This is a genomic window from Hahella chejuensis KCTC 2396, assembly GCF_000012985.1.
Lineage (GTDB): Bacteria > Pseudomonadota > Gammaproteobacteria > Pseudomonadales > Oleiphilaceae > Hahella > Hahella chejuensis.
Window position 1 is genome coordinate 4738679 of sequence record NC_007645.1, and the last position, 115343, is coordinate 4854021.

General features: G+C 53.9%; 97 protein-coding genes and 3 tRNA genes (2 of these 100 running past the window's edge). 61 read left to right on the forward strand and 39 right to left on the reverse strand.

Annotated features, from left to right (window positions below; translation table 11 throughout):
* From groL to HCH_RS20695, 3 genes are all read right to left on the reverse strand, one after another.
* Positions 1–148, reverse strand: the beginning of a protein-coding gene (gene groL, locus HCH_RS20685) for a chaperonin GroEL (RefSeq protein WP_011398379.1). 1502 nt of this gene lie to the left of the window's left edge; the window shows 148 of its 1650 coding nt (coding positions 1–148); the start codon lies at positions 146–148; the stop codon falls past the left edge of the window.
* A 53-nt stretch (positions 149–201) separates the two neighbouring features.
* Positions 202–492, reverse strand: a complete 291-nt coding sequence (gene groES, locus HCH_RS20690; protein WP_011398380.1) for a co-chaperone GroES — start codon at positions 490–492, stop codon at positions 202–204.
* A gap of 158 nt (positions 493–650) precedes the next feature.
* Positions 651–1169 carry an FxsA family protein gene (locus HCH_RS20695; protein WP_011398381.1) on the reverse strand — a complete coding sequence of 173 codons (519 nt, stop codon included), beginning with the start codon at positions 1167–1169 and terminating at the stop codon, positions 651–653.
* Positions 1170–1484: 315 nt separating this feature from the next.
* On the opposite strand from HCH_RS20695, the gene HCH_RS20700 reads away from it, so the two are divergent.
* Together HCH_RS20700 and HCH_RS20705 are read left to right on the forward strand one after the other, a co-directional pair.
* Positions 1485–2246 carry an SDR family oxidoreductase gene (locus HCH_RS20700; protein ID WP_011398382.1) on the forward strand — a complete coding sequence of 254 codons (762 nt, stop codon included), beginning with the start codon at positions 1485–1487 and terminating at the stop codon, positions 2244–2246.
* Between the two features lie 99 nt (positions 2247–2345).
* Entirely contained in the window at positions 2346–2666 is a 321-nt protein-coding gene (locus tag HCH_RS20705) for an MGMT family protein (protein ID WP_011398383.1), read from the forward strand.
* 22 nt (positions 2667–2688) lie between these two features.
* On the opposite strand, the gene HCH_RS20710 is transcribed toward HCH_RS20705, so the two are convergent.
* Positions 2689–4269, reverse strand: a complete 1581-nt coding sequence (locus HCH_RS20710; protein ID WP_011398384.1) for an AmpG family muropeptide MFS transporter — start codon at positions 4267–4269, stop codon at positions 2689–2691.
* Positions 4270–4405: 136 nt separating this feature from the next.
* Positions 4406–4891 (reverse strand): YajQ family cyclic di-GMP-binding protein, encoded by a 486-nt coding sequence (locus HCH_RS20715; RefSeq protein ID WP_011398385.1) that lies wholly within the window; start codon positions 4889–4891, stop codon positions 4406–4408.
* A 520-nt stretch (positions 4892–5411) separates the two neighbouring features.
* Here HCH_RS20715 and HCH_RS20720 point away from each other — a divergent pair.
* On the forward strand, positions 5412–6398 hold the full coding sequence (locus HCH_RS20720) for a response regulator (protein ID WP_011398386.1): 987 nt from the start codon (positions 5412–5414) through the stop codon (positions 6396–6398).
* Between the two features lie 514 nt (positions 6399–6912).
* Here the strand turns inward: HCH_RS20720 and HCH_RS20725 are convergent.
* Genes HCH_RS20725 through HCH_RS20735 form a run of 3 tightly spaced genes read right to left on the reverse strand, consistent with a single transcriptional unit; the run spans position 6913 to position 11776 of the window.
* Positions 6913–8484, reverse strand: coding sequence for an FGGY-family carbohydrate kinase (locus HCH_RS20725; RefSeq protein ID WP_011398388.1), 1572 nt, complete (start codon positions 8482–8484; stop codon positions 6913–6915).
* Positions 8481–10133, reverse strand: coding sequence for a glycerol-3-phosphate dehydrogenase/oxidase (locus HCH_RS20730; RefSeq protein ID WP_011398389.1), 1653 nt, complete (start codon positions 10131–10133; stop codon positions 8481–8483). Before HCH_RS20730 ends, HCH_RS20725 begins: the two co-directional genes overlap by 4 nt.
* Positions 10121–11776 carry an FAD-binding oxidoreductase gene (locus HCH_RS20735; protein ID WP_011398390.1) on the reverse strand — a complete coding sequence of 552 codons (1656 nt, stop codon included), beginning with the start codon at positions 11774–11776 and terminating at the stop codon, positions 10121–10123. Before HCH_RS20735 ends, HCH_RS20730 begins: the two co-directional genes overlap by 13 nt.
* A 219-nt stretch (positions 11777–11995) precedes the next feature.
* On the opposite strand from HCH_RS20735, the gene HCH_RS20740 reads away from it, so the two are divergent.
* Entirely contained in the window at positions 11996–13039 is a 1044-nt protein-coding gene (locus HCH_RS20740) for an AraC family transcriptional regulator (RefSeq protein WP_011398391.1), read from the forward strand.
* A 31-nt stretch (positions 13040–13070) separates the two neighbouring features.
* On the opposite strand, the gene HCH_RS20745 is transcribed toward HCH_RS20740, so the two are convergent.
* Positions 13071–13874: a helix-turn-helix domain-containing protein gene (locus HCH_RS20745; RefSeq protein WP_011398392.1), complete on the reverse strand. Its 804-nt coding sequence runs from the start codon at positions 13872–13874 to the stop codon at positions 13071–13073.
* Between the two features lie 129 nt (positions 13875–14003).
* On the opposite strand from HCH_RS20745, the gene HCH_RS20750 reads away from it, so the two are divergent.
* From HCH_RS20750 to HCH_RS20760, 3 genes are all read left to right on the forward strand, one after another.
* Entirely contained in the window at positions 14004–14891 is an 888-nt protein-coding gene (locus HCH_RS20750; protein ID WP_011398393.1) for an SMP-30/gluconolactonase/LRE family protein, read from the forward strand.
* A 109-nt stretch (positions 14892–15000) separates the two neighbouring features.
* Positions 15001–15495, forward strand: a complete 495-nt coding sequence (locus HCH_RS20755; RefSeq protein WP_011398394.1) for a CesT family type III secretion system chaperone — start codon at positions 15001–15003, stop codon at positions 15493–15495.
* A 10-nt stretch (positions 15496–15505) separates the two neighbouring features.
* The gene (locus tag HCH_RS20760) at positions 15506–16054 is read left to right on the forward strand and encodes a hypothetical protein (RefSeq protein ID WP_011398395.1); all 549 of its coding nucleotides are present in this window, start codon (positions 15506–15508) and stop codon (positions 16052–16054) included.
* A gap of 2 nt (positions 16055–16056) precedes the next feature.
* Here the strand turns inward: HCH_RS20760 and HCH_RS20765 are convergent, their stop codons facing one another.
* On the reverse strand, positions 16057–17259 hold the full coding sequence (locus HCH_RS20765; protein ID WP_011398396.1) for a CaiB/BaiF CoA transferase family protein: 1203 nt from the start codon (positions 17257–17259) through the stop codon (positions 16057–16059).
* Positions 17260–17558: 299 nt separating this feature from the next.
* On the opposite strand from HCH_RS20765, the gene HCH_RS20770 reads away from it, so the two are divergent.
* A complete protein-coding gene (locus HCH_RS20770; RefSeq protein WP_041599796.1) occupies positions 17559–18578 on the forward strand; it encodes an AraC family transcriptional regulator in 1020 nt (339 codons plus the stop codon).
* On the opposite strand, the gene HCH_RS20775 is transcribed toward HCH_RS20770, so the two are convergent.
* On the reverse strand, positions 18569–19621 hold the full coding sequence (locus HCH_RS20775) for a GGDEF domain-containing protein (RefSeq protein WP_011398398.1): 1053 nt from the start codon (positions 19619–19621) through the stop codon (positions 18569–18571). The genes HCH_RS20770 and HCH_RS20775 overlap by 10 nt on opposite strands.
* A gap of 291 nt (positions 19622–19912) precedes the next feature.
* On the opposite strand from HCH_RS20775, the gene HCH_RS20780 reads away from it, so the two are divergent.
* Positions 19913–19989, forward strand: a tRNA-Met gene (locus tag HCH_RS20780).
* Positions 19990–20600: 611 nt separating this feature from the next.
* Positions 20601–20677: transfer RNA gene (locus tag HCH_RS20785), tRNA-Met, on the forward strand.
* 6 nt (positions 20678–20683) lie between these two features.
* Here HCH_RS20785 and HCH_RS20790 read toward each other — a convergent pair.
* The 3 genes from HCH_RS20790 to HCH_RS20800 all read right to left on the reverse strand — a co-directional run bounded on the left by HCH_RS20790 (position 20684) and on the right by HCH_RS20800 (position 22898).
* Positions 20684–20890 (reverse strand): hypothetical protein, encoded by a 207-nt coding sequence (locus HCH_RS20790; RefSeq protein ID WP_041598835.1) that lies wholly within the window; start codon positions 20888–20890, stop codon positions 20684–20686.
* A 29-nt stretch (positions 20891–20919) separates the two neighbouring features.
* Entirely contained in the window at positions 20920–21585 is a 666-nt protein-coding gene (locus tag HCH_RS20795) for a hypothetical protein (RefSeq protein WP_041598836.1), read from the reverse strand.
* A 485-nt stretch (positions 21586–22070) separates the two neighbouring features.
* Positions 22071–22898, reverse strand: coding sequence for a class I SAM-dependent methyltransferase (locus HCH_RS20800; protein WP_011398401.1), 828 nt, complete (start codon positions 22896–22898; stop codon positions 22071–22073).
* 539 nt (positions 22899–23437) lie between these two features.
* Here HCH_RS20800 and HCH_RS20810 point away from each other — a divergent pair.
* On the forward strand, positions 23438–23749 hold the full coding sequence (locus HCH_RS20810; protein WP_011398403.1) for a hypothetical protein: 312 nt from the start codon (positions 23438–23440) through the stop codon (positions 23747–23749).
* Between the two features lie 25 nt (positions 23750–23774).
* Here the strand turns inward: HCH_RS20810 and HCH_RS20815 are convergent, their stop codons facing one another.
* Positions 23775–24425: a Crp/Fnr family transcriptional regulator gene (locus HCH_RS20815; RefSeq protein ID WP_011398404.1), complete on the reverse strand. Its 651-nt coding sequence runs from the start codon at positions 24423–24425 to the stop codon at positions 23775–23777.
* A gap of 70 nt (positions 24426–24495) precedes the next feature.
* On the opposite strand from HCH_RS20815, the gene HCH_RS20820 reads away from it, so the two are divergent.
* The 3 genes from HCH_RS20820 to HCH_RS20830 all read left to right on the forward strand — a co-directional run bounded on the left by HCH_RS20820 (position 24496) and on the right by HCH_RS20830 (position 30676).
* The gene (locus HCH_RS20820) at positions 24496–26535 is read left to right on the forward strand and encodes a CHASE2 domain-containing protein (protein ID WP_158304982.1); all 2040 of its coding nucleotides are present in this window, start codon (positions 24496–24498) and stop codon (positions 26533–26535) included.
* A gap of 332 nt (positions 26536–26867) precedes the next feature.
* Entirely contained in the window at positions 26868–30263 is a 3396-nt protein-coding gene (locus tag HCH_RS20825) for a FecR domain-containing protein (RefSeq protein WP_011398406.1), read from the forward strand.
* 29 nt (positions 30264–30292) lie between these two features.
* Positions 30293–30676 (forward strand): hypothetical protein, encoded by a 384-nt coding sequence (locus tag HCH_RS20830; protein ID WP_011398407.1) that lies wholly within the window; start codon positions 30293–30295, stop codon positions 30674–30676.
* A gap of 86 nt (positions 30677–30762) precedes the next feature.
* On the opposite strand, the gene HCH_RS20835 is transcribed toward HCH_RS20830, so the two are convergent.
* Positions 30763–32028: a uracil-xanthine permease family protein gene (locus tag HCH_RS20835; protein ID WP_011398408.1), complete on the reverse strand. Its 1266-nt coding sequence runs from the start codon at positions 32026–32028 to the stop codon at positions 30763–30765.
* A gap of 203 nt (positions 32029–32231) precedes the next feature.
* Here HCH_RS20835 and HCH_RS20840 point away from each other — a divergent pair, with 203 nt between their 5' ends.
* Both HCH_RS20840 and HCH_RS20845 read left to right on the forward strand, forming a co-directional pair.
* A complete protein-coding gene (locus HCH_RS20840; RefSeq protein ID WP_011398409.1) occupies positions 32232–33476 on the forward strand; it encodes a methyltransferase in 1245 nt (414 codons plus the stop codon).
* 294 nt (positions 33477–33770) lie between these two features.
* The gene (locus tag HCH_RS20845) at positions 33771–35264 is read left to right on the forward strand and encodes a PEP-CTERM sorting domain-containing protein (RefSeq protein ID WP_011398410.1); all 1494 of its coding nucleotides are present in this window, start codon (positions 33771–33773) and stop codon (positions 35262–35264) included.
* A gap of 66 nt (positions 35265–35330) precedes the next feature.
* Here the strand turns inward: HCH_RS20845 and HCH_RS20850 are convergent, their stop codons facing one another.
* A complete protein-coding gene (locus HCH_RS20850; protein ID WP_011398411.1) occupies positions 35331–35567 on the reverse strand; it encodes a TIGR02647 family protein in 237 nt (78 codons plus the stop codon).
* A gap of 160 nt (positions 35568–35727) precedes the next feature.
* On the opposite strand from HCH_RS20850, the gene HCH_RS20855 reads away from it, so the two are divergent.
* The 7 genes from HCH_RS20855 (at position 35728) to arsJ (ending at position 42043) form a co-directional block, all read left to right on the forward strand.
* The gene (locus tag HCH_RS20855; RefSeq protein WP_011398412.1) at positions 35728–37182 is read left to right on the forward strand and encodes a DNA-3-methyladenine glycosylase 2 family protein; all 1455 of its coding nucleotides are present in this window, start codon (positions 35728–35730) and stop codon (positions 37180–37182) included.
* Positions 37175–37657, forward strand: coding sequence for a methylated-DNA--[protein]-cysteine S-methyltransferase (locus tag HCH_RS20860; RefSeq protein ID WP_011398413.1), 483 nt, complete (start codon positions 37175–37177; stop codon positions 37655–37657). Before HCH_RS20855 ends, HCH_RS20860 begins: the two co-directional genes overlap by 8 nt.
* Before the next feature lie 93 nt (positions 37658–37750).
* Positions 37751–38632 carry a DMT family transporter gene (locus HCH_RS20865; RefSeq protein WP_011398414.1) on the forward strand — a complete coding sequence of 294 codons (882 nt, stop codon included), beginning with the start codon at positions 37751–37753 and terminating at the stop codon, positions 38630–38632.
* 223 nt (positions 38633–38855) lie between these two features.
* Positions 38856–39203 carry a metalloregulator ArsR/SmtB family transcription factor gene (locus HCH_RS20870; protein ID WP_011398415.1) on the forward strand — a complete coding sequence of 116 codons (348 nt, stop codon included), beginning with the start codon at positions 38856–38858 and terminating at the stop codon, positions 39201–39203.
* A gap of 48 nt (positions 39204–39251) precedes the next feature.
* Positions 39252–39722 (forward strand): ArsI/CadI family heavy metal resistance metalloenzyme, encoded by a 471-nt coding sequence (locus HCH_RS20875; protein ID WP_011398416.1) that lies wholly within the window; start codon positions 39252–39254, stop codon positions 39720–39722.
* Positions 39723–39775: 53 nt separating this feature from the next.
* Positions 39776–40777: an ArsJ-associated glyceraldehyde-3-phosphate dehydrogenase gene (locus HCH_RS20880; protein ID WP_011398417.1), complete on the forward strand. Its 1002-nt coding sequence runs from the start codon at positions 39776–39778 to the stop codon at positions 40775–40777.
* A 24-nt stretch (positions 40778–40801) separates the two neighbouring features.
* Positions 40802–42043, forward strand: a complete 1242-nt coding sequence (gene arsJ / locus HCH_RS20885) for an organoarsenical effux MFS transporter ArsJ (RefSeq protein WP_011398418.1) — start codon at positions 40802–40804, stop codon at positions 42041–42043.
* On the opposite strand, the gene HCH_RS20890 is transcribed toward arsJ, so the two are convergent.
* The 3 genes from HCH_RS20890 to HCH_RS20900 all read right to left on the reverse strand — a co-directional run bounded on the left by HCH_RS20890 (position 42044) and on the right by HCH_RS20900 (position 44528).
* The gene (locus HCH_RS20890) at positions 42044–42460 is read right to left on the reverse strand and encodes a hypothetical protein (protein ID WP_011398419.1); all 417 of its coding nucleotides are present in this window, start codon (positions 42458–42460) and stop codon (positions 42044–42046) included. It lies immediately after the preceding gene.
* 85 nt (positions 42461–42545) lie between these two features.
* The gene (locus tag HCH_RS20895) at positions 42546–43448 is read right to left on the reverse strand and encodes a methyl-accepting chemotaxis protein (RefSeq protein ID WP_011398420.1); all 903 of its coding nucleotides are present in this window, start codon (positions 43446–43448) and stop codon (positions 42546–42548) included.
* 93 nt (positions 43449–43541) lie between these two features.
* Positions 43542–44528 (reverse strand): hypothetical protein, encoded by a 987-nt coding sequence (locus HCH_RS20900; protein ID WP_148212639.1) that lies wholly within the window; start codon positions 44526–44528, stop codon positions 43542–43544.
* A 299-nt stretch (positions 44529–44827) separates the two neighbouring features.
* Between HCH_RS20900 and HCH_RS20905 the strand changes: the two genes are divergently transcribed.
* Positions 44828–46912 (forward strand): methyl-accepting chemotaxis protein, encoded by a 2085-nt coding sequence (locus tag HCH_RS20905; protein ID WP_011398423.1) that lies wholly within the window; start codon positions 44828–44830, stop codon positions 46910–46912.
* A gap of 211 nt (positions 46913–47123) precedes the next feature.
* Here the strand turns inward: HCH_RS20905 and HCH_RS20910 are convergent, their stop codons facing one another.
* Positions 47124–47492 carry a DUF6713 family protein gene (locus HCH_RS20910; protein ID WP_011398424.1) on the reverse strand — a complete coding sequence of 123 codons (369 nt, stop codon included), beginning with the start codon at positions 47490–47492 and terminating at the stop codon, positions 47124–47126.
* Between the two features lie 215 nt (positions 47493–47707).
* Here HCH_RS20910 and rluA point away from each other — a divergent pair, with 215 nt between their 5' ends.
* From rluA to HCH_RS20935, 5 genes are all read left to right on the forward strand, one after another.
* Positions 47708–48382 carry a bifunctional tRNA pseudouridine(32) synthase/23S rRNA pseudouridine(746) synthase RluA gene (gene rluA, locus HCH_RS20915; protein WP_011398425.1) on the forward strand — a complete coding sequence of 225 codons (675 nt, stop codon included), beginning with the start codon at positions 47708–47710 and terminating at the stop codon, positions 48380–48382.
* A gap of 162 nt (positions 48383–48544) precedes the next feature.
* Positions 48545–50278, forward strand: coding sequence for a C4-dicarboxylic acid transporter DauA (dauA, locus tag HCH_RS20920; protein ID WP_011398427.1), 1734 nt, complete (start codon positions 48545–48547; stop codon positions 50276–50278).
* A 286-nt stretch (positions 50279–50564) separates the two neighbouring features.
* On the forward strand, positions 50565–51512 hold the full coding sequence (locus HCH_RS20925; protein ID WP_011398428.1) for an ABC transporter ATP-binding protein: 948 nt from the start codon (positions 50565–50567) through the stop codon (positions 51510–51512).
* Complete coding sequence (locus tag HCH_RS20930) at positions 51502–54438, forward strand: Gldg family protein (protein WP_011398429.1); 2937 nt, start codon at positions 51502–51504, stop codon at positions 54436–54438. The genes HCH_RS20925 and HCH_RS20930 overlap by 11 nt, the downstream gene beginning before the upstream one ends.
* A gap of 3 nt (positions 54439–54441) precedes the next feature.
* Entirely contained in the window at positions 54442–55461 is a 1020-nt protein-coding gene (locus HCH_RS20935) for a DUF4340 domain-containing protein (RefSeq protein WP_011398430.1), read from the forward strand.
* A gap of 101 nt (positions 55462–55562) precedes the next feature.
* Here the strand turns inward: HCH_RS20935 and HCH_RS32605 are convergent, their stop codons facing one another.
* Entirely contained in the window at positions 55563–56489 is a 927-nt protein-coding gene (locus HCH_RS32605; protein WP_011398431.1) for a choice-of-anchor A family protein, read from the reverse strand.
* Positions 56490–56877: 388 nt separating this feature from the next.
* On the opposite strand from HCH_RS32605, the gene HCH_RS32610 reads away from it, so the two are divergent.
* The 3 genes from HCH_RS32610 (at position 56878) to HCH_RS20955 (ending at position 60914) form a co-directional block, all read left to right on the forward strand.
* A complete protein-coding gene (locus tag HCH_RS32610; RefSeq protein WP_158304983.1) occupies positions 56878–59526 on the forward strand; it encodes a CHASE domain-containing protein in 2649 nt (882 codons plus the stop codon).
* Between the two features lie 65 nt (positions 59527–59591).
* Positions 59592–60467: a hypothetical protein gene (locus HCH_RS20950; RefSeq protein WP_011398433.1), complete on the forward strand. Its 876-nt coding sequence runs from the start codon at positions 59592–59594 to the stop codon at positions 60465–60467.
* Positions 60468–60641: 174 nt separating this feature from the next.
* Positions 60642–60914, forward strand: coding sequence for an ATP-grasp domain-containing protein (locus tag HCH_RS20955; protein ID WP_011398434.1), 273 nt, complete (start codon positions 60642–60644; stop codon positions 60912–60914).
* Between the two features lie 179 nt (positions 60915–61093).
* On the opposite strand, the gene HCH_RS32615 is transcribed toward HCH_RS20955, so the two are convergent.
* Positions 61094–63280 (reverse strand): bifunctional serine/threonine-protein kinase/formylglycine-generating enzyme family protein, encoded by a 2187-nt coding sequence (locus HCH_RS32615; RefSeq protein ID WP_049781042.1) that lies wholly within the window; start codon positions 63278–63280, stop codon positions 61094–61096.
* A 21-nt stretch (positions 63281–63301) separates the two neighbouring features.
* Complete coding sequence (locus HCH_RS20965; RefSeq protein ID WP_041598840.1) at positions 63302–63610, reverse strand: hypothetical protein; 309 nt, start codon at positions 63608–63610, stop codon at positions 63302–63304.
* Between the two features lie 493 nt (positions 63611–64103).
* On the opposite strand from HCH_RS20965, the gene HCH_RS20970 reads away from it, so the two are divergent.
* The 4 genes from HCH_RS20970 (at position 64104) to HCH_RS20985 (ending at position 70591) form a co-directional block, all read left to right on the forward strand.
* A complete protein-coding gene (locus HCH_RS20970) occupies positions 64104–65948 on the forward strand; it encodes a carotenoid oxygenase family protein (RefSeq protein ID WP_011398438.1) in 1845 nt (614 codons plus the stop codon).
* A 73-nt stretch (positions 65949–66021) separates the two neighbouring features.
* On the forward strand, positions 66022–67635 hold the full coding sequence (locus tag HCH_RS20975; protein WP_011398439.1) for a D-arabinono-1,4-lactone oxidase: 1614 nt from the start codon (positions 66022–66024) through the stop codon (positions 67633–67635).
* 150 nt (positions 67636–67785) lie between these two features.
* Entirely contained in the window at positions 67786–68820 is a 1035-nt protein-coding gene (locus HCH_RS20980; protein WP_011398440.1) for a hypothetical protein, read from the forward strand.
* 370 nt (positions 68821–69190) lie between these two features.
* Positions 69191–70591: an undecaprenyl-phosphate glucose phosphotransferase gene (locus HCH_RS20985; protein WP_041598841.1), complete on the forward strand. Its 1401-nt coding sequence runs from the start codon at positions 69191–69193 to the stop codon at positions 70589–70591.
* Positions 70592–71330: 739 nt separating this feature from the next.
* On the opposite strand, the gene HCH_RS20990 is transcribed toward HCH_RS20985, so the two are convergent.
* From HCH_RS20990 to HCH_RS21000, 3 genes are read right to left on the reverse strand one after another with little or no spacing between them, the layout of a single operon-like run.
* A complete protein-coding gene (locus tag HCH_RS20990) occupies positions 71331–73619 on the reverse strand; it encodes a GumC family protein (protein WP_011398443.1) in 2289 nt (762 codons plus the stop codon).
* Positions 73620–74195, reverse strand: a complete 576-nt coding sequence (locus HCH_RS20995) for a polysaccharide biosynthesis/export family protein (RefSeq protein ID WP_011398444.1) — start codon at positions 74193–74195, stop codon at positions 73620–73622.
* Positions 74196–74254: 59 nt separating this feature from the next.
* The gene (locus tag HCH_RS21000) at positions 74255–75445 is read right to left on the reverse strand and encodes an outer membrane beta-barrel protein (protein ID WP_158304984.1); all 1191 of its coding nucleotides are present in this window, start codon (positions 75443–75445) and stop codon (positions 74255–74257) included.
* An 867-nt stretch (positions 75446–76312) separates the two neighbouring features.
* Here HCH_RS21000 and HCH_RS21005 point away from each other — a divergent pair.
* The 9 genes from HCH_RS21005 to HCH_RS21050 all read left to right on the forward strand — a co-directional run bounded on the left by HCH_RS21005 (position 76313) and on the right by HCH_RS21050 (position 87442).
* A complete protein-coding gene (locus tag HCH_RS21005; protein ID WP_011398446.1) occupies positions 76313–77650 on the forward strand; it encodes a UDP-glucose dehydrogenase family protein in 1338 nt (445 codons plus the stop codon).
* Positions 77651–77776: 126 nt separating this feature from the next.
* Positions 77777–79639, forward strand: coding sequence for a WecB/TagA/CpsF family glycosyltransferase (locus HCH_RS33240; protein WP_011398447.1), 1863 nt, complete (start codon positions 77777–77779; stop codon positions 79637–79639).
* Positions 79636–80760, forward strand: a complete 1125-nt coding sequence (locus tag HCH_RS21020; protein ID WP_011398448.1) for a glycosyltransferase — start codon at positions 79636–79638, stop codon at positions 80758–80760. Before HCH_RS33240 ends, HCH_RS21020 begins: the two co-directional genes overlap by 4 nt.
* Positions 80761–80801: 41 nt before the next feature.
* On the forward strand, positions 80802–82112 hold the full coding sequence (locus HCH_RS21025; RefSeq protein WP_011398449.1) for an O-antigen ligase family protein: 1311 nt from the start codon (positions 80802–80804) through the stop codon (positions 82110–82112).
* A 70-nt stretch (positions 82113–82182) separates the two neighbouring features.
* Positions 82183–82857, forward strand: a complete 675-nt coding sequence (locus HCH_RS21030) for a sulfotransferase family 2 domain-containing protein (protein ID WP_011398450.1) — start codon at positions 82183–82185, stop codon at positions 82855–82857.
* 30 nt (positions 82858–82887) lie between these two features.
* A complete protein-coding gene (locus tag HCH_RS32620; RefSeq protein WP_011398451.1) occupies positions 82888–83919 on the forward strand; it encodes a glycosyltransferase family 2 protein in 1032 nt (343 codons plus the stop codon).
* Positions 83920–84049: 130 nt separating this feature from the next.
* A complete protein-coding gene (locus HCH_RS21040) occupies positions 84050–85036 on the forward strand; it encodes a glycosyltransferase family 2 protein (RefSeq protein ID WP_011398453.1) in 987 nt (328 codons plus the stop codon).
* Between the two features lie 35 nt (positions 85037–85071).
* Positions 85072–85983, forward strand: coding sequence for a polysaccharide pyruvyl transferase family protein (locus tag HCH_RS21045; RefSeq protein ID WP_158304985.1), 912 nt, complete (start codon positions 85072–85074; stop codon positions 85981–85983).
* A gap of 37 nt (positions 85984–86020) precedes the next feature.
* On the forward strand, positions 86021–87442 hold the full coding sequence (locus tag HCH_RS21050) for an oligosaccharide flippase family protein (protein WP_011398455.1): 1422 nt from the start codon (positions 86021–86023) through the stop codon (positions 87440–87442).
* Positions 87443–87523: 81 nt separating this feature from the next.
* Here the strand turns inward: HCH_RS21050 and HCH_RS21055 are convergent, their stop codons facing one another.
* Complete coding sequence (locus tag HCH_RS21055) at positions 87524–88456, reverse strand: glycosyltransferase family 2 protein (RefSeq protein ID WP_011398456.1); 933 nt, start codon at positions 88454–88456, stop codon at positions 87524–87526.
* A gap of 698 nt (positions 88457–89154) precedes the next feature.
* Here HCH_RS21055 and HCH_RS21060 point away from each other — a divergent pair.
* The 7 genes from HCH_RS21060 to HCH_RS21090 all read left to right on the forward strand — a co-directional run bounded on the left by HCH_RS21060 (position 89155) and on the right by HCH_RS21090 (position 99043).
* Positions 89155–91170, forward strand: coding sequence for a hypothetical protein (locus HCH_RS21060; RefSeq protein WP_049781047.1), 2016 nt, complete (start codon positions 89155–89157; stop codon positions 91168–91170).
* Between the two features lie 407 nt (positions 91171–91577).
* A complete protein-coding gene (locus HCH_RS21065) occupies positions 91578–93134 on the forward strand; it encodes an MBOAT family O-acyltransferase (RefSeq protein WP_011398461.1) in 1557 nt (518 codons plus the stop codon).
* A gap of 36 nt (positions 93135–93170) precedes the next feature.
* A complete protein-coding gene (locus tag HCH_RS21070; RefSeq protein WP_011398462.1) occupies positions 93171–94193 on the forward strand; it encodes a hypothetical protein in 1023 nt (340 codons plus the stop codon).
* A gap of 354 nt (positions 94194–94547) precedes the next feature.
* Positions 94548–94817: a LysR family transcriptional regulator gene (locus HCH_RS21075; protein WP_011398463.1), complete on the forward strand. Its 270-nt coding sequence runs from the start codon at positions 94548–94550 to the stop codon at positions 94815–94817.
* A gap of 73 nt (positions 94818–94890) precedes the next feature.
* Positions 94891–96273: a cytochrome b6 gene (locus HCH_RS21080; RefSeq protein ID WP_011398464.1), complete on the forward strand. Its 1383-nt coding sequence runs from the start codon at positions 94891–94893 to the stop codon at positions 96271–96273.
* A 173-nt stretch (positions 96274–96446) separates the two neighbouring features.
* Entirely contained in the window at positions 96447–96839 is a 393-nt protein-coding gene (locus HCH_RS21085) for a hypothetical protein (RefSeq protein ID WP_011398465.1), read from the forward strand.
* 842 nt (positions 96840–97681) lie between these two features.
* Positions 97682–99043 carry a DEAD/DEAH box helicase gene (locus HCH_RS21090; protein WP_011398468.1) on the forward strand — a complete coding sequence of 454 codons (1362 nt, stop codon included), beginning with the start codon at positions 97682–97684 and terminating at the stop codon, positions 99041–99043.
* Positions 99044–99101: 58 nt separating this feature from the next.
* Here HCH_RS21090 and dbpA read toward each other — a convergent pair whose 3' ends face one another.
* The 7 genes from dbpA to HCH_RS21125 all read right to left on the reverse strand — a co-directional run bounded on the left by dbpA (position 99102) and on the right by HCH_RS21125 (position 105126).
* Entirely contained in the window at positions 99102–100490 is a 1389-nt protein-coding gene (gene dbpA, locus HCH_RS21095) for an ATP-dependent RNA helicase DbpA (protein WP_041598845.1), read from the reverse strand.
* 182 nt (positions 100491–100672) lie between these two features.
* Positions 100673–100882: a cold-shock protein gene (locus tag HCH_RS21100; RefSeq protein ID WP_011398470.1), complete on the reverse strand. Its 210-nt coding sequence runs from the start codon at positions 100880–100882 to the stop codon at positions 100673–100675.
* 631 nt (positions 100883–101513) lie between these two features.
* A complete protein-coding gene (locus HCH_RS21105; RefSeq protein WP_011398472.1) occupies positions 101514–101753 on the reverse strand; it encodes a hypothetical protein in 240 nt (79 codons plus the stop codon).
* Between the two features lie 160 nt (positions 101754–101913).
* Complete coding sequence (locus HCH_RS21110) at positions 101914–102639, reverse strand: DUF5818 domain-containing protein (RefSeq protein ID WP_011398473.1); 726 nt, start codon at positions 102637–102639, stop codon at positions 101914–101916.
* 37 nt (positions 102640–102676) lie between these two features.
* Positions 102677–103177: a tetratricopeptide repeat protein gene (locus HCH_RS21115; protein ID WP_202945266.1), complete on the reverse strand. Its 501-nt coding sequence runs from the start codon at positions 103175–103177 to the stop codon at positions 102677–102679.
* 111 nt (positions 103178–103288) lie between these two features.
* On the reverse strand, positions 103289–104212 hold the full coding sequence (locus HCH_RS21120; RefSeq protein WP_202945267.1) for a metallophosphoesterase: 924 nt from the start codon (positions 104210–104212) through the stop codon (positions 103289–103291).
* Between the two features lie 2 nt (positions 104213–104214).
* A complete protein-coding gene (locus HCH_RS21125; RefSeq protein ID WP_049781048.1) occupies positions 104215–105126 on the reverse strand; it encodes a LysR substrate-binding domain-containing protein in 912 nt (303 codons plus the stop codon).
* Positions 105127–105221: 95 nt separating this feature from the next.
* Between HCH_RS21125 and HCH_RS21130 the strand changes: the two genes are divergently transcribed.
* The 3 genes from HCH_RS21130 (at position 105222) to HCH_RS21140 (ending at position 107958) form a co-directional block, all read left to right on the forward strand.
* Positions 105222–106205, forward strand: a complete 984-nt coding sequence (locus HCH_RS21130) for a YeiH family protein (protein WP_011398477.1) — start codon at positions 105222–105224, stop codon at positions 106203–106205.
* Positions 106206–106470: 265 nt separating this feature from the next.
* Positions 106471–106902, forward strand: coding sequence for a hypothetical protein (locus tag HCH_RS21135; RefSeq protein WP_158304986.1), 432 nt, complete (start codon positions 106471–106473; stop codon positions 106900–106902).
* Positions 106903–107211: 309 nt separating this feature from the next.
* Positions 107212–107958, forward strand: a complete 747-nt coding sequence (locus HCH_RS21140; RefSeq protein WP_011398479.1) for a fused DSP-PTPase phosphatase/NAD kinase-like protein — start codon at positions 107212–107214, stop codon at positions 107956–107958.
* 272 nt (positions 107959–108230) lie between these two features.
* Here HCH_RS21140 and HCH_RS21145 read toward each other — a convergent pair.
* The 3 genes from HCH_RS21145 to HCH_RS21155 all read right to left on the reverse strand — a co-directional run bounded on the left by HCH_RS21145 (position 108231) and on the right by HCH_RS21155 (position 110285).
* Positions 108231–108321, reverse strand: a tRNA-Ser gene (locus tag HCH_RS21145).
* Between the two features lie 125 nt (positions 108322–108446).
* Complete coding sequence (locus tag HCH_RS21150) at positions 108447–109271, reverse strand: CheR family methyltransferase (RefSeq protein ID WP_041598847.1); 825 nt, start codon at positions 109269–109271, stop codon at positions 108447–108449.
* Positions 109272–109340: 69 nt separating this feature from the next.
* Complete coding sequence (locus HCH_RS21155; RefSeq protein ID WP_011398482.1) at positions 109341–110285, reverse strand: chemotaxis protein CheV; 945 nt, start codon at positions 110283–110285, stop codon at positions 109341–109343.
* Between the two features lie 296 nt (positions 110286–110581).
* On the opposite strand from HCH_RS21155, the gene flgA reads away from it, so the two are divergent.
* The 3 genes from flgA (at position 110582) to HCH_RS21170 (ending at position 112098) form a co-directional block, all read left to right on the forward strand.
* A complete protein-coding gene (flgA, locus tag HCH_RS32625; RefSeq protein ID WP_158304987.1) occupies positions 110582–111175 on the forward strand; it encodes a flagellar basal body P-ring formation chaperone FlgA in 594 nt (197 codons plus the stop codon).
* A gap of 125 nt (positions 111176–111300) precedes the next feature.
* Entirely contained in the window at positions 111301–111615 is a 315-nt protein-coding gene (gene flgM, locus HCH_RS21165) for a flagellar biosynthesis anti-sigma factor FlgM (protein ID WP_011398484.1), read from the forward strand.
* An 18-nt stretch (positions 111616–111633) separates the two neighbouring features.
* Positions 111634–112098: a flagella synthesis protein FlgN gene (locus HCH_RS21170; protein WP_011398485.1), complete on the forward strand. Its 465-nt coding sequence runs from the start codon at positions 111634–111636 to the stop codon at positions 112096–112098.
* Between the two features lie 120 nt (positions 112099–112218).
* Here HCH_RS21170 and HCH_RS21175 read toward each other — a convergent pair whose 3' ends face one another.
* Complete coding sequence (locus tag HCH_RS21175; protein WP_011398486.1) at positions 112219–112977, reverse strand: hypothetical protein; 759 nt, start codon at positions 112975–112977, stop codon at positions 112219–112221.
* Between the two features lie 298 nt (positions 112978–113275).
* Here HCH_RS21175 and HCH_RS32630 point away from each other — a divergent pair, with 298 nt between their 5' ends.
* The 3 genes in view from HCH_RS32630 to mnmC are tightly spaced (each overlapping or abutting the next) and all read left to right on the forward strand, a layout consistent with a single transcriptional unit that may run on beyond the window.
* Positions 113276–114583 (forward strand): GGDEF domain-containing protein, encoded by a 1308-nt coding sequence (locus tag HCH_RS32630; RefSeq protein WP_011398487.1) that lies wholly within the window; start codon positions 113276–113278, stop codon positions 114581–114583.
* Positions 114583–115173 (forward strand): peptidylprolyl isomerase, encoded by a 591-nt coding sequence (locus tag HCH_RS21185; protein WP_011398488.1) that lies wholly within the window; start codon positions 114583–114585, stop codon positions 115171–115173. Before HCH_RS32630 ends, HCH_RS21185 begins: the two co-directional genes overlap by 1 nt.
* Positions 115170–115343, forward strand: partial view of a bifunctional tRNA (5-methylaminomethyl-2-thiouridine)(34)-methyltransferase MnmD/FAD-dependent 5-carboxymethylaminomethyl-2-thiouridine(34) oxidoreductase MnmC gene (gene mnmC, locus HCH_RS21190; RefSeq protein WP_011398489.1) — the 5' portion only. Its footprint extends 1707 nt past the window's final position; the window shows 174 of its 1881 coding nt (coding positions 1–174); the start codon lies at positions 115170–115172; its stop codon lies beyond the right edge, outside the window. Before HCH_RS21185 ends, mnmC begins: the two co-directional genes overlap by 4 nt.

Sequence of the window (115343 nt, forward strand, 5' to 3'; positions counted from 1 at the left end):
TGACCGTAGGCGCGCCGAAGGACTTGTCCAGAACCACGTTGCGGCCTTTCGGACCCAAAGTGACTTTAACTGCGTCGGCCAGGGTGTTAACGCCCGCCACCATGCGCTTACGCGCGGAATCGCCAAATTTAACGTCTTTAGCTGCCATAACAAAATCCCATTACTTGTTAGTTGATGACAAAAGTCTTTAGTTTCGGAGGGTTAGCCTTCGATAACGCCGAAGATGTCGCTCTCGCTCATGATCAACAGCTCTTCGCCATCAATCTTAACGGTGCTGCCGGCATACTGGCCGAAAACCACCTTGTCACCGACTTTGACCGCCAACGGACGGACATCGCCATTATCCAAAATACGGCCTTCGCCCACAGCCAGTACTTCACCCTGTGAAGGCTTTTCTGCCGCATTGCCGGGCAACACGATACCACCGGCAGTTTTGGTTTCTTCTTCCTTACGGCGCACGACAACACGTTCGTGTAACGGACGAATTTTCATTTCGTTTTTTCTCCCAGTTAGAACATTTAACTAGCTGACTTTTTGGTTTTAAACAGCAGCCGGACATCCGGGTTGGACCAGGAACGCCGAGTGCTTAAATTGTGGAGGTTTAAATGGGGCCCGGGGCGAGGATTTCAACACCCCGGCTATAATTTTTTTTAATTTTTTTCCGAGTCCTCTCGGGTGTACTCGCCTTCAATCACTTTATCCCCGCCAGCGCCTTGGCGTGGGCCGCCAGAGGGGTCTCCGCGGAAGGGACCGTCCCGTTCAGCGGTCGCCGAATAGGTCGTTTGACTATAACTGCTTCTTACTACTCGCGCACTACGCAGCAACGCCCCGCCAATACGGCCGATCAGCAACTTGCGCGTCAGCGGCGTCAACAGAACGAATCCCATGAAATCGGTCAAAAACCCTGGCGTCACCAGCATGGCGCCGCCGATCAACAGCGCAACGCCTTCCAGCATTTCTCCCGCCGGCAGCTCACCCGCCTGCATTTTCGCCTGCAGGCTGCTGAGGAGAGAAAATCCCTGCCGTCGCAGCATGGTCACACCGATAATCCCGGTGACGATAAAAATCGATACAGTAGGCCAGAAGCCAATGGCGCCGCCGACTTCTATGATCAGATAAATCTCAATGAGCGCAATAATGGGGATAAGAAAAGGTATTCTGCTTAGCATGATTCCGTCGTTACATCAGCCAGTGTTATGCAGGTGGAAATCGGTTCCTGGACCGTTTGGTGGTCGGCGAAATTACTGCCATAATACTGGCTTTACGAGCGCCTCCCGGCGCAGCCGCAAACCCTAGAACACCATATAATTCAATATAGTAAGCGGTAATTCAGCGTGGAGGAGTCCCGCCCCTGGCGGTCCGCTCCTCTCTATGAAGCGTATGTATCTTCACCTGTCGTTACTATAGATGGAGTTGTTTATTTCTATTTCAACGCGACGGACAAAGATTATTGTTTTTTCACTATCGAGAGAGTGGGACAAGTTATGCAATTGAAAGATTCTGTGGTTGTGATTACCGGTGGCGGCCAGGGCCTGGGCCGCGCCATGGCGCTGTATCTCGCCGAAAAAGGCGCCCGTCTGGCGCTGATTGATCTGTCTGAAGAGAAGCTGCAGGAAAGCGTCGCCAAGTGCGAGGAATTGGGCGCAGAAGCCAGGTACTACCTGTGCAACGTCGCCAAAGAGGCGGAGGTTGAGAGCGTTTTTTCCAAAATCGCCGAAGACTTTGGCGGCGTCGACGCCCTGATCAACAACGCCGGCATTTTGCGCGACGGCATGTTGATTAAATACAAAGACGGACAGGTCACCCATCGCATGAGTCTGGAGCAGTGGCAATCCGTCATCGACGTCAACCTGACTGGCGTTTTTCTGTGCGGTCGCGAAGCCGCCGCCAAGATGCTGGAAAGCGGCCGCAAGGGCTGCATCATCAATATTTCCAGTATTTCCCGCGCCGGTAATATCGGCCAGACCAACTACTCCGCCGCCAAAGCCGGCGTCGTGGGCATGAGCGTAAGCTGGGCGAAGGAGCTGGCGCGCTTCGGCATTCGTTGTATGGCGATTGCGCCCGGCTTTATCGAAACCGAAATGACCGGCTCCATGAAGCCTGAAGCGTTGGAGATGATGACCAAGCAGATTCCTTTGCGCCGTATGGGTCAGCCTAATGAGATAGCGCAAACCGTATGCTTCATCCTGGAAAACGACTACCTTTCCGGTCGCGTCATCGAAGTGGACGGGGCGCTGCGTATCTAGCAAAAAAGGGGCTTCGGCCCCTTGCTTATTCACCTCACCGTGAAGCAGAACTCCGCTTCTTTTCGCTAACAGTTCCACTGAACAATCAGCGTCGCGATTATGTCTGAACTCAGTCAACAGGAAAAACTGCAAGCTATCTGGTTCGTTGTCAGCCAGATTCCTCCTGGAAAAGTGGCGACCTACGGACAAGTCGCCATTCTGGCGGGATTGCCAGGCCTGTCCCGCTATGTGGGGTACGCCATGAAGCAACTTCCGGAGGGCTCCAGCATTCCCTGGCACAGAGTCATCAACAGTCAGGGGAAAATCTCTTTTCCACCGAAATCGAAGGCTTTTTTCCGCCAGCAAAGCGTATTGACGCATGAAGGCATCGAAGTTCACAACGGGCGTATTGCCCTTAAGCGCTTTCAGTGGGCGCCCTGACCTGAGCCGGCCGCCCTCCCCTTTATTTCAAAACCGCTTCCAGACGCACTCTCAAGAAGGTCAGAAAGATCAGGCTCGGCGTAATCATCAGCGTGGTGATGATAAAAAACATCACCCAGTCGCCATCGAGACTATCCACCAATGCACCGCTGTATGACGCGAGCAAGGTCCGTCCCAAGGTCCCGAGGGACGCCATCAGCGCATACTGCGCCGCCGTGAAGGCGCGGTTGCACATGACGGACAAAAACGCCACAAAGGCGACGGTGGACCAGGCGGAGGTAAAGCCGTCCACCACCACCGCCGACACCAGCATGGGCACGCTCGGCCCCACCATCGCCAGCGCTGCGAACATCAGGTTGGAGGCGGCCATGGCGATACCGCCGATCATCAGGCCTCGATATAAGCCATAGCGAATGTTGACCAGACTGCCCAATATTGAGAAGACAATGGTCACCCACCAGGTAACCGCCTTGGAATAGATGCCAATCTCTTCGTCCGTGAAGCCGACTTCTTTATAAAAAACCACCGACATCTTGCCGAGAAAGGCCTCGCCGATTTTGAACAGAAAAATAAACAACAGGATCGACGCCGCCAACTGCACGCCATTGCGGCGGAAGAACTCCGCCAAGGGTTCGATAAACGTAGTGAGCAGCCAGATCAGCGCGCGCTGATCCCAGCGACTTGCCGACCTCCCGGACGCATCCTCCACCGCCTGCGACTCCCAGCGCCATAAGGTGCGGATCATCCAGGCCAGCGCCGCCAGATCCGCCATGGCGATAAACAGGGTCAACGGCGTGGAGGCGCGCCACTCTTCCGCCAGCCCTGGCTTGCCGATAATGGACCACACCGCCAGCGCGATCATCACCATCAGGGCGACAAACATGGCGAGAGGCTTCGCTTCGCCTTTTGACCCCAACACCCGCGCATAGCGGGATTCCGCCGCCTGCTGTCCATTCTCACGGTTATTGTCCGGCTCGCTCGCCGCCAACCAGGTGAACGCCATCAACAGCACCACGACGGCGGCCATCAGCACATACATATCGGCCCAGCCCCAATCCCAGCGTCCAACCAGAATAAACGGCGCCGCGCCCAGGCCGGCGTAGCCTGTCCACCAACCGGCGGTGGCCATGGCGGACGCCGCCGACATCATCTTGCCGTCCCCTTCCGGGACCACATCAATGCGGTAGGCGTCGATGGCGATATCCTGCGTCGCCGCGAAAAACGCCAGCGCCAGGGCAATAGACTTCGCGAGCAGCAAATCATCCGCCAGATCCACCCCTGACATGGCCCAGCAACACACCGCCACCAGGGCCTGCATCATCAGCACCCAACTGCGACGCTGTCCCAGCGCGCGAGTCAGCCAGGGCAAGCGCACGCGGTCCGCCACGGGCGACCACAAAAAGTTGGTTGAGTAGGCCAGGAACACCAGACCAAAAAAACCGATATCCGTGCGCGAGTAGCCCACGTCTTTTAACCAGGCTGTGACCGCCGAGCCGATCATGACAGCGGGAAATCCACTGGAGATGCCAAATACAAAAATGGTCAACAGGCGTTTGTCGAGGTAATAGCGCACCCCGTCGCGCCAGGAGGTCGGCGTTTCCAAGTTCACAACCTTTTGTTTGCGGAAGAAATTCTGGCTCAGGATATAGTCAGGCGTGGCAAAGCTCCAGCACCCTGAAGCTTACTATGTAGTAAGAATATGCGGTGAGAAAAGGCCGGCCAAGAACCGGCCTGAAAAATCAGTCGCGGAAATTGTTGAACTGCATTGGAACATCCAGGGATTCGTCGCCGCGCAACAACTGGATGGCTTCTTGCAGATCATCCCTTTTTTTACCGGTGATGCGCACTTGGTCGCCCTGGATAGACGCCTGTACTTTCATTTTGCTTTCTTTGATCTTCTTGACGATGTCTTTCGCCACTTTCTGCTCCAGACCTTCTTTCAAGGCGTAGGAGCGCTTCACTTGCTTGCCGGATTTTTGATCTGTTGAGTCGCCCAGAACACGCAGGTCGACTTTGCGCTTGGACAGTGTGGTGTTGAGGATCAGCAGCATCTGCTCCAATTGGAACTCCTGCTCCGCCGCCATTTCCACCGACTTTTCAGACAGGGTGAATGAAGCCTCGACGCCCCGGAAGTCATACCGCATTTCCAGTTCCCGATTGGCCTGGTCCACCGAATTGGTGAGTTCGTGACGGTCTATTTCTGAAACAATATCAAACGAAGGCATTCAATTCTCCAAATAGTCATTAACGTTTGCGCCCATCATACCCGCCCACGCGATAAAGGTCGCGCCTGGCGAGCGTCTTTCGTCGACTCCGCGACGAATACGAACTCTCATCAGCATTCCTGGCCGGAATACTAACAATCAGTATTCACGGCGAGCCCGCCGAGGCCATCCTGACGCAGCTGAACTCAAAACTGTAAAAACAACCTTACACTTGGCTCAATCGCCAAGATCCGCCATGTGTCCGATAGCAATAAACTACAAGCCGTTTATTATAACTCGCACGAAAAATGCAGCTATACTTCTGACAACTTAGTTATTTCGAATAAAGTCTTGCAAGAACGCACGTCCGGACCCATCGCCCAGGCCTGACGGCGGGGCAAGCCCGGGCCGATTATCGCGGCCGGTTACGAAAGTTCTCACTTCATTCAATCCATCCCGGCAATCCCATCCGCCGGAGCGTTTATTGAACTATCGAGAATTTTTAAATGTATAACCAAAAAGGTTGAACTGGACTTATTCCATGCCGAATCTAGATTTATCCATCCTTGTGGTCGACGACGCCAAATTCAGCAGCGCCATGATCGCCAAGACATTGAGAAACTCCGGTTATCACGATGTGCGCATCGCCCACAACGCCCCCTCCGCTCTGCAAATGCTTGAAGAACGCCCTGTCAGCGTATTGATCGCTGACTGGCTGATGCCCGAAATGGATGGGTTGGAATTGACGGCCAAGGTTCGGCAACTTGACGAAGCCAGCAATCACTTTACCTACATCATTCTGCTGACCGCCAAAGAAGGCGTGGAAGCGCTGGCCGAGGCCTTTGATCGCGGCGTCGACGACTTTGTTTATAAGTCAGAGATGAACAAGCAATTGCTGCCCCGCGTGTTCGCCGCAGACCGTCTTTCCGATATGCAGAACACCCTGCTGGTGGCCAATCAGCTGTTAATGGATAACATCAAAGAACTGCAGGAACGCAATGTGCTGGATCTGGCGACAGGTCTGGGCAATCAGGTGCTGGCCCGCGAACGGCTCACCGATACACTGCGCCAGATGGAATCCCGCGGCGGCGCTGCAAGCTATCTGTTGCTGGGCATCAAGAACTGGCAGACCATCAAAAAGCACTTCAACCCGGCCATTCTTGAAGAGATCGCCAACGGCGTGTCCCGCCGCCTGCGCCACCTGACCCGACCTTTGGATACGGTCTGTCGCATCTCCGAGAATCAGTTCGCGGTCATTGGCCAGTTTTCCAGCCTCGAACAGTGCACCACCAGCTGTTATCGCCGCATTCACGACGGCATTAACTTGAAGGCGTTCAAAACCACCGCTGGCTTCGTTTCCGTTCAGGCGGGCACCAGCGTGTGCGCCATCGACGGCAGCACCACCACGCCAAAGGCTCAGCAAGTGGAGAAAGTCGCCTTGCGCCGCCTGCAATACGCCTACGAAACAGCCACCATCGCTCTGGCCCTGTGGCCGGAAGTCAGCGACGAAATCAAAGACTCGGAATAATCACGCCTCGCGCTGTCCACCCTGAAATAATTCGGGGCCGCACATCAAAAAAGCCGGGACAACTTTCCCGGCTTTTTTATGCCTGCTCGACAATCTTTATCACATCGCTTCGAAACTGCCAGAAAACCACTCTTTACGTAACCCCCTTATTCCAATCGGGCTATAAACTTAAAGCCCTTTCTGGCCCGGCATAACAAATACTTACGTCAATAACAGAAATGTTTCAGCAACCGCTCCGTTATATTCTTTTGTTACAAAAGCAAAACAACCCATTACTCAAACACAACTGAGATTCGAGCTGGCGGACACTAAGATTAAATCGTGGATTTGAGTAGTATCCCCCACTTAGAGCAGGGGGGTTAAGTTGTACCCCCTGCTTCTTTTGGGATTCAAATCTCCAGGTTTCCTTGCCTTTTTGTTTCATTTTTATCCTTAGCAGGTTTCTTTGGGGTGACGCAGTTTGTCGCCCCTTTTTGTTTATAGCCTCCTGTTTTCAACCCAGCCTCATCGCACTCTATCCCGGATAGCCCGTTATCTCTCTGATCGACTGATAGAGAGGCTGCAACTGTCGGTACATCTTCAAGTACACCTCGGAATACAGGCGCTCATATACGCTCACCACCTCAGGCCGCGGTTGAAAGGTTTTCCCCACCCGGGTCATGGCGGCGATGGCGGAATCAAAATCCTGATGCACGCCCAGCCCGACCATTGCGTCAATGGCGGCGCCCAGCGCCGATGTTTCATAAGTATGAGGACGCTCCACCGGGAGATTGAAGATATCCGCCGTCAATTGCAGGGCGGCGTCGCTCTGCGAACCGCCGCCGGATACCCGTAACACGCGCATTTTGACGCCTGACTTCTTCTCGATTTTTTCCCGCCCTTCCCGCAGCGCGTACGCCAGCCCTTCCAAAATGGCGCGATACATATGAGCGCGGGTATGCACGTCGCCAAAACCGATAATCGCTCCTTTCGCCTCCGGCCCAGGGCTGCGCACGCCGGGGGACCAATAGGGCTGTAAAGTCAGCCCCATAGAACCCGGTGGGACGGCGTCGACCAGTTCGTCAAACAATTGCTCTGGCTCAATGCCTCGTTCTTTCGCCACGCCTTCCTCGCGCAGACCAAACTCCTTCTTGAACCAGCTCACCATCCAAAAACCCCGGTAAATCATCACTTCCGTGCAATAGCGTCCTGGGATGGCGGAAGGATACGGCGGCATATATGGAATGGCTTCCACGTACTTGACGTTGGTGGCGTTGATAGTGGCGGTGGTGCCGTAGCTCATGCAGCCGATATGAGGAGCGGAGCCGCCCGAGCCGATAATCTCGCAGGCTTTGTCGGACGCTGCGGCGATAACAGGCAAGCCAGCGGGCAACCCCAGCCAGGCTGCGGCGTCAGCAGCCAATGTTCCTACTGACTGCCCCGGCTCCACCAAATCAGGTAACTGCTCCGGGCGCACAGGCATAGCTCGCCACTTCCAATCTCGCGCCGGCGCCCAGCGTAGCTTTTTATAGTCGAAGGGTATGTATCCCACCTGACTTCCGATGGAATCCACATAATTTCCGGTAAGACGAAAGTTCAGATAGCCAGACAGCAGAAGAAACTTGTGCGTGCGCCGCCAGAGATCCGGTTGCTGCTGCGCCAGCCAGTTGGCCTGGGTCTTTTCCCGGAAACGCTTGACCGTATCCTCCACCCTGGCGACTTTGAATAGCAGATCCCAGACGCCGCCCAGCTTATCCTCCGCCAGCGCATGACGCTGGTCCAGCCAGATGATGGCGGGACGCAGAGGCGTTCCTTCCCGGTCGACGCAGATCACCGTACCGCGTTGCGTGGTCACTGTGACCGCAGCCACTTGCTCGGGCTGCACAGGGCTGTCGCGCCACATCGCGCGGCAGGCGTCGCCCAGCGCCTCCCAGTAATATTCGGGGCGCTGCTCCGCCCAGCCCGGCTGCTCGGAGAAGTAGGGCTCGATGGGTTGTTTGCCTTTAGCAACCACATTGCCAAGGTCGTCGATCAACAGGGCGCGCACGCTCTGAGTGCCGTTATCGATGGCCATTACGTAGGTGCGGGCGGATGCGACCGTGGTCATGCCCCGCTCTCCTCAGTCTTGCGCTGCGTCCGCGCCGCATCATCACTCGTCGTCACCCCTGGTACGCCAAAGTGGCGCTGAAACAGATTCCGATAACGATTCGCCTCATCACGCCAAACCGCATCGGACCATCCCAGGTAGCGCTGGCAACGCCGTCCCACCTCATCGAGCATGGCTTCCGCTCCGTTTGGCGCCAGCAGGCCCAGGCGGGTGCGCCGCAACATCAGGTCGTCCAGATGAACTACGGATTCGTTTTGCAGCGCGTGATCAATCTCTCCCCAGAGCAAATTGGTTCCGGTGATGGGCCGCAGGCGCTCTTTGTCCTTTTCCAGCATGCACGCCCCAGCGGCGCCGTAGCGTCCGCACAGACGCCGGTATGCCGACGCCGATACGCCACAATCGGGACTGTAAGGCGGCGCGCCACTGGCGAATACCCGGGCGTCCGAAGCATTGAACGCCACGCCATCAAGATAGCGGGCGGCTTCTTGCAGCACATCCAGCGCAATCAACCTGAAGGTGGTCAACTTGCCGCCAGCGACGGAAATCAGCCCATTATCATTCCAGATCGAATGTTCGCGCTTTTCCTTGGAGGGGTCCGCCGCGCCACTGGATACGACGGGGCGAATGCCGGAGTAAGTACACATGACTTCCTCCGGCTGCAATCGCAGGGACGGAAACATATGGTTCACGCCGCGCATCAAGTAATCCATTTCGGCGACGCTGATGCTGACATCCTGCTCCATGTCCTGCGTATGATCGAGGTCCGTGGTGCCCACTACAGTGACGCCTTCCCAGGGAAACGCGAAAACGGGACGCTTATCTTCCGGGTGAAATCCACTCACCGCGTAGGCGACCGGCAGCCGCCAGTGAGGCAAGACCAGATGACTGCCGCGCAGTGGGCGTATTTGCGCGTCGACGCCTTCCTGCATGCGCAGTTGATCCGACCAGGCGCCAGTGGCGTTCACCACGACCCGCGCACGCACTTCACAATTGCGATCAGCAATGGCGTCATGCAGCACCACGCCATGCAGACGTCCATTGACGCGCACAATTTCTCTGGCGCCGCAGTAATTCACCGCCACGCCGCCTTCCGCCACGCCCTGGCGCAGGATTTTCAACACCAGACGGGCGTCGTCAGTCACTGCGTCGCCAAAGCGACTGAGACTGCGCAGTCCCTCGGCGTTTATGCCCGGGGCCAGATAGGCAGCCTGTTCCGGCGCAAAGGCTTCGTGATTACGCGCGCCCGCCATACGGTCGTACACGTCCAGCACCCGCTGAAAAATAAAACCCGGGGGGAATTCGCCGCGATAATGCCCCATCAAAAAGTTCAACGGCTCCACCAGCCCTGGCGCTTCCTCCAACAGACGTTGACGCTCGCGTACAGAGTGACGGGTCAGCGAAAGCTGCCCCGAGGCGAGATAACGCAGCCCCCCATGCACCATTTTCGAAGACTTGCTGGAAGCGCCCCAGGCGAAGTCGCGCTTTTCCACCAGCAGCGCCTTCAGGCCGTATCTCACCGCTTCCCGCAGTACGCCGGCGCCAGTCACTCCGCCGCCGACAATCACCAGATCCCAGACGTGCTTGCCGGACTCCAGCATGTCCCAGAGTTTTTCCCGCTGTTGTGGCCGCCAGTAATTCAGGTTGTCCATGCGTCACCCCGTTTGACGGACTTTTTTACGGTCGCCTGCGGCGGCTCCACGCTGGCTATCAGGGTTCCCGGGTTCATCAGCTGTTGCGGATCGAATTCCCGACATAACGCCGCGATCGCACACATGCCCAGCTCGCCTTTCTCCACTGGCAGGTAGGGCGCATGATCTTTGCCCACGCCGTGCTGGTGACTAATGGTGCCGCGATTATTGACAATAATGTCGGAAGTAGACGTTTTCATGCGCCGCCAACGCGCCAACGTCTCCTCATAAGTGACGCCGGACTTAAACACGTAGGTGGTGTATATGGAGCATCCCTGTCCGTAAAAGTGCGAAAGGTGAGTAAACACATGCACCCGCTCCCCTTCAGGCTCCAGACCTGCCCGTAGATTGGCTTCGACTTTGTTGAGCAGGTGATCGACATTGTCCCAGTCAGTGGCGGTTTCCAGAGTGTCCACCACATAACCGTCGCGCCATAACGCCTCACGGAGATAGGGCATGAGAAAACGTTTCTGCGCCCATTTACGTCCCAGCAAAGTACCCGTGTTGACGCCCCGATGCTGCTTTATAAGCGCGTTGAATTGACGTTTGGCGGCGCGGCACTGATCTGCGCTCCCGGTCACCCCTACCGTCATCATGCATTTGCCTTCGCTGGCGCCCCGCCATTTCAGATAACGCTCCAGCCATTCGATTTGCCTGGGGTGTCCCGCCAGCGCCAATTGGGTTTCCGTCTCCACCGCATTGCTGACTCGCAGCATGGATAGCTGCGTTTTGCCCTGAACCAGCTCGCGGGCGGCGGTTTTAGCCTGAGTCCAGGAAGGGAACACGATGACGTAGAAATCTTCTTTTTCCGCCAGGGGCGTCACCCGCACTTTCACTTCCGTGAGCACGCCCATGCGCCCTTCCGAGCCGAGGATAATTTCACGAATATCCGGCCCTGCCGACGAAGCGGGAAAAGTGGGGATATACAGCGTTCCTCGCGGCGTCTCGACGCGACCGCCGGCAAAGAGTTGCTCGATACGGCCATAGCGCAGGGACTGCTGGCCGCTGGAGCGGCTGGCGACCCACCCTCCCACCGTGGAGAGTTCAAAAGATTGGGGGAAATGTCCGAGGGTGTAGCCCCGCGCCCGCAATTGCGCCTCCAGATGCGGGCCTGGCGTCCCAGCGCCAAAAGTGGCGAGCTGACTCTCTTCATCCAGCTCCAACAGACTGTTCATGCGCCCCATATCCATCGTCAGGATAGGCATGTCCGAGTCAAACGGGTTGATGTGTCCCGCCACGCTGGTGCCGCCGCCGTAGGGAATCACCACGATGTCCCGCTCCAGACAAAAGTCCAGCAGTTCGCGCACGTCCTCAGAGCTTTCAGGAAAGGCCACGCCGTCTGGGAAATATTGGAAGTCGCCGCTGCGCATGGCCAGCCAGTCCGGCAGACTTTGTCCGCGCGCATGCCTGACGCGCGCCTCAGCGTCAGTCGTGATCAATGGGTGCGCAGGCAGGCGCGACGGCGGCGTTCGCGCCAGCACGCTCTCCAGCGAAGCGTCAGCGAGCGCCTTCGCCTTACCAACGCGCTCATGCAGAAAACCAACGCCGCCCGGCGGCAGCTCCATCCCATTATTTTCGTCGCCCCAGCCATTCCAACGCCGCATACCTGTCTCCCGGTGTGAACCTGTTTCTTTCGCTGTCTGCGTCCGTCGATAACAGCGTCACCGCTGCAGCGGACCCCCAGCCCTATGGTCTGTCGCCATTTCGGGCCTGTTCTCTGCGGCATATACTAATTAAAATCCGTCGTCAGTCACTGTCGGATTAAGACAGCCCCGGTATCATTTGGCGACAAGCGTCAATAAACGTTGTAATAGACATAAAAAATGAACGCCAACCAGCATTTGGGATTCGCCTCCGTTCCCGCCGTTAATCAGTATCTGCGCTTCGCCGCCGACTCCGGTCTGGACTGCGGCCGCGCCCTCGCCGCCGCCGGCGTGGACCCGGTCATCCTGCAAGGCGGACAGAATCAACGTATCAATGGCGATCAATTTCAGTCTTTGTTGCGCGATCTGGCGCAGCAGGCCCAAGACCCTTTATTGGGATTGAAAAGCGGAAATTATGTGCAACCCGGCTCCTATAGCGTACTGGGCTATATCGTCATGAGTTGCAGCACGTTGCGGGAGGCGGTGGAGCGCATCATTCCATTTGAAAAGCTGGTTGGCGACATGGGCGTCACCAGCCTGACGCAAGAGGGCGCGCGAACGCTGATACGCTGGGACTGCGCTTACCCTGACCCGGATGTGCGCCCGCATATGATCGCCAATGTGCTGGCGTCCTGGGTCAATTTCGCCCGCTGGCTGGCCAATGCGGACAGCGCTGCGCCGTTGCAGGTTTTATTTGAGCATCCATCTCCCGGACCTGAGTTCGAACCCGTCTATCAGCGCGCTTTCCAATGTGAGGTCATCTTCGACAGCCCGGTGAGCGGGCTGGTAGTGAACGACGCGCTGTTGGACACGCCTTTGCGCCAGCCGGACCTTCTGCTGCGGCAAACGTTGGAAAGCCACGCCAGCGCCCAGATCAAAACCCTGGATGAAGAGGACCTGAGCTTATTGACCCGGGTGAAAAACACTATTCGTCACCAATTGCGCCATGGCGTCAGCCGTCAGGACATGGTGGCGGAACGACTTGGCGTCACCGCCCGCACGCTGCAGAGGCGATTAAGCGAATACCATAGCAGCTACCAGCTGTTGCTCGACGAGGTGCGTCTGGAAATGGCGCAGGATATGTTGACCCATTCAGACGTCCCTATTCCGGATATCGCCCGCCAGCTGGGTTTTGCGGAAGTGCGCTCTTTTCATCGCAGTTTTAAGAACCATACGGGGGTGACGCCTGGCGAGTTTCGCGACAACGCCGGCGCGCCAACCTGATTACGCCGACCGAAGCCCCGACTGAATCCGCTTAGGCGTCCTGCTTCGATAAAGCGTTCAACGCATCCTCAGGATTGACCTCCAACTGCGCAAACCAGTCAAAGGGGCTCAGACACAGCGTCCATTTTACCGGGACCAGCTGATCCGTCGGCAGCAGTCGTTCATCCTGATAGGCGCTACGGCGCACCTGCCGGATCAGTTCTTCCATCTCCCGTCGCCAACGCTGCAGGGTGCTTTGGGAAACGCGCCGAAAGCCGCTGTCAAACAACCGGTCATCCTGCTCATACTCGTCCAGCACCTGGGACAGGAAGCGGCTGTTCATACCTTTAATATGCTCATGCAACGCCCCGCCCAGAGGAAAACTCAAATGCCCCTCCACTCGCAGCCGAATCTCCAGGCCCTGCTTGATATCCAGAAATCGCCAGACTTCCAGCGCGCGCAAAAATGCGTACATCTGCGCCTCCGATAAACGATGGCGAGTCTGAATATCAGTGACGCTATAACCCTGGGTGAGCAGGAACAGTATATTGAAATGACTGATATGGGAGGCCAGAAAACCTTCCTGTTCCGGGGTGATCCGGGTCAGCGGCTCCTGACGATGGCGCGCCACCAGCATCAGATCCAGCAATGAGACGCCAATCGCCTCACAGATTTTTTCCAGTCTGCTCAGTGCGCAATCCTGGTCGCGAAAAAGCCGCTTAACGCTCTGCTCGGATACGCCTAATTTTTCCGCGATGTCGCGATAGGTGAGCCCTTTGGCTTTCAACGCGGTTTTTAGCACGGCGATCAGTTCTGATCGGTCGCTCCCCTGATTAACGGCCTGCTCTTGCTTCATGTGTCGCCTTCAATGAACAAAAGGTACATATAATGTCACTTTATTATTGATAGTTTTAGAAAAGATCCATAAAAACATAACCTGATCGCATTCAAACGACAACCTAATTGTTCATCCTCAGGAGATGCCATGCACGCTCGACTTATCAGCCTACTCGCACTCGCCGCCCTGCCCGCACTCGCGTCAGCGGAGACCGCAACCCCCACACAACCCGCTCTCCAAAACGTCTGGACCGCCTCAGGATTCGACCAGCCGGAGTCGGCGATTTATGATCGCAAACGTCATCAGATTCTGTTGTCCAGCATGAATGGTGGGGCTGACGCCGCCAATGGACTGGGTTATATCTCTGTACTGACAGAGGACGGGGACATTGTGAAAAAGCACTGGGTGCAAGGCCTGAATGCGCCCAAGGGCTTGGGCGTCTATGGCGACCACCTTTATGTGGCGGACCTGACCCGCGTTCTGGATATCGATATTCCTACAGGAAAGGTTTTACACACTTATGATGCGCCAGAAGCTAAATTTCTCAATGATGTGACGGTTGCGGACAACGGCGACGTCTATATCTCCGACCTTTTGGCGCAGCGTATTTACCGCTTGCATCAAGGCGCCCTGGAAATCTGGCTAAGCTCTGCAGAACTGAATTTCCCCAATGGTCTGTGGGCGCAGCGTGATCGCCTGCTGGTGGCAGCCTGGGGGCAGGATCTGCAGGCTGACTTCAGCACACGCATCCCCGGCCGCCTCAAACAGGTTCAGTTATCCGACAAACGCATTAGCGATTTGATTGACGACCAGCCGCTTGGCAACCTGGACGGCGTGACCGACGATGGCGCAAGCGGCCTGCTGGCGACGGATTTCATGCGCGGTCGTCTATTCCATTTCAACTCTTTGAACACAGCTCCGGCGGAATTCGAACTTCCCCCCGGCAGCGCCGACCTGGACTACATTCCAGAACAAAAACTGGTGCTGATGCCGCTCATGTGGAAAGGCGAACTGGCGGCCTATCGACTGCCTTAAGCCTCATTTCCCTTCCATCTGGTTGCGTAAGGGCTAAAAACCCTGCGCAACTTTACTTCAGAAAGCGTTACCCAATGCAGACAAACAGTCAGTATGAGGGAACGTAAAAGTGGTAGACCAAACCGGCCAAACTAAAATTAACTCTTTCCTGCGCCAATTGGGCCAGGATTACAATCTGCCGTTTATGAAGCTCGACGAGAACGGCGTCTGCTCCCTTTCCGTAGATGGCCACCTTTATTCCATTGTTCAAACCCACGACAGCCCCTGGCTGCTATTGCATGCAGATTTTGGCCATGCGCCCAGTGCGGAAGCAAGCAAAGCCGCCCTGCTGGAGAAACTGCTTGAGTGGAATTTCCTGGGGAAAAGCACTCGTGGCGCCACCCTTTCCCTTAACCCGGACAGCCATCGTCTTACGTTCCATATGCAATATCTGACCGAACAGGTTAACGAGGCGGTTCAGTTAAATAACTTACTGGATTTCTTTATTGAAAGCGCCACCCAAACCCGCGAGCAGTTAGTGGACGCCATCGGCTCTGGCCATAAAGCGCCGAGCGCGTCGACGACCGCTCAGCCGGCACATCCAAGTAGCTTTATGCGAGTATAGGAGTCGTCAGATGACCAATATCCATGGCGTATCATCCGCCAATCAAGTGCAATCAACCCAACAACCCAATTCGACCAATCCATCGTCGAGCCTGAACCATGCCTCGCCCTCTAACGACAGTGGGCGACTTGGCGGCTCTGATCTGGGAGGAGGCTCTTCCTCTCACCCAACGGGTTCGTCAGACGGCCGGGCTTATCTCGCGTCCAGCACCGAAAGCGCCCAAACCTTCTATGGGCAGGCGGTCAACGGGGTAAACGGTTTCCTGCAGCAAAACGGCGTGCCATTGCCTAGCGATCAGGCGCAGAGCATCGCCCATAACGTGTCAGAGCATGAGAGAGGCGCATTGTCCCAAGGCGAAGCCCACATGCGGGAAGCCAGAGTGTTCGCTGGCAGCGCCGTACAATACGCGGCCCAGGGCGATTTCAAAAATGCTGCAATCAATGGCGCTGGCGCAGTAGCCAACACTGTGGGCGCAGGCATCGTGGCGCCGGTAACGGACCAATCTGAGGCAGGCAAAAAGTTAGAAGAATTTAATAACGCCGTCAGCGGCACATTCTAACTTTAGTTGAACCGTTTTTTCGGCGATGAGGAACCCCCCTGTTCCATCAGGGCGTCTATCTCAGCGTCGTTAAAACCCAACTCCGTCAATACTTCCTGGCTGTGTTGGCCCAATGCGGCGCCAGCGCGGCCAGGAACAAAGGCGTCTCCCTCAAATTTGATAGGGGACGCCAACTGTTTGCGACTCACGCCATCATCATCAGACACCTGACAAAACATGTCTCTCGCCTTGAAGTGAGGATGGTTTTCCGCTTCAGACAGACTCAAAACCGGCTCCACGCAGGCGTCCACTGACGCGAAAACCTGCCGCCATTCCGCCAGCGTTTTACCCAGGAAAATTTCCGTTAACTTTTGCTTGCTGGCTTGCCGATCCAATTCCCGAGGGCTCAGCATCAGCGGCAGCATGTGAGGAACGTCCAAAGCGCGGCAAAGCGCCTCGGCGAATTGCGGCTCCAGAGCGCCCACAGAAAGGTAGCGCCCATCCTGGGTGCGGTAATAGTCGTAGCAGCCTCCGCCGTTGAGGATTTCCTTCTCCAGCTGCGGGTCTTCCCCGGTCGCCAGATAGCCCGCCATCGCCATATGGTTCATCGCCAGGGCCGCGTCGCTCATGGAGATATCAATACGCCGCCCCTCCCCGTTCAGTTGACGCTGCACGACCGCAGCCAGTATCCCCATTACGGCATGATGGGAGCCTCCCGCCACATCAGCGGCCTGAACGCCAAACGGAGAAGGGCCGCTTTCCGCTCTGCCGCTGTAGGAACTGACGCCAGCCAACGCCAGATAATTGATATCGTGACCTGGCCGGTCCCTGTAGGGCCCACTTTGTCCGTACCCGGTGATGGAGCAATAGATCACTCGGGGATTGATCGCCCTCAGGGTTTCATAGTCCAACCCCAATCGTTGCATTACTCCCGGCCGGAACTGCTCCACCAGAATGTCGTACTCAAGAATCAGCTTTTTGACGATATCAACGGCCTGCGGCTGTTTCAGGTCCAGAGTCAGAGAGCGCTTTCCCCGGTTCAGATAAGCATGGCTGGCGGATACCTCGCCCACCATCGGCGGTACGACTCTCAGCAGATCCGTGCGCGTGGGCGATTCGATTCGCAAAACCTGAGCCCCCATATCCGCCAGCATCATGGTGGCGCAGGGACCGGGCAATAGCGTGGAGAAGTCGAGTATTTTCAGGGAGGATAAGGGCGCAGACATATTATAAAGAAACCACCGTTTTACTTTTTTAATCAGGCAGACAAATAGTTTCCTTCTATTTGTCTGATTATTAACTCGACAACGCCCGGATAGCCGGACGCGTCACGTCAGCCACCTCCATTATCATGCCCTTTGATCAGACGCCAATGGGATTCCGCGCCAAAACCATTGGCGAAATCATCCTTGATCATGACAGGCAATTAGTTAAGACTGAGCAAATCAGAGTTTCTATAGATTCCAATGGGTTAGAGCCCCACAAGGGCATGACGAACAGTATTCTCCGCCGGTATACCCAAAACATGGCAAAACTTACGGTTTCCAGTCATTTTGTTCGCGCTGCGCTCAGCGGCGCGGAAAGACAAGGCAAGGACGTTGCCGAACTATTGCGCTGCGCAGGCATCCCTCTGCAGGCGTACCAGAATCCGCGCAGTCGTGTGGGCGGTCCGCAGTACACCAAATTGATGCAATGCATCTGGAAGGTTCTGCAGGACGAATTCATGGGATTGACGGACACCGTCTGCAAAACCGGAACCTTCGCCACCATGTGTTATCTGGTGGTGCACTGCAATAACCTGGAAAGCGTGCTGCGTCGCGGCCGCATCTTTTATTCTCTGTTCGAAAAGCCAGTGACCTTGAAACTGGAAGTACATGGGGATCAGGCAGTGCTTATCGTCGACGCCGAGGCGACTTTTCATGATCCTTACCACTTCTTTCAGGAAAGTCTTTTGGTGATCTGGCACCGACTCGCCTGCTGGTTGACCGGACAGCGGGTGGCACTGGACGAAGCGCGCTTCAATTATCCTGAACCGGAGCACTCCAGCGAGTATCGTCATTTGTTCTATTGCCCACTGCAATTCAATCAACCGGACACACGCATTTACTTTCATAAACGCTATCTGCAATTGCCAGTGATTCAGGACGAGCCCTCTCTCAAGGAGTTTTTGAAAACCTCCCCCGCCGATTTGCTGGCTCGACCGGACGACAGCAATACCTACACGTCGAAAATCCGCGCACTGGTGGGGCGCGATCTCAGCCAGCAAATGCCGGATTTTGAGTTCATCGCCTCCCAGATCAATGTCAGTCCGCAGACCCTAAGGCGGCGCCTGAAAGAGGAAAACACGTCGTTTCAGGAGATTAAGGACAATATGCGACGAGACGCGGCGATTTATTATCTTTCGCGCCGGGAAATGTCCATCAACGAGATTGCCTTCAAAGTAGGATTCACCGAACCCAGCACTTTTCATCGGGCCTTCAAGAAATGGACGGGGGTAACGCCGGGGGATTACCGGGAAAGCGTGCTACGAGAGCGTCAGCACTGATCCTGAGACGACAGGCGCGTCGCGGCGCTGGGCTTACGCTTTTTCTTTTCATACAAGCGCTTGTCCGCCAGCTTCAACAGCGATCGAGCGCTTCCCGTCCCGATTTGACTGGTGGACGCCACGCCAATGCTTACTTTGACGGGAATGCGCATATCGTCAATAACCAATGGATTGGCGTAGAGATAGTCGCATAGCCGCTCAGCAATTTGCTCTGCGCCCTCCTGATCCTGATCGGGCAGCAGCACCACAAACTCATCGCCGGCGAAGCGAAACGCCTGATCGGACTTACGCAGCATCGCACACAGGCCCTCGGCGACATGTTTCAGATATTCGTCGCCCACATCATGGCCGTAAGCGTCGTTGACCAGCTTAAAGTCATCGCAATCAATAAACGCCAGCGCCAATGGCTGATCATTACGCCCTGCTCTACTGATCTCCACCTCCAATGCGTCTTCCATTTCCCGGCGATTGCGCAATTGCGTCAGCGGATCGCGGGTGGCGAGATCGGCGATTTTCTCCCGCGCCACCACAGAGCTCAGACATAGCGACGCCTTGACGCTCAGCTGACGCAAAAAGAAGCATTCTTTATCGGCGCGATAACGCTCCTGATCGTCGGCCGCCAGATTCAGGCTTCCCGCCAAACGTCCTTCAAGAATCAACGGCAGTATCGCGATGGAGCGGATCTGAGTGCGAATCTCCGGCGGCGTCATGAAGAAAAAACGATACAGGTTAGCGTGATCCACTAATGGCTCACGCGCGCCTTTCGTCGCCGCCAGATACTCAACGGAAGGCGCGCTGACCCACTTCCCCGCCAACTCCGGCGAGGCTTTTAGCGTTTTTATCAAAGATTCTGTGTGAGCGCTTTCGACCGTGGCGTACCAGACATGCTTGACGCCGAATTTGTCTTGCACGGTTTGCAGCAGGTGTTCAAGAAACGGCTGCACCTTGGCGACATTGAGCATCGCAACCTCAATATCGAACAGGTTACGCGCAATTTCTTCATTCTTGCGCGCCCGGGCGAACAATTCTTCCAGGGAATCCATCGAAGTGCTGACTCACTCTCTCAAATGCCTTTTCGGGCTGTTTCTTGATGTCGCCGCTTTATTATTCGCCCCCTTCTCTAAGCGCCAGAGAGAAACGCTGGAGCAGCCGCCATCGATGCGGACGGACAGTTCAACTTACAAATACAAGCACTTGAGCTAAATAATAGTCAAACATCCAGATTTTGTTCACGCCAGAAGCCAACTCCGCGCAACATTTGACCACGCCGTTAAGTTTTTCTCACAAGGGGTTGACGAATGCAAACAAGGTCTTTAGTATACGCACCTCGTTGTCGCGGGGTGGAGCAGTCTGGTAGCTCGTCGGGCTCATAACCCGAAGGTCGTAGGTTCAAATCCTGCCCCCGCAACCAGCATTCCAAAAAGCTCGATTTTATATCGGGCTTTTTTATTGCCTGAAAGACGACCTTAGCGGTCGTATGCGGAGGCCCGCCGCGATCAAATCCTGCCCCCGCAATCAGCTTTCTTAAAGCCAGCTTTTTAGCTGGCTTTTTTATTGTCTAAAAAAACGCCCTCTCTCCAGATAACAAGCCTACGAAGGCCACGGGTAGTCCACGCCAACTTACGTAAGCCCCCTCACGCACTCACCATATTCATGGCGAATTCGGTATACCTTTCTTTGTTAAACACAGATCATTCAGGTTTCACAGAATGATATAAGCGCATTATCAGCGAGACGGAATATTAGATAGAAATAAGTCGCTGCATAGGCGTCACCTTTATCCCTGCATACATTTCAAACTGGAGTAGACAGCTAGCCGAGAGGTGGAAGGCAACAAATTCCGCTGCCGAACCCTGATTCGTACAGCTAATAGAAGGATGCCCTTCTGCTATTTGCGCAGGAAAAGCCTTGCCCACCAGGGCTTCATCCAAAGCCAACCGATAAATAGCGATTTTTTCAAAAGTTTTTTAGCAATTGCCATTGACGTACGCCACTCGGATCTTTAGTATACGCCCTCGTTGTCGCGGGGTGGAGCAGTCTGGTAGCTCGTCGGGCTCATAACCCGAAGGTCGTAGGTTCAAATCCTGCCCCCGCAACCAGAATTCTTAAAAGCTCGATTTTATATCGGGCTTTTTTATTGCCTGAAAGACGACCTTAGCGGTCGTATGCGGAGGCCCGCCGCGATCAAATCCTGCCCCCGCAACCAGCATTCCTAAAAGCTCGATTTTATATCGGGCTTTTTTATTGCCTGAAAAAACGATCTTGGCGGTCGTATCCGGATGGCCGGCCCGTTCAAATCCTGCCCCCTGCAACCAATATTCCTAGCCGTTTGTCTCCTCTGTCACAGCTCACATTCCACTACAAACAGCCCGCCTTGTTTCAGCCATGTCTTTCTCTCTTCAGACCGGTAGAAGGCGTCGGCCACTATTTCCAGTACCTGTTCCGGGGCGATTTTGTGGGAACAGAATTCCAGTTGTTCCGGGCCGTTGGCGTAGTCTTCAAGGATGGTGGGGGTGAGTTCATCGTGGCGGTACACGCCGACCACGGCGTCAGCGGCGAACTTCACGCCGCCCTGCTCCAGTTGTCGCTTAACATCGCCAAGGGAATTCAGCATTTCGTATTCAATCGCGGTTTTCAGCATCGAGATCAGATCATCGGTGATTTGAGAATCCTGTAGCGCGGTGAATTCGTCGGAAACGCCGATTTTGTTGGCGATTAACGCCGCCAGATTGAGAATGAAAGGGCAGTGATGGCCGTCATCAACGCTCTCCGGCAAGGCTATAGGCGCTCCATACAGATCTTTATCGGGTAATCCGATCAGGGCCGCCCTCTCCTCGCCGTCACAAATCCACTCAAATCCTCCCAGGCAAACCTCAACATCGTCACCAGTGGCCAACAAACGGGACACCTGTTGTCCCGGGCTGATTTCTATTGAAAGGGCGTTATACCAATGCGCCGCCAAGGCGGCCCCGATTTGCTCGATGCAGTCGAATTGCGGTTCGTTCATCGTATCTGTACATCTCAAAGCTGTTATCCGAGGCAAGCTGAAGTTCACACATCGTCGCTGATGTCTTGGAATCTTCACCTTCCTTCGGCTCACGCCTGATTGAACAGGCCCAATTCAACTTGTCATCCCTTTACAAGTAACATACTCCCTTTAATATCAGCACACAGACAAGCAGATCACAAATTTTGCACATCGTCCCAGCCCCGGCTCACATGCAGTTTCGCCCCAACACAATTATCGATTTCATTTTTTAAACACATACCGGATAAATCAGTAGAAAGAGAAATGTAGGCGTTGTTCGGAATTAGCTGACCACTACTGATCAGCACAAAAACAAAGCCGTCCAATGCAGGACGGCCATAAGACCACAAAGTAGTCGATAGTCATTGATTTTGAACACCAGCCTGTCCTGCCAACACTATTCAGAATGGACAAGCCGGCCTCACGGCGCTTGTTTGCACATATAGCCGAATAGACAGCGAGGATTACTTTTTAAATGCCAAACACACCCAAAATGGCATGTTGGGAGAAAACTTAATATCGCGAAAGCCGTTCCTCTCCAACATGTTTGAGATTTCCTCCCGGCTGAACCTCTTTTCAAGCCTAGTCCCAAATCTGTCCAGAGCGTCCGTCTTCATATAGTAGAACTCTTTACCGCGGTAATCAGACAAAGGCATTCCCTCCACCTCAAAGCCCAACTTTTCGAAGCATAGAGCAGCTCTTGCAAGAGGAAGATAAACCAGAGCGGCGATACAGGTAGAAAGCGGCTTTTTCGCAGCGAACGGCAGGCTGGAAATAAACCTTCTGATCACATCAGATACTCGCCACAGCAACTTAAAGGCCATCCCTCTGTTTTCAAAGTTGTAGTAAAGATACAGCAAAAACGGAGCGCCGCTTTTAAGTAACTCTGAGCAGGATCTTATTCCGCTTTCCGTATCAGGAATGTGATGCAGCACTCCAAGGCAATATCCGAAATCCTGACTTCCATGCTCAACGGAAACGCTATCAACCGGCGCGCACTCATAGCTGATATTGCTGTATTTAGATAGCTTTTTCCTGGCGACGTCCAGGGCTTTATCACTGGGATCAATGCAAGTCAGTCTCCCCACACGCGGAGCGACAAAACTGGCCCACCTGCCGCTTCCGCATCCCATATCGAAGCCGGCTGCGTTTTTATCAAGCAGATCAAAGGGAAAGATATCGAAGTATTGATTAAAAGCTTTTTCGAGAGAGCATTGAGCTACCTCATCCTGAGGGTATGCGTCCCATTCATTTCCGAAATCCTCTACCACTTTGGCATCAACATTCTTCATAGTATCTCCTATGGATTCTGGTGAAGTTGATCGCTCAATGCTCGTAGCGCGACAGTCTGGATTTTAGCAGTCCTGCGATCCAACTCCAGTCCATTCCTCTTTCTCTTTCTCTTTCTCTTTTTATCAACGTTCCTTTGAGTTTTAGTTGATGACTGCGCCTTTAGCCAAAGAACACGCCATTTTTTGAAATGGTCGTCACAGGAAAAATCATCGAATATTTTGCAACCCCCCTCTACAACCTCAAATTTGGACTATATTTAATACAGAGGGCCAACCGCCGCGTTCGCGGCTCCAGGAACGGCCCCTTGCGACTAGCCGGCAGTATCCGGGAAGCGGGTGTGTTCAACCAAAGCGCCTGCGCCGGAGTTACGGTGGAGATGCTTCGCGAGGACGGTCGGTTAGTGAATTTTCCACAAATTGAAAGCGCATTGTGTTACAGAGGATTGTTCGGCCCTCTGATCTAATAGCTATTGCAATTTCAAAGCTGATCCAGAACTTCAACCTCCGAGAGTAGTAGCAACTACAAAAAGAGCCGTCCTATGAAAGTCTATATTGATGCGCCACTGGTCGCCGTCGCTCTCTTTTGCGCCGTCGCCGCCAGCATCGCCTTTGAAAGGATGCCTATCAGTGACGATAAACACTTTCAGTCAGTTCAAGACAAAGCCCCCACACTGAACCCATTAATCGGCCAGGATAGCGTTTCTGGAGCACCCACTGGCGTACAGCCTGGACTACGCCCGGTCGCTTTATCCACCGATTACCTGCGCTACCCGCCGCTGATCAGTGACGAGGCTATTCTGGAGTTATGGGCGCAAAACAAAAGGACATCCGCGCCGCTAATAGCGCCCTGAAAGACAAGGATTATCGCGCGCCGACTCAATAGTGGGCCGGCAGCGCGTCATTGATGACGATTTTCTTCTTCTCCACCTTGATATATCCGCCTATCTCCAGGTCTTTCATAATGCGTGAGACCATCTCACGACTGGCGCCGACCCGGTTGGCGATCTCCTGCTGCGTCAGCGGAATCTCAGTAATCAAACGGTCGCCTTTGCGCTCCGATAGCTGTAACAGCGTGCTGGCGACTCTGCCGTAGACATCCATCAGCGCCAGGTTTTTCACATTATTGGTCAGTGCGCGCACGCGTTGGGTGAGGTGGATAATCAGGTTATAGGCAAGATCGGGTGTTTGCCTGAACGCTTCCAGCAGGCTGGATTTGTTCAACATCAGAAAGCGGCAGGGTTCGGTAGCCATCACCGAAGCTGAGCGTTCTTTGTCATCAAATAAGGCCAATTCTCCGAAATATTCACCGGCTTTAAGATCATTCAGAGTGACCTCCTTGCCGTTTTCATCGCTACAGAACACTCTGACGCGTCCCGAGACGATGATATAAAGGGAGTCGCTGTGGTCGCCTTCCGTAATGACAATGCTGTTTTTCTGGAAACACCGAAAAACAGCGTGCTTTTCCAAGTGCTGGAGTTGTTCAGCGTCGAACCCGGAGAAAAGTGGAATCTGCGATAAAAGACTCATACTGTATTAGCTCCGACATCATTTTTTCTTGTTACGCCGTCCCCGGCTATGTTTTATATGTTACGCGCTAGTGAGTGATTTTTCCGTAAAAATTAATCAGATGCCCGAGCTACGACGATACCGCCCGCCCCTTCGACAGCACTTGAAAATATGGCTGCCGCCCTTGCTGCTGAGCCTGCTTCTGGCTCTGGGTCTGTTGACGCCGGTTGGCCAGAGCATGGAAGAAGGCTTCGGATTGGATACGCTGTTTCACCTGCGTGGCGAGCGCACGCCTCCTCCCAAGGTGGCGGTGATCGCCATCACGGAAAACACCGCTGCGTACTTGCAGGCGCCAGCGCGCCTCACCGAGTGGCCTCGTTCAGTGTACGCAAAGCTGGTGGACGCACTGGACGCTCAACAAGTGGGCTTGATCGCGTTCGACATCTATTTCAGAGAAGCCCGCGACCCTGTAGCGGACGCCAGTTTCGCCGACGCCATGACCCGCAGCGGCAAGGTGGCGCTATTCGCTTTCAGCATGCGCCGCATCACTAATGTGGATGGTCGGCGCATTGTCGAGGACAGCGTCAGCGAACCACTTCCCCTGTTCGCCATCGCAGCAACGACAACGGCGCCTTTCGCACTGCCGAAAGTGTCTTCCAAAATCAGCCGTTTCTGGTTGCGGCAACCCGCCAACCCGCCGCGCTGGGCGATGCCCTCGGCGGCGTTGTTGCAACGCGCCCCTGATCGCGAGGCCGCCGTCGCCCATCTGCAAGGACTGCAGCCCACACAGCTGTATAACTTTTATGGTCCGCCCCGATCCATTCCCACCGTTTTCATGGAGAGCTTCCTGGCCCGCCCCAATGACTATGCCGAGTTATTGCGCGACGCCACTGTCTTCATCGGGTATGCAGCGGAATATCAGCCCGACCAGCGCGATGGTTTTTACACTCCTTTCACGCCAGACACCGGCTTGGACATCAGCGGCGTGGAGCTGGCCGCCACCGCTTACGCCAACCTGCTTGAAAACAGCGCTGTGAGTTATCACTTGGGAGTTTGGTTCATCTCCGTGCTGATCTACGCCGCACTGGCGTTCACATTGAGCAACCTCGCCTCTCCCGGACGCGGACTATTGTTGTTGTGCTTGCTGGGCGCAGGCTACATGGCGCTGACATACGCATTATTCGCGCAAAGTTACTACTGGCTTCCGTGGATGACGCCCGTCCTGGGCGTTACTCCCGCTGCGGCGCTACATGGCGTGTGGCGCCGCGTTAAAATTATCGACTTGCAGAAGCGTCGCCTGGAGCTGGCTTTTGGCCGCTATATTCCGGCGAATGAAATTAAACGCCTGGCCACTCAGCCGGGACTCCCGCAGCAGCAAAAGCTGTTCGGCGTTTGTCTCGCGACCGACGCCGCCGGGTATACAGCGCTATCCGAAAGCGTGCCGCCGGAAAGACTGAGCCAGATCATGGACAGCTACTACCAGGCGGTGCTATCGCCAATACGCCAACATGGCGGCATCATTTCCGATGTAGCGGGCGATGGCGTGATCGCGCTTTGGCCGCATATCCCTACCGATAAGACCTGGACGATGATCGAGCCAGCACTAAAGGCTCTGCGCGCATCCATAGATCTGTTTAATCAACAGTATCCGGATACGCCGCTCCCCACCCGCATCGGTCTGCACGCCGGCGAGGTGGTGCTGGGTCATTTCGGCGCTTCCGACCACTTCGAATACAGAGCGATGGGCGACATCGTCAACACGACGTCGCGTATCGAGAACGCCAATAAACTACTGGGCACGGACACACTGATCAGCGAAGCCTGCGCCGACATACAATCCCGTTCATTACGCACCCTGGGACGATTTCTGCTACAGGGCAAACAACAACCTGTCGCCTTGTTCAGCCTTATGCAGGATAACTGGAGTCATGAAAATGAAATCGCGTTTCGACAAGCGCTGCGCTGTCTGGATCAGGAGGACATTGCGCAAGCCCGAACCATCTTTACGCGCTTGCACGAAAATAGCGCCGACTCCGTATGCAAATTTTATTTGCGCCAATGTGATGCAATATCTTCACAGTCAACATACAAAGGCGCGCCGGAATTTGTTTCCCTGCTCAGCAAGGCCTAGTCCATTTATATGAGTTTGTTGGAATTTTTCCACTGAATTACCGGCACTAATACCTGGATTTATTGCTACAATCCTCTCAAAGTATTTACATGACTATGCGACACTTTCTGAAGTGTTGAAGGAAGCCAAAAGACGGATGAGTTTCTCTGCAACCGGATTTAATCCTTAGGGATAAGTTCGAAACGCCGGAGCCACATCAAGATAAGAACATGGTCATATATCTGGGCGGATATTGAGCTTGCCGGAAGCTGTTCCCTGATCCGGCGCGTTGTCCTCACGTCGTTGTCAGCCTGAACATCAATAATAATGCGGAACCCGTTAAGGAGTTCGCCGTGGGCTTATTGCTGCGAGGCAAGTTACTGCGTCGTGTTTCAAAGGGAGCGCTGTTTTCCTTTAGCCTGACTCTGTCCGGCATCACCGTCGCCGCCCCTCCCTGCGCGGACTGGATGGGCAAAATCATCGCCGTACAGGGAACACTGGAAAAGTCACTTCCTCAACAGTCTTGGACCTCGCTAGCGCCGGAACAATATCTCTGTCCTGGCGACACGCTCCGCACCGGGCAGGACAGTCGCGCATCCATTTACCTGCGCAACAACACGTATATGCGCCTGAGCCAGAACGCCATCATTCGCTTCCCCGTCAACGGCGAAAAAGAAAGCTTCTGGGTGCAACTCAAGCTAGGCGTCGCTCACTTTCTCAGTCGCATCGTCAACCGCTTTGAAGTCGACACTCCGTATGTTAACGCCATGGTGGAAGGCACCGAGTTCGTAGTAGAGGCGACGGAAAGCGGCTCCGTCACGGTGATCGAAGGCAAAGTGCTGGCTTTCACCGACACGGAAAGTTTGAGACTGACCCAGGGTGAACAAGCGCTCAGCGAGGCGGACAAACGCTTGCGCAGTTTAGAGGTCAATACTCAGGACACCGTCGCCTGGGCGATTTATTACCCTCCAGGCGCCGTGCTGACGGAGTTGGCCGCTATAAGCGATAGCCTCGTCGCCACCACGTTGACCCAGGCGCAGGAGATGACTGAGCGCCATCGGCCAGATGCAGCTTTACAAACATTACGCGCCGGCGCCGATGACGAGCCGTCCATAAAGCTGGCGCGGGCGGCGATATTGTTGACGTCCGGGCAACAGCAGGAAGCAGGCAGCCTGTTGGAGTCCCTGCAAAATGACCAGCGCCTGGGACATCTCGCCCTCGCCATGAAAGCCGTGCTCGCTGCGGTCAACAGTCAGTCTCAGCAGGCATTACAGCTGGCGCAGGACGCTGTCGCCCTGAACGCTGACAGCCCGTCAGCGCTGCTCGCCTTATCTTACGCCTGGCAAGCCAACATAAATCTGCCGGAAGCCATTGCCGCCGCCGAAAGAGCGACAGTGGCCGCGCCGCATAACGTTATCGTATGGACTCGCCTGGCGGAGCTACAGCTCACCTCTGGCGCTTACAGCAATGCAAAGTACGCCGCCAGCCGCGCCACGGAAATTGCGCCAACGCATCCTCAGGCGCAAATCGCCGAGGGCTTTATCGCGTTATTCGAGCATAAACTGGCGGACGCCGACGCCCACTTTCAGCGTGCGATCAAAGCTGATCCGGGCGTCCCTGACGCCTGGCTGGGACTGGGCCTGACCAAATTGCGCGGCGGCGATCTGGAAGCCGGTCGCAATAACCTTGAAGTCGCCGTCAGCCTGTCCCCCAACAACGCCGTATTGCGCAGCTACCTGGGCCGCGCCTACTTCGAAGAAAAGCGCAGCGACGACGCCGGCGAGCAATGGTTGTTAGCGAAAGAGCGGGACTCGAAAGATCCAACGCCGTATTTTTACGATGGCGTCAACAAGCTCTTCAGCAACGATCCGGTCGGCGCCATAGAAGAACTAGAGCAATCCAAGCAACTGAACCGCAATCGCGCCGTCTACCGTTCAGACGGGCTGCTGCAAAGCGACTCCGCCGCCCGCAGCGCAGCATTGGCTCGCGCCTATGGTGAAGCGGGCTTCGACCAGGCGGTGCTTTTAGAGGGCTGGGAAGCGCTCAGACAAGATCCGACCAGCGCCGACGGCCATCGTTTGTTGGCGGATCGCTACCTGTCGCAACCCAATCATCAGGCCGCCCGGGTTTCCGAACTGATGCAGGCGCAGCTCTGGCAACCCGTCACCGCTTATCCGCTGCAACCGCAACTCTACGAGACTGGACTACCTATCGTGGAAGGGCTTGGCCCCTCACGCAGCGGCGTCAATGAATACCATCCCTTGTTTCTACAAGATGGCGTTTACGGTCTGAGCAACGGCTTTGTCGGCAGCGACGACACCTGGGGAGAAGACATCGTCGTCTCTGGTTTACAGGGCCCGGTGAGCGCCAGCCTGGGCCAGTATCATTATGAGAGCGATGGTTTTCGCAACGGGCAGGATCAAGATCAGGAACAGAATATCTACAACGGGTTTTTGCAGTGGCAGGTCCATCCCTCCATCAGCATTCAATTGGAAGCGCGGAAGGCTGAAAAAGATGATCATCTGTTTAAGCTGAAAACCATTGCCCCAGACACCGATCCAGAGAGCCGCAGTGTAGATACGAAAACCTACAGAGTTGGCTTAGCCAGCCGCCTGGACAACCACAACAGTTGGCTGTTTTCCGCTATTCGCCAGAAGTTCGAGGAAGAGCAGGCGCTGGCTGCGGCAGATACCGTTTCAGACCGTAAGCCGCGTACTTACGAGGTGCAGTATATCCATACCGCATCAAACTTCTATGCTCAAACCGGCGCCGGAAGGGCCTCGATTGAAACGAAAACGAACATTCAGAACCCTGCTGGATATATCAATAACGACGACGACATAACCCACCGAAATATATATACCTATTTTGGAATCCAGCCGACAGAATCGATATTTTTATTGGTCGGCGCAGCCTACGATAATTTACAGCTTGAACGAACAAGCAACACTTTTATTGATTTTCCATTCCCGTTACCGGATATCGATTTAAGCGACAGCGCCACTGACGAAATTAAACAATGGTCCCCCAAATTCGGCGTTGAATTCACGCCAACTGAACAGCTTACTCTCCGATTGGCGACATTTAGATCCCTCAAACGCGATATCGCCGCTGACCGCACCATCGAGCCAGCGCAAATCCTTGGTTTCAATCAGTTGTATGACGATCCCAACGGTTCAGATGTAAAGACCTACGCCGCGGCAGTGGATTACAAGTTGGGCAGCCGCATTGGTGGGGGCTTGGAAGCGATGCGACGCACCGTGGATATTCGCCCAAGACTTCTGCAGAAAGAACCTGAAAGGCCGCACCATGAGTTTGAAAATTACAAGCTCTATTATTTTGGCGTACTTTCTCCTTCCGCTACAGTAGATATCGCCTATGAGTATGAAGACCAGGACCTGGAAGACAGTCAGTTTGGCACAGGGTCTATTTACCGGGCGAAAACACACAGCCTTCCACTGGGCGTAACGCTTTATCTACCCAGACATCTCTCTATGCGAATGGAGAGCATATACACCGACCAAACGATAAAAGCGTCTTTCGCCTCTGATGATCAAAGAGACTTTAACGTCAATCTTTGGACTTTCAATGTCCGCCTTGACTATAAACTGCCGCGCCGCTTTGGTGAGTTGCAGTTTGGCGTCGACAATCTCTTCGATAACAACAAAGAAATCCTGAACAGTGAGCTGGATTACCCAAGGTATTACCCGAAAAGATTCCTATACAGCCGCATACAGCTGTCTTTCTAAATAAAAAACGTAAAAACAAGGAGACGATAATGAAATTGATGAAGCTGCTTTACACCCTGGCGTTGGGCTCCTCCCTTTCCCTCAGCGCCTGCGCTCATACTCCGGGAACCAAACCCAGCGACGGAGACCCAAACTTCCCTAACCATCCGAATACCGGGGAAAGACATGATGCTAAAAATGTGGATAAATACGCGCCATTCAGAATTACGATGACCAGTGACGGCAGGATGGTAGTACTGAACGAAAAAGGCGAGGAAATGCGCCCTAACGCAAAACTGCCTCTTAAAGTGGTGGCTCACTATATTGAATCAGCCGAGTCCACGATGATTATGCGCTACAGAGGCTCGCCAGAATATTATGTGCTGGAAGTGGGAGGCGATATCTATCATGTTCCCATTCCTCACACCCATTAATAATCAGGCGCATGGATGCGCCTGCGCGGCGGTTAGCCGCGGGAGACAGGGCCTGACATGCGCAGGCCCTGTCGATTTAGACGAAATCAGATCATATCCTCAACTCGTTCAATATGCTCTTTGCGCCCAGCGGGCATCGGCAGTAGAACATTCAGAATAATGGCGACAAAGGCGCACAGGGATATTCCCTTCAGGCCTAACTCTCCATCTCCAATCACCATGCCGCCAATCCCGAACACCAGCGTGACGCCGACTATCACCAGATTACGCGCTTCACTCAAGTCCACTTGATGACGAATCAACGAGTTCATACCCACCGCCGCGATGGAGCCGAACAACAGGCACAGTATGCCGCCCATTACAGGCGCAGGAATCGTTTGCAGCGCCGCGCCGAATTTACCGACAAACGCCAGCGCCACGGCAATGGCCGCCGCCCAGATCATGACTTTGGGATTATAGTTTTTGGTCAACATAACGGCGCCGGTCACTTCAGAATAAGTCGTATTAGGTGGTCCGCCAAACGCCGCTGCGACCGAAGTGGCCACGCCATCGCCGAGCAGCGTACGATGCAACCCCGGCTTCTTCAGATAGTTTTTGCCAGTCACAGAGCTGATCGCCAGGATATCGCCAATATGCTCCACCGCCGGCGCCAAGGCGACAGGGATCATGAACAGAATCGCTCCCCAACTGAACTCCGGCGCCACAAAAGCGGGCAGCCCGATCCAGTCGGCGTTAAGCACTGGCGTCATATCCACTACGCCAAAAGTCATCGACAACGCATATCCAAACGCCACGCCGCATAAAATCGGCAACAAACGCAGCAGCCCCTTGCCCATCACCGCCACAATCAGGGTCAACGCCAGCGCAGGCAGGGATATCATCAACGCCGTGTCATAGGGAACCAGTTGTAGAGCGCCATTACCGCTTTTACCCATCGCCATGTTGGCGGCCACGGGCGCCAGGCCAAGGCCAATGGACATAATCACCGGCCCCACCACCACCGGCGGCAACAGTCGATCCAGAAAGCCGGTTCCTCTGAATTTCACCGCCGCGCTCAGAGCCATGTAGGTCAAGCCGGTGGCGATCAGTCCTCCCATGGTGGCGGGCAGACCGAAAGTGGATTTCGCCGCCATGATCGGCGCGATAAAAGCAAATGAAGAAGCCAGGAATATGGGAACCTGGCCGCCAGTAATCAGGTGGAACAGCAGCGTGCCTACGCCGGCGGTGAACAATGCGACATTGGGATCAAGTCCGGTAATGAGGGGCATCAAAACCAGCGCGCCAAATGCGACAAACAGCATCTGCGCGCCAGCCAGCGCCTGTTTCCACAGCGGATCGGTCGTACTCATCATGGATGTTTTCCTACCTGAAAAAGCGAGTGTGTTTTTTGGCTTAAGCAAAACCCGTGCAATATAACGAAAGGCGCGCGCAAGGTCACGGCGAACCGCGCCTCCAACAGGGACTTTCCCGTTATTAAGCATTTACATTTCACTTGCCAAAAGCCGAAATCACTATAAAATCGGCGCACCTTTCCACTGGTCACATATCACCCAATATGTCAGCCGCTGTTCCGCTGCATCCTGACGCCGTCTCTGAGCGGGACGATCTGGATTTACGTCAACGCTTCCAATCCCTCGACGCCCTTCTTGCCGTGCATGAGAATTTCTGGAAACCCCGCCCCTTTGAAGAGGTTCTTCCGAATTGGCGTCATACGCACCCGGAGCTCTATAACGCAGTCATTAGTCTGTCTGACACAGTGGTCGAATCCTGCTCCGCCGAACCAGCCCGGTTTCAGGCGATCGCTCATCCTTTTCTGCCCTGGCTGCAGGAGTTGGCGCGGGCCAGTGAGTTAGTCGCCGCGCCAAGTCGTTCTCTGACGTTTTCACCTTTTGACGCGCTGCACGCCCCTGGGCGCAAATGGCGTCAGGTTACCGCCTTCGCCGCCGCCCTTCCGCCACTGAGCGGACCCGTTCACGACTGGTGCTCAGGCAAAGGCCATCTCGCCCGGGCCGTAGCGGACGCCAACAACGTCGAGCTGTTCTGTTTTGAACTGGACGCCCAGTTATGCGAAAGCGGCCAGACATTGGCGGACAAACAGAAACTGCCGATTCGCTATATTCGACAAGACTTGCTACAACCGTTCGACTCCCGCAGGGAAGAGTATCGCGGCGGTTGGCGTTTGGGCTTACACGCCTGCGGACAGCTGCACGTAAACCTGTTGCGCGCCAGTGTGGACAGCGCGGCGGACGGCGTCGCCATCGCGCCTTGCTGTTATCACAAACTCTGTCTCGGCGAGCAATACCAACCGCTCTCGAAGACCGCCCGTGAGGCCAAACTGACCTTATCTCTGAAGGATGTTTCGCTGGCGGTGCAGGAAACGGTGACCGCTTCCGCGAAAGAGCGCGCACAAAGAGAGAAAGAAAGCCAATGGCGTCTGGGGTTTGACCAGCTACAACGCCAATTACGGAGCCAGGACGAATACCTTCCCACGCCCTCTTTGCCCAAAGCAATGCTGAATGGCGACTTCAACGCTTTCTGCGCATGGGCGGCGCGTGAAAAACACCTCACTCTGCCCACAGATATCGATTACTCTCACTTCGCGGAAACCGGCCGTTCACGCTACCGCGAAGTGCGCAGATTAGAACTGGTGAGGCATCTTTTTCGCCGACCACTGGAAATCTGGCTGGCGCTGGATCGCGCTCTGTTTTTACAAGAGCGGGGCTATGAGGTGACAGTGCGGGAATTTTGCAGTCGCGAGATAACGCCTAGGAATATTTTGATAACAGGACAACTGTTGTAGTAAAGAATAACATTTTGTATTGAATACTTTACACATCTCGCCATTCTCGCCGATACAACAAAATGTTATTTACATGAAATGCAAAACAACACACAATTATGGAATATATTTTGCTTTATATTCTAGTCCTGATTCAGTACGTTACTTTGCTGAGTAAAGATCCGCACAGTGTCATGGAAAGATACTTCCGCCTGTCGATTACTGCCGGGTTTTGACCAGAAAAGGCGCTTTAAAGCGCATGATTTAAAACCAAATCCACTACTAAGAATAACCTGCCACATTGGAGGTGTTTCAATGAAACCCATACGGACATATTCAGTCCTGCCGTTATTACTCCTTAGCGTTCCATCATTATCCAACGCAGGAATCATTGAATGGAAAGAACCAGTAAATGGAGCCTTTTCCGACGCCTCTAACTGGCAAGGCGGAGTAACTCCAAAGTCTGGCGATACAGCAGTTTTCAATACTGGCGGAGCCAGCCCCTATACAGTCACTTTTAATGATAGCGACGCTACCACAGTCGAAAGTGTAGAAATCCACAACGACCAATTGACGATAGAGAATAGCTTTGCAATCGAAAAAAACCTCACCATCGGCGGTACAGGAGGGGAAAACACAAGTTTGACGTTCAATAACGGACAAATCCTTTTTCAAGACAATCCGAGCGGCCATAACCCTCCGTTAACCTCAATTAAGAGTTCAACTGGCGGCTCTTCCGAAATGGTTATGAACAATAGCCAACTATCGTGGGTTAATCTGGCAGTGAAAATGGAGGGGAAATCCAGCTCACTCGTCATGCAAGATCATTCTGGAATTGAGGGACTTTATTTGCAGCAACGTGACGGCGCCAGTCTGGTCGTTGACAATTCATCTTTAAGTCTTTCTTCTGCATTCTACCAGGATGATGGCGTCGCCCTCTTTACCAATGGAGCATACGCCGGCCTGTCAGACTCCTTTATTGGCGGTAAATTTACCGCGGAAGGCCCAGACACACGTATTTATCATGGAGGTTACCTTAGCGCTGGCGGTGAACTGACCTATCGAGATGGCGCCTATGCCCAAGCGGGCATGTTAGCCGGTGGCGGTACGATTAATATTGACGGGGCCGGTTCACAGCTTGAGTTTAACAGCATTGGTTTGTACGACCCCTATTCACCTATCGAATTCTCCGGCGAAGTTAACGTTACTAACGGCGGCGTTTTTGGTGATCTAAGCGCTACTGGGTACTCTTCAGGCTGGGTATCTGACCATATGAAAGTGAACCTTTCAAACGGAAGCTTTGGAGCCCAATTTATAGACAACAACGGAACTATTTCCGGTCACGGCCAAATGGTTGGGAAGCTGAACAACAAAGAAGGCGGCCGGATTGAATCTAAAGGCGGCTCTCTGACGTTAAATGGCGACTTTACGCAAGACAGCGCCAGCGTTCTGTCCATTACCATCGGCGACTGGATGCTCAGCGACGACACAGCTGCGCTAGCAATCGATGGAACAGCAACTTTGGATGGCTTTGTCACAGTTCAGCTTGAAGACGCGTTCAAGCCAAAGTTAGGGGACGCATTCAGCCTGTTCAGCGCGACATCTATCGTCGGCGAGTTTAGTGACTTCTCCTTTCCTGGTTTGAGTGGGGGTATGGGTTGGACTTGGGAAGTCATAGCCGGCGCCGACTACGAGACCTTAGTTCTAAAAGTGGTTGCAAACCATGTACCAGTACCAGAGCCAAGTACACTCGCACTCTTTGGTTTGTCAGCAAGTTTGATTCTTCTACGAAGAAGGAAGTCTGCTTAATTTTCCATCAAAAAAGCGCCCCTCGGGGCGCTTTTTCTTTAGCTGTTTAACGTTGATACAGCCACATCAAACCGGCTTCAATATGGTCAGCAGGGCCTGGGCGTGTTCCGCCGCGTCGTGGCCGAGGCTGGTCAGGTAACCGCCGTCCGCCTGGGTGATCAGCCCTTTCGCATGCAGCCTTTTCGCCGCCGTCACCATTTTCTGCCCTGCAGTCTGGTGCACTTTCAACCCTTCCTGGGTCGTGGTGAGATTGTATTTAGCGAGGATCTCGATTTCATCAATCAGCTCGGGCGTATAGGCCATATAAGCTCCTGGTTATTATCATTCAGCGCAATTGCGGGGGACCGGTTTTCCGGATAATACAACGAACTGCCTGAAGTGAAAAACGGTCTGTCGGGAATGAAAAAACAACAGTTCCGAAAATGGCGAGACAGGCTTCGTGTTGAGGATTAGCATAGCCTCTATGAAGACAAACGCCAACCTCGACCACGACACTTGTTACAACGCGCTGATCAGCAGAGATCCCCGCTTTGACGGCTGCTTTTTCGTCGGCGTCACCAGCACCGGCGTATACTGCCGACCTGTCTGCGCCGTCCGCAAGCCAAAGAAGGAAAATACACTGTTTTTCCGTAGCGCTGCGGCGGCGGAAAACGGCGGCTTTCGGCCCTGTTTGAAATGCCGGCCGGAACTCGCACCCGGGCTCGCGGCGGTGGACAGCAAGCGACAGCTGGCCCGCGCCGCCTCCAACCTGATTGAACAAGGCTTTCTGCGTGGACGTTCACTGGCGCAACTGGCTGCGCGGGTCGGCGTCAGCGACCGCTATCTGCGCGACCTGTTTCAGAGCGAGTTCGGCGTATCACCCGTTCAGTATTCACAAACACATCGCCTGTTGCTGGCCAAACAACTACTCACGGAAAGCGACTTGTCTATGACGGATGTGGCGCTGGCGGCGGGATTCAATAGCACCCGTCGTTTCAATGATCTGTTCCAGAAACACTACGGACTGATTCCCTCCAAAGTACGGCGTCGTTCAGGGCCGGCGCAAACCGATATGATCAGCTTTGAGATGCCCTACCGTCCGCCGTACGCCTGGGACGCCCTGCTCAGCTTTCTAAGCGCCAGGACCATCGCCGGCGTGGACGCGGTCGTCGACGGACGTTATCACAGGATTGTCCGAGTCGAAGCGGGAGAGGACTCCGCCGTGGGCTGGTTTGAAGCCAGCCATGAAGCAGACGCCGCCCGTATTCGCATTCGTCTGGACAGTACGCTCAGCCGCCACATTGGCTACCTCATCAACCGTCTGCGCGCCTTTTTCGATGTTTCCTGCGTTCCACAGGAGATCAATAAAGTGTTGGGAACGTTAGCGCAAAACGAGCCTGGAATGCGTATTCCCAGCGGTATGGACGGATTTGAAATCGCCGTGCGCGCCATTCTCGGGCAACAGATCACCGTCGCGGCGGCGCGTACGTTACTGGCCAGATTGGTGGACAAGTTCGGCGACCCTATTGAGACCCCATTTCCAGAGATAAACCGCACTTTTCCCAGCGCAGCGACGCTGGTCAACCTGCCCGTTGAGGAGCTGGCCTCCCTTGGAGTCATTCGAACGCGAGTGCGCGCCATTCAGGAAATCGCCGCTGCGATGCTGCGTAGCGAGTTGACACTGAGTCCGGCAGCCAACGTCGAACAGGAAATTCAACGCCTGCACGCTATCCCCGGCATCGGCGACTGGACAGCCCAATATATCGCCATGCGCGCCATGTCCTGGCCGGATGCATTTCCCGCGTCGGATGTCGGCGTGCGCAAAGCGCTGGGCGGCGTGGACGCGAAACAGTCTGCGCGGGCGGCGGAGGAATGGCGACCGTGGCGAGGATACGCCGTCATGCATTTATGGAGAAGTTTGGAGTTACCCCATGATTGAGTATTTCGATATCGACTCGCCCTTAGGGCGCATCCGTCTGGCCGCCCAGAATGGCGAACTTACCGGTTGTTATTTTGAAGACCAGAAGTATTATCCAGAGCTCACGACGCTATGGCGTCATAACCCTGATTGCACCGTTTTGCAGGAGGCGGCGCGCCAGCTTGAGCTCTACTTCGCCGGCCAGTTACAGCGTTTCGACCTTCCTCTCGCTCCGAAAGGCACTGCGTTTCAGCAGGAGGTATGGAGCGCGCTGTCCGACATTGAGTCCGGGCGCCTTTCCACCTACCAACAGATCGCCAATTTTCTAGGCCGCCCCCGCGCCACGCGAGCGGTTGGCGCTGCGGTGGGACGCAACCCTATTTCCGTCATTATTCCCTGCCACCGCGTCATCGGCGGTAATGGCTCATTGACCGGTTACGCCGGTGGATTGAATAGAAAGCAGGCGCTTTTAGAACTGGAAAACGCACTTCTCTAAACACCCTTAATAACCGGATATTTCCACTTATATCATTGGCTTGCAAAAGAGGGCATGTTGTCATCTTTACCCGTATCAGTATGAGCGTCGACAATGGAAAAGAAAGACTTGATCAACCTGCTCGCCCTCGCAGGATTATGGGGCGCCTCCTTTCTGTTCATGCGCATCGCGGCGCCGGAATTCGGTCCGGTAGCGATGGTGCAGTTGCGCATTACCATCGCCGCGCTCTGCCTGACGCCGATTATGTTGATCAAATACCGGCGCCAGCTGCGCTGGGCCCATGTGCCTCACTATATCTTTTTGGGCGTGAGTAATTCCGCTCTGCCCTTCGTTCTATTGGGATTCGCCACGCTGCATGTAAGCGCCGGCTTTACCTCCATTCTGAATGCCGCCGTGCCTTTGTGGAGCGCCATCATCGCCGCGCTCTGGCTGGGGGACTGGCTTAACCGCTGGCAAACAGTAGGGTTGTTGATTGGCTTTTTTGGCGTTTCCATCCTGATCGTCAGTAAAGGCGAGTTCTCGCTGACCGGCCCCACTCTGGCGATTATGGCCGCCCTGACCGCCACCCTCAGCTACGGCGTCTCCGCCAATTACACCAAGCGTTTCATGACCGGCGTACAGCCCATGGTGCTGGCCGCCGCCAGCCAGATCGCCGCCGCTTTGGCGCTGGCGCCGTTCACCTGGAGTTCTATGCCGCAAGGAGATATTTCCACCGCCGCCTGGACTTCAGTGATCGTTATGGGCGTATTTTCCACCGCCCTCGCGTACATTATTTTCTATGGCCTGCTGTCCCGCATCGGCCCCACCAAGACGGTTACCGTGACCTACCTGATTCCGGTGTTCGCCATGTTCTGGGGATATGTCGTCCTTGACGAGCCGGTCACTATTTACATGCTAAGCGGCTGCCTTGTGGTGTTCGCCGGCACGGCGCTGACCAACAGTCTGATCAAGCCGAAACTGGCGGCTGCGCAGTAAAGATTGAACTTGCCTCCGGGCGCTCGGTAGCAGCGCCCTCTCTTTTTATTTTTCTCTCTTCTTTTATTTTCCTCTCTTACATTCCTCCCTTAACTTTCCTCTCGCTCTCACACCTCCCCTCACACTTTGCGACTTTCCGTGCTTATCTTTCCCGTTCTTTAGCATTGACACATACGAAATTTCATATATATGATATTCCGCATATACGATACAGGAAATCATCATGTCTCCCGTCTCATTCTTTAAGTGTCTGGCGGATGAAACCCGTCTGCGTCTTATGCTTCTGATACAGAGCGAAGGCGAATTATGCGTATGTGAACTGACCCACGCCTTACAGGAAATCCAACCTAAGATCTCCCGTCATCTGGCGCAACTCCGCAAGTCCGGCCTGCTTCTGGACAGCAAGCGAGGGCAATGGGTCTACTATCGTCTGAACCCAACCCTGCCCTATTGGATAAAAGCCACGCTTGAGCATTCCGCATCGGGCAATGAAGGGTTCATGCAGGAGGTCAAGAGCAGACTCGCTGATATGTGCGCAAGGCCCGGCGCCGGTTCCACCTGTTGCGAATAACGCCGGCCCACGAATACATATCTTTAACCATATATACAGGAGAATGATATGAAACGTCTTCATGTACACTTAAGCGTCAAAGACCTGCAGTCCAGCGTACGCTTTTATTCACACCTGTTTGCGGCTGAGCCGACTATTCTTAAAGACGACTACGCCAAGTGGGAATTAAACGATCCACGGGTTAACTTCGCTATTTCCAATCGTTCGGCGCAACAGGGTCTGGACCACCTCGGCATTCAGGCGGAAAACGAAACTGAGCTTGATCAAGTAAGAGAAATGATGGAGAACGCCGGCCGCCCAATGACAGAGGAAGAAGGGACCGCCTGTTGCTACGCCCGCTCCAACAAGCATTGGACCATTGATCCCGATGGCGTCGCCTGGGAAGCCTTCCATAGCCTGGAAGCCATTCCGACTTACGGTGATAAGAGCGTCGCCAAACAGGAGGCGATGGCCTCAACGGCTGAACAAAGCTGTTGCGTAAGCACGATAAAACCCGACAGCGCCCGTTCCTGCTGCTAAAGTCTGCAAGCATCGCCATATCGCTGAATAAACAACGCAAACAGGAGTTGGTTATGACAATAAAAATCGGCATCAACGGCTTTGGCCGTATTGGTCGTCTGGCGCTTAGAGCCGCCTGGGATTGGCCCGAGGTGGAGTTTGTACGTATCAATGACCCCGCCGGTAATGCGGCGACCCACGCCCACCTGCTGAATTTTGATTCCGTCCACGGTCGCTGGGCGCATGAGGCCGTGGCGAACAATGATGGTATTAACATCAATGGCAAGCACATTGCTCTTAGTGCGGAAAAGTCCATCCCCGGCGCAGACTGGTCTGACTGCGACGTCGTCATCGAGGCTTCCGGCAAGATGCGCAAGAAAGAGTTGCTGGAGGCTTATTTCGCTCAGGGCGTCAAACGCGTCGTGGTGACCGCGCCAGTAAAAGAGGAAGGCGTATTGAACGTCGTCATGGGCGTTAATGACCATTGTTTCATTCCACAGGCGCACCGCATTGTCACCGCCGCCTCCTGCACCACTAACTGTCTGGCGCCCGTAGTGAAGGTCATTCATGAAAACCTGCATTTACGCCATGGCTCCATCACCACTATTCATGACCTCACCAATACGCAGACCATTCTTGACGCCGCGCACAAGGACCTGCGTCGCGCCAGGGCCTGTGGTATGAGCCTGATTCCAACCACCACCGGCTCCGCCACCGCCATCACGGAAATTTTTCCCGAGCTGTCGGGGCGCCTCAATGGACACGCCATTCGCGTCCCCCTGGCCAATGCATCCATCACCGATTGCGTATTCGAAGTGGAGAAGCCCACCACCGTAGAGGAAGTCAATGCGCTGTTTAAAAAGGCGGCGGTGAGCGAGTTGAAAGGCATCCTCGGTTATGAGGAGCGCCCGCTGGTGTCCATCGATTACCGTACCGATCCACGTTCCAGCATTATCGACGCACTCTCCACCATGGTGGTGAACGGAACCCAAGTGAAAGTCTACGCCTGGTACGACAATGAATGGGCTTACGCCAACCGTACGGTGGAGCTGGCGCGCATGGTCGGCGCCGCATAAAGGGATATTGGAGCAGAAGCCGTTATGTCTTTCATCGCCAGCTTGTCTCCTCAGGTGCGTCAGTATTTACTAATCACTGGCAATTACTGGGCGTTCACTCTGACCGACGGCGCGTTGCGAATGCTGGTGGTGCTGCATTTTCACCAGCTTGGTTATGCGCCCCTGGACATCGCGCTGCTGTTTCTCTTTTATGAGCTTTTCGGCGTCGTCACCAACCTTTTCGGAGGCTGGCTCGGCGCCCGCATCGGCCTCAACCGCACCATGAATCTGGGGCTGGCGTTACAGGTCATCGCCCTGGCCATGCTGACAGTTCCTTCCTCCTGGTTAAGCATTCCCTGGGTCATGAGCGCCCAGGCGTTGTCCGGCGTCGCCAAAGACCTCAACAAGATGAGCGCCAAAAGCGCGATCAAACTCCTGGTCCCCACCAACGCTCAGGGCAAGCTCTATAAATGGGTGGCGTTGCTGACCGGCTCCAAAAATGCGCTGAAAGGCGTTGGCTTTTTTCTTGGTGGAGCGCTACTGGCGCTGTTTGGCTTTCGCGGCTCTCTGGCGGGTATGGCGATAGCGATCATGTTGGTCTGGATCGCCAGCCTGTATTGGCTGAAGCAGGATATGGGCAAAGCCAAGAATAAGCCGAAATTCCGGGATATTTTTTCCAAAAGCCGGGCGCTGAATATTCTGTCCGCAGCGCGGCTGTTTCTATTCGCATCACGGGACGTCTGGTTTGTGGTCGCCCTGCCCGTTTTTCTTAGTGAGCAATTGGGATGGGAATTCTGGGGAGTGGGGGGTTTTCTCGCCGCCTGGATCATCGGTTACGGCGTCATACAGTCCGTCGCCCCCAGGCTGACCGCAGGCGCAACGCCTGACGGCGTCAGCGCAACCGTCTGGGCCGCCGCGTTGGCGGCGACGCCTGCTGCGATCGCCATAGGTCTGTACATGCAGTTTCCGCCCGGCCCAACCATCGTCGCAGGACTGCTGGCGTTCGGCGCCGTCTTCGCCGTCAACTCTTCATTGCACAGTTATCTGATCGTCAGCTACGCCAAAGAAGACGGCGTCTCCCTCGACGTCGGCTTCTACTACATGGCCAACGCCCTGGGACGGCTATGCGGAACCATCCTGTCAGGCTGGCTGTTCCAGACCGCAGGACTGACCGCCTGCCTATGGACCTCCGCCGGGTTTATCGCGGCGACAGCGGTGATATCACTGTGGTTACCGCGACATAAATCCTATAAGGCGGACAACATGGGTTCTGGCGTATCGGAGTGATCAGTCCATACCCAGCCAAAATTTGAAAACATTCAGGCTGATTCTTTCTCTTTCTGTCAGTTCCGTCTCCGCCAGTTCATTCACGACCATCACAACGCGTTCTATGCCGCAGAGCAAGACCAAGTATTGCGGTAGCTCTTGCACACTGATGTAGTAGGTCGCCAAGCAGTCTTTTATCACCCGCCGCAGATCTAAGTGCAACCGGGGGTATAGCTTGTACAGCAGCCTGCCAGCCAGTTCTTGCCGATTTTGGTAATTGCTGTCGTCGGATAGAAACAGGCTGTACAAACCTTTAAATAACGCGGAAGGATCACATGGCGCCAGTTGCGCCCGCAGCTCTTTTATTAATAGGCGATCGGTGTAGCCTCTGGCGTCGGCGGATTGAATAATCAGCTGGCGGATTTCGTCTTGATTCATTGCTTGTCGCGTACAGTTGAGTGCTTACGAAGCTGTCACGAGGCTTGTGCTCAGAACCGTGACAACAGAGCGGGCAATATACCCGCTACAAGCTCAACTTATCCACCAGTTGCTGCAATTGCCCGCTGATGGCGACCAGTTGTTCGCTGCAGCGTTCGCCTTCTTCGGCGGCGCGGCGGCTTTCGTCGCTGAGGCTGGAGATTTTCTGGATGTGCTGGTTGACGCTGTCCGCCACGGTGGACTGTTGCTCGGTGGCGGAGGCGATGACTGTGCTCATTTGATAGATCGTAGCGACGGCGGTTTCGCCTTCGCGCAACTGATGGCCGGATAACTGGTTTTTCTCCGCTGCGGCGCGGGAAATATCTCCCTGCCTGGAAATAAGTTCAACTGTCGCGTTAGCGCCGCGCATAACCTTGTCGATAATGCCGCGAATTTCGTCGGTGGAGCTGGAAGTACGCTGGGCCAGTTGGCGCACTTCATCCGCGACGACGGCGAAGCCGCGCCCCATTTCACCTGCGCGGGCGGCTTCAATCGCCGCATTCAACGCCAAGAGATTCGTCTGCTCGGCGACGCCCTGAATGACCGCCAACACTTTCTCAATATCCTGGCTATCCTTCTGCAGCTGCGCGATGACGGCGTTACTATGGCCGATGCTGTCCTGCAGATCATTCATTCCCTGGATCGCCGCCGCCATGGCGTGCTGCCCCGCTTTCACCGTCTCGGTCGCGCGGGAGGCGGAATCAGAAGCTTCCTGGGTGGTCTGCGCCACGTCGCGAATGGAGGCGCTCATTTCGTTGACCTCCGTAGCGCACATGGCGGCCAGGTCATTCTGCGCATCGATTTTATCCGTCAATGCGCTGGACAACGCCTTCATCTGCGCGCTGACCGCCACCACGCTGCTGGCTTGATCTGTAATGGTCCTGGCCAGTTGCGACAGGTAATCACGCAGCTCACTGCTGGAGCGGCCCAGGCTATCAATTTCCTTCACTCTGGAAGAGATCCGCTGCTTATCCGTGAAATCCCCATTGGCCAGCGCTCTGAGGGACGGGGTAATCGCTTGAATGCGCCGGGCGATGCGCGCCTAAATGAATGCAAACACCAATGCGAGAACCATTACCGTCGCCACAGCAACCCCCAGAGCCCAGTATACCGACTGCACAATGCGTTCGCGCTGCACGTCAATAACCGTCCGAACGTCGCTGATCGCCGAGGTTAGCGCGGTCAGCAACTCTTCCGCCCGCACATGCGAATTATGGATGTTCTCAATGATCTGACGCGTGTTATCCAACTCCCGTAAATAGCGTCCGGACAAACTTTGCAGCTCACTGCGATAGTCCTCCACCAGATCGTATTGCTCTGCATCCGATCCGCTCTCGCCCGTCAGCATACTGAGAAAGTCATCTTCTTCCTTCTCACTCATCACGCCAAGGGGCTCCAGCCCTGTGAGCGCAGCGATGTTATTCACCAGTTGGCGATGGCTGTTGGTGACTGTCTCATACAGGCTGGCGTCAGAAGTTCTGAAGTAGTTTTCACGCTTTTCGCTCAGCCCCAGCAGGCTTTCATAGGCGGCGGCGATCTTGACGAAATATTCCCCCGCCGCCTCCGGCTTCTCTTCCATACCCTTACGGGCGTACCCGGACAGCAGTGACAGTTGATCGGAAATCTCCCGCTCATTCTGTTGCAGTAGTTGCTGGGTATTGCCGGAGAGCTTGCCCGAGGCTCGCAGATCCGTGCGCATGAATTCGGACAGCGTCTGCAACGGCGGTGCAATCGCTGTCTGGATATCCTGAGGGAACTGCGACAGCTTTACTTCATTTAGCTCGCGGACAGTATCTTCCATAGCAGTCAGCAGCGTCGCTTCCCCCGTAGAGAGATAGCCGTTGAGTTGTCCCGCCAGAGTCTCATTCACCGTGGCGCGGGTATCCTGGTAGGCCAGATTCAGTTGCTCTGGCAAAGACAACCGATACATGCTGAAAGCCAGCACGCCAGCCATCGCCAACAGCACCACCATTAACACAATGGTGTTCAGTCTACTGATGAAAAGTATGGAAAATTGACGACCAGGCAAAACAGCGCCCCTATGAACAAGCACAAGATAAGGCCGCTTTCCTGAAGATTCACCTGTCACATAAACCTTCAAAGTTGCGGCGTATTGGAAATAAACAATAGTACAAGCAAGCCTATATCAACATACAAATGGATTATGACAAAAGGATTGCATAGTTTCTTAATCCTGCCATTGCAGGCGACTTCCAGGCCAAAGACAAGCTCTCCATCATCTGCTTGCAACCGCAGCGTCCGATTGAATTGCGCCTGGGTTGACCTAGACTTTTAAACACATTCAAGGAACCCGAGAAGGTCGCTCTCATGCTGAATACGATCTCCGTGCGCCAGAAGATGTACGCCCTTATCGCAGTAGCCATCGCGGGCACGCTCATTCTATTGATTCTGGCGCTTTACACTCACTACAAGACACTGGAAGAAACCCGCCAGCAAGAACTGCGTCATCTGGTGGAAAACGGATATTCCATCATAGAAAGCCACTACCAGTCTTTCCAAAACGGAGCGCTCACGGAAGCGGAAGCAAAAACCCGCGCTCTGGAAGACATATCGAAGTTGCGTTACGACAATGGCAACTACTTTTGGGTCAACGATTACCATCCTCATGTGGTGATGCATCCCATCAAACCCGAACTGAACGGAAAGGACGCCACCGGGATCAAGGACCCCAACGGCAAAGCGCTGTTCGTGGCCTTTGCGGAGAAAGTGAAGGCGGACGGAGAAGGCGTGGTTGACTACTACTGGCCCAAACCCGGCTTCGAAAAACCCGTAGAGAAGTTTTCCTTTGTGAAGGGGTTTGCTCCGTGGGAGTGGGTGCTGGGAACCGGCGCCTATGTGGACGATCTCAAGGCAGAGTTTCAATCCAGTCTGATTGCAGGATTGACTATCGCCCTGGCGATAATCGCTCTGGTTATCGCCTGCTCACTGATGATCATACGCAGTATTACCCTGCCCCTTTCCCACATCGAAAAAGTACTGCTGGACGTAGAGGAAAGCGGCGACCTTTCCCGCAGGATTGAGAGCGTGAGAAAGGACGAACTGGGAAGAGTGGCGAACGCGACCAACCATCTGTTTGATCGTTGGCGGAAATTCATCGGGGAAGCCGGACATTCCGTAAAAAAACTCGGCGACGGCGACTTCGGCTCCCCCATCACCTCCGAGTATAAAGGCGACATGCAACAGTTGCGCGAGCACATCAATCACTCTATCGCCGTCACCGGACGCTCCATGGGCCGCATCAACTCCATCATGGAGGCCATGGCCGCAGGCCGCCTGACGACTCTTGAAGAAGACCACCGCATCCAGGGCGAGTTCGCACGCACGCTCACGCTGGTCAATAAAGCAGTGGAACAGTTCCAACACACGATTCGCATCGTACAGGAAAGACTTCAGGCCATGCGCGAAGGGGTCTTTGACAACCGCATAGAAGAAACCTTCCCGGGCGACCTTAACCATCTGAAGGTGGCGATCAATGACACGCTGGACACGCTGGCTTCCAGCTTCGCAAGGCTGGAAGAAAGCTTCCGGCGACTGAGCCAGGGACAGCTGGACCTGAGAACGCGAGACAAACAGCCTGGGCAGTTCGGCGAATTACAGGACCACCTGCGCCAGACCATCAGGTCATTGCATGAGATCGCCATTCAGTGTCGCTCCGATAGCACAAGTCTCACGTCCAGCACCGGGGAAGTGTCCAGCGCCTCCAGAGATCTGTCCCGCCGCACCGAAGAACAGGCCTCTGCGATTGAAAGCGCAACGCGCCTGATCGGAGAGCTGCGTGAGGAGCTGGATAACACCTCCGAGCTGGCGAAAGCCACGCGCAACGTCTCCGAGACCGCCGCCAAAGAAGCCCAACTGGGCCTCAGTGTTTCCGCCACTACCCTCGAGGCGATGTCTTCCATCAAGTCATCCAGCGAGAAGATCAATAACATTATCGGAGTCATCAACGATATCGCCTTCCAGACCAATCTGCTGGCGCTGAATGCCTCGGTCGAAGCGGCGCGGGCCGGTGAGCAAGGCCGTGGATTTTCGGTGGTGGCGGCGGAAGTGCGCGCTTTGGCGCAACGCTCCGCGGACGCCGCCAAAGACATCAAGAGTCTGATCGAGCTGGCGGTGACTGGCGTAGGCAAGGGCTCCGATCAGGTCTCACAGATGGCGGAGCAATTAAAAACCATCGCCGCAGGAATTGAGGAAGTCAGCGGCAGAATTTCCAGCGTGTCGCAATCGAATTCGATTCAAACCACCCGGATTCGAGATGTCTTCACCCAGCTGGAGCAATTGAAGGACATCACCCATCGTAACGCCTCCATGGCGGAACAAACCGCCGCCACCAGCGAGTCACTGGTCAATATGGCGGACTCTCTGGATGACAAGCTCAGTTTCTTCAAGACTTAATTTTTTATTAATCAGGCAGTCAAATAGCTTCCTTCTATTTGTCTGCAACGACAGGGCCTGCACATGTCAGGCCCTGTCTCCCGCGGCTAACAGCCGCGCAGGCGCATCCATGCGCCTGGTTATTAACATGTCAATATCATTGCCATATTAATAAAACTTGTTCTTTCAAGGTCTGTTCTTTCAAGACCAGACCTAAGCTGACGCCAAGGCGTCAGCGTTGATGTCTTTCGAATAACCGGGTCTGAAAAAACTGCCAGAGGCCGCTGACCAGACAGGCGATAATCAACGCGATGGACAGCGGCAGCTTGAACTGCGTGTAACCGGCGAGAAAGAAGCCGGCGTGAATGAGGAACGTGAGCATGCCAAGGCCCGCGCAGATATAGGAAAACCAGACCGCATTGCGTTTCTTCAGCAACACTTGTCGATATCCGTAAAGCAGCATGGGCAAAGCCAGCATGTTGAAAATCAGATATCCCTGCACGCCTCCCGGAAGTTGAAACATCTCCCACTCTTTCCAGTAAGCGGCGTCAATCTGGTGAAAAACCAACAAACATAAGGTTGTCAGGTAACCACGCTCCATGCTCTATCCCCCGCGACGATTTCCGTCCCAGTTTTCTTCTTGATGGATCTCTTGCCTGCTCTACGCGCCAGCGCCTCTGTATCCAGCGCCGAGGTAGTGTATGGCCGGCGACTCGGCAATAATAATACTTGATTGATTTATCCTGCGAACCGCCTTATAACTGCCGGATTCCCGCCCTTGGGGTTTATTATTTCACTTGGCCAGCCGTTCCGCCCATGCAAGATGATTTCGTTTATTCCCCTCCAACCGACCCCTGGTTGGAAACGCTGTATGAAGACAAAGATATTATCGTCGTCAACAAACCCAGCGGCATTCTTACCAGTCCGGGACGCGGCGCGCATTTGTACGACAGCGTCTGGAGCCGGGTAAAAGAGAAACATCCCCTATCCCATGTCGTACATCGGTTGGATCTGGCGACATCCGGCGTATTGGTGCTGGCGTTAAGACGCAAGGCGGAAAAAGAGCTGAAACGGCAGTTCATGCAGCGCGAGGTGCGCAAGACCTACGTCGCCAAAGTCTGGGGTGTGATCAAAGAAGATCAGGGCGAAGTGGATCTGCCTTTGATCTGCGACTGGCCCAACCGCCCCAAGCAAAAGGTATGTTTTGAGCACGGCAAGCCGGCGGTGACCGGCTACCGCGTGCTGGCCCGGGAAGAAAACGCCACCCTGGTGGAGCTGTATCCCATTACCGGTCGCTCGCATCAGCTGCGCGTACATATGCTGTCGCTTGGGCATCCCATCCTGGGCGACCGTTTCTACGCTTCCCCGGAGGCCCTGGCCGCCAGCGAGCGTCTGTTGCTGCATGCGCAATCACTGAGCTTTAAGCATCCCTATTCCGGCGAGGACATGACTTTCCATACTCCCGCTGACTTCGCTCAAAGCCGCGGGTAAGGGCCCCGCGCCTCAAATCACCCAAAAAAATATTTTAAAATCAATAAGATAACATTTTCACCTTTACGCCATGCTAAACTAAGGGCGCGCCTGACCGCACCCCATCAGCATGGCTGACCAGTCAGACGCCGAGATCCTTAACTTCACATCTTCGGAGTCCATATGCCACATCGCGCGCATCTGCGTTCGGTACGTCTGGCCAGCGCCTTTGTCGATAGCTGCATCAAAGAACCCTACAACCTTCACCGCTTTCGCAAGGACCTTATCGCCGGCGTAACTGTGGGTATTATCGCCATCCCCCTGGCCATGGCGCTCGCTATCGCCAGCGGCGTGCCGCCGCAACACGGCCTTTATACCGCCATGATAGCGGGCTTCCTGATTGCGTTGACCGGAGGCTCCCGCCTGAGCATATCCGGCCCTACCGCCGCCTTTGTGGTGATCCTGTTCCCCATCGCCTCCCAGTTCGGACTGGCGGGCCTCCTGATGGCGACACTGATGTCCGGCTTCATTCTGGTGGGGCTGGCTCTGGCGCGATTGGGCAGACTGATCGAATACATCCCTGAATCCGTCACCCTGGGCTTCACTTCCGGCATCGCTATCGTTATCGCCACGTTACAGGTGAAAGACTTTTTCGGACTCAGCCTCGCCGAAATGCCGGAATCCTATATCGGCAAAGTCCACGCCTTGGCGCTGGCGCTGCCGACCTTGGACTGGGCGAATGTCCTGGTGGCGTCTCTCACTCTGGCGTTACTGATACTGTGGCCGCGACTGAAAATGCCGATCCCCGGACACTTACCCGCCGTTTTGCTTGGCGTCGCAGTTTCTCTTGCACTGGGATCAGCCGGGCATCCTGTAGACACCATTGGCTCTCGCTTCACTTATCCGCTCGCCGACGGCGGCGTGGGCCACGGCATTCCCAGTTTATTTCCCGACTTTACCTGGCCCTGGCTGCAGCCAGGGCCGGACGGTCAGCCATTGGCGTGGACCTGGAGCACCTTTGAACAGCTGCTGCCGGCGGCGTTCTCCATCGCCATGTTGGGCGCGATAGAGTCTTTGCTCTGCGCCGTCGTTCTGGACGGTATGACCGGGCGCCGCCACCAGGCTAACGGAGAACTGCTGGGTCAGGGCATCGGCAATCTTGTGGTCCCGTTTTTCGGCGGTATTACCGCGACCGCCGCCATTGCGCGCTCCACCGCCAATTACCGTTCCGGCGCCGAGTCTCCCGTTTCCGGCATGGTTCATGCCGCCGTGGTGCTGGCCGGGTTAATCGCGCTGGGACCGCTGCTCGCCTATCTGCCGATGGCCTCCATGGCGGCGCTGTTATTAATGGTGGCGTGGAATATGAGCGAAGCGCATAAGGTGGTCGCCCTGATCAAAAAAGCGCCTACCGGAGATATTCTGGTATTGATGACCTGCCTCACGCTGACCGTGCTATTCGATATGGTGTTGGCGATTTCCGCCGGTATCGTCCTGGCCGCGTTGCTGTTTATGCGCGATATATCGATGATGACCAAGGTCTCCGATATCTCTGCTCATCCCAAGCTGGTCTCCACGCCGCTACCGGACAATTGGGCGGTGTATAAAATCAACGGCCCCCTGTTCTTCGCCGCCGCCGACCGGGTGTTCTCCGAGCTGGAAATGCTGACGACGACAAAACAGGGCCTGATTCTGTATATGGACGCGGTTTCCCTGCTGGACGCAGGCGGGTTATCCGCTTTCAACAAATTCTCACGATTGTGTCAGCAACGGGGCCAAACGCTCATCCTGGCGGATCTGCAGTTCCAACCTTTACGTACGCTGGCCAAAGCCAACGTAAAACCCGTCGAGGGCAGTCTGGGCTTCGCCCCTACTCTCAGCGACGCCTTGCAGTTAATTATTAATCAGGCAGACAAATAGCTTCCTGCTATGTGTCAGCAACGACAGGGCCAGCACATGTCGGGCCCTGTCTCCCTCGGCGCTCGCCCATACGCGACATGTGGTTAAATTTCATTAATTTTTCTCGATGGGGCCATTTTTTTCTTATATTAAAGCCCCTATTTTTTATCGCGCCCGGGAATCGGGTTTAATGACGTTTCGATGTCGAAAAGTCAAAAAACACGCCGCCCGGAATCATATCGGCGCAACGCCGAACATAATCAATAAGCATTATTCGTTGTAAATGTCAGAAGGGAGACATGATTCCATGATCAATGTCCAGAACCTCAGCCGTCATTACGGCGACTTCACCGCCGTCAATAACGTGAGTTTCAATATCGAAAGCGGCCGCATCGTTGGTCTACTTGGCCATAACGGCGCCGGTAAAACCACTATCATGAAAATGCTGATGGGCTATCTTGAACCTTCCTCAGGCAATATCCGCATCGACGGCAAAGACATGCGCGAGCACTCACTCGCGCTGCGCGCCGATATGGGATATCTGCCGGAGAATCCGCCCACTTACCCGGAAATGACTGTAGTGGATTACCTGGACTACGCCGCGCAGCTAAGAGGAACGCCCGCGGACAAGCGTCGCCAGGCGGTGATCGAGGCCGTCGCCCGCACCGATTTGCGGGATAAAGCGCTCAACCCCATCAGCACCTTATCCCGGGGATATCGGCAACGAGTGGGCGTCGCCCAAGCCATTATCAACCGCCCCAAAATCCTGATTCTCGATGAACCCACCAACGGCCTTGACCCTTCCCAGATACAACACATGCGCGACCTCATCACCTCGTTGCGCAGCCATTCCACGGTGATCCTGTCCACCCACATCATGCAGGAGGTGAGCGCCATGTGCGATCGCGTGCTGATGATCCGTCACGGTGAGCTGGCGCTGGATTCCTCCCTCGCGGAACTGCAGAAATCACAACGTCTTCTGTTGCGCAGCAGCTCCGGACAGGCGCAAATAAAAAGCGCACTGGCGGATTTAGGCGCGTTGCAGGACATTCAACCCATCGCCACTGACGGCGACACGTCCACCTACGCCCTGAACACATCGCTGCAGCATGTGGACGAAAGCTTCGTATCCGACGTAGCGCGCAAACTGGTTAACGCCAACCTGCCTATTCTGGCGCTGCATCCGGAAGTGCGCGATCTGGAGACAGTCTTCAAAGAAGTGAATCAGGTCGCGGAGGTTCCTCATGCTGCCTGATAAAAACGTTCTGCGGATGGCCGGCAAAGAAGTCTCTCAGTTCTTCTCTTCGCCGGTGGCGTTTGTATTCCTGGCCGCATTCCTGGCGGTTAATCTGTTTATTTTCTTCTGGGTGGAAGCCTTCTTCGCCCGCAACATCGCCGACGTGCGCCCCCTGTTTGAATGGATGCCGCTGCTGCTGATCTTCCTGGTGGCGGCGCTGACCATGCGCATGTGGAGTGATGAAAAGCGCATGGGCACCATTGAGTTTTTGATGACGTTGCCGGTAACGCCATTACAACTGGTGCTGGGCAAGTTCATCGCCTGTTTCATTCTATTGCTCATCGCCATGGCGCTGACCTTGCCAATTCCGATTACCGTGTCTTATCTCGGACATCTGGACTGGGGACCGGTTATCGGCGCCTATGTGGCCGCTCTGTGTCTCGGCGCGGCCTACCTCGCCATTGGTCTGTATGTCAGCGCCAAGAACGAGTCCCAGATCGTCAGTCTGATTATCACCGTACTGGTTTGCTCACTGCTGTATCTGCTGGGCTCCGACACACTGGTGGACCTGTTCGGCTACTCAACGGGGGAAGTCCTCAAACAACTGGGAACCGGCTCCCGTTTTGAATCCATCACCCGCGGCGTCATCGACATTCGCGATCTGTATTACTACCTCAGCCTGGTCGGCGTCTTCCTGGCGTTGAACGTGCTGGCGCTGGAAAAACAACGTTGGGCCAACAGCGACGGCGCCCGCTCCCATCATCGCGCCTGGTACGCTGTTTCCGGCCTGATGATCGCTAACCTGTTCGCCGCCAATCTGTGGCTGAGCGAAGTTAAAACGTTGCGGGCGGATCTCACTGACGGCAATTTGTACTCCATCAACGACGCCACTCGCGATTACTTGAGCCAACTGCAGGAACCGCTGCTGGTTCGCGGCTACTTCTCCGCCAAAACCCATCCTCTGCTGGCGCCTTTGGTTCCCCAGCTACGGGACCTGATCAAAGAATATGAAGTGGCCGGCGGCGACAAGGTGCGGGTGGAATTCGTCGATCCGCAAAGCAACCCCGAGCTGGAAGACGAAGCCAACAACAAATACAGCATCCGTCCGGTGCCTTTCCAGGTGTCGGATAAATACCAGGCGTCACTGGTGAATTCCTACTTCAACGTGCTGATCAGCTACGGCGACCAGTTCGAAGTACTGGGCTTCCGCGACCTGATCGAAGTGAAAGATCGCAATGAGTCGGATCTGGACGTACGTCTGCGCAATCCGGAATACGACATCACCAAAGCCATCAAAAAAGTGCTGTACGCCTATCAGAGCCAGGGCGACCTGTTCGCCACCATTAACACCCCGGTAAAACTAAATGGTTACGTCTCCTCCGCGCAGCAGTTGCCGCCAGAACTGCAAACCCTGGCGCAGGACCTGAATGACGTACTGGCGGACATTAAACAGGAGTCCAATGGCAAATTCAGTTATGAACTGCAGGACCCGAACGCGGGAGACGGCTCTCTGGCGCAGCAGATTCAGCAGGATTTCGGCATGCAGCCGATGACCACCAGCCTGTTGTCCGATGACCGCTTCTATTTCTACCTGCTGATGAACGACAGCAAGCAGTACGTGCAGATCGCCCTGCCCGACTCCCTCGACAAAGAAGGCCTCAAGCGCAATATCGAAAGCGGCCTGAAGCGCTTCTCGGCGGGCTTCACCAAGACACTGGCGCTGGTGGTTCCGGAAAGCGACGCCGATCCTTATATGCAGCAATTCGGTCAGCAAAGTTCTCCCAGCTTCAAAACGCTGCGCGACAAGCTGATGGAAACCATGACCGTTAAAACCATCGACCTGAAAGACGGTCTGGTCCCGGAAGACGCCGATATTCTTATGCTGGCGGCGCCGGAGTCACTGTCTGACAAGCAGCTGTTCGCCGTTGACCAGTTCCTGATGAAAGGCGGCACGGTACTGTTGTCCACTTCGCCGTACCAAACCCGCATGACCTCCAGCTCCCTCACCGCAGGCAAGCACACTTCCGGGCTGGAGACCTGGCTGCAGAATTACGGGATCAATCTCGCTCAGTCCATGGTGCTCGACCCGCAGAACGCCAGCTTCCCCATTCCGGTCACCCGCAATGTGGGCGGCATGTCTTTCCGGGAAGTCCGGCTGCTGGATTACCCCTATTTCGCCGACATTCGCGACACCGGCATGAACCAGGATTCAGCAATCACTTCCGGTCTGCCTAACGTCACCATGAGCTGGGCCTCCCCCATCGAGTTGGACAAGGAAAAAACCAAGGCGCTGCAGGTCACAGAACTGCTGCGCTCCTCACCGCAATCCTGGGTCTCCGACAAGCTGGACGTCACGCCCCGCGTTTCCGCCGACGGCCACATCAGCCCCTGGACCAGCGAAGGCGAACCGGAGTCCTATCTGGTGGGCGTCGCATTGGAAGGGCGCTTTGAGTCCTCATTCAAAGGCAAGGAGTCCCCTCTGCTGAGCGAAGCCAACAACGCCAATGAAGCGGATCAGGCGCCCACTGAAGGCGGTCAGGCCGCCCAGCAAGATGACAAAGCGGAGAAAACCCATTTCGGCGGCGTGATTGATAAATCGCCGGAATCCGCGCGCATCATTCTGTTCTCCTCCAACGAGTTCCTGAATGACCAGACCATCAGCCTGATCAGCTCCACCGAGCGGGCGCCTTATCTCAACTCCATGCAACTGGTGCAAAACGCCGTGGAATGGTCGTTGGAGGATCGCAGTCTGCTGCAAATCCGCTCCCGCAGCCATTTCGCCAATACGCTCTACCCCATGAGCGCAGAGCGTCAGCAGTTCTGGGAGTACCTGAACTATGGACTGGCGATCGCCGGACTGGCGTTGCTGTATGCATTGTTCCGCTTATGGTTCAACCGCCGGCAGAGCTATTACGCCGGCATGCTGGAATTAGGGAGGGCTTAATCAATGAACGCCAAGTGGACCAAATTACTCTCCGTCGCGCTGGTGGCGCAGGCGGCGCTCATCGTCGCCCTGCACTGGCCGGGTTCGCAACCGGAATACATCCACACCGATCAGGCGCTGCTTGACCTGGAGTCCAAACAGCCTGACGCCATTCATATCTACGGCGAGGAAACGGCGAAAGTCGACCTGAAAAAAGAGCAGGACGGCTGGGTGGTAGCCAGTTACTACAACCTGCCCGTCGCCAACGGCAAAGTGGACGCCATGCTGGCCAAGCTGAAAGAGCTTAAAGCCGGCTGGCCGGTAGCCACTTCCGCTTCCGGCGCCAAGCGCTTTGAAGTCGCCGAGGATACGTTCCAGCGCAAACTGGAGCTGACCCAGGGCGACGATACGCTGGCCACGCTTTATCTGGGCACATCCCCGGGATATCGCAAAGTACATGCGCGCCTGAATGAACAGGACGCCGTCTTCGCGGTCAATTACGCCACCCATGAGCTTCCCCTGACCGGCAAAGACTGGGTGGACAGCAAGCTGACCGCCGTGCCCGAGGAGAGCATCAGTCAGGTTAAAATCAACGATATCGTTCTGAATAAGAACGGCGATAAATGGGACCTGGAAGGCTTGCAAGACGGCGAAATCACCAATGAGGAAGCCGCTCATCAAATACTGGCGTCCCTGGCGGACATGCGCTTTGAGGACGTATTGGGCGCGGAAGTGAAACCGGAATATAACCTGAGTGAGCCCAAACTGCGTTTCACCTTAGAGTTAAAAGAGAAAAACGCCAAAGGCGAACAATCTCTTGAGCTGACCTTCGGTAAACCGGCGGAAGGCGACTACTACAGCCTCACCCGCTCTGACCGTCCACAGGTGTTCAAGATCAACGCAAACCATGTCGACTCGCTTCTGGACCTGGAACGCGCCCGCTTTGTCAGCGCCGCGCCCGTGACAGAGCCGGAACAAAGCGAAATCGACCTCGGGCAAAAAGGCGACGCCGCCGAGGCGGAGCAAGCGCCCGCCTCATCTTGATCAGCCAACACCGACCATAAAAAGGCCCCGAATTCGGGGCCTTCTCTCATCGTTTTTTTATTCACCGTTTTTTATTCACAGCCACGGACTGCTTTCGCTCGTTACGCCTGCTGCTTACGACGCAATGCGCCTGCGCCCACTATCGCCAGCGCGGACAACATCATGCCGAACGTCGCCGGTTCCGGCAGCTCCACATTGTGTTCATATGGACGCCAGTTCAGTTGATTGGCTCCTTGCCAGGAGTGGGCGATCACCTGACCGTCCACATGGCCGCCATTAGCGAAAATATCCGCACCCGGGGCCAGGATGGTTCCATAAAAGCCAGCGGACAGATTAATCTGCGTCGCTTCATAGAAATTGAAGATCACGCTGGTCTCATTGCCCGCCCAGGCCCAATCGCTGGCTTTGATCTTGTAGTCGGCGGGATCGATGTCGATCACGTCGCCCGCCACGTTGATGATCAGCTCCTGATGTTGGCCGATGTCTTTGGCGAAAAAGCCCCAGACCGACTCGAAATCCTTCTCACTGATATTGAAGATCTGCTGCCCGCCTGAACTATCGCCATTGAAAGTCAACGCGCCCCATTGTTCAGTAACGCCCAGCGAGTCCGCCAGAGACAGTTCTTGCGAAAGTTGCGTCAGCTTGGCGAATTCCGCGTCAAAATTAATGGGCAGCATCGCATGGTCCTTCACGGTTCCAAAGACGCCAGCGCTGGCGGTGGTGAACTGGCCGCCGACCAGAGCGTCCCCATGGATATCGCCGCCAACGTGGCTGTAATCGCCGCCGACCACAATCGCCAGACCATCATTTTCGCGGAATGAGTTCAACGTATAGCCAGTCAGGCTGGCGTTGCCGCCGACCGCCAGCGCGCCTTCACTGTCGTTTGGGGAAGACGTGAAGTCGCCGTGAAAGAATCCGTTGTAGTTCGCCGCCGCGCCAAGATTCACCGGCGTCGCGTAACTGTTAGCGGAGATAGCCGCACTGAAACCAACAAGTGTGATTGCGTAAAACTGTTTTACTGAGATCATTGACCACCCTGACACATCAAAAAGAAATCCATATGAAAAAAGAGGGGAACGCGCCTGCGGCTAAATGTTTGACACTGCTAAAAGAAACTACCTGTCACCCTTCGCGAAGGCATGCGCATCATACCGAAGACAACCTTGCAAACCCACGACATAGCGGTTCCCAAGGGTAAATAAATGTAAAAAACTGTAAGTGTTTTCAAGGCGTTATTAACATGGCAACGATATTGGAATGTTAATAATCAGGCGCAGGGAAACGCCTGCGCGGCGGCCAGCCGCGGGATCAATAAATACCCCAAGGTTATATCCGGCCAACGTGGCGCAAACTTGTGTCTATAATCAGAGTGGCGCTGATTATTTTTTAGCCCAACAGGAGGTTGCCCGCGCCGGTTTGCTACTGTCACTGCCCGGCAGCAACGCCAGCCCGGTATGGATACCCGCCGGCATCGCATTGGCGGGAATGATTCATTATGGCCGTAATATCTGGCCCGCCATCTGGCTCGCGAGCTTCGCTGTGGAATTAGTCTCCCAGCAAGCGGACTCCTTCAGTAAAGTTATGCTGGCGCTCGCTATCTCCGTCGGCGCCCCGCTGCAAGCCTTCATCGGCGCCGCACTGATTCGCATGCGTGCGAATTTCAGTCCTTCTCTGGAAAAAAAAGAGGATGTGGCGCGCTTACTTATACTTGGCGGACCAGTGGCTTGCGTCACCAGCGCAACCATCAGCATTACCCTCATGACCAGCCTGGGCGTCATACACATTCGAGACGCCGGCGCCCATTGGCTGGCGTGGTGGTTTGGCGATACTTTCGGCGTATTGATCTTCACCCCGATTCTTCTGCTGTGGCTGCGAAAGGAAAACAGTACGCTGAAACGAAGGCTGCTGGTCACGCTTCCCGGGCTGGCGTCTTTCTCTCTCGCCGTGATTTCTCATTATTATCTGGTGCAAGCAGACCAGAAGCAGGTTAAAGAAGACGTGCATCAACAGGGCGTGCAACTACGCTGGTCCACGTTCAATCAAGTGCAGGGGATCACCAACGCCGTCAGCGCCCTCGCCTTGCTGTTTGAGGGGGCGAAAGTCATCGTGCCGCAAGACTTTGAACGTTACGCCTCACAGTTTCGCAATTTCCATCACGATATCAGCGGCATGGGATGGGCCCCTTATATTGATAAGGCCAACCGTTCCCATTTCGAACACTGGGCGTCGTTGCTGCTGGAGAAGGAATATCAAATACACGAAACCCTGGGCCAACAACAAATTCCCGCCTCGGAGCGCAATTTCTATGTCCCAGTGTTATATGTGACGCCTAATAATGAACTCACCCGCGCCGCACAGGGGTTCGACCTGTATTCCAACGAGATACGCCGTAACGCCATTCTGAAAGCCATGCATAACGGCGATCTGACGCTCACGGCGCCGATCACTCTAGTGGGAAACTATGGCAAAGGCGCAATATGTATTGCGCCGGTTTACTCCACTCCGCCGCAGACCTCCAACTCTGATGAAGCGCGTCAGGTCATGGGATTCATCGTAGGATCGGTCCAGATCGGCAACCTTATTGATCGTTTATCCCAGGACATCAATCTTGAACTGTTTCATATCGAAATTTTCGATATCACCGACCCCGAACAACCCGAGGCGTTATTCATTTCACGCCAGAGCGCGCCGGACAACCCTTTGGAGGATATGTTCACTCAGACCCTGCAAATGGAAATATCAGGGCGGGTCTGGCGAATTTCCATCACGCCGACGCGTTTATTCATCAAACAAAACGCCTCCGTCACCCCCTGGATAGCGCTGATTCTGGCTGTCTTGTTCAGCAGTCTGCTTACCGCCGTCCTGCTATTGGAAACTGCGCATACCGTCAAGATCGAAAAGGCGGTCATCGATCAGTCACAGCGACTGGAAAAAGCGGAAACTCGTTATCAGGAACTATTCACCGGCCTGAAGCAGGTCATCTTTCAGGTTGATAAAGCCTATCAGTGGCAGGTGTTGAATCCCGCCTGGAGCGGCTTGACAGGAGAAACCCCAGAGAACGCCATTGGCCGTGAAATGTTCCATTACATTCACCCTGACGACTGCGACAAGCTAAGAGAAGCGTTACAGAAGATCTCCCGACTGGAAGAATCCAGTCTGTTTTTGGAGTTGCGCCTGAACGCCCTGCAACTGGAACGCGCGCCCTGGGTGGAAATCCATCTGCAACGCAGCAAAGACGCCACTGGCAAAATGGACGGCTATAGCGGTTTCATCGCCGACATCAGCGAGCGCAAGCGCCTGGATATTCTGAAAAACGAGTTTATTTCCACTGTTTCCCATGAACTGCGTACGCCTCTGACGGCCATCAACGGCTCCCTGGCGCTACTGGATTCCGGTCGCCTCGGCCTGCTGCCAGATCAGGCCAAACAAATGCTGCACATCGCTTACAGTAACTGTGAACGCTTGCTGCGCCTGATCAATGACTTACTTGATATTCAGAAAATAGAGTCCGGCGGTCTGGAGTTCAGCTTCGAGCGCGCCGACTTACGAGATCTTATCGAGGAAGCCTTGAACGCCAATCGGCAACTCGCGGAAAAAGCGTCCGTCACCCTTGTCTTTGCAACGCCCGAGTCTCCTGCCCTGGTGAAAGCAGACCGGGATCGATTGCGGCAGGTGTTGGATAACCTGATTTCCAACGCCATCAAATTCTCACCCGCCGATGAGGCGGTGACGCTGACGCTGAACGCTCACGCCCACTATTGGGAAGTCGCTGTACAGGATCAGGGGCCAGGGGTGCCGCCTGAGTTCCGCAACAAGATCTTCCAGAAATTCGCTCAGGCGGATAGCTCCGACACCCGCTTAAAGGGCGGCACCGGCTTGGGATTAAGCATCTCCAGAGAAATCGTCCAGCGTCATCATGGCCAGATCGGCTACCATTCCGAGGCGAATTGCGGCGCCACATTTTATTTTCGTCTACACGCCTTGACCAACGGAGCAACCTGGGACGCGCAAGCATGTCGTAGCGCTGGGGGAGGTAATATTCCCGTCGAAAGGACCTTTCTTTGACTTTCAAATGCTTTAATTCTCTAATATTTCCCTTTTATCAGCCCAATAGTTAAAGGATAGGCCGCATGCCGTGGACCTGGGGATTTTTACGCGTTTCTTTTTTCGTTTGGATTGCGGTCAGCGCTGTACTTATCGCAATGATGGTCAGCATTTTCAGCTCGCCCCTGCAAGATATCCTGCATCCAGAGGCCGGCAAAAGCTGGATCGCCGCCATTGACCCCCGTATCGTCGCGGTGGTGCTGGGCGCCATCCTGATTCAGATTCTGATTCCCGCCGCCCGCTATTACCTTACTTTGATCAATGCCCAGCAACAGGCGCTGGCGCAGATGGACGCCTTGGTGGAAATGCTGTTCGAAGACTTCGGCTTGATGTTGTCCACCCGCAAGGAAATCGACGAAGCCGTAAAAGCCATCGCCCGCAAATTACAGGTCAGCCGCTGGCGGCGCTGGCTGCCGCTGGGCCTGACGCGTCCGTCGGAAGACCTCAACATCGACAGCAAGCGCGCACTGATGAACGGCTATCTGCAAACGCCTTTCGATAATTACGTGCGCCACATCCGCTCCCAATTCGAAGCCTTCCGCAACGAATTGCCGCAGTATCAAAGCGACGCCAGCAAAAAGCACAAAGGGCTGCCCTACCAATACTATCTCTCCACCTCAGAAGGCCTCATGGATTCCTGTAATCTGGAAAGTCTGCCCAAGCACCTGAAGCCAGCCGCCATGCAGTTCATCGCACACGACAAGTACTGCATTAAGTCCTGCAACGATCTGTACAGCGACCGCTACATGAAAATATCCATTGAAACCGGCGACTATGACAGGTTTGAGAAGGCTCAGGTCGGATTTATCGAAATGGAGTGCCGCAAAGTGCTGGAAACAGCGGTTTATCTAAAGGCGTTGATCAAACTGGCGAGAAAAAGATGGACGCTGTTCCTGGACTGAAATGCGAAAGCTGTATTAATTAACTAGAAAAGTCCCTGATGTCAGGGAAAGCAAGAATAACTCGGCTGGCGGAAGCAGGATGCTTCGGATTATCTTTCACGGGGCAGTTGCATAAATCAGCTCCAGAAAACGTCAAAACCCAAGTTCTCAAAGCAGTATATAGCCTATAGAGCCATGAATAAAGCATCCTCCGACATCAGCTCAAACACTTCCGCAAACCTGCTCTGGATCGTTCAAAGCAACCTTGGCGACAGCGCGGTGATTAAGTTTACGGAAAAAATGGCGGCCAGGTGGAGCCCTGCTCCGGTGTTCGTCATGGACGTCGCCGCCTGCGCCGGAGCGCTTTACGTATTGGAGATCAACGGCTTCAACAGTTCCGGCTTTTACGCCTGCGATATCGAAACCATCGTACGGGAAGTCTCCGCCTACGCGTTATCCGGCCATTAATTTATTAACATGGCAATGATATCAGCATGTTAATAATCAGGCGCAGGGAAGCGCTTGCGCAGCGGCGAGCCGCGGGAGACAGGGCCTCCTGCGCAGGTCAGACCCTGTCGTTGCGGACAAATAGAAGGAAGCTGTTTGTCCGCCTGATTAATAAGCAAAGCAACCTGCGAAAGTTTTCCCTATTGCGTGGCCGCCCCTGCTGCGGGAGCCTGGGTCGGCGTCTCCACCAAGCGGAATCCGTTCACTTGATAGCGGACATCGACGCCATTGGCGTCGCGACTGACCAGCTGCATGGATTTAGGCGGACTGTACCAGGAACCGCCGCGCAAGACGCGGCGCCGGCAGTCTCCCGCCGTCCGCGCCGAGCCGTCCGCGGGAACGCCTTTCATAGACTCACTCCAACAATCCTGCACCCACTCCCACACATTGCCATGCATGTCATGCACGCCCCATTGATTCGCGGGGAAGGAGCCGACTGGCGACGTAAATTGCCATTTATCGGCGCCGTTCACCAATCCGCCACAGCAGTCATCCTTGCCGTAATTAGCGAACTTATGGCTAATCTGATCTCCCCAGGAGAAACGCTTGCGACTGCCTGCGCGAGCGGCATATTCCCATTGCGCTTCCGTGGGTAACTGAAAGCTTCTGCCGGTTTTGACGGACAGCCAGGCGGCGAATTCTTCCGCGTCATTCCAGCTAACGCTGATAACAGGATTACGTCCCCGTCCCCACCCACGATCGTCCGCTTTGTTAGTGCAGCCCCCATCAGCGACACAGGCGTCCCACTGCTCAAAGGTCACCTCATACGCCATGATTTTGAATGGCGCCAGCGTCACTTCCTGACCCGGATCGCCCCCCCATAATACGCCGCCATCGTCGAAGCCCATGCGGTATTTGCCGCCGGGAATATCGACAAAAGCGATATTGAGGGATTCCAGCGCGTCCTTTTCCACCAGAAATACTTGTTCAGTAAACTGCTCTCCGCTGATTTCCGTCCACCGGGTCAGCTTCTCGTATCCTGGCGCGCTGACCTCCAATAAATAACGGCCAGGGTCCAGCGGAATGCCCTCTTCATACTTAGGCTGGATATTGAGGATGCGAATTTTTGCGTCCGCCGGCGTCACATCCACCGTGAAGGCGGTTTTAGCCGGCTTCAGCGAAACATAATGCGAGCGGTGGTCGGCGCTGTGATTCAAAGTAAAGGTTTTCGGCCAAAATCCTTTCGCGGTCACCTCAACCTCGTAGTCACCCTCCGGTAGCGAAGCGCCAGGCGTATAGGCGCCCTCCTCTCCAGCGAACGTCACTGTCGCCCCCACCGGCTCCGTCACCACCACAAAAGGATAGGTCGGCGCAGGCCGGGTCATATTTTTATACGCCCCATAGCCAACTACCGCAGCGATCATCAAGACGACGCCCAAAGCGCGCCAGACGCCGGAGGACACGGAGCCGCCCCGCTCGGTTCTACGGGTTGACGTAGGACTTTCCTGCGCAGCCGACTCTCCATGCGCCGTCTTCAATGACTCAACGGTAAACAAACAGGTCGCTTCCGTATCCACCGGCACATTCTTAATCGCTTCCAGATGCGCGCGAAACTCGTCCAATGACGACAAGCGACGCTCAGGCTCTTTCGCCAACAGCAGATCCATGAGCTGCTGATACATGCGCAGATGCGACGGCAACGGCGGCGGTGGTTCCTGTTTGTGCTTAATGCCCAGACTGATCGGATCGGTAGCCTCGAACGGCACGGCCCCCGTCAACATCTGATAGAACACGATGCCCAGACTGTACCAGTCGGCGCGATGATCAAGCTGTCGCCCCATCGCCTGTTCTGGGCTCATATAAGGAGGCGATCCCAGTATCGAGCCTGTGGTAGTGAGGTCGCCGCGATGGTACAGGGACTTGGCGATGCCGTAATCCGACAGCACTGGCGTATCATCCGCGCGGAACAGAATATTGCCCGGCTTGATATCACGATGAATATAGCCCAGCTTGTGCGCGTAATTCATCGCCTCCGCCAACTGCAGAATAATGCGCGTCGACTCGTCTCTGGTCAGGCGACCGGAACGGATGCGCTCCGTCAGTGAGCCGCCTTCCATGAACTCCATGGAAATAAAGAAAGTGTCTTCAAAAGGCGCAATGTCGTATATCTGAATGATATTCGGATGATTCAGCTTGGCGGTGATTTGCGCTTCCTGAATAAACCGTTGACGAAACTCTTTATTAAGGCAGATTGCCGGAGAAATAATCTTGATGGCGACGATGCGATCCGCGAGAGTTTGTCTGGCCTTGAACACTTTGGCCATCCCACCTTCAGCGACTTCATCAAGAATTTCATAGTTGGGAATTTGAGGAGACACGGTGATCACGCTGCAGCTCCAGTCCATTAGTCACTTATCGGTCATTCGATGTTCAAGCTTACCGGCGATGACGGGGCTTGATTCCTTTCCTTCAGAAAGCGCGTCTGCACGCATTTTCAGGGCATGTCGGGCGCGAAGCGCGCCGCTGATGATCCACGCCCTAAACAAGGGCGGCATGTCCGCATTATGACAAACAGAATTTAGAACGTGAAGCATTGCGCCTGAAAGCCCTCCCATAATTAATGCGGCGATAATCATGGCGACGGAAATTGACTGGGCAGTTAGGACCCGCACCCATAAGCGACAAATTATCACCATTACTTTCAACAACTTGGACAACGCGTCGCGGGACGTTCCTCCGCACGCTATTTCAAGGGCGACACATTAATCAGTTTCGGCGCTGAGCTCGATTGGCCGTTTACCCTAGGGACTGTGGACAATCGTTAATTTCGTCGTCATATCCAACAAATACGAACTGATTGCTTTCGTTAATTGGACATTTAATGGCCATATGCTATCCCTTATATCTGTGATGCGACTATCAGTCATGTTTTCTTCATCCGGAGAAACATGAGTCAGATGTAATCCCAAACGACCGGATCGAACGACCGGCCGGACAGGGACCTGCACCCTGCCCCGCCCAAGGATATGCACATGGATAAGTTGGATCGTCCCATCGCAATACCCGCTTCACGTCGCCTCGCCCGGCTTGACTAATAACGCTGTCTATTGACGACGGAGAACATTATGCCTTGTTCGTAAGTCACCCAGCCTTTTTTATTTAACGCCGTTCACATTTAACGTTTCCATTCATAACGCACAGGGAAAGAGCATGAATCGAAGAGATTTCATCAAGACCGCCGGAGCCGTCTCACTATTGCCTAATGCGGCGCTGGCGCACTATCCCTCTTTGCCGGAGTCCTCGTTTCCGACTTCGATTATGCAAGGAGACCTGACATCGTCAGAAGGGGTGCTGGATATCATCGCCGGCGCCCTGCCTGGCGACATCCATGGCCACGTGTTTATGGCCGAAGGGATTCCTCTGGAGCGCAATCAACTGACGCCCACAGGCAAAGGCGCTCTCACCCGCCTCGACTTCGGCCCCAATCAAACCTCCTTCAAGCGCAAAATGATCGAAACCCACTCTTCCATCATGCAAGAGCATGTCAGTGGCTTGTTCGACAAATTTTACCTGCTGGGAGGCACTGTCTATTACAGCCCCAACCTGGGGTTCATGAACTATTGCAACACCGCGCCGAATTATATGGGGGATAACCGCTTCGCGCTAAGTTACGAAGGCGGCCCTCCCTTTGAATTCGACGCCATGAGTCTGGAGCTGGTCACGCCTGTCGGTAATCCCGGCGAATGGCGCACCAGCCTTCCGCCCATCGCAGACGCTCTGACCCCAGACAAGTGGCTGTTCCCTCAGGTGCGCACCACCGGGCATCCTTTCTTTGATCTGGAGCGCGGCGAGTGCTTCACCATCAATTATGGCGGCGTCATCGGCGAGTTAGGAACCTCCGACGGGTATCTGCGCCTGATCAGGTGGAATCTGCAGGGGGCGCTGGAAGCCTGGAACGTGGTCAGTCGCCAGGGCGTCAACGCTTATCTTACCGCCACCGCCCACTCTCTCGGCGTCACTCGCAACCATATTCTCATCTTCGAAACCGCGGCCAGAGTGGAAGCCACCCGCATCATGGGAACTCGCATCGTCATTCCACAGAAACACCGCACTCCGGTATGGATCATCCGCAAAGCGGACCTGACCAGCGGCGCGGAACAGGTAGTGGCGGACTACATCGAACTGGATTTCGATACCTCCGACATCATGTGCAACTATGACGACTACGACGGTGAGGTCACGCTCTACGGGCAGTATCTGGGGGCGATGGACAAATCCGAACAGCAGTTTTATCTGGAACTGTTGCACTTCGGCGGCTGGGTTCCGTCTGATATAGCCGGATATCCCACAGCGCCGGTGGATGTCGGCGGATTGGTGCAGGCCCGCATTAAAGTCGCTACTGACGCAGCCTGGGAAATTAAAGAGGACTTCCGCCTCATCCGTGACGAATACTTGTTGTGGGACATGAACGACCCGGCCTACCGCGGACACTTCCAGTTCCCAGAAACTTTTGACCATATCTATTGGGCCGCCATCGGCTACCGCCCCGAACACTTGGTCAAACGAGTAGCGGATGCCTATCGCAAATACCCTAACCGCCTTTTCAATAACGACAGCCTGCCGCAAACCGCCATACCTTCGGCGCTGGTTCATATGGACTGCCGCAATATGCTCATTGCGGACGCCTATCAGTTCCCCGAAGACTGCGTCATGCGCACCCCGCAGTTCATGTCGCGGCAAAGCTCTCTGGCTCAGGACGACGGGTACATCTTCACGGCGGTCGTACGCAAGCACCCCAGCGGACCCCAATCCAACGGCAAAGAGTTCTGGTTGTTCGACGCCCGCAACCTCGCGCAGGGTCCGGTTTGTATTCTCGGACACAAAGACCTGAACTTCGCCACCACCAACCACGCCCTTTGGCGGCCGGAAATAGGACCGCGCCCGGCTGACGCTTACAAAGCAAATTACGCCGACTTTTTCCGCGAAAAAATGCCATGCCATTCACAACAAGTCAGGGAGGTCCTTGAAACCTACATTCTTCCGAGATTCAGCTAGACGCATATCAGGCAGTTCATGAATGCGCTGGTTCGGCCAACAAAAAATAAGCATAACTTTTTGGAGAACGAACATGACGCGTATAAAAACCAGTCTATTTTTGCTGATCCTAATTCTTGCTTCCGGCTTTTCCGTATCCTTGTACTCCCGTAATCAGGAGACCGAAAAACTACAAAATTATCAGGGCACTTATGAATGCTCCCCCGGCGCCATTTACGACCCCGCATCCATAGAAGAAGTGCAGGACATCGTCCGTAACGCGCTGGTCGAAGGCCGCACTGTTATGACCGGCAACCGCAAGTTCGCCAGTCAGATTGACGCCGCCTGCACCCAGGACGGCGAAGTTCAGATCACCTTGAAAAACATGGACAAGGTAGTGTCTTTTGACGCCAGCTCTAAAACCATCACCGTACAGGCGGGAATGCGCTTTAACGATTTGAACGAGTTCCTGCGCAGCCAGGAGCTGGCGGTGAATATGGTGACGGAACTCGGCACTTTCACCATTGGCGGCATGCTCGGCAGCGGCACCCACGGCTCAACCCTGAGCAAACCCAGCAATATGATCGCCGATTACGTGACAGAGCTGAAAATCGTCGACGGCCTTGGCGACGTGCGCACGCTTACAGGCGAACAACTTAACGCCGCCCGGGTGAATCTTGGCGTGCTCGGCGTGGTGGTGGAAGTGACCATTCAACTGGAAGAAGCCTTTAAAGTCGCCGCCAGCGTGCAAGGCTTCCGCTTCGACGACAAGCTGGAAGACGTTATTCTCAACATCGCCCGCAGCAACTACTCCGCCAATATCGCCTGGTTTCCCGGTCTCGGCAGATACACCGTCACCACCTACAATCCTGTTCCCTTGGATACGCCCGGAAACGCCTATAACGCTCAAGCCGACGTTTCCGATGTGCAGGAATTTTTCTTCGGATTACTGTTCGACGCACTGCACGAAGTGCCTGGGTCCGGCCTGCAATGCCTTGCGGCGGCGGTCAGATTCAGCAGCCGCTCCACGTCCTATTATCGCGATGTGGATACAGGGAAAGTACTCGAATCTCCCGTTGGCTACTCCGACCGCATGCAATATTTCAAATGCAAAGACCCCGACAAATGTATTTGGGATCGCCTGCCTATCGCTTTGCAGGAAGTCGCCATCCCTATTGACGACTTACCTTCGTGGATCGCAGACGTTAGAAAAGTTCTCGCCGCGCATCCACGCACCTGCTTTCCTCTAAACGGCATTTACTTTCGTTTCGGAAAAGCCTCTCCCAGCTATCTGGGCATGAACGCCGGGCGCGATTCCGCTTACCTGGGCATCGAATATACGCTGAGACAGGAAGGCGCGGCGGTTCCCAAAAACTACTTCGTTAACCTTGAAATAGAACAAATGTCCTTACGTAAATATCACGCACGGCCGCATTGGGGAAAAAACTCCGTGACTATATTTGAGGACATGCCCACACGCTATCCAAAATGGAATGATTTTCTCGCCTTTAAAGCGGAAGTCGACCCTTACAATATTTTCACAAATCCATTCTGGCGCAGAGTCAGCGGAGAAGATCCCCTCGACAATTATTTAACCCCGGGCTGCAATGCAAGAGGCGAATGTTATTGTCAATCAGATGAACATTGCGCAGCGGGAACCTCCTGCACCTCCGGAGCCTACTACGGCGACGCTAATATATGTCGATAAAGAAATATATATAACGATGTATTAATGAGGCAAAAGAGCCGCCGGTTACGTCAGCTCAATATATGTACGCCGGCGGTTTTTCAACCTCAATAGAACTAGACCAAAAGATATAAATCTTTTTATGGATAGCAATTTTCCCGGAGATTGAAAATGATATTACGCGCCTTAACTGTATTAATGACTTTGTTCATTAATTACGCCGCCGCCACGACTTTGGACGATATTAAGCCACATTCGCCCACGCAAAGTCCTTGGAACGAACAGTGGTTTTATTACATAAACGACCCTGAAGCAGGCTATATAAAGGTGAGCCTGCAGACTTATATCTTGGGCGATTCACCCAGTCTGCAGGAGAAAGGCTACGTTCACGTCGTGTTTACGCCCCTGGAAGGCGCAACCAGAGTGTACGACTATTTTTTTGACGACGTGCAGTTATCGGGCGGAAACCCAGAGGATGCATATGCGTTCAGCTACCGCATCCCTGGCGTAGTGGAAGCCGACCAGGACCACATTGAGTTGACGCTTCCCGACCTGTACTTCGCATCCGAGCGGATTGGCCCTCACGAGCATTACTGGGGCTGGCCAAACCCTGGCGCTACGCCATTCGGACTTATTGGTGAATTACCCTTTATAGAGAATCGCTGGTTCGTATTCAGTCTCGGCACCCTGACCCATTATTCATACAGCGATCAGTACGTCTCTCATGAAGGTCAGGCGACAGCCTATATTGATAAACTATGGACCACAAATCAGGGGAAAGGCTTCGCTTATATAATGGCGACGTCTGACAATGTCAGATTAATGTTTTCGGGCGGCGAGGACGGAGGCGTCCCCCTGGAGCTCTGGGCGGGCAAGTATAGGTCCTCAACATCAAACGTGACATTTTATCCGTCACTGGAGGGGTTGAGCGTCCATAAGACCTTGAATGCATGCTCCGGTGAAATAACAGTTGAATTTAGTAAACTTACGCATAAACTTGTGCTCCACGCCAAAGCCGACCAAGAAGATTTTTACGACTCGGAAATGCCGTCAGTTATCGTTTTTAAGGCGGAAAAGCCAGTCATGAAAACGATGAACGCAGAGTTATCGATCGACTTATACCATTTTAATAAACTGGTGGAGAAAACACATTTGCCACAGGGGATTTTGGAGTTTGGCGGAGATTGGTATTGCCGTCGCAAATAAACAATCTAATTGAAAATATGGCTAAATGTCCGATTTACGGAATACAAAATAATCGTTAGTTTAGTCGCCGTTCCTCATTCTTAGTTTTATTTAATAAAAAATATGTAATCTGATCACTGTATAGTTAGCCGAACATGTACGGAGTTGGGTCACAACGTAATAAGCAGTCACCAAATCAGTGCATTTATAGCACTGTGGAATGTACGCATATATATAAATAAGCGCAGTTTATGTTGTGGCCCGGAAAATGCCTTTATAAAGAGAGTCTAGCAGGCCGGAATCCTGTTTCACCGGCGTCCAGGAGGAGTTACTGATCATGGGAATCTTTCAATTTAGCGGTTCGAAGACAGAACCGGAGCTAAGCTCTGGCATGTCGCCACTTATTCGGCCGCAATATTCAAAAATTCTCGCTCTATTTCGCGCAATTGATAGCTTGGCTATCCATTTTTGCTTGCTGGGAACGTTAGCGCTTTTTGGCGTGACCTGGAATGAGTCCTATTCCTGGCTAAGCATTATGTTCGTTATTACGTTCGGCTTCTGCGCAGAAATTAGCCAGATTTACTATCTTATGCGCGGGCTCACCACCGGTAAGCTTGCATGGTATATCGTCAGATCCTGGATGTTCGCGTTAGTGCTGATATCGCCTTTCGCTATCCTGGGCCTGTTGCCGAACATTGATCTGGAAGCGCTTGCGTACTGGGCCATCGCCGTACCAGCCACCTTGGTCAGTCTTCATCTATTGCGTCGCATCGCGCTGTTCAGCATCCGCAGACGCAACGTCAGCTCCAAGCGCGTGGGCATTGTTGGGGCCACCACTCTGGGCGTCAGACTCTACGACTCTTTGAGCAATATGCCCTGGCTTGGTTATAAACTCGCAGGTTTTTACGACGACCGTATAGACATGACGGATTTGACCCGTCGCGTCACCATCGAAGAAAAGGCCCTTTGCGGCGGTTTTGACAAGCTCTATGAGGATGTTCACAGCGGTAAGGTGGACACCATTTACATCACTCTGCCGATGTGCGCAGAGCGTAGAATTAAAGACATGATGGACAGACTCGCGGACACAACCGTTACCGCTTATGTCATTCCTGACTTCTTCAGCTTCAACTTGCTGTATTCTCGCCTGACCACTATTCGCGGCATTCCCGCTATCAGCGTTTACGACTCGCCACTGGTGGATCACGGCTTCGCCAAGCGCATGACAGATATCGCACTGGGCCTGTTCTTTATAATGGTGACAGCAATCCCGATGCTGATTATCGCGGCGGCGGTGAAAATCACGTCTCCCGGTCCTGTCCTGTTCAAGCAGACGCGTTACGGGATTGGCGGCGGCCCTATCAAGGTCTGGAAATTCCGCTCAATGACAGTTTGTCAGGACGGCGACAACATCCAGCAGGCCACCAAAAATGACGCCAGACTGACCAGGATCGGCGGCTTCCTGCGCCGTACTTCACTGGACGAACTCCCCCAGTTCTTTAACGTTCTGGGAGGCAGCATGTCTATTGTCGGCCCTCGCCCACACGCCGTTGCGCACAATGAGTATTATCGCCAGCACATCAAAGGCTACATGCTGCGTCACAAGGTCAAACCCGGCATTACAGGTTTAGCGCAGGTTAACGGTTTCCGCGGCGAGACAGCGGAAATGAAAGATATGTCCGGCCGCATCTGGTATGACTTGGAGTACATTCGCCACTGGTCTCTGGGCATGGACTTCAAGATCATATTCATGACCGTCTTTAAAGGTTTTGTGGGCAAAAAAGCTTACTAAAACCGCACCGAATTCAGGCCTTTTCCGTCAACTCGGGAAAGGCCGCCCTCTCTCCCACACACATCACGTCCATTCCTGCAAAAGCTTTGTAATTTCAACAAATAAACGCCGCGCACTCCGTAGTGCTCAGTGATGGATTTGGCTACCCACCAACCTAATCACACCCACCTCAATGTCCACATGGGCGCCAGCCATCTCAGTATCCACATTCAAGCCAATCAACCACTAGATAACCTCCCCCCTACCTCTCATTCCTTCTCATTCCTTCTCATTCCTTCTCATTCCTTCTCATTCCTTCTCATTCCTTCTCAATCCTGCGCCCCGCCTACGGCACAAACAACAAGATGAAACTACAGATACAAACAGAGTTTATAACGCCCGTTGTCAGGCTCAGCCGACAGGTAAGGAACAAGCAATATAAAGAAGCGCGCTCCAATATATTAATCAGGCTGACAAATAGCTTCCTTCTATTTGTCAGCAACGACAGGGCCGGCACATGTCAGGCCCTGTCTCCCGCGGCTAGCCGCCGCGCAGGCGCATCCATGCGCCTGACTATCAACATGCCAATATCATTGCCATGTCAATATAAATGAAGAAGCGGCGAAAACCCGCCCGTCAGCCACCCCACCCTATATATAGACGCTAGTTGATAGAAAACAACACTCGAGCACGATATATATCCCGCGCATAAAAAAGCCCGCATACAAGCGGGCTTTGTGAATTATTTTACTGGAGCAACCTACACTCCGGTTGGCTCAACCCGGCGTTTGGTTTTCGCTGCAGTAACGCCGCTCTCTTTGAGCGGATAGGTGTTGTAGGAAGAGTAATGAATATATTCATGCTGATTCTTACGCTTCGCCACATCTATCTGGTTCAGCACCGCTCCCACAAGATTGGCGTTAACTTCGCGCAGACGTTTGATGCCTTTCTGAATCAGCGGCGCTGGCGTATCTTCCGATTTGATGATGTACACCACCGCATCGGAATAAGAGGATAACACCAACGAATCACTCACCGCCTGGGTGGGCCCAGAGTCAATAATGATGCGATCATAGCGCTTCTTCAGCACCGCCAACACCAGGTGAAAACGGTTACTGGAAATCATCTCCAACGGATTGCTGGGCTGAGTTCCCGCCGTCAGTACGCTGGCCTTAGTGCCATTGAGACGGTGCAGGCAGTGCTCCACTTCCGCCGTACCGGCGACCAGATCCGACAATCCCGGAGTATCCAGCGGCAGCCCAATCGACTTGGCCAGCATAGAGCGACGCATATCGCCGTCTATCAACAGCACTTTTTCAGTCTGCCCCAACGCTTCCGCCAGGTTCAACGCTACTGTGGTTTTACCTTCTCCCGGAACGGTGGAAGTCACCAGAATAACTTTATAGGGCTGATCCACCCGTGACAGTATCAAGCTGGTGCGCAGACTGCGAATGGACTCCGCAAAGTGGCTATGCATTGAGGACAGGAAGCCTTCAAAAGCCGCCTTTGATTTCTTGCTTTTCACTAGCGGCAGCAGACCAAGCACAGGCAAACGGAATTTTTCCTCAATATCAGCCGTGCTGCGAATAGTGTTATCCAGTGCGTCGCGGATGAAAGCGCGCACGATACCCAACCCAAAGCCAGCCATGATCAACATCAGGAAAATCATTCTTTTATTTGGCTTGTAGGGTGAACCCGGAGGAATCGCAGAATCGATGATACGCGCATGCGCCGCTTGCAACCCCGTCGCTTCATGCGTCTCTTTGGCGCGGGACATAAACAGGTCATAAAGCTTACGGTTGGTCTCAACCTCTCTTTCCAGCTCACGCAACTGGAATTCCTTCCTGTTTACGCCCTGCAAACTATTCTTCGCCTGGTCAAGCTGTCTGGCGATGGAACGCTCATTCTCCACAGAAATCTTGTAGGCGGACTCAATCCCCCTTGCGGCGCGCTGCAACTGCGTTTCCAACTCTGACTTGATGGACTTCAGCTCCGCCATCGCAGAAATCATTTTAGGATGCTTCTCACCGTAACGTTTGCTCAATTCATCCACTTTACGCTGCGCATCGTCCTGCCTCTCCTTCAGAGAGCGCACCAGCGGGTTTTCCAGAATCGCCGGCAGCTCCAACAGATATTCAGGGGGCGGCGTTTCGCCAAAGATCGTCATCTGCTGATATACGTTGGCGGCTTCCATACGCACGCGGCGCGCTTCCACATTACGCTCGGTCAGCTTGGACAGCTCTTCCGCATTCAGGGTTTTAACCCCTTTGACATCCACCAGCTTCTCCGCTTCGCGGAATTCCTGCAGGCGCTTCTCTGATTCACGCAGTTTTTCACGCAGCCCTTCCAGGCTCTCTCCCAGCCACATGGTGGCCTTCTCTGTCAGCGCCATTTTCGCCGCCAGATGGCTTTCTATAAACTGCGTCGCCGTGGCGTTGGAGATCAGCGCCGCCAGTTTCGGGTCTCTGGCGTCAAAGCGAACTTTAACCAATTGCGTGTTGCGCACCGGATCAATCGTCAACCGCGACATAAAGATGCCGACTACCGCTTCAAACTTAGCCTTTTCAGAAAGCGGCTTTTTATTGATACGCAGGAAATCGAGCATCTCCGGCTCAAACGGCCACACAGACTCAATCTGCTCCAGCGGAACCCATTCTTTCCAGTTGAAGGCCTTTTGGCGGAATGGATCAAACTCAGGCATATTGACCAACTCCAGCCGCGTCACCACTTCTTCAGCCAGACTGCGGGAACGCAGAATCTCGTATTGGGTTTGCAGATATTCCTGATTGTTGCTGTTCAGGCCATAAACATCCTGAATATTGATAACTTTGGGCTGGTTGTTTTCAATCAACACGGTGGTGGTCGCCTGATACATCGGTTTGATGTACTTCAGCGCCACATAGCCGACGCCTCCCGCCAGCAAGACCAAAAACACGATGCCCCACTTGTATTCAAGAATAGCGTTCCAATAACGTCGAAGATCGATGATCTCTTTGTCGCCGGGCGTGTCCGCCAGATGTCGCGGCGGCGTTGATCTTAAGTTATCCATTTAAAAGAAACTCTCTTCCACAATAATAATGTCCCCTGGATGTATGCGAGTGCTCTGGTCCGCAGGACGCTGGGTTTGATTCGGATCGTTTTCGGAAATGATAAAAATCTTGTTCTTGTTTGCGCGGTTGGTGAAACCGCCAGCTAATGACGCAGCCTTACGCACGGTCAAGCCAGGCTGATAGGAAAAACCGCCCGGATTCTTTACTTCGCCATTAATAAAAAACTTCCTGTATTCCAATATAGTGACGCTGACTTTGGGGTCGACCAAATACCCGTCCCTCAAACCATTCGCAATCAGCTCCTGCAACCGGCTCACCGTCAAACCAAGCACTTTAATCTCCCCCAGAAAGGGATACGAGACCGTGCCTGCATCGGTGAGCCGCGCCTCCAGCGTCAGGTCGCTTTCGCCATACACTTGAACACGCACATAATCTCCGGAGCCAAGCGTATAGTCAGACAACCCCTCTTCCGCAAAACTCCGTTGCGCCGGAATCAATATTGAAGCCAGCAGCATCAAAGCGGATAGAAACACACCGCTGACCATGGCTACCCAATGCTTCCTGTAATGATTCATCCAAACACCACACCTGTATAAATTTCGACACGAACAAGATACTTTATCCGCATTTAACTTTAAAACCCTGCATTAACATATATGGTCGCCAGATTGCGTGTATGCGAATAGCTGTCCAATGTTGAATCACGGTCTTTAAAGTTCCATGACGCGCCGACGTTCAACCATTCCCTGAATGCGTAATCCAACGCCAGCGTCGCTTCGGACGTATCGTCCTTACGAGACTCCGGGTCATTTTCGTACACATCGCGGGTCCAGTTGTATCCGACCTTGCTCGTAATCCGATCGTTCCAGTTGTGCGTCCAGGAAGCGCCTACTTGCTTCGCATCGATGAAGTCGCCTCTTCCGTAGGATTCCTCAGCGCTGCGTTCTACCGTAAAACGCAGCTTGGAATAGGGCTTCAAAGCCCAGTCGACAATAGTTTCCCAGCTGGCGCCGGAAAAATCTTCGCGGCTCTCGTCGTCAAAACGCTTTTCCGCGCGACCAACTTTAAAGGTGGCCTTGGTAATGTCCGTCGCCGCCCATGAAATCCCGGCGAGGAACTTGTAATAGTCACTGTCTTTACTGCCGCCGGCGCCGTCCGAAGGAGACGGGTCATTCATGTAATCCGTGTGCGTCCGCGACACATCCAACACCAGACCGGTCTTGTTCCCCACCCGCCAGTAAAAGCCGACGCCGGTTTCGAGAGTGCGACGATCACGCAGACGGGTCTCGTCACGTTGATTGGTGTACTCAGTCTGCGCGCCAGCCAGCTTTAGCGTCAGGCGCCCATCGGAGGTCTTGGAACCGAAAGTGTAGGTTAACGCGGCGGCGGAGCGATCGTACTCAATGAGATCCTCCAGCGGCGCAACATCCGGACCCTGCTTGATGCCGGTGCCGCGATCCTCATGCCCTGCCTCAAAGCGGCCAAGCAGCTCCAGCGTGTTGCGGTGATTCAGCGTCCAGAACGCCTTACCGTTGACGAAGTGATCGATATAGTCGTCAGTATGGGCGCTGGCGTAGCTTCCCGAACTCAGCTTGTATCCCAGATAATAACTGTCATCGCCCTTCAGCGCTTCCAAAGTCACGCCGGTGGAAACGATGGTGACAAACGACTCTTTCTTGTCATCTTTCTGCAAGTAGATATTGTCGTTATATTTTTCCTCGACTTTCACCTGAGGGTAAACATTGACCGGCCCGGCGGAGAAAGAAAAGGGTTCCGCAGCCGCCCACGCTGAAGAGCCGCCCAAAGCGGCGACGCATGCAGCCAAAATACGAAGCTCACCGCGATGGCCGCGGATTGTTTTTTTAATATGCTTGTTAAAGTTAAAAAGAAGTTTAGATTTGGTACTACCGCCAACTGTCATTCTTCATAGTCCTTTAGCATTACTTGAGGTTGTTAGCCCTTAAGACAAACATGATAGTCTATTTCATTTCAGCCATCATATGACCAAGCAGGAAGCATGCCTGCGACGAAAAAGCGCCGCGAGCATTAAAACATGTCCACTCTTAAGTTCATTATGAAAAATTTTATAAGGTTCCACTTACGCGAGTGGGTCGCATTATATCGTTTAATACGGATGAAACCTTATAAAATTCAGCAAGAATGTACTCCTATACGTATAAAAATACGGAATGCCTACACAAGTATTTCCTTTGTACTAGCCAAAAAGTTCTATAAATAACATGGCATTACTTCTGGTATTGTAATAGGCGTCTGTATTCGTCCGTGAAGGCAGCTTTAACACAATAATGTTTTGGAAAGACAATTTCATTTCATGAAAGGAATTTAATGTATCTTCGCGCACAACAGCCTGGCTACGGCGGCCACAGGCCCCGCGCCGCCCCAAAGAGGAGCGGTCGCGACAGAATGTATTCTCCGGGGCTCCATTTTGATGCAAAAAGAGTTTACATCTCAAATTCTTTAAGCAATTTTATGGCGGCCTCAACCTTATACAACCCCGACTCTACTATTCCGGGGTGCGATTAATGAACAATTTCATGCTGTAAGTAAAACCTGTAATAAATCTGGCGTATTTTTTGTAAGTCTTCATTTAAGCGGAATGTCGAATATTATTTGCGCGCCGCCGAATACAAAAAACAGCCAATTGCTGAATTAATCTTCAAGGAGATGAGAATTGAAAGTAACAGTATTTGGAATCGGTTATGTAGGCCTTGTTCAGGCGGCCGTACTTGCCGATGTCGGACACGATGTAATGTGCGTCGATGTCGATGAGGCGAAAGTCGAGAGCCTGAAGAAGGGGATCATTCCAATTTACGAACCCGGCCTGACGCCTATTGTAGAAGCTAACTTTGAATCGGGCCGGCTCAAGTTTACGACTGACGCCAAGCTGGGCGTCGAGCATGCTGAAATTCAGTTCATCGCCGTAGGCACGCCTCCGGATGAAGACGGCTCCGCCGACCTTAAGTACGTGCTGGGCGTCGCCGCCACTATCGCCAGTTACATGACTGCGCCAAAGCTGGTCATCAACAAGAGCACCGTTCCTGTCGGCACTGCGGACAAAGTGCGCGCCGCCATCGCCGCAAAATTAAGCGAGCGCGGCGAAAGCATCGATTTTGACGTCGCCTCCAACCCAGAGTTCCTGAAAGAAGGCGCGGCGGTCACCGATTGTATGAAACCTGACCGTATCGTTGTTGGCTCCGAAAACCCGGCCTCCGTAGAAAAGCTGCGTGAACTCTACGCGCCGTTTAATCGCAATCACGACCGTATGATTGTTATGGACGTACGCTCAGCGGAACTGACAAAATACGCCGCCAACTGCATGCTGGCGACGAAAATCAGCTTCATGAATGAAATCGCCAACCTGGCGGAGAAGCTCGGTGCGGATATTGAGAACGTACGCAAGGGCATCGGCTCCGACCCACGTATCGGCTACCACTTCATCTATCCCGGCTGTGGATACGGCGGTTCCTGCTTCCCGAAAGACGTGCAAGCAATGGTTCGCGCTGCAGACAGCATTGATTTCGACGCGCAATTGCTGAAGGCGGTGGAGTCGGTTAACTATCGCCAGAAAGAAACGTTGTTCAAAAAAGTCAGCGCTTATTTTGACCACAAACTGGAAGGCAAAACCATCGCGTTGTGGGGATTGTCCTTCAAGCCCAATACCGACGATATGCGTGAAGCTTCCAGTCGCGTGTTGATGGAAGCTTTGTGGCGCGTCGGCGCGAAAGTCCGCGCATATGACCCGGAAGCCATGGAAGAAACCCAGCGTATTTACGGCGCCCGCGACGACCTGTCGCTGGTCGGCACCAAAGAGTCCGCACTGCAGGACGCCGACGCGCTGGTTATCTGTACGGAATGGAAGTCTTTCCGCGCGGCGGATTTTGCAATGATCAAGCAAACATTGCGAAGCCCGGTGATTTTCGACGGTAGAAATTTATACGATCCTGAAACTGTGAAAAAACACGGCCTGGATTACTACGGCATCGGTCGCGGCCTCAGCATCGCCCGCTAACCGTATTCGCCGACGGAGCCCTACAGGAAGGGCCCGTCGGCGCGACTCGTCTCACACTTGACGAAGTCGACTGTTTATTAACTCAAACACCAGATATTGATCTAAATAGTTTAAGGGACTGTCAGAATGCTTAACGAAGCCACAACCACCAACGTCGGCGGAATCAAGACCAGTTGTCTCGACCGCAAACAGCTCGCGTTGCTGGTGGGGGAAATCTGCCAAAACTATACTCCGGACCAGTCGGCGTTTTTGATTTTCTCCTCTAATGGGCAGGCGATCTCATTGGCGGGCTCAGATCCCGCCTACCTTGAACTGATGAATAACGTCGATCTGGTGCACGCGGACGGACAAAGCGTAGTGACTTTGTCGCGCTGGTTCTCAGAGCGACCTATCGCTGAGCGCTCGGCCACCACTGACATGATTCACGACATCCCCGTTCACTACGCCCCAACTCTGAAACATTTCTTTTTGGGCGGCCTGAAGGACGTTGTGGAGCAGGCGGCGAAAATCTACAGCGATACTTACGCCAATGCAGAAATCGTGGGCGTACGCGACGGATATTTTTCGGCGGCGGATGAGTTGAACATCGTGGAGGAAATCAACCAGTCCGGCGCAGACGTACTTTGGGTAGGTCTGGGCAAACCCAAAGAACAGGAATTCTGCATCCGCCACAAAGACAAGTTGAAAGTGCCGGTGGTGATCAGCTGCGGCGGCTGCTACAACTTTTTAACCGGACACTATAAAAGAGCGCCGGAATGGGTGCAGAACAACGGTCTGGAATGGGTGCACCGCATGGTCCTCAATCCACGCAAACTGTTCTGGCGTTACTTGATCACTAATCCTCATACGATTTATCTGGCCTATAAAAACCGCTACCGCGGCGACAGAGATACGGAAAGCAAGAAAGTGCTGTTTCTGCTGAAGACGTTCTCCAAAGGCGGTGGCGTGGAACGTGTATCCGCGAATCTGGCCACCAGTTTGAAAGCGCAGGGATACGATCCCGAGTTTTATGTGTTCTTTTCCAAAGAAGAGGACATCAGTCAATTGCGCCAGGACTGGCCGGTTACTTTGGTTGAGCCAAGCCGTAAGAGCCCACTTAAACTTATCAGTGAGTTTTTGAGATTGCGCCGTCATGTGAAGAACAATCGTATTGGCGTCGTCATCTCATCAAAAGAGACAGCCAACCTGATCAGCCTGGTCTCCCTCATGTTTTTGCCGCGGGTCATGAAGTTGTTCACCCGTCACTGCGCTTTTGACGTCTCAGACCAAAAGCTGGCCCCGCGTAGCATCAAAGCGCTGTATTGCATGTACGCGCTGACCCGCAGCCGCATCGTTACGGTCTCTGAAGATCTTGCGCACCAAATCAAGGCGTTCCTGCCCTATAACCGTAACAAGGTCGTAGCGCGGGCCAACCCGATTATTGATGAACGCATCTTCACTCTGGCGCAAGAGTCCGCGCCGATTCAGGGCGACTATCTCTGCGCAGTGGGCAGACTGTGTGAGCAGAAAGGCTTCGACTTGCTGTTGGACGCGTACAAACAGGCGCTGACGCTACAGCCTGCGCTGCCAAAGCTGGTTATCGTAGGAGACGGCGATGATCGCGCCGCGTTGGAGAAACAAGCCGCCGACCTCGGCTTGACTGACAAAGTGATTTTCTATGGCTTCACTCCCAATCCGTACGCGATCATCAAGCACGCCAGACTCTTTGTCATGTCCTCCCGCCATGAAGGCTTGCCGACTGCGTTGGTGGAAGCCATCGCCCTTGGCGTGCCAGTGGTTTCCAGCGACTGCGAAACGGGTCCTCGTGAATTGCTGGACAACGGCCGTTACGGCGGACTGGCGCCGAACCAGAACCCAGCCGCATTGGCGCAGGCCATTGTCGACAACCTGACGACCCCCATCGCGCCAGAGGCGGAAGCGGTGAGCAAATACCGTTACGCCGACGCCGCCGACGCTTACATCAAGCTGTTCGGAGAGCGGATGGCATGAAGACCCAAAGCGTAGCCATCGTCCTGCATGATCTAAGGGGCGGCGGCGCTGAAAAAATGATGGTGCGGCTCGCCAATGCTCTGGCGGAGCAGAATACGGCCGTAACCATGGTTCTACTGACCGAGGGCGGCGTCAACAAGGCGGAGCTGTCCTCAGCAGTGAAGCTGGTGGAGCTCGGCTCCCCGCGCACCCTGAGCTCCGTGCCCAGGCTGGCGGCCTACCTGCGCGAGGCTCAGCCAGATAGAATTCTATCCGCGTTGACCCACGTCAACGTGGCGGCCGCTCTCGCCTGCGCCATGACAGGCATGTTGCGCCGTCTGGTGGTGAGCGAGCGCAACACCTACTCACTGGATAAAAAGGTCAACACTGGTGCGGTGATGAAATTCACCTACTGGCTGGCGCCCAGGATTTATCGCCGTCTGCCGAACCCTGTCATCGCAGTCTCCGGAGGCGTCGCCCGCGACTTGGTTGAGACAGAGTCTCTGCGCCCCAAGGACATTGTCGTCGCACCCAACCCGGTATTGACCGCCAAAGTACTTACAATGATGGATGAGCCCGCCAGTCACCCATGGTTACAAGACCCGGCTACACGTGTGGTGGTCGCGGTTGGACGACTCAGCCATCAAAAAGGATTCGACACGCTTATCCGCGCCTTCGCACAGGTTGCGGACATACCGAACCTGAGACTGGTCATATTCGGTGAAGGTGAGTTACGCGAAGAGTTGAGCGCGCTTGTCAGCCAGCTGCAATTGACGGAAAGAGTCGATCTGCCCGGTTACGCCGCCAACCCTTTGGCTGAGATGAAAGCGGCGGACCTGTTTGTACTGTCTTCGCGGTTTGAAGGAAGCCCTAACGTCCTGGTGGAAGCCATGGCTACAGGCGTTCCTGTCCTGGCGACCAATTGCCCTTCCGGGCCGGATGAAATTCTGGACCAGGGACGCTTGGCGCCACTGGTGCCAGTGGATAACGTCAACGCCATGGCGCAGGCGTTACGCCAATGCATGGAGCAACCCAGCGACAACGCTGAATTGAAAAATCGGGCTGATCGCTATCGCGACGCCCTATCCGCTCAAGCCTACAGTGCGGTATTAAACGGTTCTGTCACTGTCTGGGGGCGCTGAGTACGGATGACATCGGTTAACTGCGAAAACGGGCGTATCCTGTGACGATTACGCGCAATCAGTTAAGAGATTTTTTTCTCGGCCTGGTCATGTTTTATTACTCGGGCTTTATGTCGTTCCTGACCGGACTGGTGTCTGGAGGCGGCAGAAGCGGCCATGGCGGTGCGGAAATGATCGCAGAGTCCGCCAGCGGCAACATGGTGCGCCAGCTGGTGGGTCTCAGCATACTGGCCATAGGCGGTTATTTCGTGCTGCATTTGCGCGACCGCTCCCTGGGCACCTTCGTGTCCCGTCATATTTACTGGCTGATATTGCTCGGCTATATCGTGCTGTCGATTCTATGGTCGGTTGAACCCGGCGTATCAGTGCGCCGCATCATCAGCCTTATGATCGTCTTTGTGGCGGCGCTGGCGCTGTTGCAGGAGTACACACCGGAATACCTGCTCAGCCTCATCGCGAGAATTCTGGGCTGCGCCGCCATCGCCGGGTTGATATACGCGGTGATTTCTCCCCAAAACGGCTTTATTCAAGGCGGACTGCGGGAAGGCGCGCTGCTGGGCATCTTCAGCGACAAAAACGCAGGCGCCCGTTGCTACGTCTACGCCCTCATGACCTTCTACGGCCTGCGTATGTATGAGAGCAGACAGGACAAAATTTTAATCGGCGGCCTGGTGGCGGCGATTATTCTGAGTAATTCAGCCACCGCGCTGGCCATGGTGTTTGGGGGCATGGGCCTGACCACCATCTTCAACGGCAGCCGGGTGATCGGTAACTCCCAGAAGACATTTAACCGTCTTATCGTGGTGACGATGGGCCTGTTGATTGGCGCCGTACTGGCTAACTACTTCTATGAATTGATTCTACTGTCTCTGGGACGCGATCCATCGCTGACCAACCGCACCATCATCTGGGAGCTATTAGGACCCAGTCTGGATGACCGCCCCACTCTCGGCTACGGATACGGCGCATTCTGGGCCAGCGTCTATGTAGAGTCGTTCGTCAAAGTCTGGGGGTTCATCGGCAACGCACATAGCGGATATGTTGAGACGCGCCTCAACGGCGGTTACGTCGGGCTGGTCATTTTGATCGCCACCTTCGTGATGTCTTTCTGGCGCATCGCCCGCGCTTTCACCTTCCACCCTGAGTCATCCGTGTTCGCATTAATGGCGAGCATTCTGCTGATTCAGGCGGCGGTTAACTATATCGGTTTCATCATCCCGAACCACGTGAGCTTCGACATGTTTATGTTCTCGATCATTGTCGTCGTGGCGGGCAAGTATGGGCTTTCGCGAGAACTCTCGCCCACTCCGCTGTACGAAGTGCAGCCGGACCCAGCGGAGGCGCGCGCATGAGTCGCGTCATCCACAGCTGCGCAGGCTTGCGCAGTCGCGTTTTTGATTTGACGCCACAATGGAGTTAGTCATGGTCTCACATGAATTCAAATGCATTTTTATCCATATCCCCAAATGCGCCGGCACCAGCATTGAAAGCGCTTTGGGACATCTTGACGGATACCAGGGACGCAATGGCCAGGACCACAGATCAATCAGGCTGATGGCGAAGCCGCGACTTAGTCTGCGCGCGCTCACATCCAAAGCGCGCCTGCTGGACATCGCGCGCAGCGTGAGGCACCAGCGCCGCAGCGACATGAACCCAAAAAACAAAATCACCGTTTCCGACGAGCAGTATAAAAACTACTTTAAGTTCACCTTCGTTCGAAACCCCTGGGCGCGGGCTTACTCCATGTACAAGAACGTCATTCGCGACGAAGCCCATAAACGCACTTTCGGCATTGAAGGCGACATGTCTTTCAAAGACTTCATGCACGCCTTCGCCGGAAAAGGCATGCTGCGCCCACAAACCTATTGGATCAAGGACGACAACGGCGACATCTCCCTCGACTACGTCGGCCGCTTTGAAAACCTGGAAGCGGATTTCAAGGAAGCCTGTCAGCGCATGGGCGCTCAACACATTGAGCTACCTCACAAAATCAAGGGCGACGGGGAAGATTATCGACAGTATTACGACGAGGAAACCAGACAGTTGGTGAGTCGGATATACAAGGACGAGATCGATTACTTTGGCTACACGTTTTAACAGCCGGCTGCGGCAATCAGGAATACTATCGTGACAACAGCAAACTCCGACATGACCGCAGAAGCGCCATTAGTCTCCGTTATCATGCCCGTCTATAACCGGGAGAAAACGGTTGCCCAGGCGATAGAGAGCGTGCTGGCGCAAACCTTCGCCGACTTTGAATTAATAGTGGTCGACGACGGTTCTACAGACCGCTCGGCGGAAATCGTCAACGGGTTTACGCAAGATGCGCGCGTGCGCTACCGCCTGCAGGAAAATTCCGGCCGGCCTTCCCTCGCCCGCAACAGCGGCCTGAAATTGGCGCGTGGACAGTGGGTGGCGTTTCTCGATTCCGATGACCGCTGGACGCCGGCCAAATTGGAGCGACAAATTGCATTATTGGAGCAATGCGCGGCGCAAGGCGTCAGCCTGGACCTGGTGATCAGCGACTATGAGGTCATGGAAAATGACGTCCTGAAGCATCCGTCCTTCTTCAAAGCCTATAACGTTAACCAGCGCTTGGCGGCGGCTGTCGAGCACACTTTTCCAGACGGCTGGACTTATCGCCAGCGTCCATTCCTGCAAGCGCTCTATGGCCTGGGTTTCGCCGCCACCCAGGCGGTGCTGGTGCGCAGATCGCTATTGGAGCGGGTCGGCGGCTTTGATAGCGAGCTAGTGTTCGCCGAAGACAACGACCTTTGGATGACCATCTCCGAGCAAGGCCGCGTTGGCTGCTCCAAAGGCATCGCCTACACCTACGTGCATCATGGCGACAATATCACCAGTGTTAAGTCAGACCGGTTTTACACCGACACCATCAACGTGCTGTTCAAGCATCTGGCCACCGCCAGGAAGTTAGGGGTGCCGATGGAGCCCCTGAAAGAAAGATACGCCAACTACTACTTATCGCTGTGCCGCAACAGACTGCGCGAGCAGCGCTGGAAAGAGGCGGCTTCGGCCTTTTACAGCGGCTTGCCAGGGCTGACCAGTAAACGCAACTGGAAAATGACCGCGCGCATTGGAGTCACTGCACTGCAAAGTTTGACGACGAAACGCGGGCGGCGGGCGGCGCAGCTGAGTTGAACGTGGAGATGACGCATCGAAGCCAACAAAAGCAAATCAGCGTAGAGAAACCTGATATACGGAATGCCTGCAAAAAGGCCTTTCCGCTTAAACATTTTAGACAACCTCACACCATGGAGCTGGGCGACTTATGACGACAGTGGACATAACCATACTATCCTGGGATCGGCTGGAAGACACCAAAGCCGCGATCGCCAGCGCACTGACGCAAACCGGCGTGGAGCTACGCGTAATCGTTGTGGATCAGGGTTCCAAGCCTGAGAGCCTGAATCAACTGCGCGCATTCTGCCGCCAATATCCGAACGTGGATCTGGTTTGCAACGTTAACAACCTGGGCGTTCCCGGCGGGCGCAACCAGGCCGCTTTTCAGGGTAACGGCGACTATATCGTCGCATTGGACAACGACGCGGAGTTCATCGACGAGCGCCAAATCGCCAATGCCGTGGAAATCATGGAGCGACAGAGAGATCTCGCCGCCATCGGCTTCCGCATTTTGCGCTTTGGCACACGTTGCGAAGACCTGAGCAGCTGGAGCTATACGCAGAACGCCCATGAATGGGGCGAAAAGCCTTTCTACACAACGCATTTCGTCGGCGCCGGCCATATGATTCGCCGCAGCGTCTTCGATCAGGTGAACGGCTATGACGATTCGCTGTTCTTCCTGCAGGAAGAGGCGGAGCTGTCACGCAAGCTGATCAACTGCGGCTACAAAATCCGCTATTCGCCAGAAGTGGTGATCGGCCACAAAGTCGCAGCGGAGCGACGGGTCAATTGGAACGGACCGCGCTGGCGCTTTCATGTACGCAACCGTTTCTATATGGACGTTAAATTCAGAACGCCTTTCGCCTCTTTGTGCCTGGGCACAATGCTCACCTTGTACAAAGGCTTCCGCGCCGGACTGATTCTTGACTCCACCATCGGGTTCATGCAGGGGCTAGGCATGCTTCCACAGGCCATCGCCTCCTGGAAGTTGCCCGGCGTCGCCTCTACGCCGGCTTCCAAAGCCTACATCGCCTCCTGTTCTCAGAACAAAGGCGTTTCTCGATGGAGCCGCATCAGACATCGCTTCAAGAAGGCTGGCGTAGCGCCGGGCCAGCAAGCAGCGGAGAGCAAGTAATGGGACACATCATGGAGTCAACCGGAATCAATTCAATGCAACCCAACCGGGCGCGCTGGCGCGAGCTGAAGGAACAGTTGCTGCTAACCTTCAGTCCCAAATTGCGTGGTAAAAAAGTCGTCTATCTGGATTATCCGCTGCACTTGAATCTGGGCGACCTGCTGATCTACAAAGGCACGCTGACACTGCTTGAGGAGCTAGGCGCGCAAGTGGAAATGAGCTTCTCCACCAGCAACGCAGACCGTTTCTTCCGCACGCGCATTCCGGAGGATTGGGTGCTGTTGTTACATGGCGGGGGCAATTTCGGCGATATCTACAGCATTCATCAGGCGCTGCGGGAAAAAGTAATAAAGCACTTCCCCAACAATCCTATCCTCATCATGCCGCAGTCTGTGCACTTTAATGAGCCGGAGACGTTCCTGCAAAACTGCTCCCTGTACCGGGAGCACAAGAACCTCAAGATGTATGTGCGCGACCAGGAGTCTTTTAACTTCATGTCGCAGGCATTGACGCCGGAACAACTGCTTATGGCTCCGGATATGGCCACCATGCTGATCGATGAATGGACCTGGCCGCAACAAATGCCCGAGCGCACCCTGATGTTCCGTCGCAAAGACTGCGAATCCGTATCCGGGGCCGACGCGGTGGAGGACGCCTTCGACTGGAACTCCCTGTACACGTCCATGGACATGAAAAAGTTTCGCCTCTTCAACCGCGTGTCAGGATTGGAACGCAAGCACGATATCAATCTGTTCACTTCACCGCTGTGGGTGCGCTTCAGCAATGCGCTGATCAATAGAGCGGTGAACTTCTATCAGAATTACGGACAGGTCGATACGGATCGTCTGCATGGCGCGATACTGGCTCTGCTCTTGGGCAAGTCCGTGCTTTTATCAGATAACTGTTACAACAAAATCGACCGCTATATGCGTTGTTGGCTGGTGTAATGGCGTTTTCGTCAGTGTGTAATACGGAGTCAATAGTGTGTTAAACCATCGGGCATGGAAGTTGATGTGGGTTTTCGTTGAGAAATTCAGCATCGTACTCATTTCCGTTTTCACTTTCTTTATCTACGCCAAGCTGCTAGGTCCCGGCGAGCTTGGGCTGGCGCTGTTCGCCCTGTCCATCGGACAGGGCATCGGCGTTATTTACGTGGCTTTCCTGGAAGACCCGTTGGTGCGTCAGGATGATGTTCAGGCTACTCACTTTGACTCCGCCTTCTGGGGCGGGTTAGTAGTGAGCCTGATCACTGCCGCCGCCGTCATGACAGGAAGCCTGTTCGCCACCGACGACGTACGCTTTCAATGGTTGATGCTGATTTCCGTACTGCATATTCCCCTGCTGACCACCGGCCATATTTATGTCGCGGATCTACGACGCAAAGGGAAGTTCAAGTCTCTGGCGAAACGCACCATGGGCGGCAAGCTCATCGGCGCAGCAGTCGGCCTGACCCTGGCCTGGACCGGTTATGGCAGCTTCGCCATCATCGTCCAAAGCGTCATCATGGCGTTCGTAAGTTTAGTGATCATGGTTCGCTCCAGTGAGTTGCACATCGGCTCGCGGTTCCGCATGTCCGTGTTCGGGGAGCTATTGGCCATTGGCTGGCCGCTTGCGCTACGCGGGGCCAGCTGGGACGCTATGAATCGCGGCATCGCCATCATTCTGGGCGTCACCGCCGGTCCCGCCGCAGTGGGCGTTTATGGCCTCGCGCGCCGAATGATAGATATGCCCCGGAGCGCTATCTACGGCGGCTTGCTCAGCTACGCTCTGCCTGCGTTTTCAAGAAACCAGCATGATTTGCCCAACTTACAGAAAATGTTCTGTTTCACCACTCTGACCACCTGCTTCATCGTACTGCCGATGTTTGTAGGCCTGGCTTTGGTGGCGCCTTACCTGATCCCCACCCTGTTCGGCGAGGAGTGGCGGCCGGCGGCGCCGTTGATTCAGATCCTGGCGTTGGTGGCGGCGGTAGGCAACACTCTCATCTATGTGCCCACAGCATTGACGGCAGTGGCCAAGAACAAACTGACGCTGCCTTCTGAATTGATCGCAGCCGGTTCCGCCCTGGCCTTCACCGCAGTAATGGGGGCCGAGATGGGCGCTTTGGCGGGGGCTTGCGCCTTTATCGTGCATACGCTGATCGCCTCGCCGGCGAAAGTGTTTGGGTTGAAAAAAGCGCTACATATCCAACCCAGCGAGTGGCTGCGTACGGTGTACAAGAGCATCATCGCCGCTATCTGCATGGTGGGCGCGGTGTACGTTTTCGTCACCTACTACTCCTCGCTACATCCCGCGTTATTGTCCGCTAATATCATCGCCATCGGCATGGTGACCTATTTGGCGATGTACACCCTGCTGCATAAAACCTGGATCGCAGACCTGAAGGCTTTCCTGATGAAATCGTAAGGGGCGCATAGAGCGAACAAAAAAAGCCGTTCCGGGGATACCGGAACGGCTTTTTATTTTGGTCTGTATTTTAGCAGGCGTTTATCTTTTTCCAGTGATCGCCAACAGCTTCTGACGCCCCATCACCAGAGCCATGGCCGCCAATGCTTTGGGGTGAGAGGCTAAAAGATGTAAATCTCCACAGGCCCACATCTTGCCGCCCATTTCCGCTGATTTCACATAATTGCCGCGGCGGCGATACGCCATTAAAAAGTCAGCGAACATCCACAGTTTCATCTTGGCGACTTCTTTTTTAGGCAGCTTAAATTCGCGCTCCACATGGCGAATAAACTCCAGCTTATGATGCAGGTTCTTCTCCATGTCGTCAGTCAGGTTATCGCCTTCATGATTTTTGATCACCAGAATTTCAGGAACGGTATAACAGCCGCCCGCACGCGCCAAAGTCAGCCAGACGAACCGGTCTTCAGCGAAACGATAGGTCTCGGGAAATCCGCCGACCTGCAGCACCGGGTCTTTCTCACAGATCACACTGGAAGTGCCGTTAATCGTATTCTCCAGAATCAACCCCTCGAAGCTGGGGCCATCCTTCACAATTTTTCTATGCCACTTTACCACTCCGTTACAGGAAGAGGACGTGAATGTGTCCAACATGACGCAATCCTTGCCTTCCCGCACCAATTCGTTCCACTTGGCGATCTGCATCTCCAGCTTGGCTGGCAACCAATCATCGTCAGAGTCCAGGAACGCCAGAATACGGCCGGTCGCCATGGCCATGGCGGTATTTCTCGCAGCGCCGGGGCCCCCGTTTTCCTGCCGTTTGAATTTGATGCGAGGATCATTGAATTCTTTTACGACCGCCTCAGGATCGTCTTTCGAACCGTCGTCCACCACCACAATTTCTCCAGGCAGGACGGTTTGTTTGTATATGCAGTTAAGAGCTTCTCTCAGCTTATCGGCTCTATTGTAGATGGGAATAATAACGCTGATGTCAGCGGCGGATATTTCCTTACTCATGCAGCTCTCTCGTTTCCGTAATTCATGCTTTACCGGAATGCAGTATTGTCGAATGGGGCACACTTTAAGTGCATTAACGATAATTTTCTAATGTTTCATTTCGCGTAAAAAAGTGACGGTATGGAGTCTATTAACAATTGAAACATTAGAAAATCCAGCACTGGCGCGGCGGGCTTAAGACTCTGAAGTAAAATGCGCATAGATTCTCTTACATAAATTTAAGTTTCAACAAGCCTTATACCCTAGGCTTACTGGCCTGGACTATGCCAAGCGGGAAATTTAAGCCTTTTTATCAATGGCTTATAGTAATTACCGAAGCAATAAAAACGCCATACTTGAAACCGCGCCGGAGATTTTTTCGCCGTACCGTCGCGCCTATCGGTTGACGCCCGCCACAAGGTTGGCGTGATAGGCCGCGCATTAAGCTCCTTGTTAATGTTGTCTCGTGGAAAATCAGGTTTTGGCGTCCTATAGTGACTGAAGGTTCTGTTTTTGCAGATAAGTCAGGAACCAGCCGGTTCCTGTTTGATCGTTCCGCCAATGAAAGCCGGGCAAAACCCCGGCTTTATACATTCACCAGGGAGCCGGCCGTCTTGTTGACCGCCAGCTTCGGCACATAGGGATATTTGATCATGAGGCATCGAGTAAACAGCTCCTTCCGTCAAACGATAAATTCACATCGTTTTCGCGGTATAAGTATGTTGTTGAAACTGTTTTACATCGCAGCCATTTGCACCAGCTGCGCTTCGCCACCCATCCAGGAAGAATCGACGGACAAGGAAACCGTCCCTCCTGTCGTCATCGACGACCTTGAACCGCCCTCCGCCGGTCTGGACGCCACCATTACCGCAACGCCCTTGCTGGAGTCCGTCAGTCTGGTTCTGGACGGCAGCACAGACCTGCAGAATATGAATAACAAGGTGTATTACCGCAAGAAAGGAAACGGTAATTGGAAAAACGCCTACCCGCTCGTCGCGGACCCAACTGACGATGCGTTGGCCGGCGGCATTATCGGCTTGGAAGAAAACACTGAATACGAAGTAAAGGTCTCTCTGCTGGAGAGCAACACCGTCATCCAGTCCTTTCAGGCGGAGTTTAAGACCTGGCCCACCGATCCGCCGATCAATCCGGACAAAGTGTACTCCATCGCCGATATCTATGAAGGCGGTATGCTTAACCTGGAAGAATTGGGCATTTCTGGCGAGCCGGGCGGCTGGGCCAAGATTGTCGGCGACGGCCAGACCGTCATTGACGGGGGGTATGATAATTACACCGCCATCAAAATCGGCGCCGCCAGCTATGTCATGTTTGAAAACCTGAAAGTCAAAGGCGGAAGACTGCACGCCATTCACAGCCTCAAAGCGCACCATCTGCGCTTTCGCAACCTGGATGTTTCAGGCTGGGGACGCACTTCCGGCGCGGTTAACGACGGTATCTCCTATGAAAAACCCAGCGACGAAGATCCCATCAATTATGATTCGGCGTTCTGGCTGGAATCCACCGGCGTTGTCGTCGTCGAACGCAGCTACGTGCACGATCCCAGAACCGGCGCCAATACTTGGGAACATGGACACCCTTCCGGTCCCAACGCCTATCTGGTCTCCACCAAACACTCCGAACCCGACTTCAGGGGGCAAGTAGTGTTGCGTTATAACGACTTTGTCGGCGGCGACAAGCACCGCTTCAATGACGTAGTGGAAAGCCGCTCCAACGGCTCCCGAGACGGCGGCTTCATCCGCGATAGCGATATTTACGGCAACTACTTCGCTTTCAGCAACGACGACTTGGTTGAGCTGGATGGCGGGCAACACAACGTACGCTTTTACGGCAATCGCCTGGAAGCCGGTTATAACGGCGTCAGCATCGCTCCCAACATGCGCGGTCCCGGCTTTATCGCCGGCAACCTGATTCACGACCTTGGCGACGAGCGCGGCATGGCTTGGACCGCTTTCAAAGCAGGCGGCCTGACAGTCAAGCCGGAAGGCACAAGTTACCTGTTCCACAATACTGTTTACGCCAAAGCCAACAGCTTACACGGCACGGGTTACTCCGGCGATCGCGCTTTCAACGCTGTTACCCGTAATAATCTTCTGGTCAGCAGCGCCGGATGGTCAGAGCGCCAATACAGTATTCGCGACATTGCACAGGAGCCCGGCTCCGACTTCGACTTCGATCTGCTGTACAGCACGCAGGCGGCGGCGGGCGTCGTCCAGGCCTACGGCGGCGCCGAAGCCAATGGCCTGACCAATGAAACCCCGCACTTCCGCGACGCGCCTGCGGGCAAGTTCAACTTGCTGGAAGAGAGCGCTGCAATTAATAAGGGAACTTATATCGCCAATTACTCCGACGGTTTTTTAGGAGCAGCCCCCGATATCGGCGCGTTCGAATATGGCGTGGCGAAAACGATTCCGGTGCGCCCCATTAAAATCACATCGGACGCGTATCGCGTTGAATTGGACGCACAGTCTCCTGAAACCAGAACGATCAAGCTGAGCAACAGCGGCTCGGACACTGATTTCAAGGTGCTGATCAACCAACACGCGGACTGGATAAAAGTATCGCCTTCCAGCGGCATGATATCCGGAGATGGAACTAAAGATTTGGAGATCAGCATCGATTCGCAGAAGATGGGCGGCTCCGATTCCAGAGCGGGGGCCATCATCATAAAGTTTGATGATGGTTATTCAATTCCCGTTTCTGTATATGCGGATTAACATGACAAGTTAACAACTTTTAGTATATAAGTTTTGCGAACCAAAACAGGGCGTTAAATATATAAAATGCGCCCTGATCGCACCGTTAATTATGAAAGTCTTCTCACTCTTTGATAAGTGAGAAGACTTTTGTCTCTAATGGTCTTTTTATTGCAGCAATCTACTCGTAAACTAACGCCCGTGACGCATTCCTCCCGCCGCCGCACAAGAGGAAAAGCGGACACTTTGTTATTAATTTCATAAGGCGCGGAGCATCAGGCGGCGCTCTGCTCAATTAGAACAACACCCGGATTTAATCCAGCTTCCGCAACCATCAAAACCTGTTTTGACGGCGGCTCCTTATGGATTGAATTTGCTATTGTTTCTGCCTGCGCCCAATTAAATAATGCAGGGACGTTATTTAAAGTATGCTATTTAATTCAAACGAATTTTTATTTGTATTCCTGCCCCTGTCGTTGCTGCTGTTTTATCTGGCGCGTAGAGCGCTGGGGAAACGCCCGGCGTTTATTGTTCTATTCATTCTCTCCCTCGGATTTTACGGCTGGTGGGAATGGCGCTATCTGCCCTTGCTGATCGGCTCGCTGGCGGTCAACCTGTGGATCGCTGAGCGCATACGCACCCGCAAGCGGCGCGGCGACTTGATCGCCGGTCTGTGTTTCAACCTGGGGTTGTTAGCCGTTTTCAAGTACCTCGGGTTTATCGAGGGCAATATTGAAGCCCTGTTCGACATTGAACTGGACTGGCCCAAACTGGCGTTGCCCATTGGCATCTCCTTCTATACGTTCCAGCAGATCGCCTTTTTGGTTGACGTCGCCCGCAGCGACAGCGACGAAGCCACCGACCCCGCCCGCTATGGCCTGTTCGTGAGTTTCTTCCCCCAATTGATCGCTGGCCCTATTGTTCATCACAAGGAAATGATGAACCAATTCGAAGCGCCGCCCTCCAACGACAAACTGATGCGACTCGCCGCCGTCGGCCTGGCGATTTTCGCCATTGGTCTGGCGAAGAAAACCATGATCGCAGACCCACTGGGCGCATTCGCGACGCCGTTCTTCGCCCGAGCCGCTGAAGGCGGAGATATTCACTTCTTTATCGCATGGGCCGCCGCCCTCGCCTACACCTTCCAGATCTACTTCGATTTCTGCGGCTATTCGGAAATGGCGATAGGTCTGGCGATGCTGTTCGGCGTAAAGCTGCCCGCCAACTTCAATTCGCCTTATAAGTCACGCTCCATTATTGATTTTTGGCGCCGCTGGCACATGACCTTATCGCGGTTTTTACGGGACTATCTCTACTTCCCGCTGGGCGGCGGAAGGGTATCGCGCTGGCGCCGCTATATCAATCTGATGATTGTCATGCTGGTAGGCGGGCTCTGGCACGGCGCCTCCTGGACTTTCGTCATCTGGGGCGGCCTGCACGGTTCTTATCTGATGATCAACCATGGCTGGCGCGCCATCGCCGACAAGCCAGCATTGAAACCTCTGAAAGGCTTGATCGGAAATCTGTCCCTACCGATTACCTTCTTCTCTGTGGTTATCGCCTGGGTGGTGTTTCGCGCAGAGAGCTTCGACGCCGCCATGGCCTTTTATAACGCGATGTTTGGCTTCCATGGTTTTTCCGCGCCGGAAGAGTTCCGCCCGTTGGTTGAAGCATTGGGATTGCAGAACTCCGTATTCCTGTTCGCAGAGAACTACCGCACGGACTTCTATATGGGGCTGATCTGGACATTGGGCGCCGCCGCTATCGCATTTTTTGCTCCCAGCACTTTGGAGCTGCTGCGTTCGGAGCGTCCAACAGCGGACTTCGACGAGATCGAACCCTCATTGCCTGCGCCACGCCGCTACCTGCCTTCGCTGGTCAGCATGCGCGCCTGGAGTTCGGTAGCAGTGGGCGTATTGCTCTATATTTCCCTGCGCGCCATCAACGCCGCGGCGGAAACCGAATTCCTTTACTTCCAGTTTTAAAGCATCAGGACCCGTAACACGGAAACGACGTAAATCATGACCAAGATGAGTAACGAGACACCAAGCTCGCACGTTCAAACTGATTCGCAACCGGAGCGCGGCAATCCGCTTAAGTTTATTATCGGCGCGCTGGCGACTGCGGCCGCCCTGATGGCGATCAACACCGCGATTACGGCCAGCACCATCGGTCGTCCGACAGCGTCATCACAAACACTGTGCGATCAGGTGAACGCCCGCATAGAACTGGCTGAGCGCATGCAAGGCCCCAACCTGCTGCTGATCGGCGGCTCTGGGGTGCGCGCCGGGTTTTCCGCCCAGATGTTGAGCGACGAGCTGAATCTGAACGCGCTGAACTTCGGTCTGCAAGCCTCCATGGGACCAGATCTGACGCTGAGTGAAGCCAGGCGCGCGCTGAAGCCGGGAGATACCGCATTACTGGCGTTTGAGTATCCCCAGTACAAGCACGATAGTTGGAACCCTATTGAGCTTAACTACGGCATGGGTTGCGCAGCGACCTGGTTCAAACAAAAGCCGCTGCAGGACATTGTCGAGGGGCTTATGGCGACAGACCTCACCCGAATTGTTGACGTCTGGCGCTTTGCCTCCAAAGACAACAAGCAGCTCAATACCTTTGACTCCAACGAACATGGCGACAGACTGCCGGAAAGTTTTCCCGCCGTTTCGGACAAAGTGAAACGACGCTTATCCTTGTACCAGCCAGTGAACATCGGCATCGATACTGAGTCTCGGGGCGCGCAAGCCATTAAAGCTTTCGTCGAATACGCCAGGGCCAACAACATCAAGGTTTACGCCACCTGGCCGAACACCATTGATTTCCCTGAATATCGTAAAACGTCCGGATTCCAGCAGATTAAGGAGTTTTACGCCAACCTGGGCGTTCAGATGATCGGTGAGCCACAGTTGGGCCTATATCCCACCACCGCCTTCTATGACACGCAATACCACCTGGATTACGCCGCAATTAAAAAACGCACCCAGGACTTCATCACTGCGCTAAGGCAAGAACACATCGACTTCGCAGCCTCACAGGGCGGTTAACGCCGCTTCGTTCTTTTAACCCTGCGGCTGCATGACATAATGCGGTCGCAGGGTCACTCAGCTCTCATGGCGCCAGCTTCCGCCAACGAAGCCCCCCTCAATACCTACCAAAATACTTACCAAAGCCTGGAAGTTCACGCTCAAGACAAAAACGTTCTTTAGTATCTATGTATCGGATGGTCGTCCATTAGTTCCATTTAAAAAACCTATTCTCAGACTATGCGCAATTAATTGGAGCCCCTTTTTTAACGACCTTAATCTTGATGCTGGCAAACCTTCGTTCGCACATTTCCGGGCGAGGCTTCACCAGCGACGCAACAGTCGCTCAGAATCACAACAAGAAAGGAGCTCCTGATGACGCTGAAGGAACTGGCATACATCGTAGCGGTCGCAGAGGAATTGCATTTCCATCGCGCAGCCGAACGCTGCCACGTCACGCAATCCACTCTCAGTATCCAATTGAAAAAATGCGAAGACTATCTCGGCGTACAGATATTCCGCCGCAACCGCCACTTAGTGGAAATAACACCGGAAGGCAGAGAGATTGTGCGTCTGGCGCAAAAGGCGTTAGCAGCGGCGGAACAGATACGCAGTCTGTCCAGAGACCTCCGCGCAGCACGGTAATTTAGACAATCAATCACGCGATTTAAAGGCAATGTGTAGACTGACTTTCACTGGTTTGGATAGGGAATAAGTCATGAAAAAACACAATGGATTCGCCTTTGCCGCGAGCCTTTTAACCTTAGCGCTGGCCTCACCGTTAAACGCCGCGGTAGGAAACTCATATGCGCCAGTCGTGGACTCAGAGTCCTTCGACAGCGTCAAACAACGCATGGAAGGCGCCAAGGATGACGTCGTCGCGCGTCATAAGTCATTGTTAGAGGAACGTTATGATCTGGCGGACAAGCCGTCATCAGAGATAACCATGTCCAAAGGCAAGCCTGTGCAAACGGGCGTACGGGTAAAGCTCGCCAATGGCGTATCCTGGGAGCAGCTTTCCACAATGACGCCACTGCAGATTAAGCAGAAGGGCGTGTTCCCTAAAGGATTTCTACCTCTGCCGCATCCGAACCATAGCGAAGGCGGCATGCTGTTTCCTCAGTTTCACATTGATGAAATCAAAAAGCAGGAAGGCCGGGACCTGACGCGCTTCGATCTGGACTTTGTCATGCCGTCACATTTTCTACCGGAGTTTCCTGCGCCAATCTACCTCACCACCCGCCCGGATCTTGGCGATGTCTCTCGAGGTAAAGAGGTGACCCTGCAAAACTACTATGAATTGTTTTCCGGCGTACTGAACCCCAAACAACTGGAAGGGTTGCGCTTGTTGGTAACGCCTTTTCCGCAGCAACAATTTAACGCCACATCTGATCGACGATCCGCCCAGCCAAGCATGGGCGTCGCCTGTTTTGACTGCCACACCAACGGACACACCAACGACGCCACTCACTTAGTAGGCGATATACGCCCGCAGGAGCGTCGCCATCGCATCAACACGCCCACTCTGCGCGGCGTAAACGTACAACGCCTGTTTGGATCCCAGCGAGCGCTGAAAACCGTTGAGGATTTCACCGAATTCGAACAACGCGCTGCATATTTCGATGGCGACCCTGTCATCGCCACCAAGAAAGGCGTCAATATCCTGGAGAGAGGCAGCCAGGTCCACTTCATGGGCGAGTTCCAGGCGCTATTGGATTTTCCGCCAGCGCCCAAATTGAACTTGTTTGGAAAACTTAACCCTGAAAAGGCTACAGAGTCCGAACTGCGAGGACAGGAAATTTTCTTCGGTAAAGGCCAATGCGCAGCATGCCATGTTCCACCGTATTACACGGACAATCTCATGCACAACCTCAAGGTGGAGCGCTTCTATAATGAAGAGATGATCAATGGCATGCTCGCTGGCGCTGACGGCCCCATCAAGACATTTCCTCTTAGAGGGATCAAAGACTCGCCGACTTATCTGCATGACGGTCGCCTGCTGACGTTGGAAGACACCGTAGAATTTTTTAACCTAGTGCTCGGCGTTAAATTGAACAAACAGGAAAAGCAGGACTTAACGGCATTTTTATACACTCTCTAGGGGCGTCTTGGTTTTCGCTTCGCCGATCAATGGCTTATAGGGCGACGACCCTAGCCGTATCCGGGTGTTCATGCCGGCTAATATCAATGCAGAGGCGGTTATAACTGGACTCTTGCCTGTGATGAGGGGTACAGTACCCCCTCCCATTAACCCACCGAGGACACCACACCTATATGGCAAGAGAATTCCAAGATACCCACTTCCGCGTAAAAAAACTGAACGGTTACAAAGTACGAGAGTTCAAGGCCCTACTGGAGGCCGACAGCGCCGACGATACGCCGGTTCTGCTCAACCTGAAAACAGATCACAAGCTTTGGTTCCGCTTTTTCCTGGACGAAGGCAAAGGCTTTTGGGAAGAGTGGGAAGATTTTGACGACAAGCCCGGCGAAGGCGAGAGAGAAGTGGACTATGCCTCTCTTTTCAATATCAAGTCCAAAACGATCAAAGATATCAGTTGTGAAAACGCCAGAATAAAAATCAGATTCGAAGGCGGTGGCGAGTTTTGCCTGAAATCGAAAGACGAGAGCGATCACAACGCCGAGAGTCAAGCAACTTTCCGTCGCTAAACGATTAATAGCATTTCTGTTCGATCCCTTTCTTTTTAGCGCTTTCCGCCCACTGTGCGCGCGCCCTACGAAATTCCGGGATAAATCAGTCACCCACCGTCACCTAATGCCGGCATATATCCGGTAAGACTTACATTAAAAATAAATTGCGGCCGTTAAAGGCATGAGCGTATTTGCGCGCTCGAAAATACTGCTTAAAACGGCCGCCAGACTCCGCCAGCAATACTCTAACTCTTCGCCGACCTATGACGATACATGGGCTCGTCGCCGCATGAGTAAGACGACCAGGGAAAGAAAGTATTAGAAAGAGTACGTAATGCCAGTAAGAAGGACGTTAGAATGCGAGCCTTCGGGCAGGCCAATATATTGATACCCTAAGATCGTCACGCCGAAACCGCCTTCTCTTCCAATCGATCCCCAAACCACCGTATGGACGCAGGCCAGTGGATGTCTTGTCCTCATCCTGCTTATCGCGATTCTTATAGTCGATGCTTACCTCATAATCAGTGTAAGCGCCGGCCACTTTCGCAAACGCATTAAATCTCTCGGAAAGCGCTGCTTGACCTTTGATGCTCAGAGCAAAGCCATCATATTCGGTATACTCGCCAAGACTGCCAATGTACGAGGTAAAGCCGGAAGTGATGTTTTGCTATGCGAACCACGTTGCTTCCCCTTACTTTCTTGGCTATCCCTCAGAAGCGACCTTGAAATAGCTTATCAAGGCTGTTGTCAATCGGGGCATGTCCTCTGCTCAAATGATGGTCCTGGACAGGCGCTTACTGTAAGCTGCACGTCCGCCAGCGAGCTGGCCCCAATGAATCAGCAAGAAGAAGTTATCCTATATGAGCTTTGCCTCCCTCGGCTTGTCCGCCCCCATTCTCGACGCTATTTCTGAACAGGGCTATGCATCGCCCTCACCTATCCAGTTGCAAGCAATTCCTGTCGTTCTGGAAGGAAAAGACGTCATGGCGGCCGCGCAGACGGGAACCGGCAAAACCGCCGCCTTCACGCTGCCTATTTTGGAGCGCTTATCGAAAGGCGACCGGGCGCGCTCAAATCAGGCTCGCGCCTTGATCCTCACACCAACGCGGGAGCTCGCCGCTCAAGTCGGCGAATGTGTATCCATCTACAGTAGCAAGTTGCCCCTACGCTCCACCGTGGTTTTTGGCGGAGTAAAAATCAACCCGCAGATGATGCGTTTACGCCGCGGCGTAGACGTGATAGTAGCAACGCCCGGACGCCTGCTCGACCTTTACAATCAAAACGCCGTGCGCTTTCAGGATCTGGAAGTGCTGGTATTGGATGAAGCCGACCGCATGCTGGATATGGGCTTTATCCATGATATTCGCAAGATTCTGGACATTTTGCCGAAGCGCCGGCAAAACCTGATGTTCTCCGCCACTTTCTCCAACGATATTCGCAAGCTGGCGAAAGAACTGGTTAACAATCCAGTAGAAATCTCCGTTAGCCCTCCCAATACAACGGCCAAAACGGTTAAGCAGTGGATTCATCCGGTTGATAAAAAGCAGAAATCCGCCCTGCTGACGCAACTCATTCGCGACAACAACTGGGATCAAGCCCTGGTGTTCAGCCGCACCAAACACGGAGCCAACCGCCTGACGCGGCAACTCTGCGCCAAAGGCATCAATGCCGCCGCTATCCATGGCGACAAAAGCCAGAACGCCAGAACCAAGGCGCTGGCGGATTTCAAAACGGGAAGCGTACAGATTCTGGTAGCGACGGACATCGCTGCGCGCGGCATCGACATTGATCAGCTGCCCCAGGTCGTGAACTTTGATTTGCCCCAAGTGGCGGAAGATTATGTACACCGTATCGGCCGCACCGGCCGCGCCGGCGCGGAAGGACAAGCGGTATCCCTGGTGAGCGCGGATGAGTTCAAGTTACTCGCCGATATCGAGAGGCTGATTCAAAAGCGCCTGCCTCGTGAAGAAATCGAAGGATTCGAACCTGAACAGCGTCTACCTGAATCGCGCCTGCCCACTCAACCCGTGAAAGCGCGCAAGCCGAAAAAGCCTAAAGCAGCCAAGAGCGGCGAGCAGCGTGAACAAGACAGAAAGGGCGAGAAAAAAGGCCCGCGGCAAGACGGCGCGGCGAGAAACAATGCAAACGCGCCCCGCAGACAACGCAGAAGAGGCACTGGCGCCGGGCGACCTGCGCCACGCAAAGAGGCCAAGAGCAACTAGTCGCCTCTTCGATTCCTGACTTCGGGGCTGACTTGCAAGAGTAAGCCCCGCCTCATCATCAGCTCCTGATCTTTCTGACCCGAAACGAACGCCCTTTCATTTTCCCTTTGCCCAGTTTATCCATAGCAAGTTTGACGGCGCTTCGCGCAACGGCGACGTATGCGCAGTTGTCAAAAATATGGATCTTTCCAACTAGTTTGCCGTCTACCCCGTTGTCTCCAGTCAAGGCGCCGAGAATGTCTCCTGGGCGCACTTTCTGTTTCTTACCGCCATCGATCTGTAGAGTCTCCATTGGCGGTTTGTACGCTAGGTTCTTCAGCAGACTGGTTGCCGGCGCGGGTTCTGCGCTGACAATAATCTCTTGATACTCTTCCAGGCGGCCGATTTTGTACATTTCAGACTCGCTGAAGAGGGTGCACGCAACACCGCTCGCGCCGGCGCGCCCTGTGCGTCCGATACGATGCACATGAACTTCCGGATCGCGGGCGATATGGAAGTTGATAACTGCGTCCAGGGCGTCAATGTCCAGGCCGCGGGCGGCGACATCGGTAGCAACAAGGATAGAGGCGCTTTTGTTGGCGAAACATACCAGGGTCTGATCCCGGTCTCTCTGCTCCAGATCGCCATGCAACGCCACTGCGCTAAAACCGTGGCTCACGAGCATATCCGCCACCTCTTGAGTCTCCCGCTTGGTATTGCAGAAAACGACAGTGGATTCTGGCTTGTATTGCAACAGCAGCAATCGCAACACCTCTAAGCGATGCGTATCGCCTTCCACCTTGTAGTAGTACTGCTGAATACTGGCGTTGTCATGAGAAGACTCCACCTTAACCATCACGGGGTTGAGCATCACCCGTTCCGCAATGGATTGAATCTGGTTCGGATAGGTGGCGCTGAACAGCAGCGTTTGCCGCTGCGCCGGCATCTTTTCAACGATAGCGTCCAGCGCCGCCTGAAATCCCATTTCCAGCATGCGGTCCGCTTCATCCAGCACCAGAGTGTGCAATTGATCCAGCACCAGCGTTCCTTTACGCAAGTGCTCCTCCACTCGTCCTGGAGTCCCCACGACGATATGCGCGCCATGCTCCAGCGAACCGATTTGCGGCCCGAAAGGCATACCGCCGCACAGAGTCAACACCTTGATATTATGAATCGCTCTCGCCAGGCGACGAATCTCTTTGGCGACCTGATCCGCCAACTCCCGGGTTGGACACAGAACCAGCGCCTGGACGCAAAAGCGTTTTATATCGAGCTTGTTCAGTAATCCCAAGCCAAAGGCGGCAGTCTTTCCAGACCCGGTTTTGCCCTGAGCGATAACATCCTTTCCCGCCAGTATCGAAGGCAGGCTTTGCGCTTGAATAGGCGTCATAGAGTGATACCCAAGCGTGGACAGGTTCTGTAACAGTCCAGGATGCAATGAAAGAGAGGAAAAAGCGGTGGCGCTCAAGGTGAAGTTCCTTTGGATGGTGTAACTGCGATGCGTCGCTGGCGTAGACTCTTCGCCGCGCGATGTGGTGTATAAAGCAACAAAAAAGGGCAAGGCGATAAGCCCTGCCCTTTGTGTCTCATCTGTCGATCAGACGGCGATCCCTTTGCAGCATTTGCTCCGGGTCGCCAAAAATACGCCGCTTACAGCGGAACGATGTTCTCTGCCTGAGGTCCTTTCTGTCCCTGAGTAATTGTGAACTCGACTTTCTGGCCTTCGGTCAGAGTTTTGAAACCAGAACCAGTGATGGCGCTGAAGTGAGCAAAAACGTCAGGACCGGATTCTTGCTCGATAAAACCAAAACCTTTGGATTCATTGAACCACTTTACAGTGCCGGTAACAGTATTGGACATAGTCATATCCTAAATAATCTTTGGTAAATCAATGCCTTGCATAAGGCCGCTTTGCTGGAAGTTTTTCTATTACTTATGAAAACAGGACGAGGACTATAGACAGGACTTCGAAATGGTATTGCATAAATATCAGATTTACTTACAGACTGCTCAAAGTATATGCAGGGCGATTTCGCTGTCAAGATGGAACAGACATATCCTTTCGTCTTCATGACCAAGTTTTCTAATTTTTGATCTATTTATAGCAAACGAGACGGAATTCCCCCCACTTTTACCCCTGCGTCGCCCTTGCCAAGCAAATAAACACAGCGACTGACTCATGATCAATCTAAATACAATCTGGATTGTCTGACATTCATGCATAGAGGCTTCCGGAGCAAGAAAGTATTTAGTCGTCAAGAAACAATTCTACTCTCCGAATAATTGATCGTCGTTCAAATAAGTAAGTATCCCCGTATCCTGACCGACTGGACAGATATAAATAGAAACAACGTCAACGTTTTTTGTTAAGTATAGATTTCGCGAAGCATTACTACAGCCTGAACGGGCTGAATTGCATCAGCGAGGATATATTAATCAGGCAGACAAATAGCTTCCTTCTATTTGTCTGCAACGACAGGGCCTGCACAGGTCAGACCCTGTCTCCCGCGGCTTGCCGCCGCGCAGGCGCATCCATGCGAACAAACATACCTGTTTCGGTTTTAAACACCGACTCAGGCCACTTTTTCTCATCACCTGCTCCGAAACCAATACCGTCTTTGTAGAAACGGATTTTGATTTCAGCGACGCGTTTCCCGCTCTTCATTCGATGGGTAATCCATCGCTTTTTCCGAGCGGGAATCGCAATAAAAGCGTAAACGCCACCAACCACGCATAACACAGCTCCTGCCGCGAGCAGGAAGCCCGCCCACAGGGGCGCGTACTTCCTCCAGCGGTCAATGTGGTTTAAGCCACTGCCTGTATTCTTCTCCGTAATAGCACTTTGACTTGCTGAAATGCGCTTCGGCGATCATTTACCCATTTTTTACGCATTAGTCTGAGTTTTGCTGGGTAACGTCGTAGCAGTTCGGAGTGGAAGCGCCGATATAATCGACCGAAATCGTGACGCCCTGCATGCAGAATGAATACTCCGCAGCTTCGCCTGTGACGTACACTTCATCTCCCGGACCATATCCACTCAAGTCGCCGCCCAAGGTATAAAGACGTCCTTGCGTATCCCTGAACGCCGGACATTCAACGCCCTCCTCTGTAAGCCGCCCCTTCAGGCAGACTTTCTTGGATTGCGACACGTCAGATTCTCCCAGCATGGCCGCCTTCGAGTTACTCTCCGCATGAACGCGGACGCCTTTCAGTCCGTCCGGTATTACCGCCATACGATATGTCACACTCATGGAGGAGATGACTTCCGCAGCCGGTTGGTCCGGAGGCATAGCGACAAATCCAAAGTCGTAGACGCCATCGGGGGGCGCCTGAATATATTGAAAAGCAACCAGTTCCGCGTTATTCCAGCCAGCGCTGGGAACCATGCCTTCAGCCCGAATCTCCAGCATAGGCGGATAACTTTCCAGTATGCTTACCTGCACGTTATCAACCCGGTATACCATAGATTTCGCAGCGGATTGCCTTTGGTCTGCAGTGTCCCCACCCGCCCAAACCATCGCCGGCGCCGCTAATAGCAGCGGCAAGCAAGCGGCCATATGTCTCAGATTTACTCGCGCCCCAGTGAAAAGACTAACGCCTTTATTTATTCCATTCATTTTTTCGTCCTTTTTGATTCAGCATGAAAATACTCTTTCATTCCCGCCAGGTTCTCGTCAGGTCTTCAGAATAGAGAGCGATGGCTCTTCGATATTCCTGCACATAGGGGTCTTGAGAGGTAGCGGCGATCACTTTCAGCAGCGTTTCAACGGATTGCCTGGATTCCCCTACATTGAACAAAGCCATGGCTTTGAACACATGCAACTCATGCGCGTCAGGAAACTGCGCCAGCCCCTCGTCAAAGGTATTCAGCGCCAACATATATTCTCCCAGTGCGCGATAAGTGCTACCCAACCCCAAATATGCGCCTCGCAACAGTGTCTCCGATAACTCTCCAGAGATTGCATTGAGGTAGTACGGAACAGCTTCCGCCTCCAATCCCAAATAGTCATGAACGCAGGCGGCCTCGTACTGTAGCTCAGCGTCGGTAGGAAAATCTTCCGTCAATTGCACGGCAAGGTTACGCGCATCTTCATGACGCCCTTGCTCCCGTAAATATCTAATAGACTCTGCACTCATCATCCTTTTTACTATCACCCCGTCTGAAAACTCCCCTCCTATACCCTGGAGGAGAATACGATCACCCGGCTTCACGCCGCATTCTGCTGCATTTCACTTTTCCCGAAACTGATCGGGAACAATTCACGCTTAAGCGTGAACAAAGTTTTCTTTTCGCAATACCGACTCGCCACTCCAGCGATACGCCACCAATTTCCCCTGCTTGGCCACAGAATAATCGAGGCAAGCCACATTGGAAGCCAACGGCTCCGGTTCGCCCGCCAGCCAATAATGACCAACAAAGCAAGGCGGCTGCTCTTCTCCGTACCTGGGCATCGTTTGTGGCGCAGGAAGCTGCGCGGCGTCGCCAATATCCAAGCCCACAGGCAACGCCACTTCTCCTAGCGTTTTGGCGTCTCGCCGCCACCATTGCACGCGAATCGCATCCCTTTCGGTTCCATCTTTATCATGAAATATGATTCCATCAGGCAACCCAATCTCTACACCCTTGATCAGAGTTTCAACGGCGGTAAACATCAGATGTCCTTCAGTGGATGCATCAATCAGCATGTCCAAATCCAGCAATCCAGAGGGCGAGCGCGCACGAACAGCGTCGATATAATCATCATGCCAGCAGGCGTGAATGACCCGTAGACCGTCCAACTCCAACCAGAGTGGCAAGCTGTGGAAAAACGCCAGCACGTCTTTTTTCAATTCCGGCTCAGATTCAAACTCGTTCAAAAAGGCCTGATGCTGGCGGATATTCTTTTCCGTACGTCGGCGCAGATATTCCCCCTGATGCAAGGTGTGGAACGCCAGCGCATTGAACTCATGATTCCCCATCACCGCCAACGCATGACCATTACCCACCATTTTCATGACCAGCGCCAACAGTTTACGGTGCTGTCGCAGGTGTTCGCCGCGATCAATGAAGTCCCCGAGAAATATGACTTTCCGCTCAGGGTGCGCATAACCGTCGCCAGCGTCCACATAACCAAGGAGCCGCAACAGTTTGACCAGCTCATCCGCATGGCCGTGAATATCGCCAATAATGTCGTAATACTGCTTTTTCATACTCATTCTCCCGCCTCAAAGGGGTGACGGTTCGCCTCCCGCTCCCTCTCCTGCAATAAATCGATAAACGCCTTCACCACGGTCGACTCTCTGTTGTCCGGCGCACATACCCAAGAGAACTGACGCGTCAAATTAAGAGGCGTATCCAGCTCAACCAACAGCCTCTCGGGCACTTCGTCCACAATCGAAAGCCTCGACAGACAACCCACTCCCAGCCCTGCCCGCACAGATTGTTTGATCGCCTCCTGTCGGGACAACGCAAAAGAAATGCGCGGCCGCACGCCCATGGCTTGCATCGCCGCATCAAACACCGCGCGCGTGCCGGAACCCGTCTCACGCACGATCCACGGAAACTGTTCCAGCGCCTCTGCCCCAATGTTACCGACACGCGTCAGAGGATGCCCCGCCGCGCAAAATATCGCCAACCTATCAGCCAGCCAGGGTGCGATGTGCAATGTGGGATGCAGAGCCGGCCCCTCAATCAGGCCAATATGCGCACGCCCTTTTTCAAGTAAAGCAAGCACCGCCTCTGTATTGTGGATCTGCACATCGGGCTCTACTTCAGGATAGCGTTTGACGAATTCCGCCAACAGTGAAGGTAGCAGATAGGAAGCAATTGTAACGCTGGCCGCCACACGCAGAGGACCAGCCACCTTTTCAATATCAGGCAGCGCCAGCCCATCCACCAAGCTAAGAATTCGTCGTACGCGCGGTAATACACGCCTGCCTGCGTCACTCAGTTCCAGCTCCCGCCCCACTTTAATAAGCACGTTGTAACCCAGCGCCTTTTCCATTTCCCGAATGGACTGACTTGCCGCCGACTGGCTAAGACATTGCTCCTCAGCCGCCAGGGTTAACCGCCCCAATCTGGCGGTGGCCTCAAACACCCGCAATTGCCGCAGACTCACATTCATCGGTTTTTCTAAACTATGACTTAAGAAACATCCAATATACTTATTACACATACTTTCTTAAAGTCCCTTAACGAAAACATGAAGGGGCTTACGCCATGCTAATTCGCCTGGTCGCACTTGCTGTATGCGCCATCCTGCTTGCTCAACTTCCTTTTATCGCCGCCCTGGGACTCAGCGCCCTCCCCTTGGCCTCCCTGCTTGGCCTGCTTTATGGAGCAGCCGCTACACACGATACCCACAGCGACGTCGCAATCCTTAACTTCTGTCAGCAGAAACTTCTGCGGCTGGGCATCATCCTGTTCGGCTTCAATCTCAGCTTTCAACAAATAGCCGCAATCGGCTGGCGCACAGTACTGCTAGACGCTGTGGTCATCATTTCCGTGCTCTCTACAGGTATCTACTTGGGCGTCAAACTACTGCGTCTGCCCAAAGAGATAGCAACGCTTACAGCCATAGGCAGCGCAGTATGCGGAGCCGCCGCGATTATGGCCGCCGAGCCCGTTGTTCGCGCAAAAGAGCAGGATGTCGCCGTGGCGGTTGGAACCGTGGTGGTTTTCGGCACAATGGCCATGTTTATTTATCCCGTCATATATCGCTTCACCTTGATGGAGCCATCGCTATTCGGGATCTATATTGGCAGCACTGTACATGAAGTCGCTCAGGCTGTGGCGGCCGGGCAGTCGATCAGCGGGGAAGCCATGCAATTCGCAGTGGTCGCCAAGCTCGTCAGAGTGATGCTGCTAGCACCGGTCATCATCGCCCTCAGCGCATTGCTATTTCGAGCGCCCGCCGGAGCCAGCAGTCAAACCAAGATTGCTATTCCCTGGTTTGTCTTCGGCTTTATCGCCGCCGCCGCAGTCAACAGTTTGATCACCTTACCTGAGTTTGTATTGGAGTCACTCAGATGGACGGCCCAAATCGCACTCACCCTGGCCATGACCGCCCTGGGCGTCAAAACCCGCTGGAGCGCCATTCGCCAAGCCGGAATCCGACCAATCGCACTGTCCTGCATTCTGTTTATCGTATTGCTGGGCGGCGGGTTTGGATTGAATATCTGGATGCTTGAGGAGGCGATTTAGAGGTTTTCTCCATCCAACGCTCATCTGTCATTACAAATTATTATTCAAAGCCGAACTGCATGCAGGGGGAGCTTGTCTGCGGTTATACTCCCCCACTTCGCCTCATCTACGCGAAATCAATGAAAACGTATAGGCAGTGCAGCTAGCGCCCATATGACAAACGTGCATAGGTTCGTCCCCCAGCAGCGACATGACTCATTTAGCCAGGATCACGCAACAGGTTCACAAAATATTCCAAGGGGTTAAGAGCGCTGAAGAAAGCATCATGAAGAGCTCAAGCTTCTCACAGTGCATGCGAGGACTTTTTTATGGCGTTTTTCTTATTCCATTAACTGCATGGGCCACTTTTGACAACCTGACCTCCAGCGAAACGCCTAGCGATCCCTCCACTTGGTCAAATGGCATGTTACTGATGGTTCTCCCCATACTTCTGCTCGCCATTCTTTTAGTTGCAATGGCCATAGAAATACTGATTTTTTCAATCCTGGAGAACATCGCATTCAGGACAGAAGCACAAAATCCATTTTACGCATGCCCAGGAGTCGTATCTTACGCCATCATTGGCGTTTCATACTTTTCCTTTGCTTTACTCTATTGCATGCAGGGCCTGTTTAGTCTGGCATTGGCGCTCAATCCAATCACAGTCAGATTAGTCATCATGCTGGTAAGAAGCCGTCATGTGAGTAGACTTCGATAGAATCCGACTGGCGCATTCGCCCCGGGCCTTACCCTTTGCTGCTGATTATCGTCCTGTAGCACGCCTCAATCTTTTGCTTTGAAGGCCAGACCTTAATCCCGCCAACTTACGACATATTCCACCACTTCGCCTGCCCCATCATACACCACGGGTTTTAGCAGTCGCCTAGCTGGAATCTGCCCCCCCTTCCTTATCCGAGTTAATTCTGGGTCGCAAAAAATCAAGAAGCTCGCATCTAAATGCCCTGTCGTTGTCGTCTTTAAAAATTACAAAGATTGGCACATACGAATGCTCATTTAGGAGGCAATCATGATTTATGGTTTAAACAGTTACCTAAGAAACAGCGGCGCCGCACAATTTGGATTTAAAAACTTTCAATGGGTTCTCCCAGGAGTATTGGTGCGTTCATCTCAGCCGAATTATGCAGGGCATGACCAACCTCATACGCTTAGCTTTGTTCAAGTCGACTTTTTAAAGAAGAAAGGCGTCACTTGCATTATCAGCTCTAACGAATACGCGCTAGAGGAGCACTCAAAGACACTTTTGAAGACTTACGGAATTTCTTACTACCATTTCAAAATTGCTGATTTTAAAGCGGCCACTCCTGCGCAACTTATAAACGCAGCGGAGATTATTGAGGCCAATAAGAAAAAGGGGGCCACTCTCGTACATTGCGGCTTCGGTGAAGGCCGGACTGGAACCATCGTTGCAGGCTGGGCGATGACAAAACACATGAAGACCCAGGCAGGCGCGGACATCAATACGATGTGTAGCGCATCAAGCTTACGAACAAACTTTGGCGTCGAAACGCCAGACCAAGTTGAATCGATACGGGCGGCGGCAAAGCTACCAAGCAGTTATCCAGAGACGATACCTCTTCCTCTGGGATTAAGCTCAGCCGCCAGTTTTGGCGGAGCAATGGGTTCTGGTCCAAGCTTCATAGGTCCAAAGGGGTCAGGATTTTCAGGCCCCTCAGGATTGGGCATGCCAGACGACGCAAGCACGCCAGGGTTCTTTTTCGCCAACTTCAGTTCGGGCAATAGCGACGGTTTTTAGCCATATGCACCTAGAGACATAAGGGGGCATTATGCCCTCTTGCTCAACATTTGAGCCTCAATGATGGTCGCTTTTATCAAGCAGGAACAGCAAAAAGCTCTCAGATTCGCCCAAAAATAGCCCAGAAAAAAATCAGGTTTTTTCTTAGTAATCAAAAGGTTATATGGGACATAGGAGATCTAGAAACCTGCTGTATTAGCCCAGAATTAGCCCAGAATTAGCCCAAGCCGCATGCATGAATTTCTAAGTTATTGATTCAGAAGGGAATTCAATGGCGGTGAGGGAGGGATTCGAACCCTCGATACGGGGTGACCGTATACACGCTTTCCAGGCGTGCTCCTTCAACCGCTCGGACACCTCACCAGAGAACCAAAACAGGATTATTGCAACCCGTGTTTTGAGGTGCGCTAATTTATACGAATGCCCCCCGAAAGGCAACCTCTAATCTTCCCTATCGCGCAAATATTTCACTAAGTCCAGGCGGTGAGCTATTTCGCTCGATAAATGATGCCGGGGCTGCAGTGCACCATCTCGAACTTATCCGGAAGATTACCCAAGGACTCCGAGGCGCCGAGTATCAGATAGCCGCCCGGTTTCAAAGCGGAGTGCATACGGGACAGAATGTCCTTTTTCAGCTCGGCCGAGAAGTAGATAAGCACGTTGCGGCAGAAAATCACGTCAAACTTTCCTAGTAATGAGTATGAGTCAAGCAGGTTCAGCGACCGAAACTCTACGCAACGAGCCACCTCCGGCTTGATTTTCCAAGAGCCGTTCGGCGTCTTGGTGAAGTAACTGGCCATGCGCTCCTTGGAGAGCCCTCGGCCGATGGCCAGCATTTCGTACTCGCCCTTACGCGCGGCGCTGAGCACGCTGGCGGATAAGTCCGTCGCCACGATGCTGAGGGTGGCGCGCATGCCGCCCAGGTTTTTACGACGGTATTCATCCGTCACCATGGAGATGGAATAGGGCTCCTGCCCTGTTGAGCATGCCGCCGACCAAATACGAATTTGAGTGACGCCTTTGTTGGCGCTCAGCTCTGGAAGTATTTTTTCTTCCAGAATCCGGAATGGATGAACATCCCTGAACCACAGGGTTTCATTAGTGGTCATGGCGTCGACCACCGCTTCCCGCAAGGGTGAGCGCATGGATCGACTCATTTTGTCGACCAGCTCGCCCACGGTCTCAATCTTTTCATCCGCCATGATTCGTCGCAGGCGGCTTTGTACTAAGTATTGCTTATTATCCCCTAGTACAATGCCGCATGCTTTTTGGAGGAAATCCCGAAACTTATCGTAGTCTGCGTTATTAACCAGAAAAAATCCTGCCCTGACCGGTTATGCGCCAAGCGCGTCGACAGCTGAAAGTAATTACGCCAGCCGGTGTTATTGTCTTCTTTCTTCTATGGTTTTCAGCACGGATGTCACTCGCTGCGCCAGCTCATCGGGGTTGAATTTGGCCATAAAATCATCTGCGCCGACCTTCGCCACCATCGCCTTGTTAAAAACACCGCTTAATGACGTGTGCAACATGATGTACAAGTCCTTCAAGGAGGGATCATTTTTACAGTTGGTAGTCAGTGTGTAGCCATCCATTTCCGGCATCTCCACATCTGAAATCATCAGACTGAGATGGTCGTCGATACGGCTACCGTCGGCGACCAGCGAGCGAAGATAGTCGAGGGCCTGGCGGCCGTCATTTTTAGTGACCACCTCCACGCCTACCGCATCCATACAATGAACGATCTGGCGCCGCGCGACAGTGGAATCATCCACTACCAGCACTTTGTGCTCTATTGCTTTGGCCGCCAGTTCCTTATCGATGAATTCATCCGCGACGGTATCCCGTGTCGGAGAGACTTCGGCGAGAATCTTCTCCACATCAATGACTTCAATCAGCTTGTTTTCCAGGCGAGTCACCGCCGTCAAATAATTGTCTTTGCCCGCCCCTTTTGGCGGCGGATGCATATCTTCCCAATTCATATTGACGATACGCTCCACCCCGGATACGAGAAAGCCCTGCGTTTTGCGATTGTATTCCGTGATGATGACGAAGCAGTTATTGACGTCTTTCTCGGGAACAGGCATTTGACCTGTGGCCATTCCCATGTCGAGTATAGGGATGGTTTCACCACGAATATGGGCCACTCCCCTGACCACAGGATGTCGTTTAGGCATCATTGTCAGCTTCGGGCATTGCAGGACTTCCTTAACCTTGAAAACGTTGATTCCGTAAATCTGCTCACCCTGCAGCCGAAACAGGAGCAACTCCAGGCGGTTCTGTCCGACTAACTGAGTACGTTGGTTTACGCTGTCTAATACCCCGGCCATAAAGGGCGCTCCGCTGTTTGTTGTAGATTACCGAACTATCGGATCGGGGCGCTGACGAGATGGCGCCCCGCATGAGCTCGCCAGCCCGGCACAGACTTTGCGTGCCTTGTCGCACACCGTCATTTTATTGGCGACGCGCAAGCGGCTACCCGGTAGCTAAGTAAAGCATAGGACAAAAAATGAAAATACGCATAACCGGCTTGATGTATATCGGCATTCTCGTTTTTTCAGCCCCGGCCTTATGCAATTCCATTCCGGTCTGGCGGCAACAAACTTCCGTTGCAGTAGAAGAGTTTATGATGCGATTTGCCGCGGCGGCGGCTGAACAGCTTCAGGAGCGGGTTGTCTATGAGGTTTCCGAGCCTGACTCCCGTCTTAACTTCTCTCCCTGCGAGCAAACGCCGGCCGTCAGGGAAGCCAGCTCCAATGGCGGTCGACTGACGCTGAAGGTAAGCTGCGAGTCCCCCAGCCCGTGGCAGATATACGTGCCCGTGCAAATGGAGCGGTACAGACAAATCGTGACAATAAAATCCGCCGTGCCGCGGGATTACGCCCTGGCGCCGGAAGACCTGGAAACCAAAGAGTTGAATATCATCGACTTACGCTACGGTTTCTATACGAACGCAGAGGATGTGGTCGGCATGATCACGCGTCGCCCCGTCAACGCAGGTTCCGCGCCCTATCCAAATATGCTGGAAGCGCCTAAACTTATTAATAAAGGCGACATGGTGGTGATAGAAGCGGCCACCCACCACTTCAGCGTGAAAATGCCGGGGGTCGCCATGGCGGATGGCAGACGCGGCCAACAGATTATGGTCAAGAATAGCTCCAGTAACCGTATGGTGCGTGCGGAAGTCATAGGTTCAGGTCACGTCAGAACGCCCTTGTGACCATACAGGCTGCACTGCTTCCGGTAGCATGGCGGCGTTGACAAAATAATTCTAAAAATCTCGCTAAAGTTTCTCCGCATTGAGCCGATAAATTAGGTAATTAAAGTTTTTAAGAGAGTAAGGCCATGAATATCAAGGGTGTCGGTTCACCTCCCGTGAACGATATCAAGTCCCGGGAAAATCTGCAGAAGACTGAGAAAGTCGATGTGGATGCCGGGAAAAATGCGGCGGCTCCCGAAAAAAGCGGAGATTCCGGGGACAAAGTCGTCCTCAGCTCGCAGGCTCAGAACATCAGGAAAGTCGAACAGCAACTGGCGAAATTACCCGACGTGGATAACGAACGGGTGGAGAAGATCAAGAAAGCGCTGGCCGACGGGTCCTACCAGATCAATTCACGCAGTGTGGCAGAGAAATTGCTTAATTTTGAGCAAGACTTCTGATAACACTGTGAGGGCGCCATGTCCGCCGATCTGAAAGTATTTATTGATCTGCTTAAACAGGATCTACAAACTCTCTCTCAACTTGAAGATGTGCTGCAGCAGGAACGCGACTCTCTGGAGCAAAGCGATATTGAAACGCTGCAGCGCATCATCGAAAGCAAACTCCCCCTCCTGCAACAAATTGAAAGCCACGCGCGCGCTCGCATGCAGTGGGTCAGCCAAACCGGCCTGTCTATAGACCGCTTTCTCTCTCTGCTGAAGGAAAAAGCGCCTCCTGTAATGAAGCTGTACCGACAGTGCGAAAGCTGCCTCGCCAACATACACAAGCTGAATGAGGTCAATGGACGCATTATCGCCCGTTCACAGCAGCGCACGACCAAGATGATGCAGATTATTCGCGGCCAATCCCAACACATGCAGTTGTATGGCAAGAACGGCGCAGAGAAAAGCGTTGGCGAAGGCCAGGCCATCGCACAGGCGTAGCTTTTCGGACGCAAAAAAGGCCGCAAACGGCGCGGCCTGAAACAACATCGTCCAAGGGAAAGGTCCGCAACTGGCGGAGCGCTCTAACTACCTCGCCCGCCGTGCGGAGGAACCGTCAACTCAGTAGGGTTTCACCACGATATACGAGTTATCGCTGAACTCGATCCCTTCCAAATGAATACTGCCCATGGTGGGACCATCCGCCGATACCCCCATCGGCCGAATATTGTTGAAACTGACCCGCTCGATATGATTCGGAAGCGTCACGTTCATGCCGCCGTCTTCATTAAACAACGGTTTGATGCGGGAGGGATCGATTTGCACGCCAACCACTTCAACTTCAGCGTCTAAAACGTTGGTGATTGGAAGTAATAATTTTCCGAGTGATCCCAGTACCTGAACCCCGTCCAGCCCAGGCAATTCATCAGGATTATCGGAGTTCTGACCTTCCAGTTGGGCCTTCGCAGCCATGTTGTAAAATTGCTGGAACTCTTCAGTGAAGCCTTGAGCGCCGACATTGCTCATCTCACTCTCATCCAGCGCCTGCAGCCCCGACATATTTTGATAAAAGGTTTCGGAGGCTACCGGTGAAGATTGATTATCGGATTGGGAGGCGGCGAACGCCACCATGGGCTGGAAAGGCGCCACGGCCATAGCGACGAACGCCGCGGCGTAGCGATACCGGCTTTGGCGCCGGAGGGTACGCTGCAGCTCCTTATTGGTTATCCAGCCAAAATCTACTAACAATTCGCCAAGGCGTTGACCATTAACCGTCTGCGCCGTTAATGCTTCGTTAAGCTGACCTTCGGTAATGTATCCCCGGTTCACCAGGAGGCGACCTAGACGGGATCTTTCAATAGCTTGCTGCTGAGTCGCCATGACTATCACTCCTTTTTTATTGAGAGTAGCCCTTTAATAATGGAAAGATGTTTAAAAGTTGTACACCTGAGATAGGTTAATTTTTGTATGGGTTTTGCTATCGCTTACAACTAATCGTTAGCGGCGAAAGTCGCGCCCACTCTCGCTATATCGCCTAGATGACTGAAACTTTTAAGGAATTTCCAATAATTTGTCGCTTATAACGCTGGCGGTAAAAGCATGGTTGGTTACACTTTTATAGAAGAGCCGGTTTTCAATACCTGAGACACTTGCAGCAACCACACCCCAGGGGGCGGATTTGTCATTACCGAACAGTCACCAGGATATGTCCGCAGACACCGCGACCTACGTTCGCAGGTTGCTGGACAACGGCATGCATGGACTGCAATTCGAGGGCGAACTGGAAAGCGAGTTTGAGCGTTATCACTTAAACCGTTACCTGCACCTGAACCGGGTTTACCCTCTATTGGGCGCCCTGGTGCTGGTTTTCTTCATATTCGCCGATCATTTGGTTATTCCCGATTTATTTGAGCAAACCCTGCAGATTCGTGCGGCGGACGCACTCGGCGTCATTCTGGTGACGCTGGCCAGCCGACTCGCCTGGGTGCGCCATCGTTATCAGATGACACTGTGCCTCGGGGCGCTTTGCATTCACCTGAGCCTGATCGCAATAGCGGTGAAAGCCGCTGCGATTGATCAGTTCCATTACCAGACGGGATCAATCCTCTCCGTCATATTCGTCTGTACGGTTCTACGCCTGCAATTCCACTATATTTTTCCCTTCGCCCTGTTAATGTGGTTGTCCCAGGTGCTGGCGATGCACTTCCTCATGCATCTGCACGCCTCGCAGTTCACCGAGCTGCTGTTTCTGCACACCTTTGTTACGTTGATTTCAGTATTGGTGTGCTACCGGGTGGAATACGAAACCCGCAAAAATTTCCTGCAACAGTTGCTCTTACTGTATGAGCAAGAAGAGTTGCGCGCCGCGCATGCAGAACTGGAGCGACTTTCCTTGATGGACAGTCTGACCCAGGTCGCCAATCGCCGGCACTTTAACAAGAGCCTGGAAGCGGAATGGAACCGATGTCTGCGTGATGACAAGCCTCTCGCGCTCTTAATGGTGGATGTGGACTTTTTCAAAGCCTATAACGACGCCTATGGACATCAGCGCGGCGACGACTGCCTGATGAATGTCGCCGATTGCCTGACGCAAACGTCTCGTCGCGCCGCCGACCTGGTCGCCCGCTACGGCGGCGAAGAGTTCGCCGTCATCCTGCCTCATGCCGATCAGGCGGCGGCGCAGCGCCTGGCGGAGCAGATAGTGCGCCAGATCTACGAACTCAACATAGAGAACGAAGGCTCACCGGAGCTGAAACGCCTGACCGTCAGTGTCGGTTTCAGCGCTCTCGCCCCTTCTCAGGGAGATACCCCCAACACATTGATTTCTCAAGCCGACAGCGCGCTTTACATGGCAAAACGAAAAGGTAAAAATCGTGCCCACGGTTTTCCCGCCAACGAGGCATCCGCAGCTGCGGAATCGGCTACCTCAGAGGGCGCAGGCGAATCAGACATCCACGACGAATCCGAAAGCAATGGAGAAATCTAGTGAGACACAGCGTAAATGCGGGCAAAAGAGGCTTACTTGGCCTGGCTTTCTGGGCGCTCAGTTTGACGGCGATGGCCGCCGACCTGCCGACAGCCACCATCAGCACGTCCGAGGGCGACATCAAAATCAAGCTGTTCAGCGACAAGGTGCCAGTCACTGTTGAGAACTTCGTCAGCTATATCAAAGACGGCTACTACGACGGATTGATCTTTCACCGTACAATTCCCCAATTCATGATTCAAGGCGGCGGCTTCAAGCCCAATATGGAGAAAAAAGACACCAAAGCGCCGATTAAGAATGAGTCCGATAACGGCCTCGCCAACGATCGTGGAACCTTGGCCATGGCCAGAACCAATGATCCTAACTCCGCTACGTCGCAATTCTTCATTAATGTTATCGATAACGCCTATTTGAACGGCGCCAAAGGCAGACCGGGCTATGCGGTATTCGCCGAAGTCGTGTCCGGCATGGATGTAGTGGACAAGATCGCCAACGCGCCGACACAGAATACAGGCCCTTATCAGAATGTGCCTGTCAAAACCGTCACCATCAACTCCATTAAACTGGATGAGGTTGCAAGCCAGCAGTGAAAGGTCCGCAACTGGATTACGCAGACCTATCCTGGTCCGACAACGGCGCGCCGATCTCCAACGCTTACGGCGACATTTATTTCTCCAAGGAAAGCGGCCCGGAGGAAACGGATTATGTTTTCCTCACGGGCAATCGACTGAGGGAGCGTTTCAGCAACGCGCCGCCGGGC

Coding starts and splice junctions, on each gene's coding strand:
- HCH_RS21020 (WP_011398448.1), top strand. CDS start 79,636: ATGAAGACCCAAAGCGTAGCCATCGTCCTGCATGATCTAAGGGGCGGC.
- HCH_RS20870 (WP_011398415.1), top strand. CDS start 38,856: ATGTCTCCCGTCTCATTCTTTAAGTGTCTGGCGGATGAAACCCGTCTG.
- HCH_RS20975 (WP_011398439.1), top strand. CDS start 66,022: ATGACGCGTATAAAAACCAGTCTATTTTTGCTGATCCTAATTCTTGCT.
- HCH_RS20970 (WP_011398438.1), top strand. CDS start 64,104: ATGAATCGAAGAGATTTCATCAAGACCGCCGGAGCCGTCTCACTATTG.
- HCH_RS20795 (WP_041598836.1), bottom strand. CDS start 21,585: ATGAACGAACCGCAATTCGACTGCATCGAGCAAATCGGGGCCGCCTTG.
- HCH_RS20695 (WP_011398381.1), bottom strand. CDS start 1,169: ATGCTAAGCAGAATACCTTTTCTTATCCCCATTATTGCGCTCATTGAG.
- HCH_RS33240 (WP_011398447.1), top strand. CDS start 77,777: ATGCTTAACGAAGCCACAACCACCAACGTCGGCGGAATCAAGACCAGT.
- HCH_RS20930 (WP_011398429.1), top strand. CDS start 51,502: ATGCTGCCTGATAAAAACGTTCTGCGGATGGCCGGCAAAGAAGTCTCT.
- HCH_RS20880 (WP_011398417.1), top strand. CDS start 39,776: ATGACAATAAAAATCGGCATCAACGGCTTTGGCCGTATTGGTCGTCTG.
- HCH_RS20760 (WP_011398395.1), top strand. CDS start 15,506: ATGACCAATATCCATGGCGTATCATCCGCCAATCAAGTGCAATCAACC.
- HCH_RS20720 (WP_011398386.1), top strand. CDS start 5,412: ATGCCGAATCTAGATTTATCCATCCTTGTGGTCGACGACGCCAAATTC.
- HCH_RS21155 (WP_011398482.1), bottom strand. CDS start 110,285: ATGGCCGGGGTATTAGACAGCGTAAACCAACGTACTCAGTTAGTCGGA.
- HCH_RS20835 (WP_011398408.1), bottom strand. CDS start 32,028: ATGATGAGTACGACCGATCCGCTGTGGAAACAGGCGCTGGCTGGCGCG.
- HCH_RS20955 (WP_011398434.1), top strand. CDS start 60,642: ATGAATAAAGCATCCTCCGACATCAGCTCAAACACTTCCGCAAACCTG.
- HCH_RS20800 (WP_011398401.1), bottom strand. CDS start 22,898: ATGAAGAATGTTGATGCCAAAGTGGTAGAGGATTTCGGAAATGAATGG.
- HCH_RS21085 (WP_011398465.1), top strand. CDS start 96,447: ATGGCAAGAGAATTCCAAGATACCCACTTCCGCGTAAAAAAACTGAAC.
- HCH_RS20745 (WP_011398392.1), bottom strand. CDS start 13,874: ATGAAGCAAGAGCAGGCCGTTAATCAGGGGAGCGACCGATCAGAACTG.
- HCH_RS20995 (WP_011398444.1), bottom strand. CDS start 74,195: ATGAATCATTACAGGAAGCATTGGGTAGCCATGGTCAGCGGTGTGTTT.
- HCH_RS20775 (WP_011398398.1), bottom strand. CDS start 19,621: ATGGATTCCCTGGAAGAATTGTTCGCCCGGGCGCGCAAGAATGAAGAA.
- HCH_RS21065 (WP_011398461.1), top strand. CDS start 91,578: ATGCTATTTAATTCAAACGAATTTTTATTTGTATTCCTGCCCCTGTCG.
- HCH_RS20910 (WP_011398424.1), bottom strand. CDS start 47,492: ATGGAGCGTGGTTACCTGACAACCTTATGTTTGTTGGTTTTTCACCAG.
- HCH_RS21120 (WP_202945267.1), bottom strand. CDS start 104,212: ATGAAAAAGCAGTATTACGACATTATTGGCGATATTCACGGCCATGCG.
- arsJ (WP_011398418.1), top strand. CDS start 40,802: ATGTCTTTCATCGCCAGCTTGTCTCCTCAGGTGCGTCAGTATTTACTA.
- HCH_RS21030 (WP_011398450.1), top strand. CDS start 82,183: ATGGTCTCACATGAATTCAAATGCATTTTTATCCATATCCCCAAATGC.
- HCH_RS20730 (WP_011398389.1), bottom strand. CDS start 10,133: ATGGACAACCTGAATTACTGGCGGCCACAACAGCGGGAAAAACTCTGG.
- HCH_RS21070 (WP_011398462.1), top strand. CDS start 93,171: ATGACCAAGATGAGTAACGAGACACCAAGCTCGCACGTTCAAACTGAT.
- HCH_RS20740 (WP_011398391.1), top strand. CDS start 11,996: ATGAACGCCAACCAGCATTTGGGATTCGCCTCCGTTCCCGCCGTTAAT.
- HCH_RS20735 (WP_011398390.1), bottom strand. CDS start 11,776: ATGCGGCGTTGGAATGGCTGGGGCGACGAAAATAATGGGATGGAGCTG.
- HCH_RS20950 (WP_011398433.1), top strand. CDS start 59,592: ATGCCGTGGACCTGGGGATTTTTACGCGTTTCTTTTTTCGTTTGGATT.
- HCH_RS20765 (WP_011398396.1), bottom strand. CDS start 17,259: ATGTCTGCGCCCTTATCCTCCCTGAAAATACTCGACTTCTCCACGCTA.
- flgA (WP_158304987.1), top strand. CDS start 110,582: ATGATGCGATTTGCCGCGGCGGCGGCTGAACAGCTTCAGGAGCGGGTT.
- HCH_RS21055 (WP_011398456.1), bottom strand. CDS start 88,456: ATGAGTAAGGAAATATCCGCCGCTGACATCAGCGTTATTATTCCCATC.
- HCH_RS21040 (WP_011398453.1), top strand. CDS start 84,050: ATGACGACAGTGGACATAACCATACTATCCTGGGATCGGCTGGAAGAC.
- HCH_RS20750 (WP_011398393.1), top strand. CDS start 14,004: ATGCACGCTCGACTTATCAGCCTACTCGCACTCGCCGCCCTGCCCGCA.
- HCH_RS20905 (WP_011398423.1), top strand. CDS start 44,828: ATGCTGAATACGATCTCCGTGCGCCAGAAGATGTACGCCCTTATCGCA.
- groES (WP_011398380.1), bottom strand. CDS start 492: ATGAAAATTCGTCCGTTACACGAACGTGTTGTCGTGCGCCGTAAGGAA.
- HCH_RS21135 (WP_158304986.1), top strand. CDS start 106,471: ATGAAGAGCTCAAGCTTCTCACAGTGCATGCGAGGACTTTTTTATGGC.
- HCH_RS20985 (WP_041598841.1), top strand. CDS start 69,191: ATGTCGCCACTTATTCGGCCGCAATATTCAAAAATTCTCGCTCTATTT.
- HCH_RS20815 (WP_011398404.1), bottom strand. CDS start 24,425: ATGAGTCTTTTATCGCAGATTCCACTTTTCTCCGGGTTCGACGCTGAA.
- HCH_RS21110 (WP_011398473.1), bottom strand. CDS start 102,639: ATGAATGGAATAAATAAAGGCGTTAGTCTTTTCACTGGGGCGCGAGTA.
- HCH_RS20845 (WP_011398410.1), top strand. CDS start 33,771: ATGAAACCCATACGGACATATTCAGTCCTGCCGTTATTACTCCTTAGC.
- HCH_RS21125 (WP_049781048.1), bottom strand. CDS start 105,126: ATGAATGTGAGTCTGCGGCAATTGCGGGTGTTTGAGGCCACCGCCAGA.
- HCH_RS20840 (WP_011398409.1), top strand. CDS start 32,232: ATGTCAGCCGCTGTTCCGCTGCATCCTGACGCCGTCTCTGAGCGGGAC.
- HCH_RS21130 (WP_011398477.1), top strand. CDS start 105,222: ATGCTAATTCGCCTGGTCGCACTTGCTGTATGCGCCATCCTGCTTGCT.
- HCH_RS20810 (WP_011398403.1), top strand. CDS start 23,438: ATGAAAGTCTATATTGATGCGCCACTGGTCGCCGTCGCTCTCTTTTGC.
- HCH_RS21140 (WP_011398479.1), top strand. CDS start 107,212: ATGATTTATGGTTTAAACAGTTACCTAAGAAACAGCGGCGCCGCACAA.
- HCH_RS21080 (WP_011398464.1), top strand. CDS start 94,891: ATGAAAAAACACAATGGATTCGCCTTTGCCGCGAGCCTTTTAACCTTA.
- HCH_RS20725 (WP_011398388.1), bottom strand. CDS start 8,484: ATGACCACGGTCGCATCCGCCCGCACCTACGTAATGGCCATCGATAAC.
- HCH_RS21090 (WP_011398468.1), top strand. CDS start 97,682: ATGAGCTTTGCCTCCCTCGGCTTGTCCGCCCCCATTCTCGACGCTATT.
- HCH_RS20990 (WP_011398443.1), bottom strand. CDS start 73,619: ATGGATAACTTAAGATCAACGCCGCCGCGACATCTGGCGGACACGCCC.
- flgM (WP_011398484.1), top strand. CDS start 111,301: ATGAATATCAAGGGTGTCGGTTCACCTCCCGTGAACGATATCAAGTCC.
- HCH_RS21100 (WP_011398470.1), bottom strand. CDS start 100,882: ATGTCCAATACTGTTACCGGCACTGTAAAGTGGTTCAATGAATCCAAA.
- HCH_RS20770 (WP_041599796.1), top strand. CDS start 17,559: ATGGCAAAACTTACGGTTTCCAGTCATTTTGTTCGCGCTGCGCTCAGC.
- HCH_RS20860 (WP_011398413.1), top strand. CDS start 37,175: ATGATTGAGTATTTCGATATCGACTCGCCCTTAGGGCGCATCCGTCTG.
- HCH_RS20925 (WP_011398428.1), top strand. CDS start 50,565: ATGATCAATGTCCAGAACCTCAGCCGTCATTACGGCGACTTCACCGCC.
- HCH_RS21060 (WP_049781047.1), top strand. CDS start 89,155: ATGTTGTTGAAACTGTTTTACATCGCAGCCATTTGCACCAGCTGCGCT.
- HCH_RS20850 (WP_011398411.1), bottom strand. CDS start 35,567: ATGGCCTATACGCCCGAGCTGATTGATGAAATCGAGATCCTCGCTAAA.
- HCH_RS20935 (WP_011398430.1), top strand. CDS start 54,442: ATGAACGCCAAGTGGACCAAATTACTCTCCGTCGCGCTGGTGGCGCAG.
- HCH_RS20705 (WP_011398383.1), top strand. CDS start 2,346: ATGTCTGAACTCAGTCAACAGGAAAAACTGCAAGCTATCTGGTTCGTT.
- HCH_RS20875 (WP_011398416.1), top strand. CDS start 39,252: ATGAAACGTCTTCATGTACACTTAAGCGTCAAAGACCTGCAGTCCAGC.
- HCH_RS20830 (WP_011398407.1), top strand. CDS start 30,293: ATGAAATTGATGAAGCTGCTTTACACCCTGGCGTTGGGCTCCTCCCTT.
- HCH_RS21045 (WP_158304985.1), top strand. CDS start 85,072: ATGCAACCCAACCGGGCGCGCTGGCGCGAGCTGAAGGAACAGTTGCTG.
- HCH_RS21075 (WP_011398463.1), top strand. CDS start 94,548: ATGACGCTGAAGGAACTGGCATACATCGTAGCGGTCGCAGAGGAATTG.
- rluA (WP_011398425.1), top strand. CDS start 47,708: ATGCAAGATGATTTCGTTTATTCCCCTCCAACCGACCCCTGGTTGGAA.
- HCH_RS20980 (WP_011398440.1), top strand. CDS start 67,786: ATGATATTACGCGCCTTAACTGTATTAATGACTTTGTTCATTAATTAC.
- HCH_RS20700 (WP_011398382.1), top strand. CDS start 1,485: ATGCAATTGAAAGATTCTGTGGTTGTGATTACCGGTGGCGGCCAGGGC.
- HCH_RS32605 (WP_011398431.1), bottom strand. CDS start 56,489: ATGATCTCAGTAAAACAGTTTTACGCAATCACACTTGTTGGTTTCAGT.
- HCH_RS20890 (WP_011398419.1), bottom strand. CDS start 42,460: ATGAATCAAGACGAAATCCGCCAGCTGATTATTCAATCCGCCGACGCC.
- HCH_RS21175 (WP_011398486.1), bottom strand. CDS start 112,977: ATGGCGACTCAGCAGCAAGCTATTGAAAGATCCCGTCTAGGTCGCCTC.
- HCH_RS20715 (WP_011398385.1), bottom strand. CDS start 4,891: ATGCCTTCGTTTGATATTGTTTCAGAAATAGACCGTCACGAACTCACC.
- dauA (WP_011398427.1), top strand. CDS start 48,545: ATGCCACATCGCGCGCATCTGCGTTCGGTACGTCTGGCCAGCGCCTTT.
- HCH_RS21170 (WP_011398485.1), top strand. CDS start 111,634: ATGTCCGCCGATCTGAAAGTATTTATTGATCTGCTTAAACAGGATCTA.
- HCH_RS20865 (WP_011398414.1), top strand. CDS start 37,751: ATGGAAAAGAAAGACTTGATCAACCTGCTCGCCCTCGCAGGATTATGG.
- HCH_RS20855 (WP_011398412.1), top strand. CDS start 35,728: ATGAAGACAAACGCCAACCTCGACCACGACACTTGTTACAACGCGCTG.